This window comes from Flavobacterium luminosum (assembly GCF_023635005.1).
Classification (GTDB): domain Bacteria; phylum Bacteroidota; class Bacteroidia; order Flavobacteriales; family Flavobacteriaceae; genus Flavobacterium; species Flavobacterium luminosum.
This window is the reverse complement of record NZ_JAMLJM010000003.1, coordinates 230687-313103: the sequence shown is the minus strand read 5'-3', so window position 1 is coordinate 313103 and position 82417 is coordinate 230687. Positions and strand designations below refer to the sequence as shown.

General features: G+C 35.2%; 74 protein-coding genes, 1 tRNA gene and 1 pseudogene. 39 read left to right on the top strand and 37 right to left on the bottom strand.

Translation table 11 applies throughout. The annotated features are described in order from the left end of the window. The 7 genes and pseudogenes from NAT50_RS06445 to NAT50_RS06415 all read right to left on the bottom strand — a co-directional run. A pseudogene (locus NAT50_RS06445) lies at positions 1-189 on the bottom strand (IS110-like element ISCaa14 family transposase); the annotation flags it as partial. Positions 190-439: 250 nt separating this feature from the next. Continuing rightward, entirely contained in the window at positions 440-2674 is a 2235-nt protein-coding gene (scpA, locus tag NAT50_RS06440; protein ID WP_250592398.1) for a methylmalonyl-CoA mutase, read from the bottom strand. A gap of 2 nt (positions 2675-2676) precedes the next feature. Then, a complete protein-coding gene (locus NAT50_RS06435) occupies positions 2677-3129 on the bottom strand; it encodes a hypothetical protein (RefSeq protein WP_250592397.1) in 453 nt (150 codons plus the stop codon). A 9-nt stretch (positions 3130-3138) separates the two neighbouring features. Further along, complete coding sequence (locus NAT50_RS06430) at positions 3139-4509, bottom strand: methylmalonyl-CoA mutase subunit beta (protein WP_250592395.1); 1371 nt, start codon at positions 4507-4509, stop codon at positions 3139-3141. Positions 4510-4585: 76 nt separating this feature from the next. Beyond that, positions 4586-4924 (bottom strand): FtsB family cell division protein, encoded by a 339-nt coding sequence (locus NAT50_RS06425; protein ID WP_250592393.1) that lies wholly within the window; start codon positions 4922-4924, stop codon positions 4586-4588. Between the two features lie 5 nt (positions 4925-4929). Further along, positions 4930-5538 carry a uridine kinase gene (udk, locus tag NAT50_RS06420; protein WP_250592392.1) on the bottom strand — a complete coding sequence of 203 codons (609 nt, stop codon included), beginning with the start codon at positions 5536-5538 and terminating at the stop codon, positions 4930-4932. Positions 5539-5669: 131 nt separating this feature from the next. Continuing rightward, a tRNA-Pro gene (locus tag NAT50_RS06415) sits at positions 5670-5744 on the bottom strand. Between the two features lie 163 nt (positions 5745-5907). Between NAT50_RS06415 and trxB the strand changes: the two genes are divergently transcribed. Beyond that, positions 5908-6855, top strand: coding sequence for a thioredoxin-disulfide reductase (gene trxB / locus NAT50_RS06410; RefSeq protein ID WP_250592391.1), 948 nt, complete (start codon positions 5908-5910; stop codon positions 6853-6855). A 316-nt stretch (positions 6856-7171) separates the two neighbouring features. Here the strand turns inward: trxB and NAT50_RS06405 are convergent, their stop codons facing one another. The 5 genes from NAT50_RS06405 to NAT50_RS06385 form a co-directional block, all read right to left on the bottom strand. After that, the gene (locus NAT50_RS06405) at positions 7172-8005 is read right to left on the bottom strand and encodes a GIN domain-containing protein (RefSeq protein WP_250592390.1); all 834 of its coding nucleotides are present in this window, start codon (positions 8003-8005) and stop codon (positions 7172-7174) included. 100 nt (positions 8006-8105) lie between these two features. Then, positions 8106-8837 (bottom strand): head GIN domain-containing protein, encoded by a 732-nt coding sequence (locus NAT50_RS06400; protein WP_250592389.1) that lies wholly within the window; start codon positions 8835-8837, stop codon positions 8106-8108. Between the two features lie 107 nt (positions 8838-8944). Further along, entirely contained in the window at positions 8945-10648 is a 1704-nt protein-coding gene (locus NAT50_RS06395; protein ID WP_250592388.1) for a PspC domain-containing protein, read from the bottom strand. 7 nt (positions 10649-10655) lie between these two features. Next, positions 10656-10985 carry a PadR family transcriptional regulator gene (locus NAT50_RS06390; RefSeq protein ID WP_250592387.1) on the bottom strand — a complete coding sequence of 110 codons (330 nt, stop codon included), beginning with the start codon at positions 10983-10985 and terminating at the stop codon, positions 10656-10658. A 63-nt stretch (positions 10986-11048) separates the two neighbouring features. Next, on the bottom strand, positions 11049-11513 hold the full coding sequence (locus NAT50_RS06385; RefSeq protein ID WP_250592386.1) for a DUF4870 domain-containing protein: 465 nt from the start codon (positions 11511-11513) through the stop codon (positions 11049-11051). Positions 11514-11700: 187 nt separating this feature from the next. Between NAT50_RS06385 and NAT50_RS06380 the strand changes: the two genes are divergently transcribed. Next, positions 11701-12156, top strand: coding sequence for a DUF4442 domain-containing protein (locus NAT50_RS06380; RefSeq protein ID WP_250592385.1), 456 nt, complete (start codon positions 11701-11703; stop codon positions 12154-12156). 80 nt (positions 12157-12236) lie between these two features. Next, positions 12237-13145, top strand: coding sequence for a TIGR01777 family oxidoreductase (locus tag NAT50_RS06375; RefSeq protein ID WP_250592384.1), 909 nt, complete (start codon positions 12237-12239; stop codon positions 13143-13145). Between the two features lie 61 nt (positions 13146-13206). On the opposite strand, the gene NAT50_RS06370 is transcribed toward NAT50_RS06375, so the two are convergent. Beyond that, complete coding sequence (locus NAT50_RS06370) at positions 13207-13866, bottom strand: YceI family protein (RefSeq protein WP_250592382.1); 660 nt, start codon at positions 13864-13866, stop codon at positions 13207-13209. A 180-nt stretch (positions 13867-14046) separates the two neighbouring features. Between NAT50_RS06370 and NAT50_RS06365 the strand changes: the two genes are divergently transcribed. Together NAT50_RS06365 and dnaJ are read left to right on the top strand one after the other, a co-directional pair. Further along, positions 14047-14583, top strand: coding sequence for a nucleotide exchange factor GrpE (locus NAT50_RS06365; protein WP_250592381.1), 537 nt, complete (start codon positions 14047-14049; stop codon positions 14581-14583). A 79-nt stretch (positions 14584-14662) separates the two neighbouring features. Continuing rightward, positions 14663-15778, top strand: coding sequence for a molecular chaperone DnaJ (gene dnaJ / locus NAT50_RS06360; protein ID WP_250592380.1), 1116 nt, complete (start codon positions 14663-14665; stop codon positions 15776-15778). Positions 15779-15880: 102 nt separating this feature from the next. Here the strand turns inward: dnaJ and NAT50_RS06355 are convergent, their stop codons facing one another. After that, entirely contained in the window at positions 15881-16585 is a 705-nt protein-coding gene (locus NAT50_RS06355) for a hypothetical protein (protein ID WP_250592379.1), read from the bottom strand. A 116-nt stretch (positions 16586-16701) separates the two neighbouring features. Here NAT50_RS06355 and NAT50_RS06350 point away from each other — a divergent pair, with 116 nt between their 5' ends. From NAT50_RS06350 to NAT50_RS06330, 5 genes are all read left to right on the top strand, one after another. Beyond that, positions 16702-17628, top strand: a complete 927-nt coding sequence (locus tag NAT50_RS06350; protein ID WP_250592378.1) for an ABC transporter ATP-binding protein — start codon at positions 16702-16704, stop codon at positions 17626-17628. After that, positions 17628-18929, top strand: a complete 1302-nt coding sequence (locus NAT50_RS06345; protein WP_250592377.1) for an ABC transporter permease — start codon at positions 17628-17630, stop codon at positions 18927-18929. Before NAT50_RS06350 ends, NAT50_RS06345 begins: the two co-directional genes overlap by 1 nt. A gap of 70 nt (positions 18930-18999) precedes the next feature. Continuing rightward, positions 19000-20163, top strand: a complete 1164-nt coding sequence (locus NAT50_RS06340; RefSeq protein ID WP_250592376.1) for a sigma-54-dependent transcriptional regulator — start codon at positions 19000-19002, stop codon at positions 20161-20163. A gap of 59 nt (positions 20164-20222) precedes the next feature. Beyond that, positions 20223-20867 (top strand): DEAD/DEAH box helicase, encoded by a 645-nt coding sequence (locus NAT50_RS06335; RefSeq protein WP_250592375.1) that lies wholly within the window; start codon positions 20223-20225, stop codon positions 20865-20867. 20 nt (positions 20868-20887) lie between these two features. Further along, the gene (locus tag NAT50_RS06330; RefSeq protein WP_250592374.1) at positions 20888-21097 is read left to right on the top strand and encodes a putative signal transducing protein; all 210 of its coding nucleotides are present in this window, start codon (positions 20888-20890) and stop codon (positions 21095-21097) included. Between the two features lie 72 nt (positions 21098-21169). Here the strand turns inward: NAT50_RS06330 and NAT50_RS06325 are convergent, their stop codons facing one another. Further along, entirely contained in the window at positions 21170-23329 is a 2160-nt protein-coding gene (locus NAT50_RS06325) for a M3 family metallopeptidase (RefSeq protein ID WP_250592373.1), read from the bottom strand. Between the two features lie 177 nt (positions 23330-23506). Between NAT50_RS06325 and NAT50_RS06320 the strand changes: the two genes are divergently transcribed. The 4 genes from NAT50_RS06320 to ygiD all read left to right on the top strand — a co-directional run bounded on the left by NAT50_RS06320 (position 23507) and on the right by ygiD (position 28944). Beyond that, positions 23507-25141 (top strand): ABC-F family ATP-binding cassette domain-containing protein, encoded by a 1635-nt coding sequence (locus NAT50_RS06320; RefSeq protein ID WP_250592372.1) that lies wholly within the window; start codon positions 23507-23509, stop codon positions 25139-25141. Positions 25142-25232: 91 nt separating this feature from the next. Continuing rightward, positions 25233-26873, top strand: coding sequence for an amidase family protein (locus tag NAT50_RS06315; RefSeq protein WP_250592371.1), 1641 nt, complete (start codon positions 25233-25235; stop codon positions 26871-26873). Between the two features lie 118 nt (positions 26874-26991). After that, positions 26992-27960 carry a hypothetical protein gene (locus NAT50_RS06310; RefSeq protein WP_250592370.1) on the top strand — a complete coding sequence of 323 codons (969 nt, stop codon included), beginning with the start codon at positions 26992-26994 and terminating at the stop codon, positions 27958-27960. A gap of 144 nt (positions 27961-28104) precedes the next feature. After that, positions 28105-28944, top strand: a complete 840-nt coding sequence (gene ygiD / locus NAT50_RS06305) for a 4,5-DOPA-extradiol-dioxygenase (protein WP_250592369.1) — start codon at positions 28105-28107, stop codon at positions 28942-28944. Between the two features lie 75 nt (positions 28945-29019). On the opposite strand, the gene NAT50_RS06300 is transcribed toward ygiD, so the two are convergent. Further along, on the bottom strand, positions 29020-29856 hold the full coding sequence (locus NAT50_RS06300; RefSeq protein WP_250592368.1) for a DUF6929 family protein: 837 nt from the start codon (positions 29854-29856) through the stop codon (positions 29020-29022). A gap of 34 nt (positions 29857-29890) precedes the next feature. On the opposite strand from NAT50_RS06300, the gene NAT50_RS06295 reads away from it, so the two are divergent. The 3 genes from NAT50_RS06295 (at position 29891) to NAT50_RS06285 (ending at position 32564) form a co-directional block, all read left to right on the top strand. Further along, positions 29891-30766 (top strand): PPK2 family polyphosphate kinase, encoded by an 876-nt coding sequence (locus NAT50_RS06295; RefSeq protein WP_250592367.1) that lies wholly within the window; start codon positions 29891-29893, stop codon positions 30764-30766. Positions 30767-30949: 183 nt separating this feature from the next. Then, on the top strand, positions 30950-32314 hold the full coding sequence (locus NAT50_RS06290) for an MATE family efflux transporter (protein WP_250592366.1): 1365 nt from the start codon (positions 30950-30952) through the stop codon (positions 32312-32314). Positions 32315-32333: 19 nt separating this feature from the next. Then, a complete protein-coding gene (locus tag NAT50_RS06285; RefSeq protein ID WP_250592365.1) occupies positions 32334-32564 on the top strand; it encodes a hypothetical protein in 231 nt (76 codons plus the stop codon). A gap of 20 nt (positions 32565-32584) precedes the next feature. On the opposite strand, the gene meaB is transcribed toward NAT50_RS06285, so the two are convergent. Then, a complete protein-coding gene (meaB, locus tag NAT50_RS06280; protein WP_250592364.1) occupies positions 32585-33670 on the bottom strand; it encodes a methylmalonyl Co-A mutase-associated GTPase MeaB in 1086 nt (361 codons plus the stop codon). A 231-nt stretch (positions 33671-33901) separates the two neighbouring features. Here meaB and NAT50_RS06275 point away from each other — a divergent pair, with 231 nt between their 5' ends. The 3 genes from NAT50_RS06275 (at position 33902) to NAT50_RS06265 (ending at position 36732) form a co-directional block, all read left to right on the top strand. Then, entirely contained in the window at positions 33902-34816 is a 915-nt protein-coding gene (locus tag NAT50_RS06275) for an AEC family transporter (protein ID WP_250592363.1), read from the top strand. A gap of 62 nt (positions 34817-34878) precedes the next feature. After that, the gene (locus NAT50_RS06270) at positions 34879-36282 is read left to right on the top strand and encodes an FAD-binding oxidoreductase (protein WP_250592362.1); all 1404 of its coding nucleotides are present in this window, start codon (positions 34879-34881) and stop codon (positions 36280-36282) included. A gap of 9 nt (positions 36283-36291) precedes the next feature. Then, positions 36292-36732: a hypothetical protein gene (locus tag NAT50_RS06265; protein ID WP_250592361.1), complete on the top strand. Its 441-nt coding sequence runs from the start codon at positions 36292-36294 to the stop codon at positions 36730-36732. 47 nt (positions 36733-36779) lie between these two features. On the opposite strand, the gene NAT50_RS06260 is transcribed toward NAT50_RS06265, so the two are convergent. The 4 genes from NAT50_RS06260 to NAT50_RS06245 are packed head-to-tail and all read right to left on the bottom strand — an operon-like array spanning position 36780 to position 40074. Further along, positions 36780-37880 carry a peptidylprolyl isomerase gene (locus NAT50_RS06260; RefSeq protein WP_250592360.1) on the bottom strand — a complete coding sequence of 367 codons (1101 nt, stop codon included), beginning with the start codon at positions 37878-37880 and terminating at the stop codon, positions 36780-36782. Between the two features lie 26 nt (positions 37881-37906). Then, on the bottom strand, positions 37907-38485 hold the full coding sequence (gene gldI / locus NAT50_RS06255; protein ID WP_250592359.1) for a gliding motility-associated peptidyl-prolyl isomerase GldI: 579 nt from the start codon (positions 38483-38485) through the stop codon (positions 37907-37909). Between the two features lie 4 nt (positions 38486-38489). Then, positions 38490-39503 carry a DHH family phosphoesterase gene (locus tag NAT50_RS06250; RefSeq protein ID WP_250592358.1) on the bottom strand — a complete coding sequence of 338 codons (1014 nt, stop codon included), beginning with the start codon at positions 39501-39503 and terminating at the stop codon, positions 38490-38492. Between the two features lie 43 nt (positions 39504-39546). Continuing rightward, a complete protein-coding gene (locus tag NAT50_RS06245) occupies positions 39547-40074 on the bottom strand; it encodes a hypothetical protein (protein ID WP_250592357.1) in 528 nt (175 codons plus the stop codon). A gap of 221 nt (positions 40075-40295) precedes the next feature. On the opposite strand from NAT50_RS06245, the gene NAT50_RS06240 reads away from it, so the two are divergent. After that, positions 40296-41159 carry an NHL repeat-containing protein gene (locus NAT50_RS06240; protein ID WP_250592356.1) on the top strand — a complete coding sequence of 288 codons (864 nt, stop codon included), beginning with the start codon at positions 40296-40298 and terminating at the stop codon, positions 41157-41159. Between the two features lie 9 nt (positions 41160-41168). Here the strand turns inward: NAT50_RS06240 and NAT50_RS06235 are convergent, their stop codons facing one another. Both NAT50_RS06235 and NAT50_RS06230 read right to left on the bottom strand, forming a co-directional pair. Continuing rightward, the gene (locus NAT50_RS06235) at positions 41169-41360 is read right to left on the bottom strand and encodes a hypothetical protein (RefSeq protein ID WP_250592355.1); all 192 of its coding nucleotides are present in this window, start codon (positions 41358-41360) and stop codon (positions 41169-41171) included. A 5-nt stretch (positions 41361-41365) separates the two neighbouring features. Then, positions 41366-44896, bottom strand: coding sequence for a metallophosphoesterase (locus tag NAT50_RS06230; RefSeq protein WP_250592354.1), 3531 nt, complete (start codon positions 44894-44896; stop codon positions 41366-41368). 27 nt (positions 44897-44923) lie between these two features. Between NAT50_RS06230 and NAT50_RS06225 the strand changes: the two genes are divergently transcribed. Then, on the top strand, positions 44924-46114 hold the full coding sequence (locus NAT50_RS06225; protein ID WP_250592353.1) for a Pycsar system effector family protein: 1191 nt from the start codon (positions 44924-44926) through the stop codon (positions 46112-46114). Here the strand turns inward: NAT50_RS06225 and NAT50_RS06220 are convergent. The 4 genes from NAT50_RS06220 to NAT50_RS06205 all read right to left on the bottom strand — a co-directional run bounded on the left by NAT50_RS06220 (position 46111) and on the right by NAT50_RS06205 (position 51657). Then, the gene (locus NAT50_RS06220; protein WP_250592352.1) at positions 46111-48420 is read right to left on the bottom strand and encodes a GAF domain-containing protein; all 2310 of its coding nucleotides are present in this window, start codon (positions 48418-48420) and stop codon (positions 46111-46113) included. The genes NAT50_RS06225 and NAT50_RS06220 overlap by 4 nt on opposite strands. A 258-nt stretch (positions 48421-48678) precedes the next feature. Then, on the bottom strand, positions 48679-49314 hold the full coding sequence (locus tag NAT50_RS06215; protein ID WP_250592351.1) for a lipid-A-disaccharide synthase N-terminal domain-containing protein: 636 nt from the start codon (positions 49312-49314) through the stop codon (positions 48679-48681). Beyond that, on the bottom strand, positions 49307-50026 hold the full coding sequence (locus tag NAT50_RS06210) for a glycosyltransferase family 2 protein (protein ID WP_250592350.1): 720 nt from the start codon (positions 50024-50026) through the stop codon (positions 49307-49309). The genes NAT50_RS06215 and NAT50_RS06210 overlap by 8 nt, the downstream gene beginning before the upstream one ends. 131 nt (positions 50027-50157) lie before the next feature. Next, entirely contained in the window at positions 50158-51657 is a 1500-nt protein-coding gene (locus NAT50_RS06205) for an ArnT family glycosyltransferase (protein WP_250592349.1), read from the bottom strand. Between the two features lie 473 nt (positions 51658-52130). On the opposite strand from NAT50_RS06205, the gene guaA reads away from it, so the two are divergent. From guaA to pafA, 13 genes are all read left to right on the top strand, one after another. Then, complete coding sequence (gene guaA / locus NAT50_RS06200) at positions 52131-53660, top strand: glutamine-hydrolyzing GMP synthase (protein WP_250592348.1); 1530 nt, start codon at positions 52131-52133, stop codon at positions 53658-53660. Positions 53661-54070: 410 nt separating this feature from the next. Continuing rightward, on the top strand, positions 54071-56014 hold the full coding sequence (locus NAT50_RS06195; protein WP_250592347.1) for a PBP1 and LysM peptidoglycan-binding domain-containing protein: 1944 nt from the start codon (positions 54071-54073) through the stop codon (positions 56012-56014). Continuing rightward, positions 56014-56418 (top strand): OsmC family protein, encoded by a 405-nt coding sequence (locus NAT50_RS06190; protein ID WP_250592346.1) that lies wholly within the window; start codon positions 56014-56016, stop codon positions 56416-56418. The genes NAT50_RS06195 and NAT50_RS06190 overlap by 1 nt, the downstream gene beginning before the upstream one ends. A gap of 86 nt (positions 56419-56504) precedes the next feature. After that, positions 56505-56735, top strand: a complete 231-nt coding sequence (locus NAT50_RS06185; protein WP_250592345.1) for a DUF3820 family protein — start codon at positions 56505-56507, stop codon at positions 56733-56735. Between the two features lie 101 nt (positions 56736-56836). Then, on the top strand, positions 56837-58450 hold the full coding sequence (locus NAT50_RS06180; protein ID WP_250592344.1) for a CTP synthase: 1614 nt from the start codon (positions 56837-56839) through the stop codon (positions 58448-58450). Between the two features lie 181 nt (positions 58451-58631). Further along, on the top strand, positions 58632-60503 hold the full coding sequence (yidC, locus tag NAT50_RS06175) for a membrane protein insertase YidC (protein ID WP_250592343.1): 1872 nt from the start codon (positions 58632-58634) through the stop codon (positions 60501-60503). Between the two features lie 106 nt (positions 60504-60609). Then, a complete protein-coding gene (gene proC / locus NAT50_RS06170) occupies positions 60610-61410 on the top strand; it encodes a pyrroline-5-carboxylate reductase (RefSeq protein WP_250592342.1) in 801 nt (266 codons plus the stop codon). Positions 61411-61643: 233 nt separating this feature from the next. Then, complete coding sequence (locus NAT50_RS06165) at positions 61644-62354, top strand: toxin-antitoxin system YwqK family antitoxin (RefSeq protein ID WP_250592341.1); 711 nt, start codon at positions 61644-61646, stop codon at positions 62352-62354. 37 nt (positions 62355-62391) lie between these two features. Continuing rightward, positions 62392-63579, top strand: coding sequence for a tRNA 2-thiouridine(34) synthase MnmA (gene mnmA / locus NAT50_RS06160; protein WP_250592340.1), 1188 nt, complete (start codon positions 62392-62394; stop codon positions 63577-63579). A gap of 57 nt (positions 63580-63636) precedes the next feature. After that, complete coding sequence (locus tag NAT50_RS06155) at positions 63637-65253, top strand: S8 family serine peptidase (RefSeq protein WP_250592339.1); 1617 nt, start codon at positions 63637-63639, stop codon at positions 65251-65253. Between the two features lie 2 nt (positions 65254-65255). Further along, positions 65256-66194 (top strand): NAD(P)H-dependent flavin oxidoreductase, encoded by a 939-nt coding sequence (locus tag NAT50_RS06150; protein ID WP_250592338.1) that lies wholly within the window; start codon positions 65256-65258, stop codon positions 66192-66194. A 9-nt stretch (positions 66195-66203) separates the two neighbouring features. Next, the gene (locus tag NAT50_RS06145; RefSeq protein WP_250592337.1) at positions 66204-66608 is read left to right on the top strand and encodes a hypothetical protein; all 405 of its coding nucleotides are present in this window, start codon (positions 66204-66206) and stop codon (positions 66606-66608) included. Next, positions 66608-68248 carry an alkaline phosphatase PafA gene (pafA, locus tag NAT50_RS06140; RefSeq protein WP_250592336.1) on the top strand — a complete coding sequence of 547 codons (1641 nt, stop codon included), beginning with the start codon at positions 66608-66610 and terminating at the stop codon, positions 68246-68248. Before NAT50_RS06145 ends, pafA begins: the two co-directional genes overlap by 1 nt. Before the next feature lie 449 nt (positions 68249-68697). On the opposite strand, the gene NAT50_RS06135 is transcribed toward pafA, so the two are convergent. Continuing rightward, positions 68698-69882 (bottom strand): MFS transporter, encoded by a 1185-nt coding sequence (locus NAT50_RS06135; RefSeq protein WP_262918610.1) that lies wholly within the window; start codon positions 69880-69882, stop codon positions 68698-68700. Positions 69883-70464: 582 nt separating this feature from the next. Here NAT50_RS06135 and NAT50_RS06130 point away from each other — a divergent pair. Beyond that, on the top strand, positions 70465-70791 hold the full coding sequence (locus NAT50_RS06130; protein WP_250592334.1) for a hypothetical protein: 327 nt from the start codon (positions 70465-70467) through the stop codon (positions 70789-70791). Between the two features lie 672 nt (positions 70792-71463). Here NAT50_RS06130 and NAT50_RS06125 read toward each other — a convergent pair. The 8 genes from NAT50_RS06125 to NAT50_RS06090 all read right to left on the bottom strand — a co-directional run bounded on the left by NAT50_RS06125 (position 71464) and on the right by NAT50_RS06090 (position 78055). Then, the gene (locus tag NAT50_RS06125; protein ID WP_250592333.1) at positions 71464-72099 is read right to left on the bottom strand and encodes a hypothetical protein; all 636 of its coding nucleotides are present in this window, start codon (positions 72097-72099) and stop codon (positions 71464-71466) included. Then, complete coding sequence (locus NAT50_RS06120) at positions 72090-73577, bottom strand: transglycosylase domain-containing protein (protein WP_250592332.1); 1488 nt, start codon at positions 73575-73577, stop codon at positions 72090-72092. The genes NAT50_RS06125 and NAT50_RS06120 overlap by 10 nt, the downstream gene beginning before the upstream one ends. 72 nt (positions 73578-73649) lie before the next feature. Further along, positions 73650-74795 (bottom strand): hypothetical protein, encoded by a 1146-nt coding sequence (locus tag NAT50_RS06115; RefSeq protein WP_250592331.1) that lies wholly within the window; start codon positions 74793-74795, stop codon positions 73650-73652. Between the two features lie 9 nt (positions 74796-74804). Next, positions 74805-75017 carry a hypothetical protein gene (locus NAT50_RS06110; RefSeq protein WP_250592330.1) on the bottom strand — a complete coding sequence of 71 codons (213 nt, stop codon included), beginning with the start codon at positions 75015-75017 and terminating at the stop codon, positions 74805-74807. A gap of 465 nt (positions 75018-75482) precedes the next feature. Further along, complete coding sequence (locus NAT50_RS06105; protein WP_250592329.1) at positions 75483-76031, bottom strand: GNAT family N-acetyltransferase; 549 nt, start codon at positions 76029-76031, stop codon at positions 75483-75485. A gap of 349 nt (positions 76032-76380) precedes the next feature. Then, positions 76381-77130 carry a zeta toxin family protein gene (locus NAT50_RS06100; protein WP_250592328.1) on the bottom strand — a complete coding sequence of 250 codons (750 nt, stop codon included), beginning with the start codon at positions 77128-77130 and terminating at the stop codon, positions 76381-76383. After that, positions 77120-77362, bottom strand: coding sequence for a hypothetical protein (locus NAT50_RS06095; protein ID WP_250592327.1), 243 nt, complete (start codon positions 77360-77362; stop codon positions 77120-77122). The genes NAT50_RS06100 and NAT50_RS06095 overlap by 11 nt, the downstream gene beginning before the upstream one ends. A gap of 483 nt (positions 77363-77845) precedes the next feature. Then, entirely contained in the window at positions 77846-78055 is a 210-nt protein-coding gene (locus tag NAT50_RS06090; protein ID WP_250592326.1) for a hypothetical protein, read from the bottom strand. A gap of 364 nt (positions 78056-78419) precedes the next feature. Here NAT50_RS06090 and istA point away from each other — a divergent pair, with 364 nt between their 5' ends. The 3 genes from istA (at position 78420) to NAT50_RS06075 (ending at position 81201) form a co-directional block, all read left to right on the top strand. After that, positions 78420-79967 carry an IS21 family transposase gene (gene istA / locus NAT50_RS06085; protein ID WP_250592325.1) on the top strand — a complete coding sequence of 516 codons (1548 nt, stop codon included), beginning with the start codon at positions 78420-78422 and terminating at the stop codon, positions 79965-79967. A gap of 17 nt (positions 79968-79984) precedes the next feature. Beyond that, positions 79985-80722, top strand: a complete 738-nt coding sequence (istB, locus tag NAT50_RS06080; RefSeq protein WP_250592324.1) for an IS21-like element helper ATPase IstB — start codon at positions 79985-79987, stop codon at positions 80720-80722. A 95-nt stretch (positions 80723-80817) separates the two neighbouring features. Further along, entirely contained in the window at positions 80818-81201 is a 384-nt protein-coding gene (locus NAT50_RS06075; protein ID WP_250592323.1) for a T9SS type A sorting domain-containing protein, read from the top strand. Positions 81202-81317: 116 nt separating this feature from the next. On the opposite strand, the gene NAT50_RS06070 is transcribed toward NAT50_RS06075, so the two are convergent. Beyond that, on the bottom strand, positions 81318-82412 hold the full coding sequence (locus NAT50_RS06070; RefSeq protein ID WP_250592322.1) for an FUSC family protein: 1095 nt from the start codon (positions 82410-82412) through the stop codon (positions 81318-81320). Positions 82413-82417: the final 5 nt, after the last annotated feature.

Genomic DNA, 82417 nt, shown 5'->3' with positions numbered 1-82417 from the left:
ATAATATGGACCACTAGCTTCCATTATACAAATTGATTCAGAGGCGTTTAAATGTTCTAAAAACATCATAAAACCTTCATGATTGTTAGCAAATTTTAAATGCTTATACTTGTCTTCAGGACTAGAAATAGCTACATCAAAAGTTAATTTTGAAATGTCAATTCCAACATAATTGTTACTTTTTTTCATACATTTGTTTTTAAGGAAATTAAAGTAAACGGAAGAAATCTGCTTGAGACTTATCAATCCTAAATGCGGTCTTTGTGACCAATGGACTGTCCAAGTTCAAAAGCAGAGAGAGAAAGGAACTAGCATGCTGAACAGTCTTAATTGACCAATGACAAAATTTAGCTTTTATCTTTCTCTTTCTTCTGTTGAAATAAATTTATAAAATTTTCAAAGAACTTCCTTTTACAAACATAGGATGACAAGTATTCTTTTATTCTTCCAATAAAACTTCTAAAATTGTAATGGCTGCATCGCTAATTTTAGTTCCAGGACCAAAAACAGCAACGGCTCCGGCATCGAATAAGAATTGGTAGTCTTGTGCTGGAATTACACCGCCAACAATGACCATAATATCTTCTCTTCCGTATTTTTTTAGTTCCTCAATCACTTGTGGAACCAGCGTTTTATGTCCCGCTGCCAAAGAAGAAACCCCTAAAATGTGAACGTCGTTTTCCACTGCTTGTTTGGCCGCTTCTTGTGGTGTTTGGAATAAAGGCCCAATGTCTACGTCAAAACCCACGTCGGCATAACCGGTAGCGACTACTTTGGCACCACGATCATGACCGTCTTGTCCCATTTTCGCAATCATAATACGAGGACGACGGCCTTCTTTCTTCGCGAAAGCATCGGCTAGTTGTTTTGCCTTTTCAAAACTTTCATCGTTTTTAATTTCTTTACTATACACGCCACTAAAACTTCTAATTTGTGCTTTATATCTTCCGAAAACCGTTTCCAATGCATCGCTGATTTCCCCTAAGGTGGCTCTGTTTCTTGCGGCATCTACGGCTAAATCTAATAAATTACCTTTGCTTGTTTTCGCACATTCGGTTAGTTTGGCTAAACATTCGGCAACTTTAGCGTTGTCACGAGTCGCTTTGATTTGTTCTAAGCGCTCAATTTGTTGTTTACGAACGGTTTGGTTGTCTACTTCTAAAATATGAAGCGGATCTTCTTTTTCCAAACGGTATTTGTTTACCCCCACAATGATGTCTTGACCGCTGTCGATACGGGCTTGTTTACGTGCGGCTGCTTCTTCAATACGTAATTTTGGAATACCCGCTTCAATCGCTTTGGTCATACCGCCTAATTCTTCCACTTCTTGAATTAAAGCCCAAGCTTTTTCAGCAATTTCAGCGGTTAAACTTTCTACGTAATAACTTCCTGCCCAAGGATCTACTGTTTTGCAGATTTTGGTTTCTTCTTGTAAAAAGATTTGGGTATTACGAGCAATTCGTGCCGAGAAATCGGTTGGTAAAGCAATGGCTTCGTCCAAAGCATTGGTGTGTAACGATTGAGTTCCTCCAAAGGCCGCAGCCGCGGCTTCAATCGCCGTTCGAGCCACGTTATTGAAAGGATCTTGCTCGGTTAAACTCCAACCCGAAGTTTGGCAATGCGTTCTTAAGGCTAATGATTTTTCGTCTTTTGGGTTGAATTGTTTCAACAGTTTTGCCCAAAGCATACGACCGGCACGCATTTTAGCAATTTCCATGAAATGATTCATTCCAATCGCCCAGAAAAACGAAAGGCGAGGAGCAAAGGTGTCAATATCCATTCCTGCTGCTAAACCGGTGCGAATGTATTCTAAACCATCTGCTAAAGTATAGGCTAATTCAATATCGGCAGTAGCTCCAGCTTCTTGCATATGGTAACCCGAAATCGAAATCGAGTTGAATTTCGGCATATTTTTACTCGTATATTCGAAAATATCCGCAATAATTTTCATCGAAGGCGTTGGTGGATAAATGTAGGTATTTCGCACCATGAATTCCTTCAAAATATCGTTTTGAATCGTTCCCGACAATAGGTTAGGAGCAACGCCTTGTTCTTCTGCTGCTACGATATAGAATGCCATAATTGGTAAAACCGCACCATTCATCGTCATTGAAACTGACATTTCACCTAGTGGAATTTGGTCGAAAAGTACTTTCATGTCTTCCACGGAGTCAATTGCTACACCGGCTTTTCCTACGTCACCCACCACGCGCTCGTGATCCGAATCGTAACCACGGTGTGTCGCTAAATCGAAGGCTACGGATAAACCTTTTTGTCCAGCCGCTAAGTTTCTTCGGTAAAAAGCATTACTTTCTTCTGCCGTTGAAAATCCCGCATACTGACGGATTGTCCATGGTCGGCGAACGTACATAGTGGCGTAAGGTCCGCGTAAGTTGGGCGCAAATCCGGCTCCAAAGTCCAAATGTTCTAGTCCTTCAACATCAGCTTTCGAGTAGGTGTTTTTTACATCGATACCTTCTGCTGTGGTGAAAGTATTGGTTTGGTCTCTCGACTCCGCTCGAGATGACAAGTACGACTCTGATCGATTTGACAATTCGGACGCTGCTATAGATGACTGGTTTGAAAAATTTCCTTCCGATGATGTGTTCGGTTTGGCTTCTGCAGCTTTTATAGTTCTGCTGTCCAATGTTATATGTTGTATATTTTTTCTCATTATTATTCTACAATTTTATATAGATAATGACGGTGAATCAGGGTTTTATGTTTGTTGTTGACCAATGCTCCTGTGATGATGGTAGCCGTTCCTCCTGCAAAAAATGAAAAGGCAGCACCATTGCTGTCGGCCGCCAATACTCCTGAAGTTGCAATCATAGCGGCTCCCGTACCCAATAGAATATTTTTTACAGTTCGTCCTCTTTTAGGATAATATTTAATGCTGCTTAGGTTGTCTATTTTTATTTCGGTTTCATTGACCATTAGGGTTTGCAAATCTTTTATCACCAATAAACCTACCACTTTTTTTCGATCGTTAGTGGTTATTTTTACTCTTTGGCCTTCCTCAAAATACGTTGCTTTTCCAGTTTCTTTGTGAGTTGCTTCCATTTTTTTGATTTGACCCAAAAAAGTAGTCGAAATTAATAATAGTGCTAGGGATAATAATTTCTTCATGATGTTGATTTATTGGTTTTCTGAAGCAAGTCTTTCTTGTTCTGTTTTTTCAGCCAATCGTTTTTCTATAATTGGGGTAATAAGAGTTTTTCTTGGGTTGATTTTAACAAAAGGATACAACTCTAAGTCGTCTTTCATACGATCTTTCGGATTTGGATATTTGTTGGTTCCTAGTAAGATTTCTTTTCCAGAATCAAACAAATCTTGTTCTTTTTGTGCGCTTTCCTGAATTTTATGTTGAATAGTGCCCTCTTTTAATTGTTTTAGCAATCCGCCATTGTTTTCAATGTCTTTGAACAAAGTCAAGGCTTTTTCAGCTAATTGAGCGGTTACATTCTCGATATAATAAGCGCCATCTGCCGCATTATCTACTTTGTCGAAATAACTTTCGTGTTTTAACACCAATAATTGATTTCTAGAAATTCTATCACCAAATTCGTTGTCTTTGTGGTATATAGCATCATACGCTAAATTGGCAACGGCATCAGCTCCTCCTAGTATGGCACTCATACATTCAGTAGTCGTTCTTAGCATGTTGACATTGTAATCGTATAAGGTTTTGTTGCGACGTGTTGGTGTGGTAAGGATATGCAAATTACCGGTAAACTGGTATTCAGAGGCCAATGCTTTGAAAAGTATACGAAGGGTTCTAATTTTGGCTATTTCGAAAAAATAATTGGTTCCTACGGCAATTTCAATGCAAATCGGTTGTGAGTAATTTTCAATTTTGTTGAAATATTCGTTAACCTGCGCTAAGCTGTAGGCCAATTGTTGTACCATGTTGGCTCCAGCATTTTGGTAAAGCGAAGCATTGACATGAATAAAACTACTATTTTTACATTCCGATACTAAGGATTGTAGGATCTCAAAATTATCTTTTCCTTCGGCATTGAACCAATTTCCATCCGACGCCAATTGATGAATCGGATCAACAAGACAATAGATTAAGGTATTTTTGGCTGAGGCAATCTGATTGACTTTTTTTATAAAATCAGCCGAAAGAAATTTAAGGTTTAGATAAATGGTATTTTTTTCGATGTCCAAGTCCGATAGGAGTTGATGAATATCAGTCGATTCGTTTTCTATGGTAAATCGAATACTTTCTGCTCCTCGAAGTAAAGCATCTTTGGCTTTTTTTATCGATTTTTCAACATCAAAAACAAAGATATTTTGTACGATTTGAAACGTTTTCTCTTTTTGGGTTTGTGGAGTAGCTATTGCATCTTCGTCATTATGGTAAAAAGGTCTGACTTTAATGCCTTCAGGGCTTTCCCATACTAAGGTTTCGTTATAATCGGCTCCTTTTAATTCGTATTGAATTTGTTGTTTCCATTGTTTAGAAGAAACGGTATCGAATTCGTTGAATAGTTTATTTTTCATAATTAGAAATTCCAAATTGCAACATCAAAAAACACAAAGTGCTTCGTAATTTTTCGATATTAAGTGTTTTTATTTTCTATTGAATTTTATCAAGAGTATCTCCTTCGAATTCAATAATATAAATATCTTCATTTTCGCGTTTCATGAAATATTTTTCACGTGCGTATTTTTCAATTTCAATCGGATTTTTAAGCTTTTTAATTTGTTCCTTGTCTTTTTTAATTTCCTCTTGATAATACGCTTTATTATCTTCTAGTTCTTCAATATCCTGATTTAGGATTCGATGGTCTAGATAGGAATAGTTATCTAAAAACAACATCCAAATTATAAAAAATAAAGTCACAAGGAAATATTTGTTTCCTATAAATTTAATCCAAGTACTATTGGAGAAAAATGCGGTGACTTTTTCTTTCATTAAAGTTACGAAATTCTTTGGTTAATTACTGCGCGAACTACATCGATCGCTACAGTATTGTATTTATCGTTCGGTATAATAATATCAGCGAAGGCTTTGGTAGGTTCTATGAACTGTTCGTGCATCGGTTTTAAAGTGGTTTGATAGCGGTTTAAAACCTCTTCCATGTCGCGACCTCGTTCTGCAATATCACGTTTTAAACGACGAATTAATCGTTCGTCTGAATCGGCATGCACAAAAATTTTGATGTCAAACATTTCCCGAAGCTCAGGATTGGTTAAAATTAGAATCCCTTCAACAATCATTACCTTTCTCGGTAAAGTATGAATCGTGTCGCCGGTACGGTTGTGTTTTACAAAAGAATATACAGGCTGATCGATTGCCTTTCCTTCTTTTAAATCTTTTAAATGTTGTACTAAAAGTTCGAAGTCGATAGCACGAGGATGATCGAAATTGATTTTTGAACGTTCTTCCAAACTCAAATCGTGGGTTTCTTTGTAATAAGAATCTTGGGAAAGAATTCCTACTTCCGTTTCGGGTAATTCGTTCATGATTTGATGAACAACGGTTGTTTTTCCTGAGCCTGTGCCTCCTGCAATGCCTATAATTAACATATTAATTGTGTTGATTCTAAAGTGGCAAAAATAGGAAATTATTTTAGAGTGTTTTTGTTTGAGTTAATGTTTTTTATGAAGTGTGCAAAAACAAAAAATCCTTCCTGTTTCACAAGAAGGACTAACTTTCGTCGGGGTGGCAGGATTCGAACCTGCGACCTCCTGGTCCCAAACCAGGCGCGATGACCGGGCTACGCTACACCCCGAAAGCGGGTGCAAATATAAGAATTTATTTTAGTAAAAAAATATTTTTTCGATTTTTTTATCGTTCCCATTTGAAATGTTTATAAAACTATTGAAAACTGTGATTTTAAATTGATGATTTTACTCAATAAATTTGGTATTTTTGGTTCATTAAAAAATAATATTATGTCAGATTCGATAGAAAGAGTAAAATGTTTGATTATAGGTTCCGGTCCTGCGGGATATACTGCTGCTATTTACGCTGCTAGAGCTAATATGAATCCGGTGTTGTATCAAGGAATTCAGCCAGGCGGGCAGTTGACCACCACCAATGAAGTAGAAAATTTTCCGGGTTATCCAGAAGGTATTACTGGGCCTGAAATGATGTTGCAATTAGAAGCTCAAGCTAAACGTTTTGGTACTGATATTAGAACAGGCTGGGTGACTAAAGTCGATTTTTCAGGAGAAATTCACAAAGTTTGGGTGAATGATGAAAAAGAATTGCATTGTGATACCGTTATTATTTCTACGGGTGCTTCGGCCAAATATTTAGGATTGCCTTCAGAGCAACATTACTTGAATATGGGTGGAGGCGTATCGGCTTGTGCTGTATGTGATGGTTTCTTTTACCGTAATCAAGAAGTGGTTATCGTAGGCGCAGGAGATAGCGCGTGTGAGGAAGCACATTATTTATCTAAATTATGTAAAAAAGTGACCATGTTGGTTCGTAGCGAACAATTTAGAGCTTCTAAAATCATGGAAGAACGCGTGCGCAAAACCGAGAATATCGAAATTTTGATGAACACAGAAACGGATGAAGTTTTAGGTGATGGTCAGGTGGTTTCAGCGGTACGTGTTAAAAATAGAGTAACCGGTGAGACACATGAGATTCCAGCTACTGGTTTCTTTGTGGCAATAGGTCACAAACCTAATACGGATATTTTTAAAGACTACATCACTTTAGATGAGACAGGTTATATTGTTAATACCCCGGGTACTTCTAAAACGAATGTTGCTGGTGTGTTTGTAGCGGGTGACGCTGCGGATCATGTATACCGTCAGGCGATTACTGCTGCGGGTACCGGTTGTATGGCGGCGTTAGATGCTGAACGATATTTAGCAGCTAAAGGATAATGTAATCCTTTGGAGTAAGATTTATAAAAGAGAGTTTTTCTTGTTCTCGATATAATTTTCTACCGAAAGTTACTCGAACTGACGAAAAACTCTTTTTTTGTTCTCGATACAATATTCTACGGATCATTAATCGAACTGGAGGAAGAATTCTATATTAATTGTTCTCGATATATTCCACTGAAATCGTTCTAGAATTGTAGTGACCTTTAAAATGATTTTGTTTCTTACATTTTGAAAATATTCGAAGTTACTTTGTTGATAATTTTTAAATAATCACAAATAAAAAAACCAGCCTATTAGGCTGGTTTTTTATGATTTATTTTGACTTTTTATACAGAGTGGCGTCATCTGCAAATTTTTTGATTTCTATTTTAGGATCTCCCAAAATGGTTACTTCCGCCTTACCGGTAGCGGTAATGATTAAGTTGTCTTTGGCTCTTACGGAGCAGTTCACATAATTTTCTGCGGTAACGTCAAGAGATTTAATAGATAGGTTTTTTCCAATAAATTTAGTGTTGTTATCCAGACGCAGTCTCATGTCGTTGGTGTCCCCTTCGATATCGGCTTCTGCTTTTTGGTACATGTCGAATTTCAGCTTGTTAGTAGCAATCAACGCTTTCATTTCGGCATTTTTATTCATTTCAATCGTTGTTTCACTTCCTTTCAAGTTCATCTCGATTTTTGATTTATCTGTAGCAATAATCGAAAAATTAGGGCAGTTGACATTGATGAACGATTTAGAATAGTCGAAGGTTTTAAGCGTGATTGATGCTAAGTTTAGTTCTTGAATAGCATTCAGTTTCGCTTCATGTTTTACAGTGATTAGTTTTAAACTATCGGTATAAAACACGCGCACTTCAAATTTTTTGAAAGAGGTTACTTCCTTGTTCGTATTTACTCGCAAGGTTGTACCGTATACTTGTTTGTTGATGGTTGCATGTAAGTTGTCATCGGCTTCCACTTCAATAGCATTTTTGTCACTTTTTATGAGATAAAGGTCGATGTTGTCTTCTACCTCGATTTGGTCAAAAGATGGAATAGCACTTTTTTCTAGAGTTACTATTTTAGTCCCTTTTACTTTTTCTTTCTTTTGTGCCAAAACTATTGTAGTACAAAGTAGGAGTACTACCAAAAGTGTGATTTTTTTCATAAACATAGCCGTTTTTTAATTTTTGAAAACTATAATGATTGCAAATATAAAAAAATCATCCGCTTGGGGCGAATGATTTCAAGAAATGATCGGTGATGTTTTAGTTGAAAGACACGTCTCCTCCAGAACTCTCTTGGATATTTATTTTTTTAGGTGTCTTAACATATTCAATGGTAGAACCGCTTGAAGCTTGAGCATTTAGCGCCAAAATAGGATGAACACTGATATCGCTTCCGCTGGAACTGTCGGCATTAATATCGTTGGCTAAAAGGCCTTTCGCATTGATACTACTTCCGCTAGAAGAAGAGATGTCGACCATCATGGCTTTTCCTTTGATTTTTATATCGCTTCCACTCGAGGCATCCAATGTGATTTTTTCGGATTCTACATTGGCTATAATATTGGCAGCACTACTCGATTTCAGGGAGATATTGTTGCTTCTGATGTCTCCTTTGGTTCTTAAGGTTGCGCCACTATTGGCTTCAAGACCCGTTACCATGGGTAGCATTACTTGAATGGTCTTCGATTTTACGTTGGAATAATTGTTGTATTTTGAAGAAATCACTAAAGTGCCGTTTTCTACTTGAGTGGTTATGCCTTCTTGCAGATTGTCATCGGCGATTACAACCACTTTGAACTCGTCGGTTTGTATTACTTCACAATCTAATCCTTTTTTTACTTCAATTTTGGTAAAATCGCCTACTTTTCTTTCTTCAGAAACTACATGGCCGCTTCCTTTGATATTTTTTTGAGAACCTGAAACCTCAAAGTTACAAGCTCCGAATAGCAAGGCAACGATGGTTGCCATGACTATTTTTACAATGTGAATCATTAGCTTTATCATAGTTTGTTTATTTGATGGAAGTCTTATCCGTTGATTTTTAGTTTTTTACTTTAAAAATAAGTAATAATTGTTTATGTCAGTCGGATTCGTCTTGTTTATTTTGTTTTGATGATGATACCGTCTTCGCTGATTTTTAATTCTTTAATTTCTTTAGTATCAGAAATTATCGTATCGTTTTTAATTTGTACTCCATTTTCATTGATGATTACTTTCGATGATTCATCATAATCCTCTTCGTCAGGAGGGCAGTTCAGACATTTTACTCGGTTGTCTACTACTTGGTATACATAGTCTTCTGTACTGTAGTGCATGTCAAAGAAATCGTTATCCGACACATCATAATCTTCTACAGACTCATGTGGTTTGATGTAAGTTCCTTTTGGAAGATACAGGTAGATAGTGACATCTTGACCATGATATTTTCCTTTGGCATCGGTAAGGAAATAATTGTCTAAGATTAACTCATTCCCTTTGATGGTATAGTTGTATCTAATTTTTTCTGCACTTCTCTTGGCTTCATTAAAAGAACTTCCTTTGGCATTTTTTTCAATTTGCAGGTAAGGCATTTTTTCATCCGTTGGTAAAATTTCAAAATCAATATCATTAGAGTAAATGCAATCTACACCGCTAGAATCTTGAACCAATTTGAACTCGTCGTTGTTGTAAAAATCTTTAGCGAAATAATCGTTGTATCGGAACTTGATATTTAAGGTATCCGTGGAAGCAATATTTAAGATTTCTTTTTTTACGACTTTATTATCAAAAGCAACTTCACTGGCTGTTTTGGCAAACAAAGCAATAATGATTCCTACGGAAACAATCCACACAGCAAACAATGTATATTTTGCAATACTTCCGATGGATTTTAGGTTGTTCACTAAAATTTTTAACCCTAACAGAATTAAAAAGAAAAACGGAATTCCAATGGCTAAGAAGAACAATAGCGCTACTAACCAGATAGAAGTATTGGTGTAGTTGAACGATTCGAAATAGTTAATCCATGGCACGTCCAAATGTGCACTTGAACCTAAAGTGAACAAGCTCACCAGTAAACTAATGATAGTTATTGCTGAAATAAAGATAATGAAAGCTCCTACCACTTTCGCAAACACATTCATTAACGATACAATAATATCCCCTAAAGAACTTCCTACTCTTTGAGCGCCCGATTTTACTTGGTTCCCCATTTGCGCATAATTGGTGTTTTTTATTCTTTCGGATACATTTTCAAATTCTTCCTTTACCTTTTTTTCAATATTTGAAATGGTAATCGGTTCCCCAGTCATCTCTAATTTTTCAGAAGTTGTTACTGCCTCAGGAGTTACCGCCCATAAAACGATATAAGCCAAAATTCCTGTACCGAAACCGGCAAAAACTAGTAAAACTAATATTACTCGGATCCACACTTTGTCAATTCCAAAATAATGTCCTAATCCAGAACATACTCCCGCAACGATACCCGTATCTTTGTCACGGTACAATTTTTTAGTATAATTAGAGCTAGTGTAATTGTAGTTGGCCTGAGTAGCTTCTTCCCCTTCAATTTTGTAATCTTCAGGTTGTCCCATGATCGCAATAACATCGTCTACATCTTTAAGACTCAGTACTTGTTTGCTATGGTCTAATTTTTCAGAAAACAATTCAGAAATTCTACTTTCAATATCGCTCATGATCTCGTCACGTGCTTCAACCGATAAGGATTTTTTGATTGCTTCAAAGTAACGCCCTAGTTTTTGATAAGCATCTTCATCAATATGGAAGAAGAAGCCTCCTAAATTTATGTTTACTGTCTTGTTCATCGTTTTTTTAGTTTTGAGTAGTTATTGTGTTAACAGCACCTGCTAGTTCGTTCCAAGTGATGCTGAGTTCTTTTAAAAATTCCTTTCCTTCGTCGGTTAGACCATAATATTTTCGGGGAGGTCCAGAGGTGGATTCTTCCCAGCGATAGGTAAGTAGTCCATCGTTTTTAAGTCTTGTCAATAAAGGGTATACAGTGCCTTCTACCACTAATAATTTGGCATTTTTTAGCGTTTCAAGTATTTCAGAGGTATAAGCGTCCTTTTCTTTTAGCACTGATAAGATACAAAATTCTAAGACTCCTTTACGCATCTGAGCTTTTGTGTTCTCAATGTTCATGGGATTTCTTTTTTGTTGTTAAACTGTTCATTTTTGATTGATGATTGATGATGATGATTGATTTTATTTTAGATAGTTGATGGTAAACGGATATTCTACAGGTTCTCCGTTATTTGCTTTGATAGCTTCGTAAATGATAATGAAAAATTCAGCCAATTTCATGATAGCATAAAGACTTACACTGATAGCAGCAACAATGACCAAGTTTGGAATGTTACCTGCTGCAATCTCTTGAATGAGTATGTTTCCGTTTTCTATTTCTTTAAAACCTATACTGTTAAAGGCAAAATATACTATTAAGGGTACAGCAAAGATTAATAATAGTAAAGAATAGGTTAGGATGCTCAACTGAAAATTCAGTACTTGTTTGCCGTTATGGTCAATATAGTCTGAAGTTCCTTTTTTGGTACTCCACAAAATAATTGGCATAACAAAATTTCCAAATGGGATAAAGTATTTGGCGAAAACACTTAGATGAAGTAGCGTGGCATACTTTTTTTCGTTTCTTTTAATTGTTTGATTTTCCATGATTTTGATTTGATTGATGATTAAAACTCGATAATACTTTTTTTAGCTTATTAATTTCTTATACAAAGATAAATCTAAAAGAAGGTATTATGCAAAACAAAGTAGTGTAATTTAACTTTTTTTTAACAAATTTAATTATTAGGCAAGCATAGTATTTTTTTGTATCTTGGCAAAAAATCAACTATTTATGGAGTTTACCCCCTCAAAATTGAACACCTTTTTGTTTTTTAAATTACCCTCGGCTTTTTGGTGTGGCGTAAGAACAAAAACGATCAGCGAGACACAATGTGAAGTTTCGGTGAAGCATCGTTGGATTAATCAGAATCCATTTCAATCGATGTATTTTGCGGTACAAGCTATGGCTGCCGAATTATCTACCGGTGCTTTGGTGATGTTGCATATTAAAAAAAGTGGAAAAAATATTTCCATGTTGGTAGCGAATAATAAAGCGACTTTTACCAAGAAAGCTAAAGGTCGTATTACCTTTACCTGTAAAGATGGTCATTTAATTACTGATGCTATTGAAAAAACAATAGCGACAGGCGACGGACAAACATTCTGGATGCAATCGATAGGCATTGATGAAAAAGGAGATCAAGTGTCGGTATTTGATTTTGAATGGACTATCCGTGTTAAACGATAGGGTTTTACAACCGTTAAAATTGTTACAATTAATATTTACTTAGGTTTTTCCTGTCGTAAATTTGAAGTAAAATTCATTCGATGAAAGTACTAATTACAGGAGCCACGGGATTGGTAGGTGAAGAAATCACCAAATTGCTGTTGAAAAATGGCGTTAAAGTGAATTATTTGACTACTTCCAAAAGTAAAATTCAGCATCAGCCTAATTATCAAGGTTTTTATTGGAATCCTACAGAAGGCATAATTGATGAAAGCTGCCTTATCGGCGTTACGGCTATTATTAATTTAGCGGGTGCTTCTATTGCGGAGCGTTGGACATTATCCTACAAAGAAGAAATTGTAGAGAGTAGAACTAATGCTATTCATCTATTGTACAATGTTTTAAAAAATAATCCCAATCAAGTTGCATATTTCGTTTCGGCTTCGGCAATTGGGGTCTATCCGGATGATTTACACAAAGAGTATACAGAAGATTTTATACAGTTTAATGATAGTTTTTTAACCAATGTAGTGGTTAAGTGGGAAGAAGCAGCCAGTTCTATTGAACGATTGGGGATTCCAGTGGGTAAAATTCGCGTAGGCTTGGTCTTATCGGACAAAGGCGGTGCCTTGCCTAAAATGGTAAAACCTTTGAAAATGGGAGCAGGTGCGGCATTTGGTTCCGGTAAGCAATGGCAATCGTGGATACATGTCTCCGATTTGGCTTCCTTGTTTTTCTTTGCCGTTCAGCATCAGCTTTCGGGTGTTTTTAATGGTGTAGCGCCGAATCCTGTGACCAATGCGGAAATGATTAAACAAATTTCTCAAACTTTAGATATTCCTGTTTTCTTACCTAATATTCCGAAATTTGTTTTAAAACTCGTTTTAGGGGAAATGCATACCGTTCTCTTTGAAAGTCAGAAAGTCAGTTCCCAAAAAATTGAAGCAGCCGGTTTCGAATTTCAATTCAGAAAACTAGAATCAGCTTTGAAGAATTTATTACAAAAATGATAAAAAGCACTCGAAGAAGAGTGCTTTTTATCATTTTTAGTTTGGTTGTGTCATTCAGGATTTATCTTGTAGCTCTAATTTCAACCTCTATTTCTATTTCATCGTTAATGAATTTATCTTTCAAATCTGCAAATAACGATTTAGATGCAAAATTAACATTGAAATAGGTTCGGTTTAAGATCATTTTTTCAGTTTTTAGAATCACTTCTTTGTCGTTGATGGTCACATCTGCTGCAAAATTAATGGCTTTAGTAACTCCTTTAATAGAAAGATTACCAAATATTTGTACTTTACCTTCTCTAGGTTCTACTTTGGTAATTCTAAAATCGGAAGTAGGGTATTTAGTGACATTAAAGAAATCATCTTTGTTTTTATCTCCAGTTCCTTTCAGGTGATTTTCCAAATCGGCTTTACCTTCCTCAGGTTTTAGATCGGTTACGGTGATGGTATTCATGTCAATAAAAAAGCTTCCAGAAGTAATCATACTATCTTTTACCGTTACTTCTCCTTCCTTCAAATTAATGGTTCCCGTATGGGTTCGGGTAGGCTTAGAGCCTGACCATTTCACTAAAGACGTTTTGGTGTCTACCGTATATTTTAGACCGTCTTTGGTTACTGAACTTTCCATTGAAGTGCTTTCCTGAGTATCGGTCTTTTCTTTTTTGCAGGAAACGGTTAAAGACAGTACGCCAATCACGAGTATTGCGATACATTTTTTCATAGTAGTGTAGTTTAAAAGTTTGTAATTTATTTGTAATCACTAATTTAGGGAATATTGTCTGTTATACCAAATATCTATCAAAATTATTAGTGACAATTTGGCATTTTTGAGGCTTTGGCAGTACTTTTGCAATCGAAAGAGAAAAAAAGGAATATAAATTACACTATTTAATCTAGAGATATGAGCCAAGAAGGAACTGAAAACATCGAGAAAAAGGCATTGGAAAATGAAAATGTTTCAGAAAATCAGGAGATTACCAATCCTGAAATGTCAGTTGAAGAAAAGCTTCAGGAAGAATTAGCTGCTGAAAAAGACAAATTTTTACGTTTGTTTGCTGAATTCGAAAACTATAAAAAACGTACTTCTAAAGAGCGTATAGAGTTATTCAAAACTGCAGGGCAAGAAGTTTTACAAGCTATGTTGCCCGTTTTGGATGATTTTGACAGAGCTTGGGCACAAATTTCAAAATCAGAAGACGAAGCTCTAGTAAAAGGAGTGGAGTTGATTCACGAAAAACTTAAATCGACATTGACTTCTAAAGGTTTGGAGTTGGTTGAAATTAAACAGGGTGATGCCTTTGATGCGGATTTCGCCGAAGCAATCACTCAAATCCCAGCCGGAGACGATCTTAAAGGAAAAGTAGTGGATGTGGTAGAAAAAGGATACAAATTGGGAGATAAAATTATTCGTTTCCCTAAAGTGGTTATTGGAAACTAAATGTGAATTACGGTCTTAAAAAGTTGTTTAATCATACAAACAATGAAGTTTTAAGATTGGAATTGGGAATTTTTGGACTATGAAAAAAGATTATTACGAAATATTAGGCGTTAGCAAAGGCGCTACAGAAGCGGAAATTAAAAAGGCGTATCGAAAAAAAGCGATCGAATTTCACCCTGACAAAAATCCAGGTGATAAAGAAGCGGAAGAAAAATTCAAAGAAGCAGCTGAAGCCTACGAAATATTAAGTGATGCTGACAAGCGCGCTCGTTACGATCAGTACGGACATGCAGCGTTTGATGGTGCTGGAGGATTTGGTGGAGGTGGTCATATGAACATGGACGATATTTTCAGTCAGTTTGGTGATATTTTCGGAAGTGCTTTTGGTGGAGGCTTTAGTGGTTTTGGCGGAGGCGGAGGCCAACGTCGTGCCAAAGGAAGCAATCTACGTATCAAGGTCAAATTGACTTTGGAAGAAATTGCCAATGGTGTAGAAAAGAAAGTCAAAGTAAAACGCAAAGTACAAGCTCCCGGTGTAACCTACAAAACTTGTGGTACGTGTAATGGTACGGGACAGGTAGTTCGCGTTACCAATACGATTTTGGGTAGAATGCAAACCGCTTCGCCTTGTCCAACTTGTGGCGGTATGGGACAATCTATCGATTCAAAACCTAACAATGCCGATGCGCAAGGAATGATTCTAGAAGACGAAACGGTATCTATCAAAATTCCAGCAGGTGTGGTAGACGGGATGCAATTGAAAGTATCCGGAAAAGGTAACGATGCGCCAGGTAACGGAATTTCAGGAGACTTGATCGTAGCTATAGAAGAAATAGAACATGAGTTTTTGAAACGCGAAGGCGAAAATCTGCATTACGATTTATATATCAGTTATCCAGAAGCTGTTTTAGGCGTTTCTAAAGACATTGAAGCCGTAAATGGAAAAGTGAGAATTAAATTGGAAGAAGGCATTCAATCGGGTAAAATTTTACGTTTGAAAGGAAAAGGAATACCTAGTTTAAACAGTTACGGAAACGGCGATTTGTTGGTACATGTAAATGTGTGGACACCTAAAAACCTTTCGAAAGAACAAAAGAAATTCTTCGAAGAGAATTTAGACCATCCAAATTTTGCTCCTAAACCTGAAAAATCAGACAAATCTTTCTTTGAAAAAGTCAAAGACATGTTTTCATAGGTCACATAGTTCGGTCTGAGATTTTAATTTCTAGGTCGTTCAAGGTACTCAACATAATATCCCAATTTTTCACTGTAATAGAGAGTGAAAAGTTGGGATTTTTTAATTAATTTCATCAATTTTATAATTGATGTCGCCTATTATCTTTTCAGGTACAGTATAAGGAAACCCTTTTAAGAAAAAGGCTTGTCCAAGATGACAATTTTTACCCTCAGTATAAAATACTTCAAAATTGGAGAGTTCTATTGATTCAATGGAATAGGGTAAAAATTTTGAATTTTTAAATCGATCTCTAATTGTGTTTTCTACTGTTAAAAAAATATCCTTGTAATATCCTTCAACCGGTGAAACAATGAGTTCTTTTATTTTTGGTCCTTGTATACTTCCAGTTTCATAATTAATTTCAATAGAATTGTCTAAAGAAACAATTTGAATTGTGAAAATGTTTTCAATAAAACTTACGTAAAAATGCAATTCTACGGTGAGATTCGTTTTGTTGGATTGTTCGAGTTGAATAATACCACCATAATTTGGGACAAAACCATAAGTAGCACCTGTTACAGTATAGTTTTTAAATGAATTCTTTATATCCAAGAGCACACTTTCCTCCCAGTTTTCGTTAAAATTATCTTTATTTTCTATTTTGTTTATGATTTCATTTTTTAAAAAAATTATACCAATGTGATTTTGATAAGCTTTAGAATTCTTCTTTATTCCTAGCGGATAATATTTAGAAACTATATTATAAATAGTAGGTTGGTAGAATTTTAATTCTTCAAGTGAAAATATTTGAAGGCTTTTTTTCATAAAGTTTTTTGAGTTTACATATCAAATATAGTAAAAAACTTACATTTGTAACAAAATGATATACTTTGTATCTAACAAGATAAATTAATTACTTTTACATCACTGAAACAAACATAATGGACAACATTCTTGAAGTAAAAAATGTAGTGAAACAATACGGTACTTACACCGCTTTAAATTCGGTTTCATTACAGGTTCCCAAAGGTAGTATTTATGGGTTGTTGGGGCCAAACGGAGCCGGAAAAACCTCACTGATACGCATCATTAATCAAATTACAATGCCGGACGCTGGAGAAATCTTACTAGATGGTGAGCCATTGTCGCCGCATCATATTTCCTATATTGGTTATATGCCTGAGGAACGAGGACTTTATAAAACCATGAAAGTGGGTGAACAAGCTTTGTATTTGGCTCAACTTAAAGGGATGTCCCACGAAGAAGCCAAAAAACAATTGAAATATTGGTTTGAAAAGTTCGGAATTGAAGGATGGTGGAACAAAAAAATCCAAGAACTGTCTAAAGGGATGGCTCAAAAAATTCAATTTATAGTGACCGTTTTACACCAACCCAAATTGTTGATTTTAGATGAACCTTTTTCTGGTTTCGATCCGGTGAATGCCAATTTAATCAAGGACGAAATTGTTGAATTGAATAAAAAAGGGACTTCCATTATTTTTTCGACACACCGTATGGAAAGTGTGGAAGAAATGTGTGATTATATTGCTTTGATTCATCAATCGAATAAATTGATTGAAGGTAAGCTAAGCGATGTGAAAAAAGAGTACAGAACCAATAAATTTCAGGTAGGAATTTTAACCAATAATGTAGAGGGATTACTTTATGATCTTACGCAGAAGTTTAAGATTGGTGAGGCGAACTTTAAATCGTTGAACGATGAGTTAAAACTAGAAGTCGATCTAGGGAATTATTCACAGAATGAATTGTTACAGCTTCTGCTTCAAAACGGTCAAGTGACTCATTTTACCGAAAATATTCCAAGTGTTAATGATATTTTTATTCAAACTGTAACCAATCGAAACTAATGGGGGTATTAAAGTTAATTATAAAGAGAGAATTTATAGCCAAAGTACGCAATAAATCGTTTATCGTCATGACATTTTTAAGTCCATTATTAATGGTGGCGTTGTCGTTATTTATAGCATACTTAGCCAATATGAATAAGGGGGAAATCAGTCAAATTGCCATTCATGACACCTCAGGAATACTGAGAAAAGAATTTAAAGATGATGAAGAAACCCATTATATAGATCTTACCGGAATGCCTCTGAAATTGGCCAAAGAAACGGCTTTTAAGAGTTATGAAGGCTTAATTTATGTTCCTACTGTTTCGAATATAAACGAATTGACTAAAAAGGTAGAATATATTTCGGAGGATAGTCCAAGCATGGAATCGATTATGAAAATGGAAAAAGTAATCGATAATACTTTAACTCATTTCAACTTAAAACAATTAGGTTTTGATGCAACTAAAATCGATGCAGCCAAGGTTGATTCCGATATTCATCTCATTAAATTTTCGGGAGAAGATACGGTGAAAGGGCTTAATGAAATTAAAGTAGGAATTGGTAGTGCTTTTGGTTACCTGATTATGATGTTTATTATCATTTACGGAAATATGGTGATGCGAAGCGTGATTGAAGAAAAAACCAACCGTATTATTGAAATTATAGTTTCTTCTGTGAAACCGTTTCAATTAATGTTGGGAAAAATCATCGGAACGTCTCTTGCTGGAATTTTACAATTTGCCATTTGGGCTATCGTTGGTGGCGTTATTCTTTTTGGAGTTACCACAATGTTTGGAGTTCAAACGGGACCTACCGCTACCGTTTCTCCGGAAATGATGGATATGGCTCAAAAAGAAATGGGAACATTACCAGCCTACATCCGTGAACTTTGGAATTTGCCCATAGCGACTTTAATTATCTCTTTTGTGGTGTATTTCATAGGAGGATACTTTTTATACAGTTCACTTTATGCTGCTATTGGTGCTGCAGTAGATTCTGAAACAGATTCTCAACAGTTTTTATTGCCTATTATTATGCCTTTAATGCTTGGGGTCTATGTCGGTTTTTTTACTGTGATGAACGATCCTCACGGAACTGTAGCTACAGTATTTTCGATGATTCCACTTACGTCTCCTATAGTAATGCTTATGCGTATTCCTTTTGGAGTGCCACTTTGGCAATTAATTCTTTCGGTAGTATTGCTTTTTGGTACATTCCTTGCAGTGGTTTGGTTCGCCTCTAAGATTTACCGCGTAGGAATCCTGATGTATGGAAAAAAACCTACTTGGAAAGAGTTGTATAAGTGGTTAAAATATTAAGGAAAAAGTAGCAACAAACGATAAAAGGACCGAATTTTGTTTTTTTATTGTTGCTGTAAAAAATAAGAAGATGTCAAAAATATTAATTATTGAAGATGAAGCGGCAATCCGCAGGGTTTTAGTCAAAATTCTTTCGGAAGAAAACGATTCGTATATTGTTGATGATGCCGAAGATGGTTTACAGGGACTAGAGAAGGTGAAAAATGAGGATTATGACCTGATTCTGTGTGACATTAAAATGCCGAAGATGGATGGTGTTGAGGTTTTGGAAGCTATTAAGAAGATAAAACCAGAGATTCCTATGGTCATGATTTCCGGTCATGGGGATTTAGAAACGGCGGTTCAAACCATGCGTTTGGGAGCTTTCGATTATATTTCTAAACCACCTGATTTGAATCGTTTGCTAAATACGGTTCGTAATGCTTTAGATAAGAAAAAACTCGTAGTAGAGAATAAAATCTTGAAGAAGAAAGTCTCTAAAAATTACGAGATGATAGGAGAAAGTAGCGCTATCAGTCATATTAAAGAAATGATCGGAAAAGTGGCTCCTACCGAAGCTCGCGTATTAATTACGGGACCCAACGGAACCGGTAAGGAGTTGGTTGCTCATCAAATTCACGAGAAAAGTGAGCGCTCTTCCGGACCAATGATTGAGGTGAATTGTGCTGCTATTCCTTCCGAATTAATTGAAAGCGAATTGTTTGGTCATATGAAAGGCGCTTTTACTTCGGCGGTTAAAGATCGCGCGGGTAAATTTGAAGCGGCCGATGGCGGAACTATTTTCCTTGATGAGATTGGCGATATGAGTTTACCGGCACAAGCCAAAGTGTTACGCGCGCTACAAGAAAATCTAATACAACGCGTGGGGGCGGATAAGGATATTAAAGTCAATGTTCGTGTATTGGCAGCGACCAACAAGGATTTGAAAAAAGAAATTGAAGAAGGTCGTTTTCGTGAAGATTTGTACCATCGTTTAGCGGTAATTTTAATCAAAGTGCCTTCTTTAAATGATCGCAGAGAAGATATCCCAGCGCTTATTGAGCATTTTGCAGCCAAAATTGCCGATGAGCAAGGGAGCGCCAAAAAAGTTTTTTCTAAAGCCGCTGTTAAACTATTACAAGAATACGATTGGACAGGAAATATCCGTGAATTAAGAAATGTGGTGGAACGCTTGATTATATTGGGCGGAAATGAAATTTCAGAAAACGACGTTAAGTTGTTTGCTAGCAAATAATAAATATTAGGAAGTGTTTGGGATTAGCGCTGAAACACTCTTCAACAATAACAGAAAAAATGCAGTTAAAAAAAATTAATTCTAACTTACAAAAAGCCTTAATAGAAAACGGAATTACAGAGCCTAATGCCGTACAAGCAGAATGTTTTAGTACTCTGAAAAGTGGTGCGGATGCCGTGGTGGTAATGTCGGAAGGAGAAGGAAAATCGACAACCATTGTGTATACGGTGATCCAAAAGTTAGAAAAAGCTATAGGCGAATCGACAAGAGCGTTAATTATCGTGAAAGATAAAGAAGCGGTACTTGAAATGGTTGATTTGTTTGAAAAATTCGGAAAATATACTAATCTTAGAGTGATTGGAGTTACGGATAAAACGGATATCGATGATGAAAAAAATATCATTTCAGCAGGAATGGATGTGCTAATCGGGACTCCCATTAAAATTAATGCGATGTTTTCTTCGGCAGGGTTTAACATGACTACCATTAAGATTTTTGTGGTAGATGATGCCGATGCCATTTTCAAATTACGTCATGAGCCTATTGTCCAACGCTTGTCTTTGAGTGTTGAAAAAACACAAAGGATTTTCTTTACTGCCGACTTAACCGAAAGGGTAGAAATTTTAGCCGATAAAATCATGATCGAACCTTTTTTGTTTGGGGTAGACGATTATGATGAAGAGGAGGAAGTAGAAGAATTTTAAATCAATTAAACTATAAAAGTATGGCATTAGTAAAGGTTTTTTCCGGGAGTGAAATTTTAGCATTGGCATTACAAACCAAACTCAATGCTGTAGGAATCGAAACGATTACAAAAAACAATATCCAATCCGGAATATTGGCCGGTTTTGGTACCTTGGGTCTCGCTGTTGAAGTTTTTGTTGAAGAAGAACATCTTGCACAGGCTCAGGAAATAGTAGACGAAATGGATTAAAAACCATGACTTATAATCATAAAAAAACTCCGTTAAAATTTTAACGGAGTTTTTTATTTTGGTATCTAGAAATTACATTTTTTGTAATTTATTTTTATTCTCTATTTTCTTAGGTGTTACTAAACCTCTTTTTTTCAGTAGCGGTTCAATACTTGGTTCTGCACCACGAAAACGTTTGTAAAGCACCATTGGATCTTCGGTACCACCGCGTTCTAGGATATTTTTTCGGAACGATTGTGCTTTTTCAGGATTAAATAAATCGTTAGTCGCTTTAAAAGCTTCAAAAGCATCGGTATCTAAAACTCCAGACCAAATATAGCTGTAATAACCGGCTGAATATCCTCCCGCGAAAATATGATTAAAGTAAGTACTTCTGTATCTTGGAATAATAGCCTCTGTTAAGCCAGCTTTTTTCATCGCTGCTTTTTCAAAAGTATTAGAATCCGTAGTGATGTTTTTCTCTTGATTGTGGTAGTTTAAATCTAATAATGAAGCTGCCAAATATTCGGTAGTTGCAAATCCTTGTCCAAAAGTTCCTGCTTTTTGCATTTTTTGAATCAAAGCATCTGGAATTACTTCTCCGGTTTGGTAATGTTTAGCATACATTTTCAATACTTCAGGTTCAGAAGCCCAGTTTTCCATGATTTGTGAAGGTAATTCCACAAAGTCTCTCGGTACACTAGTTCCAGATAAGCTTTCGTAGGTTACATTAGATAATAATCCGTGTAACGCATGACCAAATTCATGGAAGAATGTTTCTACTTCATCAAAGGTTAATAAGGCAGGAGCATTATCGGTTGGTTTGGTGAAATTACATACAATAGAAATCACAGGTACAATTCTTTTGCCATCAGCGATTTCTTGTTTGCGGTAAGAAGTCATCCAAGCGCCACCACGTTTAGAGTTTCTTGGGTGAAAATCCATGTATAAAATTCCAACCAATGTGCCGTCAGCTTCCGTTACTTCCCAAGTACTTGCGTCTTCGTGATATTTAGGTAAATTATTCAATGGATTGAATTTTACCCCATATAATTTTTCAGTTACTGTAAAAATACCTTGACGAACGTTTTCGATACTGAAATACGGTTTCATTTCTTGCTCATCCAAATCGAATTTTTCTTTTCTGATTTTTTCAGCATAATATCTCCAGTCGTAAGGTTGTACTTTTCCTTTAACGCCTTCTTTTTGCATCATTTTTTGAATTTCGGCTTCTTCATTTTTTGCCATCGCAATCGAAGGTTTCCAAAGGTCGTTCAATAGTTTAAGAGCATTCTCTGGGTTTTTAGCCATAGTTTTCTCTAAAACAAAGTCGGCATGTGTTTTATACCCCATTAATTGCGCTTTTTCTCTTCTTAAATTAGCAATAGTTACCGCTAATTTTTTGTTGTCAAACTCATTATCGTTGTTGGCTCTTAGTTGGTATGCTTCCCAGATTTTTTTTCGTAAGTCACGATTAGAACTATATTGCAAGAATGGCATTACACTTGAATTCGCTAATGTAAATACCCATTTGCCTTCTTTTTTTCTAGCTTTCGCATCGGCTGCGGCAGCTTCAATTAAACTTTCTGGTAATCCAGCTAGATCATTTTTGTTATCAATCACCAATTCGTAAGCGTTGGTTTCAGCTAAAATATTTTGACCAAATTTTAGGGTAGAAACCGCTAAATCAGCATTGATCGCTCTTAATCGTTCTTTGTCTGTTTCCGATAAATTGGCACCACTTCGAACAAAGTTTTTGTAGGTGTTTTCTAAAATTTTACTTTGCTCTTGGTTTAAAGACAAGTTGTTTTGGTTGTTCCAAATGGTTTTAACGCGTTCAAACAGTTTACCGTTCAAGTTAATGTTATCGCTATGCGCCGATAAAGCGGGCGCTAATTCTTTGGCAATTTTTTGTAATTCAGGGTTGGTATTGGCACCATTCAAATTAGAAAAAACCGTACTTACTTTACTTAACAATTTACCTGAATTTTCTAAAGCCAAGATGGTATTGTTAAAAGTAGGTGCTTCAGGATTGTTCGCGATAGCGTTAATTTCGGCTTCTTGTTGTTTGATTCCTTCTAGAATAGCCGGTTTGAAATGTTCGTTCTTTATCTGATCGAAAGGTGGAACCTCATACGGAGTGGTATACGCCGAGAAAAATGGATTCATAGTGTTAGGTGACTGCTGTTCTTGCGCTTGCAGGGTTAAGGCTGAAAAGCTTAACGAAAGCAATAAAGTAGATTTTAAATTCATGTTCACTGGGTAATTAATACAGATGTAAAATTAAAAGATTTTTGTGCTATTTCCGCATCTTCTTAACCTTATTTTAAGATTATCGTCTTTACATCCAGACAATTTCCGCTATCTTTGCACCTTCAAAAAAATAATTAGGAAGTGCTGATTTCTAATCTTTAAATTCTAAATCCAGAAATGATTACAGTTAACGATATCGCCGTAGAATTTGGCGGAACGACTCTTTTTAGCGATGTGACTTTTGCTATTAACGAAAACGATAAAATTGCCCTTATGGGTAAAAACGGTGCAGGAAAATCGACCTTGTTAAAAATCGTTGCCGGAGAAAATAAACCGACACGAGGAGGTATTTCTGCTCCAAGTGATGCTGTTGTAGCTTATTTACCGCAACATTTGTTGACTTCCGATAATTGTACTGTTTTAGAAGAAACATCGAAAGCGTTTGCTGATGTATTGAATATGAAGAAAGAAATCGACGATATTAATGAGCAGTTAACGATTCGTACCGATTATGAAAGTGACGATTACATGAAGTTGATTGAAAGAGTTTCGGAGCTTTCTGAAAAATATTATTCGATTGAAGAGGTAAATTACGAGGCCGAAGTTGAAAAAGTACTAAAAGGTCTTGGTTTTGAAAGAGAAGATTTTAACCGATTGACTTCTGAATTTTCAGGAGGTTGGAGAATGCGTATTGAGTTAGCTAAAATCCTTTTGAAAAAACCGGATTTAATTTTGCTGGATGAGCCTACCAATCACTTGGATATGGAAAGTATTCAATGGTTGGAAGATTTTTTAATCAATCAGGCAAAAGTGGTCATGGTGATTTCGCACGATAGGGCTTTTGTAGATAATATTACCAATCGTACCATTGAAGTAACTATGGGACGAATTTACGATTACAAAGCGAAATATTCAGATTATTTGGTATTGCGTCAGGATAGAAGAATTCACCAGCAAAAAGCATACGACGAGCAACAGAAGTTTATAGCCGAAAATCAAGCTTTTATTGAGCGTTTTAGAGGGACGTTTTCAAAAACAGAACAGGTACAATCGCGTGTGCGTATGTTAGAAAAATTAGTTCTGGTGGAAGTCGATGAAGTAGATACTTCGGCATTGAAGTTGAAATTCCCGCCTTCGCCTCGTTCCGGACAATATCCTGTGGTGGTGACGGAGTTGACCAAAAAATATGGTGATCACGAAGTGTTCAATAATGCCAATTTGGTGATTGAAAGAGGTGAGAAAGTAGCTTTTGTGGGGAAAAATGGAGAAGGAAAATCGACCATGATTAAGGCGATTATGGGAGAAATCGATTATGATGGTGGAAAAGTAGAAATTGGACACAATGCCCAAATCGGTTATTTTGCTCAAAATCAAGCGGCTTTATTGGATGGAGAATTAACCGTTTTTGATACGATTGATCGAATTGCCGTGGGTGATATTCGTACCAAGATTAAAGATATGTTGGGAGCTTTCATGTTTAAAGGAGACGATATTCAAAAGAAAGTAAAAGTACTTTCGGGAGGAGAAAAAACACGTTTGGCGATGATTAAATTGTTATTAGAACCCGTAAATGTTTTGATTCTGGATGAGCCAACGAACCATTTGGATATGAAAACCAAAGACATTATTAAAGATGCCTTACGAGATTTCGATGGAACTTTAATCTTAGTTTCTCACGACCGTGACTTCTTAGATGGCTTGGCTGAAAAGGTATTTGAATTCGGTCAAAAAAGAGTCAAAGAACACTTCGAGGATATCAAAGGATTCTTAGCACACAAGAAAATGGAATCTTTAAAAGAGATTGAAAAATAAATAGACAATAGTTAAAAGCTCCGATAGGAGCTTTTTTGTTTTTTATTACACTCTTTAAAAGAGTATATTTGTTTTAATAAAGGTTATAGAAATGAAATATAGTTACTTACTTGTAGTTTTTGCTTTTTTATCTTGTTCTAAAAATATCACATCCAATAAAACTTGGACCCCATACGACGAGACTTCTCAAATTGAAAGTTCAGCCAATAATAAAAATGAGAGAATGCGATTTAAACTCATTCAGTCTAAAAATTTAGACAAGAATGAAATGTTTAAATCTATTGCTAGTCAAATTGGTAATTTTAATGAAGCGGATTATATCCAATTGCTTCCTTATATTTTAGATAAAGATATTTTAAGCATTCAGAAAAGTATCGATGAGAAAAAGCTGAATTATGAAAAATTAACAAAATGGTATTTGTATAGAATTTTAAAATTTGAAAGTAATCAAGAAACTTTTTTAAATGCTATTCTTTCCATTAATAATAATGCGGTACAAGAGGCTAAATTATGTGATAAAAGAAGAGCCCAAAGTAAATTACATCCCATTTATGGTATGCCTATTTTGTTAAAAGATAATATCAATACAAACGGAATGCCTACCACAGCAGGTGCCGTTGCACTTAAGGATAATAATACCAACGATGCCTTTATTGTCGACCAATTGAAAGCAAAAGGTGCTATTATTTTGGGTAAAGCCAATTTGAGTGAATGGGCTTACTTCCTTTGTACTAATTGTCCAAGTGGTTACAGTGCTTTGGGTGGTCAAACGTTAAACCCTTATGGTAGAACTATTTTTGATACAGGTGGTTCAAGTTCAGGTAGTGGTGTTTCGGTAGCAGCCAATTATGCGGTAGCCGCAGTAGGTTCTGAAACCTCGGGTTCGATTATATCTCCATCCAGTCAAAATTCTATAGTAGGACTCAAACCAACTATAGGAAAAGTGAGTAGAACAGGAATTATTCCTATTTCATCTACCTTGGATACTGCTGGTCCAATGGCCAAAAATGTAACCGATACTGCCATTTTACTATCAGCAATTATGGGATATGATAAAGATGATGCGACTACAATTCATTCAGAAGGAAATACGGTTTGGACTAATTTTTCTGAAAACGAATTAAAAGGAAAGAGGTTGGGTGTTTTTAAAGCATATTTGAGTAATCCGATTTACCAAAAAACAATAGATAAATTAAAGTTACAAGGAGCTGAAATTATTGAAATTGAACCACAAAATGTGAATTTTAATGGTTTTGTCACTTTTTTAAATGCGGATATGAAAGTAGATTTACCCCAATACTTGAAATCCTATTCTTCGGTTTATGATGCATTTAAAACAGTGGACGATATTGTTGCGTTTAACAAACAAGAGGCTGCTCTAAGAATTCCTTATGGTCAGGCTTTGTTTGAAGGAATTGTAGCAGAGACGATTTCAGCCGATGATTTTGAAAAATTAAAAATGAGATTTCTTGATGAGGCCATTTCCTTTTTTGAAATTCCAATGAAAACTCATCAATTAGATGCTATTGTATCCATCAATAATTACAATTCGGGTCATGCTGCTATGGCGAAATATCCTTGCTTAGGTATTCCTATGGGTTACAGTGAAGCTGGAGAACCAATTGGAATTACGTTTATTGCCAGGCCTTTTGAAGAGGAGAAATTATTGCAAATTGGGTATGCTTTCGAGAAGAGTAATCCGGTTAGAATATCGCCCAAAAAATACAATTAATTTAAATCTTATTTTGTTTAGACAGCAAACTTATGTGTTTTTAATTGTTTCATAATCAGTTTTTTGTATTGTTTTTTTGTACCTTGTATAAGGTTTAGCGCAATTAAAAAATTGAATTATGAAAACAACGACTCTTTTTCAGTTTCTAGTTTTAGTATTTTTAGGCACTCCAGTTTTTTCTCAAAATACTGAGTCACCTGTGGCTTTGGGGTTGCCTGGCGACAATTTTAATTTGTATGCTGTTTTGGATGTTTTTCAAAAGTCTCAAACCTTAGAAGAGTTTGAACGGAGGATTAACGATAAGCAAGAAAAGATAAACAATCTGGATCTGAATAACGACAAGTTGGTCGATTTTGTCGAAGTTGTTAGTCATAAGGAAGGTGATTTTTACTCTATTGTACTCAGAACCGCAATTAACGAAAAGGAGTACCAAGACATCGCTGTGATCGAAGTGGTGAAAAGCCAGAATAATAAAACCACCATTCAGATTATTGGAGACAAAGCCTTATATGGAAAAAATTATGTGGTAGAACCTTCGGGAAAAACGATTCAGGAAACGCCTAATCCCGGGTATATGGGTAATGATGAAATTATAGTTCATCATTACGATGAGGTATATTATGTGGATAGTTGGCCTATTGTAATTCATATATTCTCTCCGTCTTTTGTGATTTATGTTTCCCCATGGCATTGGGCTTATTATCCTTCTTATTGGTCTCCGTGGCCACCGGTTTACTATTATACTTATTGGGGATATCACCAACATTATCATAACAATCGATTTTATAGAAGAGTGAATTTTGTCCGAAATCCGGTCTATCATTCTACTTACACTAACAGAAGAAATAGTTCCCCTACAGTAAATAGAAGCAGACGTAATGGAGTATACCAAATGACTTATGAAGGTAAAGTATACCAACGACCAGAACGACCTGTAAGAGTAATTGGAGTGCCTAGAGCTTCAGAAAGAAGAACCAATGCACCTTCCGTTAGAGAACAAAGAAATTACAACCCAAGAGCACCTAGAACACAAAATCGCAGTTCCAATACCAACCGATCTAAAACAGGGACAAGAGGAAACAGATAATAGATGAAGTCAGAAAATGTAAAATCAATTCCTGTTTTCTTAATCTAGGTTAAGTGCCCTTCTTTTGTCGTTGTATAATTTTATCGTTATTTTGTTTAAATGATGAATCGTTCGGATTTTATAAAACTTATAACGCTATCTACCATGGGCGCCTTTGCATACAATAATCTTTCCGATTTAAGAAAGATAACTGATAATTACAGTATTCAGAAACGATTTCCTGTTCTTTTTATAGGTCACGGAACTCCCATGAATGCATTGTTTGATAATCAATTTACTAGAGCTTTGGCACAATTGGGAAAACAACTGGAAAGACCCAAAGCGATTTTAGTTGTTTCTGCCCACTGGGAAACTCCCGGAACTTTTGTGAGTACGAATCCTTCTCCAAAAACAATTTATGATTTTGGAGGTTTCGATAGAGCGTTGTACGAGATGAAATATGAACCCCAGGGAGCTCCCGAATTGGCTCATGAAGTTGTCAATATGGTTAAGAGTACCAAGGTTCAAGAAGATGTTACTATGGGATTGGATCATGGGGCTTGGACAGTGTTGCATCATATTTTTCCACAAGCTGATATACCTGTCTTTCAACTGAGTTTGGATTATACTAAATCTCCAGAGCAACATTACCAAATTGCACAAGAAATAAAAGCCTTACGTAATAAAGGGGTTTTAATTGTTGGCAGTGGTAATGTAGTGCATAATTTACGATTGTTAGATTGGTCGAGTATCGATGCAAAACCTACCGATTGGACGCTCGAGTTTGACGAATTGGTCAAAAACAATATCAATAGCGGAAACTTTGAGAAGTTGGTAAAATATCAGGATTTAGGTACTATTGCAAAACTTTCTATTCCAACTAGCGATCACTATTTGCCAATGCTTTATACTTTGGGAGCAGCAGACAAAAACGAACCAGTAAAATACCTTTATGAGGGTTATCAATATGGAACCTTGAGTATGCGCTGTTTTCAAATAGGGTAATAAAAAATCAATCTCTTTATTACTCAGCCTATTTTTTGTATCGGATTTTATTCCTTTGGTTTCATCTGTCAAAAACTAGTTGTCTTCGTTTTCGATAGCTAAGGAAAGTTTATAAATGTTAGTGTTTAGTGCTTCGGTATCATTGTCCTCGCAAAGTAAAAACTCAATCTCTTTTTCGGAAGATTGATATAACGTCAATCCTTCAAATTTATGGTTTTTAGAGATCTGGATTGTTTTTTCTACTTGGAAGGTGCTACTGTTTATACTTCCAATTACGCTTCCTAAAACGTTACCGTCGGCATAGGTTGAAGTAGTGTCTTCTGCAGCGGCTAGAAAATAAATTTTATCTTTAACTAATATAGCATCAGTAAAGGAAGTCACTACATTTTCGATTTTTGGTAAATCAATCGGATGAAATGAAATTGAACCCTTGCCTTTGTTTTTAATGGTAATAATTCCGTTTTTCGCTTGAGCGCCATTACCTCTTTGAAATAAAAAAATCTCATTTTCTTTGAAAATCACTCCTTCAATATTTAATTCGTCATCACCAATCTTAAGTTGATTTTTAATGGATGCATATAAAGCAACAATACTTTTTTCCTGTACTTGTTTTTTGGCTAAATGGTAAGAAATGGTAGTATTTCTTTTCTCTGTAGAACCTGATCCGTACATCTGTAATCGATTTCCCTTTAAAGTAATCGATTCGAAGTCGGGTTTCTCTTTTTTTAGGATATTTTCTTTTGGATTTTCAACTAAGGCTATTTTGTTTAACTTTTGATCAACCATTTGGTATTCATATAAATAAGAGCTATTGTCAGAAATGATAAACAATGAAGTATCATGAAAAACGAGACCTGAGGCTGATCCGATGCCAATAATTTGGAAGAGTAGTGATAGTTGAAAATTTTCCATAAATTTACTTTAGTACAAATATAACTGAAAAACGATGGCATTATTTAACCCCGATGATTTTAAAGTGACCTCTCCTCTCAAGCTTATTGATTTTCCAACCGACCTGAATCTTCCTATAAGTGATAAAGAGAAGGAAACCAAACTAGATAAAGTACAGAAAGATTTAAGTCAATGGCAGGATGTCATGTATGCGCACAATCGATATGGCGTTTTGATTTGTCTTCAAGGAATGGATACGTCTGGAAAAGATAGTTTGATTCGAGAAGTGTTTAAAGAATTTAACCCTCGAGGGGTGGTGGTGCATAGTTTTAAAACGCCCAATAGCACAGAACTCGAGCATGATTATCTGTGGCGACACTATTTGGCTTTGCCTGAAAAAGGAAAGTTTGCCGTATTTAATAGAACGCATTATGAGAATGTATTAGTCACTCGAGTCCATCCAGAATATATTTTGAATGAAAACTTACCTGGTATTGAAAAAGTAGAAGATATTCCAGTTGATTTTTGGGAAAAACGTTTTGAGCAAATCAATCATTTCGAAAGACATATTACAGAAAATGGGATCATCGTTTTGAAATTTTACTTTCACATGAGTAAAGAAGAGCAGCGTAAGCGCTTGTTGCGACGTTTGGAAGAAGAAGAACACCATTGGAAATTTTCGCCGGGAGATTTAAAAGAACGCGAACGTTGGGACGATTACATGCGATACTACGAAGAAGCCATCAACACAACGTCTAAGCCACACGCGCCATGGTACGTAATTCCTTCGGACGATAAAGAATTAGCCAGATATATGGTAGGGAAAATTATTTGGGAAGAAATGCAAAAAATTACAGATGTAAAAGAACCGGCTTTGGATGAAAAAGTGAAAGCCAACTTTGCCGAATATAAACGTCAGTTAGAGCAATAATGATAAACGTTGCGTGATTAAAAGAAGAGTTTTCCGTTTCTTAATGCACAGCCTTACTTATGTATAGTTGTAAAGTGAAGAGAAGTTTGTTTGAATAAACAGTGTACGAGTAATTTTTTTATTTGAGGGCTACAATGACGCAATGTACATGTTAAAAATTGTATTTTTGCTAAAAATTTAGCCATGAAACTTTCTGTTTACACCAAAGAATTTCCGGAAAACATCAAATTAGCCTATCCTATTATTCTAGGAATGTTGGGACATACTTTGGTTGCCATTGTAGATAATATCATGGTGGGAAGATTAGGTCCAACAGAATTGGCTGCCGTTTCGCTGGCTAATAGTTTTGTATTTATCGGGATGTCTCTGGGAATTGGCTTTTCTACAGCGATTACGCCTTTAATTGCTGAGGCTGATGGAGAAAATAGTTTGGTCAAAGGGCGAAGTGTTTTTCATCACGGATTGGTTTTGTGCACCTTTTTAGGATTATTGTTATTTGGTATTATCTATGCTGCGAAACCTCTAATTGTACTGATGGGACAACCCAAAGAAGTAGTAGAAATGGCCAAACCGTTTTTAGATTTGGTAGCGTTTTCATTAATTCCACTCATCATATTTCAAGGATACAAGCAGTTTGCAGACGGAAAAAGTGAAACCAAATATGCTATGTGGGCTAATTTACTATGTAATGTGGTGCATTTATTCCTCAATATCGTATTAATTTACGGCGTATGGATTTTTCCAAAAATGGGTATGTTAGGAGCGGCTGTAGGAACGGTTATTTCCAGAGTAGTCATGGTAGTGTATATGCACTATGCTTTGAAATCGAAAGCCAAATTCCAGCCTTACTTCGAAGGTTTTAGTTTTAAAGCCATAGGTAAAAATATGACCAAGAAAATAGTCGATTTAGGCTTACCATCGGCTTTTCAGATGTTTTTTGAAGTTGCATTGTTTACTGGTGCTATTTGGTTGTGCGGAAAAATAGGAACCACCAGCCAAGCGGCCAATCAAATTGCATTGACTTTGGCTACATTTACTTTTATGTTTGTCTCTGGCTTAAGTGTGGCAGGTATGGTGAGAGTTGGTAATCAAAAAGGAATTGGTGATTTTAGAAAATTACAAATCGTGGCCCGTTCCATATTTTTATTGGCCATTATTATACAAGGCGCTTTTGCAGTATTGTTCGTATTGTTGCACAAAGTGTTGCCTGTTTTTTTCGTTAATGAACAAGTACAACAAACCGCCGAAGTATTATCGATAGCGTCGCAGTTGATTCTCATTGCTGCTGTTTTTCAGTTGTCAGACGGTATTCAGGTGGTGGTGTTAGGAGCTTTACGCGGTTTACAGGATGTGAAAATTCCAATGTATATTACCTTTGTAGCGTATTGGATTATAGGTTTCCCTATTTCAATTTATCTAGGTTTGTATACCGAATTAAAGGCCATTGGGGTTTGGATTGGTTTGTTATCCGGTCTAACTGCTGCGGCCATATTTCTATACTTGCGATTTAATAGACTATCGAATCAACATATAATACTTAATTCATAACTTATAACTCATATTTACTATGGAATTACCCAAATTTGTTTTAGCAGATAATTCTGATTTTCCAGATGATATATTCATTATTCATTTAGAATACCCTCGTTTTTTGATCAATTTAAAAGATGATTCGGTAGAATTTATTGAAGAATTAGACGAAGAAGACGAACACGAATTAGAAGCTGAAATGGAACATCTTATCACTCTAGCTGGTGAGTTTTATGACAGAGAAATGGAACGTTACGAAGAAAATTAAAACAAAATAGCTTTCAAAAATTATTTAAAATATTGTTTTAAGAGTAATTGAGCGGCGGCAAAAGGTGAAATTTCATTGTTTTGTACCGCTTTTTTGTTTTCTTCTAAAAGTTTTTCAATTTCTGGATGATGATAGAAATTAACTTTTAACGATTCGTTAATCGTTTCCAACATCCAATATTGATTTTGTTCTCTGCGTTTTTGTTCGAAATAACCATTCGATTGAACCAGTTGAAAATACCCAGAAATAATCTCCCAAATACTATCAATACCTTGTTTTTCGAAGGCACTACAAGTGGTTACTTTAGGAATCCAGCCGCTGGTTTTTGCCGGAAACAAATGTAAAGCCCGATTAAATTCGGTTTTAGCCAATTTGGCTTTAGCAATATTATCTCCGTCAGCTTTATTAATTACAATAGCATCCGCCATTTCCATGATGCCTCTTTTTATTCCTTGTAATTCATCTCCAGCTCCGGCTATTTTTAATAGTAAAAAGAAATCCACCATGCTGTGAACCGCCGTTTCGCTTTGGCCCACACCAACGGTTTCAATGATAATAGTGTCAAATCCACAAGCTTCACACAGTATAATACTTTCTCTTGTTTTTCGCGCCACACCGCCTAGACTGTCTCCCGAAGCACTCGGACGGATATAAGCGTTAGGATCTTTCACCAATTCTTCCATTCGGGTTTTGTCGCCAAGAATACTTCCGTGCGAAATAGAACTACTAGGATCTACTGCTAGTACGGCTACTTTTTTGCCTATGGAAGTCAAGTAGCTACCAAAAGCTTCGATAAAAGTACTTTTGCCAACTCCCGGAACACCCGTAATACCAATTCGAATCGATTTATTAGCGAAAGGTAAACAAGCATTAATGACTTCATTCGCCTTGTCGAGATGTTCTGGATTTGTACTTTCTATAAGCGTAATGCTTCTGCTTAACGCCGTTTTGTCTCCTTTTAAAATGCCATCAATGAGTTCTTGCGCTGTAGGCTGTTTTCTTCTGAATTGTTGAATCGTAGCCACAACTTGAGCACTAATGATTTCCGGTTGTTCGATACCGTCATTTTCTTTTAAAGCCGAAGGATGTATTTTTTTTTGAGACACAAGACTGAATTAATAGGGTAAAAATAAGCAAAAACTAAGGAATCTTCAAGTGTTCAGAAAAAACATGTTTCTGTATATCGAATCCAATGAATTGCATAGTCGATAATTTTTAGTCGATGATTTAAAATAGTGATGCAATCGTAGTTTTTGATTGTGATTTATTTTTTTCTCATGTGATAAGCGAAACAAAATTCCGGTGGATGTGCTAACTTTGTATCAGAATCATCTTCTATGGATAATATCTTACTTGTTTTTATATGCATGTTGTTGGGCTTTTTTATCAAAAGAAGCCGTCAATTTCCTGAATTAAGCCATAAAACCTTAAACCAATACGTAATCTATATTTCGCTTCCGGCTTTAGCGTTGTATTATATTCCGAAGTTGGTCATTAGTGAAAAACTATTGTTTCCTCTTGGAATTGCTTGGATTGGATTTGGACTTTCGTATGTTTTTTTCTCCGCTTTGGGTAAAATTTTTCATTGGTCTAAAAAATTGACAGGTTGTTTGATTATTACTGCCGGATTAGGAAATACTTCGTTTGTGGGTTTTCCTATTGTCGAAGCTTTATACGGAACAAAAGCCTTGGAAACGGCTGTTATTGTTGACCAACCAGGTTCGTTTATGGTGGTTTCTACAGTAGCCATTTTAGTAGCTACCATGTATTCACGGGGTAAAGCAGATGGTGTTACCATTGCTAACAAAATTTTGTTTTTTCCTCCGTTTATTGCGTTTTTGATCGCTATATTTTTGAATATATTTCAAATCAACCTGCCAGAGGTTTTGCAGTCCGTTTTTCAAAAACTAGGAAATACCATCACGCCTATAGCTTTAGTGGCTGTGGGAATGCAATTAGAGTTCGATAAAAGAAGTAAACATTGGAAGTTTTTAGCCTTGGGACTTCTTTTTAAATTGTTTCTGATGCCAGCTTTTTTCTACATTTTTTATATATCATTATTAGATGCTAAAGGTCTCGATATTCAGGTTTCCATATTAGAATCGGCTATGGCGCCTATGATTACCGGAACAATAGTAGCCTCAACTTATGGATTAAAACCAAAGTTAAGTTCGATGATGGTTGGTTTTGGTATTCCGCTATCGTTTATTACACTTATTTTTTGGTATTTTCTGCTACAACGGGTTCATTAATCATCGATTAGGAGAAGGAGGTAAATCTTTTCTTTAGTACATTTGCTTTAAAATAAAAGCGCATGTTAATTACCTCTAGTATAATTCAACAATTGCAACAAATTGTTGGAGAAAATTATGTGTTTACGGATGAAGCCACCCGAAGAGATTATGGTCATGACGAAACCGAAGATTATAATTTCCCACCGGGAGTGGTTGTAAAACCAGCTACAACCGAAGAAGTTTCTCAGATTATGTCTCTAGCCAATCAGAATTATATTGCTGTGGTACCTATTGGCGGTAGGACGGGACTCAGTGGGGGAGCACTTTCATTGTTGGAAGGAATTGGTTTGTCAATGGAACGAATGAATAAAATTCTAGAAATTGATGAACAAAATCTTCAAGTTAGAACTCAACCCGGAGTGATTACACAGGTCTTACGAGAAGCAGTAGCAGAAAAAGGACTGTTTTATCCCGTAGACCCTAGTAGTATGGGTAGTTGTTTTATTGGTGGGAATATTGCTGAGAATTCGGGTGGTGCTCGCGCTGTTAAATATGGGGTGACCAAAGATTATGTGTTAAATTTGGAAGTGGTATTACCTAATGGACAAATTATTTGGACGGGAGCCAATACATTAAAAAATTCAACCGGTTACAACCTAACGCAGTTAATGGTAGGTAGCGAAGGGACATTAGGAGTGGTTACGCAAGCCGTTTTAAAATTATTGCCTAAAAACGATCATAATTTGTTGCTTTTGGTTCCTTTTTATAAAGCAAGTCAAGCCTGTGAAGCTGTTTCGGCCATCTTTAGAGCCGGAATTGTTCCTAGTGCCTTAGAGTTTATGGAACGGGATGCTATCGATTGGACACTGCAATTTGTCAGTGGTATCAATGTAACAGTGAAACCGGAACATCAGGCTCATTTGCTTATTGAAGTGGATGGGAATTATCCTGAAATTCTAATGCTGGAAGCCGAAAAAATAATGGAGGTGGTAGAACAATTTGAAATCGATGAAGTTTTATTTGCCGATACCGAAGATCAGAAAAATGCTTTATGGAAACTTCGTCGCTCTGTAGCGGAAGCCGTTAAAGCCAATTCTGTTTACAAAGAAGAAGATACCGTGGTGCCTAGATATGAATTGCCGAAATTATTGGAAGGAATCAAAGCGATCGGGAAAAAATATGGTTTTCAATCGGTTTGTTATGGTCATGCAGGCGATGGAAATTTACATGTGAACATCATTAAAGGTACAATGAGTGATGCCAATTGGAAAAAGGAAGTTCCTAAAGGGATTCAAGAAATTTTTGAATTGACAGTGTCTTTGAAAGGAACGCTTTCGGGAGAACACGGTATTGGTTATGTTCAAAAGAATTTTATGGATATCGCTTTTTCCAAACCACATTTAGAATTGATGGAACAGATCAAATATATTTTTGATCCCAATAATATTATGAATCCGGGTAAAATTTTACCCGACAGAGATTAAAATAAAGTTATGAAGGTAAACCCTAAAATAGGAATAGACCAGTTGGTCTTCGGAATGAAACAAAAAGATGTAACGGCTTTGTATGGTAATCCCGATAAGCAATACGAAGACGAAGAAGGAAATGTGATTTACTTGTACAATGCTCAAAAAATGCGTTTGACGTTTTATGAAGACGAAGCATTTCGTTTGGGATATATTATTTGCTCTCATCCCGAATTAGAGTTGTTTTCAGAAAAAATAATCGGAAGACCATGGGAGGCTATAGCCACAATGTTGACGTCTAAAAATATTAAATCCCTCGAAAAAGAAAACTTTGATACCGTTGATAATTATTTTAACGAAAGTAATTGGATGATTTTTCAAGTAGAGTTCGACGAAATAATCCGTTTGGAATTAGGAGCTGTTTTTAACGAAAAAGCAGACGAGTTCGATTGGAAGTTCAAAGGTTAAATCCATAAAAAATCCCGATTATTTAAATCGGGATTTTTTATTTTGTTTTATTTGTTACTCGCTCCAGGTAACGATTCTAATAGTTCTAATTCGAAAATTAAATTTGAATTAGGAGGAATTACTCCGCCAGCGCCTTGAGGGCCATATCCTAAGTTTGAAGGGATAAACAATACCGCTTTATCGCCAAGATTCATTTTTTCTAAACCTTCTAAGAAACCAGGAATTAAACCGTCTTTCTTACCTGCTTGAAAAGGAAAAGGTTGGTAGCCATTTTGTGCCGCTCTGTTGGGATCTAATTTTCCAAACTCTGCAGCAACACTTTGGTAGCTAGTGTCAAATAAATTTCCATTTTCAAAATACCCAGCATAGTGTACATATACGGTAGAGCCTACTGCAGGTTTTTTACCAGAACCTTTTTGTGAAATATAATAAATTAGTCCAGATTCTGTTTTAGTACCAGAAGCTTTAGATTGTGCAAAAAAAGCTAATTTGTCTGCTTTAGATTTGGCTAATTGCGCTACCAAGGCTTTTTGTTCTGCAGCTTGTTTCGCTACACTTTCTTTGAAAATTTTAGCAGCATCAAATTTCTTTGCTTTTGCCCCTTTACGAATAATGGTTACTTTTTTGATAACATCATCTTGTGCAATAGCGTTTACAACATCTAGTCCAGAAAGAACACGTCCAAAAACAGTATGACGACCATCTAACCATGAGGTTTCTTTGTGCGTAATAAAAAACTGAGATCCGTTTGTATTTGGACCGGCATTGGCCATAGATAAAATACCAGGACCACTGTGTTTTAAATCGGGAACAATTTCGTCTTTGAATTTATAGCCTGGACCTCCGCTACCATTTCCATCAGGATCACCTCCTTGAATCATAAAATTAGGAATAACACGGTGAAATTTTAAGCCGTTATAAAATGGTTTTCCAGCAAATTTTTCATTTACCATAGGGTTTTTACCTTCTGCTAAAGCAACGAAGTTGGCAACAGTAATAGGAGTTTTCTCAAATTCTAACTGAAGCAGAATTTTTCCTTTATTCGTTTCGATTTCAGCATACATTCCATCGCCTAATTTGTCGTTGCCGGAATTGCACGAAAAAAATAGAGCGATAAAACTTAAAAAAAGACTTGTCATTCGATTCATTTTAGTTAATAATTACAGATTGTTTTTTATTCAATAGTAGTTTTTTCCTTAACAGAAGCATCTACTTTAATATCATTTAGGGTTACCGTACACATTAATGGTTCGTTGGAACCTACTTTATTCTCATCTCCGTGATAGCCATAGGCCATGTGAGAAGGAAATAAAAAGCGCACTGTTTCTCCTTTTTTCATCAATTTTATTCCGTGGCGTAATCCCATCAGGATGTCTTGTTTGTCTACCACGTATTTTTGAGGTTTTAATTCAGATTGACTGTAAATCAGATTTCCTTTAAGGTCCTTGATTTCATAATCGAAATAAGCAATTTCACCTTTGTCAGGAGTATCCGAAGAGGTCTCGTTTTTAGCAAGATAAGCATACCAATACCCTTTTGTAGAGGCAATATAATCAGCAGCCGTATCTTTTTTAATGATGGCTGCAATGATGCTTTCCTCGTTTTGATTCAATTTTTTATTTCTTTCAATCGATTGTTTCATAAATTCACCACCGGTATGAGAAATAGGTCTTCTAGCTTCCCGTTTATGACTACATGAAGTAACCAAAGTCGTGCCAAGGATTAAAACTCCAATAATTTTTATTAATTTCATTTTACTATCTTTTTGTTTCTTGTACAATTTTTACAAATCGGGTAACGGTTTCTTCTAAACTTTCTGTCGAGCGACCTCCAGCAGCATTAATGTGACCTCCACCATTGAAATAATTTCGGGCAAACTGATTCACGTCGAAAGATCCCTGCGAACGAAAAGAGATTTTTATAATTCCTTCCGATTTATTTTCGATAAAGATAGCAGTAAAATCGATACCATCGATAGATAATCCATAATTAACAAAACCTTCCGTATCTCCTTTTTTGTGGTGATGCTCGTCTAATTCGGTTTGATTTAGCGTGATGTACGAGGTTTTGTGCTCTCTCAACAGTTTCATGTTTTGTAACGCCCTTCCTAAAAGTTGAAGGCGATCGTAAGAACTAGTATCGAATAAATTATTGTGTATTTCAGCATTGTTGATGCCTTTTTCAATTAGATCGGCAGCAACTTTGTGCGTGGTACTCGAAGTCGATGAAAAACGGAACGAACCCGTGTCCGTCACTAAACCGGTATACAAACAAGTAGCGGTATTTTTATCGATTAAATGACCTTTTCCTAACTGATGAATGAAGTGATAGACCATTTCTGAGGTAGAACTCATGGTTGTATCCGAAAAAACATACTTGGCATAAGAATCGGGTGCCTGATGGTGGTCGATCATGATGAACGTTTTGTCTGATAACGACTCTAAAAATGGACTCATTATGTCTCCAGTGCGATGCAAAGCGTTAAAATCTAACGTGAAAATAATATCCGCTTCCTTCAGTTTGGGTTCACAATCTTCACGGTGTTCTTCAAAAAACATTATCTGGTCTGTATTAGGCATCCAAGCCAAATAACGAGCAAATTCGTTCGGAGAAATTATCGTAACCTCATGGTTTAATTGGATTAAAAAATGATACAAACCAAGGGTTGATCCCATAGAGTCTCCATCCTGATTGCGGTGAGGTAGAATTATAATTTTTTGGGGTGAAGCCAACAACTGTTTAATCGCTTCAATGTCATGTTCTTTCATCATGTCGCGAAAATACAATTTTTAGATTAAAAAAACAGTTTGATTCTTATAACGGATCGGCAGTAACTCTAAAAGTCATGTTTGATTTTATCTCGACATCTTGTGTTAATGTTTCTCGAGTAGTAACTTGAGTTCTTAACTTGTAACTGTTTGCTTTAATGTATTGATCTAACTTATTGGAAGTACAGATGAGATTGATCGTGTTGGTGGTGGCACTAATATTATCGAGATAAGCTAATTCGATTTCGTCACTGCTGTTTGTGGAAATGTAAATATGTACTGCTTTTAAAAAACTAAATGTTTTATCCGTAGGATTGATGATGCTCAGTTTCAATTCTTTTAGTTTAACATCCTTAACCAATTCGGCTTTGGTTTTGTTGTTTTCAAATTCTGAAGTAGAATTGGTAGTTACGTCCGGTGTAGGAACTTCAAAAGGAGAATTAAAGGGCAAACCGCTTTTCACAGTAAAAGTAGATTCGTCTCTCACCGTAAAAGTTAATAAGTTGTCGACAACTTCACAAGCGGTTAAGTTTATTGCGATTAATACACTAATTAGTAAAAAACGGTATTTCATTGTAAGGTATTTTAGGTTAGTCAAAAATAATTTATTTTCAATACTTTAGAAAATAAATAGTGTTTTTTTGTATTATGAAAAAGGAGAAATGGAGAGATGGACCAAAGTATATTATTCGGTTTTCTGAAGGAAGATTCATGGTTTTTCGTCAACTATTTTATGTCTTATCACTTAAAAGAAATGGGAAATTGTGTAATTTTAAATATTTAAACCTCATTATAATGAATAAAGCTGTTTTTGTTTTGTCGACTTGGTTTTTACTTTTTAGCTTCAGTAGTTGTTCGAGTCAGGATGAGATTCCCGTACTCTTTCATTTACCTAAATCGTTAAAAGAAGTTTCTGGAATTACTTCCGATAAGAACTCGCTTTGGGCTATAGCCGATAGTGGGAACAAAAATGTAATTTTCCAATTGAATTGGGATGGAAAATTGATTAAAGAAGTGACAATTTCCAACGCTGAAAATATCGATTGGGAAGATTTGAGTCGAGATGTTGAAGGAAATTTGTATGTGGGTGATTTTGGTAACAACGACAATACAAGAAAAGATTTATGCATCTATAAAATCAGTAAAGATTCACTCGATACCGATTTTTGTAAGGCTTCCGCAAAAATTAGCTTCAGTTATCCTGAGCAAAAAGAATTTCCACCTAAAAAAACAGAATTAATATACGATGCTGAGGCTTTTATTGTATTCCAAAATTATTTTTACATTTTTACCAAAAATAGAAGTAAAAATTCCGACGGTACCACTTTATTGTATCGCATTCCGATGATCGAAGGCCATCATCAAGCTATTTTGGTCGGTTCATTTGTAACGGACCAACGCTATTCTTATGGCGCTGTTACGAGTGCAGCAATTAGTCCCAATCAGCAAAAAGTAGTCCTTTTGAGCAATCAAAAAGTATGGCTTTTCGAGAATTTTGAATCGGATCATTTCTTTGAAGGTAAAAAAACAGAAATCGATTTAAACCATTATTCCCAAAAAGAAGCCATTACTTTCAAAGACAATCATATCCTTTGGATTGCCGACGAAAAGGTTAAAAAAAATGGCGGTAATGTATATCAGGTGCCATTAAAGCCCTAGTTTTTTTGATTAAAATCCGAAACCTAACCCAAAAGCAATTCTGTTTCCGTCTGAACCGTTAAAAAACGTGAGTCGGGCGGTTACACTATTTAATCCGTTAAGCCATAAACCACCACCAACTGATTGATGCCATCGCTTTGAATTTTCTCCATCGAGCCAAACACGTCCATAATCGTAACCCATTAAAATACCGTAACGCATCGGAATTAAACTCTGTTGAATTTTCCGAAAGTCCAGCGCAAATCAGAACTCTGATAAAAAGCTTGTTTCCCTAAATAACGTTGTGTGCGGTAGCCTCTTAAATCGTAATCGCCTCCCAGAGTGGCTCCCTGATAGAATTCGTAATTATTATTTAAAACGGCCTTGCCTTTTAGAAGCGTTCCAAAAACCAATCGCCCGTTAGGGATGATTTTGTGACTGATTCCATAAGCTCCTTCCAGATAGGGGAAGTTTTTTCTAGTATCGGAAAGATTGGTTTTCCAATGGGCTTGGATATAAAAAGTCATCCCCATAGTCGGAAGGGAAACGTTATCATAATTTTCGAAACCATATCGCATACCAATACCTGCAAATTGTTGGTAATTAAAGACTTTTGGAGAAACATTATTTGGAAGATCTACAAAACGGTTGGGCGTTTCTTCTACTTCAATACTTTCAAAACTAGCTTGGATTTGCAAATCGCTTCCATTTCTTCCTAGTTTTCTAAGCGACGGTGAAATCCTGAATTGCTGTATTTTTACTCGGTTATAATCCATTCCCATTTTACTATCATCGTTAATGGTTTCGTTTCCAAATCCAAAATAATTGATGCTGAAATTGGGAGTAGTGTATTGTGATTCTAATTCGAAATTCCAGTTTTTCAGCACTTTAGTCCAAATACCATGGTAGAACAATTCAAATCCTTGAGTAGCAAAATAATAATTGCCTTTGAAATTGTGTTTGCGAGCATAAGGAGCGTTGATGAAACCGTATTGAACATAATTTAATGCCATTCCCAATTTGATACCATCATCTGGGTTAGATCCTATAGAAGGCAATATCATTGTGGCGTTTAAAACGGGACGTTTGTAATAAAATTCATTGGTTTCATAATCTTCTGTTAGTGAAATTGAAGCAGTGCTCGTAACCTTGAATTCATTGGCTTTCGATTTAAAATCATAAATCTTTACTTTTTTTCCGTTGTGTATGGTGTAACTATCGTTGTTTTGCCCACCAATGAGACGGATTAAAATACTAGAATTCTCTCGGCCTTCTACTACAAAATCATCATTATTGTCTAATCCGTAGATCCAGATTTCTTTAGTTTTTTTGGGGTGATAAAGTTTGGTAAACTCTACTTCTTCAATCCCTTTTACTAATCGAATGATTTCAATTCGCGTTGCGCCTTCTGCTAGACGAGTCACAATAAATTTTTCTTTTTGATCCGTACCCAGAAGCAATATCTTTTTTTCTAGTAGGTTTTGATACTTTACAGCATAGTCTGCTAAATGTTTTTTTCGGTATTTTAGATTGGATTTTAGTTCAGCAGTAATGCTATCCCGATTAATCTCTGAAGGGAGTCCAGCAAAAGCAAGGTCAATACCTTCGTCTGTTAGCTGGTTAACGATAGCGTTTGCCTGTGCTTTCCACACATCGACATCGTTATTTCGAATTAAAGCTACATCTAGTGAACGAGCCGCTAAATTGAACCATTTTGCGTCAGGAAAATCTTTCTTGAAAGATTTCATGTGTCTGGTAGCAGGTATTCTTGTGATAAGTTGCAGTAGCGCCCCGTCTGCCTTTGAAAATGCCTGATCGCGGTCTCTAGGAATGGGTTGGTAAATGATTTTTCCTTCTCGATGGTATTCCGCCCAGCGCCACTGATCGGCATGTCTGTCCCAGTCGCCAATGAGCATATCAAAAAGACGGGCTTTAATATAAGAAGCTTCGTCTACTTCATATTTCGATTCTTTTCTCAGGTTGGCCAGTACCTCGTCACTGCCAACAATAGCGTCCGGTTTGCCAAAACTTGATAGGTCTTTATGCTCATCGGTAGGGCGTTCTTCAATCATATATAGTCCATCACCAAAAGTTTCATTGTATTGACCTAAGGCATTTTGTTTGGGGATGTAGTATAATTTAGGATTGGAGTGATAGATGCCTACTTGATCCGCTAAATTTGCAATGATAAACGGGGTGTAAGGATGAGACGTGGTGTAATAATCGTAAATGAATTTTTCGGCCGTGGTATTCTTAAATTCAGTTTCAATATTTTGATCTTTGAAAGCCACGGTTTGGAGAAAACGAGCAGCACTTTTTTTTAAGCCTCTCATCACAAATTCGCTTCCGTTTTTGTCTTTTAAACGTAACGATAAAGATTGGTGGCCTCCACCAGCAATGGTAGGTTGTACTCCTCCATAAAGAGTGTCTAAATAGACAACAGGAACTTCTATAGGTTTGCTGTAATAATCGCGATAATGTTTACCCCAAAGGAACTTATAGAATTTGTTTTTTTGAGTCATTTCGGGAGTATAGATAGAGGCGAAAACAGTTTTAGAAGTGGTTTTCGGATAAATACTATCCTGAATGATTTTTGGGATAAGTATTTTTCGGCGTAAGATTTCTTTTTCCATTCCTTTTTCTGTGGAGAAAAAATGAACATATACACTCTGATCTTTTTTAATATCGAGAACTGTATAACCATTTCCGCCAAAAGAAAAACTAACGGGTTGAAGAGCACGCGCAGCGTCTTTTTTGGAGGCTGAACCGCTAATAATTTGTTTTAATCCTTCTTGTTCGATATATTGTAGATTGTGTTCGTGTCCTGATAGAACGATGATATTGTCTCTGTTTTGAATGATAGGAAATAATCTCTTAATTAGAGAAGCATAGGTTTTGTTTTGCAAATCTTGTGGACTAATTCCTGAAGTTTTACGTAAAAGATTCACCAATGACCCTAAGATGGGCAAAGGAATTTTTGAAGAAGCAGGAAATAGTTGTTTGCGCCATGAAAATTGCCCTCCGTGGGAACCATTGCTCACCAGCGGATGGTGAATAGCGACAAGCGTTATCTTATTCTGGTTTTTATTAATGAGGCTTTCAAATTCTTCGAAAAACTTTTCTCGGGTTTTAATATCGCAATCATCGTTAAGGGTAGGATGCAAATTCCAATCTTCTAAAAACCATTGGCTGTTGATCACAATTAAACTCGTAAAATCATTTATTTTCACACTTTCTAGCGGACAATTATTCTTGGGTAAAAAGGCTTTTTTTGTTTTTAAATAATTGTTGATGAAAGTTTCTTGTTCTTTTAGCCCTTTTGTACCCTGATACCAATCGTGATTTCCAGATAGGAAGAAAATTTTTCCAGAGAAATTTTCGGTGATTTTTAATTGGTTTTTCAATTTGGTTTCTGCCGAAGTTCGTAAAGGATGATCTTTGTCGGAAGGCATTCCTGAAGGATAAATATTATCGCCTAAAAATAATAGGGTAGCATTTTTGTTAGACTTTTTAAGTTTTTCTTCAACTAACGATAAAGTATTTTGGGTGGTAGGATCATCGGCATTGCCTGCATCTCCAAGAAGATACAAAGTGTGGGCGGATGAAACGGTATCCTGATGGTTTTCTGTGAAAGTAGAAACCGTTTTCTTTCCGAATTGTGGACTTAAAGTAGCACAAGATTGCAAGAAAATAACCGTTATCACCCATAAGGCATGTATACTTTTGTGATATGATTTATTTACCCAAAACAATTTCATAAATTAGTGGTGTTAAAAAATACTTTTATGGACCTTATTCAAACAGCAGAAGATTTTGTTTTTACACTTTACAAAGATAATCTTCTGGACACTTATACCTATCATAATTTTAATCATACCCAAAAAGTTGTTTTAGCTGCCAAAAAGTTAGCAGAGAAAGAAGAAGTCGAGGCTGAAGAATTAGAAATATTGCTTCTTGCGGCATGGTTTCATGATACGGGTTACGTCAAAGGTTTTTCGGATCATGAACAACAAGGTATTTTGATTGCTCAGGATTTTCTTCAAAATTGGAATAAAGATAAAGAATTTATTGGTAAAGTGACCCAATTAATCAAAGCGACTGAAGTGGGTCACGAACCACAAAACCACTTGGAAAAAATCATTAAAGATGCTGATTATGCTCATTTTGCGAGTCAGGATTACATTTCAATTTGTCAACTGCTACGAGAAGAATGGAAGTTAACCCAAGGGAAAGTTTTTACCGATTTGGAATGGATGACAGAAAACAGAAGAATATTGGTCAACTGTCATCGCTATTTTACAGATTATGCCAAAGAAAATTGGCAGCCCATTAAGGATCAAAACATTTTTCTGCTTCACAAAGAAATACAGAAATTGAAAGGTGAAGGGGACGGTTTTTCCAAATCGAAGCTGAATAAGAAAAAAATGGAAAAATTAGAGCGTCCCGAACGTGGGATTGATACCATGTTTCGAACCACGCTTAATAACCACACACGCTTGAGTGAAATAGCCGATAGTAAGGCAAACATTCTACTTTCCGTAAACGCTATTATTATTTCCATTTCATTGTCTACTCTGATTCCGAAATTAGATAGTCCCGGTAATATGCACCTTATTATGCCTACTTTTACCCTTTTAATGTTCAGTGTGGTTTCTATAATTTTTGCCATCATGTCGACACGTCCTAAAGTGACTAGTGGGGTGTTTACGAGAAAGGATATTGAAGATAAGAAAGTGAATTTGCTCTTTTTTGGGAATTTTTACAAAATGCCACTTACCGAATACGAATGGGCAGTTAATGAATTGATGAAAGATCGCGAATATCTTTACAATTCAATGATTAAAGATTTATATTTTCTAGGGATAGTACTCAACAGAAAATACAAACTTTTACGCATTACCTATACCATTTTTATGTTGGGGATAATTTGCTCCGTTTTTGCTTTTGTATGGGCTTTTAAAAACTCAGGTTTTTAAGGCAGAGAAACACCCACACGTATCGCTTTTAAGCCCGAAATCCCTTGTAGGTCTTCTACTTCAAGAAATTCGATGGTAGGTTCCAATATTTTTTGAAATTGAAGGTATTCAATATATTTGATGTATTCTTTTTCTTCTTCGCGATGCGAATATACAATGGTGATTTTACCCTCTGCGGTGATCCTTTTTTGTGTTCCTTTTTCTAAAGCTTTATCAATTCGTTTTTTGATAACTTCATAACGGGCGTTGTAAGAGCCATCGATGTCAAATCTTTTTTCATCCATTCGGAAACGTATCGTGATAGGAGAACTAAAGACCAATATTAAGGAAGTGACTTCTAAAGGATAGGAAAGCGAACTGCGAATTGCGTAATGTTCTTTGTTCATTTCGGAAAGCACCTGAAGCTGCCATAAACGCATGTTGTATAAATAGGTTAAATTGAAGTTCCCTTGTGGACAAATGTCGCTTCCTATATACATGTTATGTTCAACACCATCCGTGTTAAATCGTTCAAAATAGTGCGGAAAAATGGCTTGCGCTTCTTTTTGTTGGTGATCCAAAATTGCACTTAATTTCTGATTGATAGTCGATAGAGAACTGTCGAATTTTTTTCTTTCCTTGTAAAAAGAACCGGTGATAGGATCAATCTCATTGAAATAATTAGTAATCAGTTTTTGGGTTTTTAGGGAAACAGACTGTTTTTTGAGCATCGGATGAATTTCATTCTCGATGTAGCGTTGTATTTGTTGCTCTGAATCGGCCTTCAACGTAACAGCGGTTTCATTAGAATAGGTTTTTAATTCGAAAATTCGCTGTTCTAGAATGTTGAGTTTCGTTTCTTGAAACAAAGCTTGTAAAACTGAAATCAAAAGATACAACTGATTCTGGATGTCTGTTTTAGTGGCGTGGTTGCGCGTATCAGAAGATTCTTTAATATCTATTTGACCGTACAAAGGATAAACGTCCTTGAACACAATTTCCCCAAAAACATAATCCGGATTTAGTGGTTCATTGAAAAGGTATTTTTTGACTTCGTTTTGGAATTTCCAGTAGACGCTAGGATGGATAGAGGTGTATTCTTTTTGAATAATAGCTTCAATTTTAGTATGAATATCCGAGTTATAGCGATCAATGGTGTCTACTATAAACGGCATAACAATGTCCAGTTTCTGACTGTTAAGGCTATTGAGTTCTCCTACTCGGGACGAAACCAATTCTACAATGCCTAACAATTGACCATCTTTGACTACGGGTGCTAAAATACAGCTGTGGATGTCCTGAGAAAGTAACAGATTTCCAAAGTAAGCGTTTTCAGGTTCTTTACTGAATTGAGTAACGTTGGATATTGCCAAGGCTTTTTTTTGCTCAACTAATGTTTGGTACACCTTGGTATTCAATAGTTCATTACATTTCATCTCTTTATTTTGACAAAGCAGGAAACTGTGTAATTTTTTGTCAAATGAAATCGTATTGAATTTAATTTCCTCGAGTACAAAAGAGGTGAAACCAATTTTTAAATCGGAAATTTTAAAAATAGAACGGAAGATTTTTTCAAAGGAATTTTTGATGTCTTTTTCATCACTATTCAAACGCAATAAATTACTTTTTAAATTAGACACTGCATTTTCTGTAGTGGCATCATATAAAATGATAATGCCAAATCCTTTTAAGAGCCAACTCTGATGCGGGAATTTTTCTTTCCATAAATCTAAATCGTCAAAATTATCCATGAGAAGAGCAATATCCTCAGGAGTCAACGCCACGGCTTTTTCTGTGGGAATGATTTCTAGGAAATCGGCATTGTATAAGATTCGGTAATGTTTTAGTATTCCATTGGCATCCGGAATATCATAAAAAAGAGGAGGATTAAAATCGAGATGTTGCTTGTAATAGGCATTCAGAATTAAACAACAGCTCATGACATAGAACTGATGTTGGTTGAGATTTCGAATGGTGAAATCAAAATTGTTTCCGGCTTCTTTTAGTATTTTTTTGAATCGTTCGGTGTAATTGAAAGTGATATTTAAAAAAGGAATGGTGACCGCTTTAATTTCATTTTTAGTGAGTGCTGTAGGAAATAAATCGGCCATTAAATGTTTGATAAGCTGCGAATTTTCATCAATCTGACGCATGTTCGTAATGCCATTGCGAAGTTCAGGTACTTTTGAAGTTCTCTCTAACAGTGCTTTGGCATAATTAGAGCGATAATCCACATCAGAAGCCGCAATGTGTTCCAAGGTTTCTAAGACTTTGTGAAAAGAGATCTTGATCTGGAAAGGATTTTCCGGAAATTCGTTAAAATTCATTTTGTATAGGCTTATCGACTGTAAAGTTATTGAATAGACAGTACAAAAGGTTTAGTTTTAAGAATACTTTATAATTATTAAGTTACTAAGAAGTCGACATTATTTTAGAGGAAATGACTTTGCTAAAAAACAGAAGTTGGTATCAAGTAGTATTTTAAATTTTAATGTTTGTTAACGATGGAAGGTGTTTTTTGTTTTCTTCATGGTTTTTGTGAAGTTTTTGCGTTTTTCTAAACAAAATAACTAGACTAATTATTGCTATTGCTCAGAATGGGGATTGTTTTTTTTAATAATAATTATATTTCGCGCATAGGCTGTAAAACCGATCAGGTGCCCAATAAAAAGTATAGGATCCAGACGAAACACCGCATAGATGAGTATTAGCCCCGAACCCAATAAACTTATTACCCAAAAACCCAAAGGTAAAGAGGATTCTTTTTTTCTTTCGGAGTATAACCACTGATAGATAAATCGAAACGTAAAAAGAAGTTGCGAGATGATACCTAAAAAGAGTAGAGGGGTTGAAATGGTATCGTCATTAAATAGGTTGTTTATATCGTATCGCTCATTATTATAGCCATAGATTATAATGATTACAGGAAAAATATAAATGAAGAGACGTAAAAACGGGTGTATTTTTTTCCATTGCTTTTGTAACTGAATGTTTCTTATATAAATATAATAGGTAAGCGATTGACCTAGCATTATGGCAAAATCGTTACGTAGGTAACCATAAATAAATAAAAGAAAAGAAGCTACTAGACTTAGCTCCCAAAACAACAAAGGGGTGAGAACTCTTCTACTTTTTTCAGATAGTATCCATTGTAAAATAATCCTGCTAGAGAATAAGATTTGAGCCAAAGCCCCAATCGCTATAGTTATAGCGTTACTCATTTTTAGATTCCTTTATTGTATAATTGATGTATTTTTTTTTCATCCAGACATAAGCAAAACAATCGCACAATGGACCTATAAGCCGATTCCAAACGTTAAATTTTGATTTTCCTGCCAATCTTGGAAAATGACTAACAGGAACTTGAATGATTTTTCCATTTTGTAAAAGAATCATAGCGGGCAAAAAACGATGGAGGCCATTAAACATGGGTATTTTTTTAGCATATTTTGTTTTGATGATTTTAAGAGGACAGCCGGTATCGTTCATGCAGTCATTGGTAAAACTTCTTCTTATACCATTTGCTATTTTCGATGACATATTTTTTATGAAGGAGTCTTTTCTATCCACCCTTACCCCAGTCACAAGATCATAATTTTCGGCATAATCTAGCAGGATATTGAAATCGCTGGGTTGGGTCTGAAGATCAGCATCAATGTATCCAACCCATGGAGTTGAAACCTGATCAAAACCAGCTTTAATGGCCGCGCTAAGGCCATAATTTTTGTCAAAAGAAATGTAGTTAAACGAAGGATTTTCATCGCATATTCTTCTAATGTGTTCTAGACTTTTGTCTTTCGACCCATCATCAATGAAAAGTATTTTTGTCTTTTTTTTAGCTACTGGTAAAAAAGCCGCCATTTCTTTATAAAGCCTATCCATGTTTTCCTCTTCATTATATATTGGAATTATAATTGTAAGTTGTGTGTCCATAAATTGATTAAATTAACAGTGATAGTTTATTTACCTTGTTTTCCTGCTTTAAATGGATTCTGTTTTTAATCTTTTTAGTCGCTTTTTTTAATACAAAATGCACGTCATCAGCGATGTAAAGAAATTAGCGTTTAGAGTTGGATTACTAAATTATTCCCTACAGCTTCCTGCTTTTTAGTTTTTAAGTAATCATATAAAATTTGATTGTTTTTAATCTTTTTTTCACTAGTGAATAAGATGGCACCTTTATACTTTGAGGAAACTATGTCTTCAAGAGAAATTTCTTTAACATCGGTATTCAGGTAGACATCTATGTTTTCTGCACGACGAAGTTTGAAGGTACAGTACAAAGGGTTATCTTTTCCTTCAGATAATTCTTTTCCTTTATTGCATAACTCCCCATAACCAATCCTATTATTTAGGAAAGGAGTTGCCAGCCCAATAATGAGAATAGTTACCAATAGTCCTCCTGCAAAAAAAATGCTGGCTTGAATTATATTCTTTTTATTGTAAATATGATATAATGTAGCCAGACCACTTACTATTAAAACTATTGCCGCTGTTATTGCATAAATCCATAAAACTTGGACTGAATTCAAATAATTTATTCCCAAAAATAGTGCTACCGGTACCGCTAGAAGAATTATGATTACGGGAGTAGCAATAGAAATAGCGATCCATTTCTTCCATTTTATTTTGCTCAAAATAAGCACAGCCAAATAAGCAATAAATGGATAGGCGGGTAACATATAGATCGGTATTTTCGAACTGATAATAGATAAAAAAATAAAGCTGACACTAATAACAGTAAGTAAGAACCGTTCAAGATCAGTGATGATGTATTTTTTTTGAATTCCCATAATAATGGTGGTGATAAATAGTAATGACCATGGACCAATTGAATACCAAATCGTGACGATATAGTAATAAAAAGGTTCTTTGTGTTTAAAAGAATCTACTGCACGATTAACGGTTTGGTTGAAAAGTAAGTTGTTGAGATAACCGTTGCCGCCTTCAATCCAAACCATTAAAAACCAAAAACTAAAACAGATAAGTAGGGTTGCTAAGACTCTCCATCCAAAATACTTACTGAAAGTCCGTATTTCTTTTTGTACCATCAAAAAAGCAACAATGGATAACAGTGGAATTATAATGCCTATCGGACCTTTGGTGAAAACCGACATGAATATATAAAATCCTAATAACCATTGATGATGCTTTCCTTCGGCACCTTCATACATCTTATAAAAGGTGAAAAGAGCCAGCGTGATAAACATGCACATTAGCATATCCATTCTCAAAACTATCATACCGCCTAAAAAGAAAACCGAAGTCATGAGCATTACTGCAGCGGCTATACGAGTTGTTTTGGACAAATGTTTTCCGATCCATTTGTCCATAATATAGATAATGATAAAAGCAGGAATTATTGAAAAAAATGATAAGAAAAATACATTGTGAGTTCCCAACATACTTTTGCCTAACATGACGATCCATAAATACAAAGGGGGTTTATCCGCATAAACTTGTCCATGGTTCGTAAATGCAAAAAGATGATTATTTTTCAAAGCCTCATCTGCGATGCTTAAGTAACGAAGCTCATTGTCAGGAGTAAAATCCCTCAGAATCATAATGGGCATTAAGATAATGAGAATAATTATATAGTATCTGAAACGCATAATAATTTTGAAGTCATTTTTAACTTATTATATATTCTTCAAGTTTCGTGCTCTATGTCTGGGGATACTCAAATTTAGTAAAAAAATGTATTTTTTAACTTGATTTTTCTTGTTTTTTTAATTTTAATTATTTGATTATGAAAATTTTATATTTTTTTAATCAAGTCTTTTATAGGAACTGGTTTAGGATACAATGAAATCTATTTCTGTTTAGAGGGGGAATTCATAGATATTACGTTATTTAATTGGTTCTTTACTGTGACTAGTTTTCTTTTAAAGCGAGATGATTTCTTATATATTTAAAATTATAATTACCTTTGCGCCAAATTGGCATCAGAGAAAAAATTAGATCAATAATTTTCACTCAGACGGCTGATTAAGGGTTCATACTAAACAACAACTTACAGAAAACCTGTTTTTTGCACATGCAACACAATGTACTTATTTTAGATTTCGGGTCTCAATACACACAATTGATTGCCCGCAGAGTTCGCGAATTAAATATTTTCTGCGAAATTTTTCCTTACAATCACATTCCAAGTGATTTATCCAGTTACAAAGCGGTAATTCTTTCCGGAAGTCCTTTTTCAGTAAGGGCTGAAGACGCTCCACATCCTGATTTATCACAAATTCGTGGAAAAATGCCATTGTTGGCCGTTTGTTACGGAGCACAGTATTTGGCGCATTTTTCTGGAGGTGAAGTAGCTCCTTCAAACATCAGAGAATATGGTAGAGCCAATTTATCCTATATAAAAGACGATGAATTGTTTTTTGATGATGTCAATCTGAATAGTCAGGTTTGGATGAGTCACAGTGATACAATTAAGAAATTACCAACTCATGGGGTGCGTTTGGCTTCGACAAAAGATGTAGAAAATGCCGCCTATCGTATCGAAGGGGAAACGACCTATGCCATTCAATTTCATCCAGAAGTATATCATTCGGAAGATGGAAAACAAATGTTGGAAAATTTCTTAGTGAAAATTGCCGAAGTACCTCAAAACTTTACTCCTAAAGCTTTTGTGGAGGATATAATAACAGAAATAAGAGAAAAAGTCAAAGACGAAAAAGTAGTCTTGGGACTTTCAGGAGGAGTAGATTCTACAGTAGCTGCCGTTTTGTTGAACAAAGCGATTGGTAAAAACCTTTATTGTGTTTTTGTAAATAACGGTTTACTTCGTAAAAATGAATTCCAGAGCGTGTTGGATCAGTACCAACACATGGGATTAAACGTGAAAGGAGTTGACGCTTCTGATCGCTTTTTATCAGAATTGGCTGGGGTAGAAGATCCCGAAACCAAAAGAAAGATTATCGGTCGTGTCTTTATCGAAGTTTTCGATGATGAAGCCCATCAAATCGAAGACGTGAAATTCTTAGCACAAGGAACCATTTATCCCGATGTGATTGAATCGGTTTCAGTAAAAGGACCTTCAGCAACCATCAAATCGCACCATAATGTAGGGGGATTACCCGATTTTATGAAATTACAAATCGTAGAGCCACTCAGAATGTTGTTTAAAGATGAGGTTCGAAGAGTTGGTAAATCTCTAGGGATTAATGATGAATTACTTGGCCGTCATCCTTTTCCAGGACCAGGGTTGTCTATCCGTATTTTAGGAGATATCACTCCAGAAAAAGTAAGAATTCTGCAAGAAGTAGATTCTATTTTTATTAATGGATTAAAAGAGCATGGTTTGTACGATAAGGTATGGCAAGCCGGAGCTATTTTACTGCCAGTGAATAGTGTAGGAGTAATGGGGGATGAGCGTACCTACGAAAAGGTTGTAGCGCTTCGTGCTGTAGAGTCAACAGATGGTATGACAGCCGATTGGGTACACCTGCCTTACGATTTCTTGATGAAAATTTCTAATGAGATTATCAATAAAGTAAAAGGAGTAAATAGAGTCGTATACGATATTAGTTCTAAGCCACCAGCAACTATCGAGTGGGAATAAAAAATAATAAAAGATCAAAAAAGTCGTTACAGTAAAAATTTCGTAACGACTTTTTTTATGTCTTTAGGAATGAAATCAACATCGTTCAAAATTGCCCAAAGCATTAGTGATTTAATAAATATCTCGGTAGCATGAATAGGATATTATCAACAGCAGTGAATGTTTTTAGATCACATTTGGCATAACTATTGCCTCATTCAAGCGATGAAGTATTGCACTATGTATTGGAATAGAATCAGAAACAAGATACTCTTTTCGGAAGGTCTGTAATTGCTTATGTTTCAAAATTAATTAAAAAAATATGGAATAGTTGTAAAATAAAAAACCGTTATTTGAATACTTATTTATTGTACAAATCGATAAGGAACAATAACTTTGTTCCAACTGAAAAATGCCCTAAAAGAAGAAAAATGAAGAAAATAGTATGGTTGATAGCCTTGGTAATACAGTTTTCTTTTGCCCAAAATGTGATCAAGCATAAAGTAGCAAAAGGAGAAACAATCACACAAATTGCTAACAAATACAACGTTAAACCTAACGAAATTTATAAACTGAATCCGGATGCTCAAAAAGGAATTGCAGAAAATACCGTTTTAGTGATTTCGTTGGCAACCAAAAATAATACTGAGACTAAAAAAAAGGAGGAAGCCACTAGTGTAATTTTAAAAAAACACGAAGTTCAACCTAAAGAAACGCTTTACAGTTTGTCTAAATTCTATGGTGTCAGCGTAGAAGAAATAGAAAAAGCCAATCCAGAAACTAAAAATGGTTTAAGTATAGGTCAGGAATTAACGATTCCTGTGAAAAAAGGATGGGCTAAGCCACAGGTGTCTAAAAAACAAGAACCGGTTTACCATATTGTACAAACCAAAGAAACCAAATACGGGATTGCAAAACAATACGGGATTACAGTTGAGGAATTAGAGAAAAAAAATCCTGAAATTGTTAACGGACTTCCTATAGGATATAAATTGCTCATCAAAGGGGAACGTCCAAAAGAAGTGGTAGCTTCAACAGATACCTCCAAGGCGGTTCAACCTAAAGCAGAAACACCGGTAGTTCCTCAGCAAGGAATTGTTGTTAAGGAACTATATAAAACGACAGAATATACCGTTAAACCTCAGGAGACCGTATATGGAATCTCAAGAGAATTAGGGATTTCGGTGGATGAGTTGTTGGCCCTAAATCCAGAGGCTAAAGAAGGATTACAAGAAGGAATGGTGCTTAAAATTCCGGTGAAGGCTAAATCTGCCGTAAAAAAAGAATGGGTGGATTTGACCAAAACCTTCAAGAATAACGGGAAGAAGAAAGTTGCGTTGTTGTTGCCTTTCAACATCACTAAATTAGATCAGGATACGGTAAATTCTACAAAATCACGTTTGCGAAAAGACAAATTCTTGAACATGACTTTGGATTTTTATGCTGGTGCTTTGGCAGCAATCGACTCCGCTAAGGTGCTAGGAATGAATCTAGAGGTGACTATTTTAGACTCTGATGAAACCAAATCGACTTCCAATGTGGCATCCCTAGTGTATCAAAACCGACTCAAAGAGATGGACGCGATTATTGGGCCATTCTATCAAAATAATGTCGAAAAATTGGCGCAATTGGTTGAAACAGTTCCTGTAATTTCTCCGCTTTCGAAAGATTACGATAAGAAGTTCCCTAATTTAATTCAGGCGACTACCATGCCGGACGATATTAAACAGGCCATGTTTGATTTCATGCGTCAAAAAGCAGGCAATGTGATAGCGGTTGTTGATCCTAAAAAAGCCTCTGTAAAACAATATATCGAGTCCAATCACAAAGAAGTGAAACTGGTTGGTTTTACTCCAAAAGGAACTTTAGATGTGGCACAAATGAAATCACTTTTGGTAAAAGATAAAATCAATTATGTGGTGATGGAAACAGAAAAAACCAATTTAATTTTGAGTACTACCGGTGCTTTGGTGAATTGGTTAAAAGAATTTCAGATCAATCTAGTAGTTTTGGGTGAAAACGAAGCTTTAGATTTCGAAGAAATTCCGATGAATCGTCTCACCAAATTGAAATTGCATTATCCTTCCGTTTCAAGACCTAACAGAACAACAGAAGGAGAGATTTTCGAATCCGATTTTAAAAAGAAAAATAGGGTGTTGCCTAATCCGTTTGCAACCCGCGGATTTGATGTGACTTTTGATGTCTTATTGCGTCTTAACCAAGAGCGTGCTATAATGGAAACATTTAGTGAAATGGCATCAGAACAAGTAGAAAGTGAATTTAATTATGTCGCCAACCCTGAAGGCGGCTTCCAGAATAAAGGGGTACATATTTTATATTATGATACCGATTTAACAATAAAACAAGCAGACTAATGGCAACATCAAAAGTGACTTATTTAGGTGATTTACGCACCTCTTCGATACATTTACAATCAGGTTCAGAAATAATTTCTGATGCACCACTGGATAACAACGGAAAAGGAGAAGCATTTTCTCCAACGGATACAGTAGCCAACGGATTAGCTTCTTGCATGTTTACTGTTATGGGAATCAAAGCCAGAGAAATGGAGGTCGATTTTTCAGGAGCTACAGCTGAAGTGACCAAGGTAATGGGAACAGATCCGAGAAGAATCACCGAAATTCATGTCACTTTTTCAATGGGAATAGCAGCAGATGAGAAAACCAGAACGATCTTGGAAAGAACCGCAATGACCTGTCCGGTATTTTTTAGCTTGCATCCCGATATTAAAAAAGTAATCGTTTTCAACTGGGATTAATTCTTAAGATAGACAATAATACATTGAAAAACAGAGGGTAGCTTTTTAAAAAGAGCGCGCTCTGTTTTTTTATTTTCCTTCAAAAAATGAACCAACAACAAGCAATTTTAATCAAACTCGCTCATACAAAAATGCCTTTCGGGAAATACGAAGGTCGTTATCTGATCGATTTACCCGAGTATTACGTAGTTTGGTACCACGGCAAAGGATTTCCCAAAGGCGTGTTGGGAGAACAATTGCAATTGGTCTACGAACTAAAATGTAATGGGCTAGAAGAGTTGGTTCATAACATCCGAAAAAACTTTCCAAAACCGTAAAGGGTTTAACGAATAATTGTTATTTCCCCATTGTAAATTATCAATTATTAATCGTATTTTTGCCCGGTTTTAATACACAACAACACAACAATAACAACAAAATGAATCAAACAAAGTATATTTTTGTTACCGGAGGTGTGACTTCTTCCTTGGGAAAAGGAATTATAGCGGCTTCGTTGGCAAAACTATTGCAGGCAAGGGGGTATCGAACTACCATTCAAAAATTTGACCCGTATATTAATGTAGACCCGGGAACATTAAATCCGTATGAACACGGGGAATGTTATGTGACCGATGACGGGGCAGAAACAGATTTGGATTTAGGACATTACGAAAGATTCCTAAATGTTCCTACTTCGCAAGCCAATAATGTGACCACTGGAAGGGTTTATCTTTCAGTGATAGAAAAAGAACGTCGAGGAGAATTTCTAGGAAAAACAGTTCAAGTCGTGCCTCATATCACGAATGAAATCAAGGAACGCATGCAGTTGCTTGGTCAAAGTGGAGAGTATGATATTGTAATTACTGAAATCGGTGGAACCGTAGGAGATATAGAATCTTTGCCATATATAGAGTCAGTTCGACAATTGTTATGGGAGTTAGGCGATAATAACGGAATTGTAATTCACTTAACATTAGTGCCTTATCTTGCAGCGGCAGGGGAGCTAAAAACCAAGCCAACGCAGCATTCGGTAAAAACGTTAATGGAAAGCGGAATCAAAGCAGATATTTTGGTGTGTCGCACAGAGCATGAACTCTCTCAAGAATTGCGTCAGAAATTAGCTTTGTTCTGCAATGTGAAAAAAGAAGCGGTGATACAGTCTATCGATGCTTCAACGATTTACGAAGTGCCTAATTTAATGTTAGAAGAAGGTCTAGATCGAGTGGCTTTGAAAAAATTAAATCTGCCTGAAAAAAACAGACCGGATTTAACCAACTGGAACGATTTCTTATTCCGATTGAAAAATCCGAAGCATGAAGTAAATATAGGTCTTATTGGAAAATATGTCGAGCTACAAGATTCATATAAATCTATTCTAGAAGCCTTTATTCATGCAGGAGCGGCCAACGAGACCAAAGTCAATGTAGTGAGTATTCATTCGGAATATTTAGACGAAAAAACGGTAGCCGAACAGCTAAAAGGACTCGATGGGATTCTGGTAGCACCGGGATTCGGAAACCGAGGAATCGAAGGAAAAATAGAAACGGTGCGTTATGCCCGTGAAAACAAAATTCCGTTTTTCGGAATTTGTTTGGGAATGCAAATGGCAGTTATCGAATATGCGCGTAATGTTTTAGGATATGCCGATGCCAATTCAACCGAAATGAATGAAAATACCTCGCATCCGGTGATAAACTTGATGGAGGAACAAAAAAATATTACCGACAAAGGTGGAACCATGCGCTTAGGGGCTTGGAAATGCCATTTAGAGGAAAATACGTTAGCCTATGCAATCTACGGAAAGTCAGACATCCTAGAGCGCCATCGTCATCGTTACGAATTCAACGGAGCGTACTTAGAGGCGCTTCAAAACGCAGGCTTAAAAGCTTCAGGGATTAATCCTGATACCGGTTTGGTCGAAGTGGTAGAAATCGAGAATCATCCGTTTTTTATAGGTGTTCAGTACCATCCGGAATATAAGAGTACAGTGGCCAATCCGCATCCTATTTTTGTGAAATTTGTGGAAGCGGTTGTCAAACATAAAAATAATTAAGAGCGAATGGCTGGGGCTTTTCAGTAATGGTCTTTCCTGCTGTTCGTTATAGCTAAGCTGCGCTTAGGCTGCCACTGCCATCAGGGCTAGGAGCAATCCTCTTGATTATTTGGGTAACAAAAAGTAAAAATAGTAGACTAACCAATGCTGAAAGCCTAACGCTGAAAGCTAAATTTTAACAATGGAACAAAAAAAATTTGATTTTAATTCAATTATTGGATTTACGTTAATTTTTGGGATTATGATGTACATCATGTACACCAATCAACCCTCTCAGGCTGAAATTGATGCCGAAAAAGCTAAAAAGGAACAAGAAATCAAAACCGTTACGGCTTCAGAAACGGAAAAAACGAAAGCAGTGGCTTCCGATTCTTCTCAGGTAAAAGCCATGCAAGCGAGTTTGGGAAGTTTCGCTTATTCAGCATCATTACCGTCTGCAAAAAACGAATTCACAACTTTAGAAAATGAGTTGGTAATTCTAAAAATTGCAAATAAAGGAGGGTATATAGCAGAGGCGACACTCAAAAATTTCAAATCCATCGATAAAAACGGCCCTTTGGTTCAGTTAATTAAAGAGAACAATGCCAATTTAAACATTGCATTACTGACCAAAGAAGGAAAAGTACTCAATACCAAAGAATTGTTTTTTGAGCCAACGCTTTCTAAAGCCGATGGGAATCAAATCCTTTCCATGAAACTTAAAGCGGGGCAAGATCAGTTCCTAGAATACAAATACGTATTAAAAGCTAACGATTATATGTTAGATTTTGATGTGCGTTCACAAGGATTGGCTTCGGTTTTAAATACTTCAAACCCGGCTAATTTAGAATGGAATTTAAAAGCGTACCGCAATGAAAAAAGTATTTCTTACGAGAATACTTTAACTGAAATGGTTTATGAATATGAAGACGGTAAAGACAACTATTTAGGACAATCAGACGAAGAGGAAGAAGTAAACGAAGTTTCTTATGTAGCCTTCAAGCAACATTTCTTCACGTCTATTTTATTGACAGAGAAACCTTTTAAAACAGCTAAACTAGCTTCTCAGAACTTAATCAAAGACGAAGAAGTAGACAGTGTATTTACTAAAAACTTCAAAGCTTCTTTGCCGTTGGCCTTCAACAATGGAGAGCTAGACTACAAAATGAACTGGTATTACGGTCCTGCCGATTATCAGATTTTAAATAATTACGACAAAAATTTAGATGAAATCGTTCCATTAGGTTGGGGTATCTTCGGATGGATTAACAAATTTATCTTCGTGCCGTTATTTGGTTTCATCGGTACATTCATGTCGTACGGAATAGCGATTATCGTATTCACGATTCTTATCAAAATGGCTATGTCGCCAATTACCTATAAATCATTCTTGTCTCAAGCAAAAATGAAGGTATTGCGTCCGGAATTGAATGAGATTAACGAGAAATTCAAAGATCCTGTAAAGCGTCAGCAAGAAACCATGAAGTTGTATAACAAAGCAGGCGTTAATCCAATGGCGGGTTGTATTCCAGCATTGATTCAAATGCCATTCATGTTTGCTTCCTTCAAGTATTTCCCGGCGGCTATAGAGTTAAGACAAAAAGGATTCCTTTGGGCTGAAGATTTATCTTCGTATGATGCGGTGTTACAATTACCGTTCAGAATCCCTCTTTATGGAAATCACGTAAGTTTATTGCCTATCTTGGCAGCGATCGCGATTTTCTTCTACATGAAGTATACTACTGGAGATCAACAAATGGCAGCACCACAACAAGAAGGAATGCCGGATATGGGTAAAATCATGAAAATGATGATTTACATCTCTCCTATAATGATGTTGATTTTCTTTAATAACTATGGTTCTGGTCTGAGTTTATATAACTTGTTCTCTAACTTAATGACTTTAGGAATTATGTTCTACATCAAGAATTATGTGGTAGATGAACAAAGAATTCATGCGCAAATTCAGGAGAATAAATTAAAAGAGCCTAAAAAGCCTAGCAAGTTCCAGCAAAAATTACAAGAAGCCATGGAACAAGCGGAAGCGCATAAAAAAGCAAAAGGAAATAAATAATACAAAAATTAGTACTCCTTAAAAATACAGTCCCTGTTTTGATTCTTGTAAAAGTTCAAAGCAGGGATTTTTCTATTCTACAGCAACAATATACAACTATTTTATTATGAAAATTTCAATTATTGGTTTTGGGAATTTAGGTAAAACATTTGCCAGTAGTTTTATCAAATCAAAATTTATTAAAAGTGAAGATATTTATGTAGTCACAAGAACATTACCCCAATCCGAAATGTCTCTAGGAATACCAATGGTTAATTTTCAAAAGCTACCGGACTTAAATATAACAGCATCTGATATTGTAATTCTGGCCACCAAACCGCAGGATTTCGAGGAAGTAGCAAAAACGCTAAAACAATTCATTACGGACGAACAAATTGTATTATCGGTAATGGCGGGAGTTTCTATTGAAAAGATTAAAGAAAAATTATCCGTTAAAAAAGTAATTCGTTCAATGCCTAATTTGGGAACCCAAATCGGATTAGGAATGACTGTTTTTTCGGCTTCTGCAGAAACCGATAGGAAAGATTTGTTTATTGTTCAAAATTTAATCAATACTACAGGAAAGTCAATTTATGTAGAAGATGAGTCTCTGATTAATCCGGCTACAGCGGTTTCAGGAAGCGGACCAGCTTATGTGTTTTATTTTATGAATGCTATGATTGAAGCGGCTGAAGATTTTGGGTTTTCCTCTTCCGAAGCCGAGGTTTTGGTGCATCAAACGTTTCTTGGAGCGATTAATTTACAAAGTACGAGCAATTTGTCCTACAATGAACTGATTACTAAGGTAGCTTCAAAAGGAGGGACTACTGAGAGTGCTCTCAAAGTTTTTGAAACCAATGCATTGGATAAAATAATTGCACATGCCATGCAAAGTGCCAACAATAGGGCAATCGAACTGGGAGCATAATAAATTATTAGTATGCTTGTCGTATAACCATTACTTCATGATGTTAGAATTTTATTTTTATTATGAGGTGTCGATAAAAATTATGATGTACTGGTCGAATGAGAACGAGTGATTCTCGATTTAGAATCGTACTATATTCGTATAAAACCGTAGATTTTAGAAGTAATTGGCTTAATTTTTGTTCTCAAAAAATAAATCCAATACTTTTGAGTTTATTTTGAAAAAAGAAAGAAATGAAAATAATTAAATTACTGGTAGTATTCCTATTTGTAAAAACTGCAGCGATTGCACAAGTCAAAGAAAATCAGACAAATGCTAAAGGAGAACGTCATGGTCTATGGAAAGGGTACTATGATGATTCTAAACTGCTTCGTTATGAAGGCAAGTTTATAGACGGAAAAGAACAAGGCCTTTTTACATATTATGCCAACAGTGATAAAAAAATCATTATGGCTACCCGTAATTTTGATGGTAAAGGAGGAGCATATACGATTTTCTATGATGAAAAAGGAAAAAAAGTAAGCGAAGGAAATATCATAAACAAAAAACGCCAAGGTGTTTGGAAGTATTATCACAAAGGATTGACTAGCGTGATGACTACGGAAAATTATATCGATGATAAACTAGAAGGATCCCGAAAAGTATATTATAGCAACGGTATTTTAGGAGAAGATGTTACCTACAAGAATGGAATGAAAAATGGAGTGGCAAAAAAATACAACAAAGAAGGGAAATTAGTCGAAGAATCTACTTTCTTAGACGGAAAAATGCACGGTCCTTATAAAGTATACGACGAATATGGAAAATTAGTAATTGTCGGAAATTTTAAAGATGATAAGAAAAAAGGAATTTGGGAGTATTTCGAAAACGGAAAATTAGTCCGTAAAATGAATGCCGATACAATCAACGGATATAAAAAACCAAGTTTACAAAAGAAACAGTAACTTTGCAGTCCCAAATTACATTTAAAAGCAAAACGAAATGAAACGAGTGGTTGTAGGCTTGTCAGGTGGTGTAGATTCCAGTGTGGCGGCTTATTTGTTAAAAGAGCAAGGTTATGAAGTCATTGGGCTTTTCATGAAGAATTGGCACGATGATTCGGTGACCATTTCTAACGAATGTCCTTGGCTAGAAGACAGTAATGATGCCTTATTGGTAGCCCAAAAACTTGGTATTCCGTTTCAAACCGTCGATTTGAGTGAACAATACAAAGAACGTATCGTTGATTATATGTTCAGTGAATACGAAAAAGGACGTACGCCCAACCCGGATGTTTTGTGTAATCGTGAAATCAAGTTTGATGTTTTCATGAAAATCGCCCTTTCTCTAGGTGCCGATTATGTGGCTACGGGACATTATTGCCGTAAAGGCGAAATAGAAGTCGATGGGAAACCGGTATATCAACTGTTGGCAGGAGTCGATGGTAACAAAGACCAATCGTATTTTTTATGTCAATTGTCTCAAGAGCAATTAGCCAAAGCCTTATTCCCGATTGGAGAATTGACCAAACCTCAAGTGAGGGAAATTGCGTCAAAAATGGAATTGGTAACGGCGGAGAAGAAAGATTCACAAGGACTTTGCTTTATTGGAAAGGTTCGTTTACCGGAATTTTTACAACAACAGTTACAGCCTAAAGAAGGTTTGATTTATGAAGTTTCTGCCGAAAATGAAATATTCAAGGCAGAATCGACTACTTTTCATTCGGAAGAAGATCGACTTAAATCAGAATCATCACCAATACACTATACTCCAGCAATGGCAAAAGTGGTGGGAAAACACCAAGGAGCTCATTATTATACCATCGGACAAAGAAAAGGATTGAATGTTGGTGGGACCAAAGAACCTTTGTTTATTATCGCTACCGATATTCCAACCAATGCTATCTATACCGGACAAGGACACAATCATCCCGGATTGTTCAGAAAAGCCTTGTTTGTAGCCAAGGAAGAAATACATTGGATTCGACCTGATTTGGCTTTAAAAGCAGGCCAAACAATGAAAGTAAAAGCGCGCATTCGTTACCGTCAAGAATTACAAGACGCTACCTTACTTATGTTTGATTCGGGAATGTATGTTGAGTTCGATCAACCACAATCGGCCATTACTCAAGGGCAATTTGTCTCATGGCATCTCGGCGAAGAATTAATTGGATCAGGGGTAATTTCTTAAAAACCTTGTGATTATACTGGAGCATTGTTTATATTTGAAGGATCAAAAGTGTGTATCATGAAAAACATATTCCTCAGTTTACTTCTAATTACCAGCACTGTTTTTGGTCAAAATGAAGAGGCTTGGGTCTATTTTTTGGATAAACCCAATGCGTCCCATTTTTTTAACAATCCATTGTCTGAATTAAGCCAACGTTCTCTCGATAGAAGAACAACTCAGGGAATAGCTCTCGATACCAAGGATGCGCCTCTAGAACAGACTTACCTAGATCAAATTGCAGCTTCCAATGGAATTACTGTATTGGCAAAATCAAAATGGCTTAACGGAGTGCACGTTCGGGGAACTCAAATAGCTATAGCAGCATTAAGTGCGCTCTCTTTTGTACATCGGATTCAATATGCCAATCACGCTTTAAATACGGGAGGAAGAGTAGCGTCAAAATCCGCACAACCTTATAACGTTATAAATAAAGGCTTCAATACGAAAACCGCATACAATTACGGAAGTTCGGCCACACAAATTCAAATGTTAAACGCGCAAGTATTGCACCAGCAAAATTTTACTGGAGCAGGAAAAATAGTTGCCATTATGGATGCAGGATTTCCTGGAGTGAACACGACAGAACCTTTTCAACATTTAAGAGATAACGGATTGATTTTAGGCGGTTACAATTATGTAAACCGTTCCTCCAATTTTTATATCGGACATCCTCACGGAACCATGGTGCTCTCAACGATGGGAGCCATCACGACCAATTTAGTAGGAACAGCTCCCGATGCCCATTATTATCTGTTTATTACAGAAGATGTGGCTAGCGAATCTCCGGTGGAAGAAAGTTATTGGGTGGAAGCCGCGGAACAAGCCGATAGGTTAGGAGTAGATGTTATTAATACGTCTTTAGGTTATTTTTCTTATGACAACCCTAACTATAGCTATTCCTATACACAAATGAACGGTCAGGTTTCAGTAATAGCTAGAGCTACGGATATAGCATTTTCCAGAGGAATGATTTGTGTTAGCTCTGCCGGAAATTCAGGAAGTACTACACAACCCAATATTTTGACTCCGGCAGATGCCGCAATGAATATAACAGTGGGTGCTGTAAACGCTACAGAAACTAGATCATCATTCAGTTCCATTGGACCTACGGCCGATAACCGTATCAAACCGGATGTTATGGCAATGGGTACCGCTTCGGTGGTAGCCAACGAAACAGGTACGGTACATACAGCCGATGGTACTTCCTTTGCTTCTCCAATTTTAGCAGGAGCCATCACCTCGTTTTGGTCGGCTTTTCCTTCCAAAACCAATACAGAGATCGTACAATTAATCAAAGCATCGGCAGATAGGTATTCGACTCCGGATATTTACTATGGTTACGGTATCCCGGATTTTCAAACGATGCTCAATAAAGTTTTGACAGTCAACGAAGTGGAGGATTCAAAAATGGAAATATATCCTAATCCTGTAAAAGACGTACTAACGATTGCTGTTTTAGAAGCGTCTTTGCCTGCCCAAATTGAAATTTATACTACTTTTGGACAAAAGATCATGTCACAAAGGGTAGACTACCCTAAACAAAATATTACGTTACCAACAGTACCTTCCGGAATCTATTTTTATAAGTTATCGAATGGAAAAGCTTCGGCTTCCGGAAAATTAATCAAACAATAATCATGAACAGAATAACGCAACTTTTTACTATTCAGTATCCTATTGTTCAAGGAGGAATGATTTGGAATAGTGGCTACAAACTAGCCAGCGCCGTAAGTAATGCTGGTGGTTTAGGATTGATCGGAGCAGGTTCCATGTATCCAGAAGTGCTGCGTGAGCACATTCAAAAATGCAAAAAAGCAACCGATAAACCTTTTGGGGTTAATGTCCCGATGCTTTATCCCAATATCGAAGAAATCATGCAGATTATAGTCGAAGAAGGCGTGAAAATTGTCTTTACTTCGGCAGGAAATCCTAAAACATGGACTCCTTTTTTAAAACAACACGGAATTACCGTGGTGCATGTGGTGAGTAGTTCTAAATTTGCTTTGAAGGCTCAGGAAGCTGGAGTAGATGCTATTGTAGCAGAAGGTTTTGAAGCGGGAGGACATAACGGAAGAGAAGAAACCACCACGCTGACATTAATTCCTATGGTGAAAGAGAAGATACATATTCCACTAATCGCTGCTGGAGGTATTGCCACAGGAAGAGGCATGTTGGCGGCTATGGTCTTAGGAGCAGACGGGGTGCAAATGGGAAGTCGTTTTGCAGCCTCTGAAGAAAGCTCTGCTCACGAAGCCTTCAAAAAAACTATTGTAGAGGTCGAAGAAGGAGGAACCCAGTTAACCCTAAAAGAATTGGCTCCAGTAAGACTGATTAAGAATAAATTTTATAACGATTTGCAGGAATTGTATGCCAAAGGTCCAACCAAAGAAGAATTAGAAAATCTTTTAGGGAAAAGAAGAGCAAAGCGAGGGATGTTTGAAGGAGATTTGATAGAAGGAGAATTAGAAATCGGTCAAATTGCTGGACTAATCCATGAAATTCAACCCGTGAGCCAAATTATTAAGGAAGTAGTAACCGAGTTTGAACAGGCTAAAAAAGAAGTGGCCACTTTTTAAAAATAAGAAATGAAAAAACAACTTACAATATTATTATGGGTTCTATTTTTTGGAGCAACACTGCAGGCACAAGTCTATCGATTTGAAGTGTCTGGCGTTAGTATGTCTGTAAAACAAAAAAGAACCTGGAGTGAATTTACGCCTTTTAAGCCGGCAAGATTTGTAGCAAGTTTAAACACACCGAAAAATTATATCGCCATATATTCGGAAATTGAACAATACTTTAAAATACAAAAGTATTACGACGAAAAGCAAGAAAACGGGAAACAAATTCTAGGTTTCGATTGTGTAGATTTAAACGGAGAAACCTGTTATATTGAAATTCAAACTCGAAAAAAAGAAAATATGAGTCAGTTGTATATCAATTACAACGATCGCGTATTAGTGTATAATATGAAATACCTGAAAAAATAATGAAAAAGATTGTACTTACTTTAGCCTTATTGACAATAAGTTTGGCCAATGCACAAAAGGCAGAGAAAAATAAAACTCAGGAACTGAAAAGACCGAAGTTGGTCGTAGGAATCGTAATCGATCAAATGAAAACAGAGTATCTGTATCGTTTTGCCGATGATTTTACAGAGCATGGTTTCAAACGCTTGCTACGTGAAGGATTTATGTTCCACAACATGCATTACAACTACATGCCTACGTTTACCGGACCAGGTCATGCTTCGGTTTATACGGGGACTACTCCGGCAGTTCACGGTATTGTGGGTAACGAATGGTTTAACAAAGCCATTGGAAAAGAAGTGTATTGTACGGATGATGCTTCAGTAACAATGGTAGGTGATGGTGTTGGGAACGAAGGATTAATGTCTCCTAAATTATTACAAGCAACTACGATTACAGATGAACTTCGTTTGGCAACAAATTTCAAGGGCAAAGTGATTGGAATGAGTATCAAGGATCGAGGAGCTATCTTACCAGCAGGCCATTTTGCTAACGGTGCATTTTGGTACAGCAAAACCGGTTCTTTTATTTCCAGTACTTTTTACGGTGAAAACTTACCGGCTTGGGTAGTAAAGTTCAATAATGAAAAGAACTATGAAAAATATGCCAATAAAGGTTGGGATTTGTTGCGTTCGAAAGACGTTTACAATGAAAGTTTACCGGATGACAACCCTTATGAAGGGAAATTAAACAAGAAACAAGCTTTTTTTCCGTATAACTTAGCGGAAATGACTAAACCGGGAGATGCTGGAATTTTACGCAACAGCCCTCATGGAAATACGTTGTTGGCAGATTTTGCCATGAGAGCGATTGAAGCTGAACAATTGGGGAAAGATAATGAAACCGATTTCTTAACGGTGAGTTTTTCTTCGACAGATTATATTGGACACACCTTCGGATCGCGTTCAATCGAATTACAAGATACTTATTTGCGTTTGGATGAAACCATGGGGAATTTCCTGAATTATTTAGATGCAACGGTTGGAAAAGACAATTATTTGCTGTTCATCACTGCTGACCATGCAGGAGCAGAAAATGTCAACCACTTGAAAGACAATAAATATGATGTGGAAAACAATAGCGAGAAAAACATAGAACAATCGATTGCAGAATTTCTAAAAACAACATTTGGAGATGACCTATTGCTTAATTATTCTAATTACAATGTTTTTTTAGACAAAGTGAAAATTAAAGCAAAAGGATTGGAGCTGGCAAAAGTAAAAGAAGCACTAAAAGAATTTTTGTATACTCAGAAACAAGTGAAAAGAGTATATGATGAGAGTGAAATTATAGCAGGTTCTACATCGGATATATACCTTAATTTTGTATCAAAAGGATATGACCCATCACAAAACGGAGAGTTAATTGTTATTGATAAACCGGCTTACATGCAATACATAGGCACAGGAACTTCTCACGGTTCACCGTATACCTATGACACCCATGTTCCTTGTTTATTCTACGGATGGAACATTAAAAAAGGAGAGAGTTACGATAAGAAAGAAATCACACAAATTGCTCCGACTTTGGCATTTAAATTAAAAATCTCGTTACCCAATGGTACAGAGGCCAAGGTTATGCCTGAAGTACTTACTAAATAAGAAATACGCCGTAAGGCGTATTTTTTTTGTATTGTGATATTTTGTGAGAAAAGAAAAATAGTAGTTTGCTGATAAGTTATAATATCTCATTTTCCAAATCTGCATAGTTTCTTGCTAAGATAAAATAATATTCTTTGAGAGCATACAATCAAAATCATGTTTTTTTACGCTCTTTGTAGGTACGGGAAATATTTCCGAGCTAAAGATAATGCTCTGGTTTTGTTTGCGTATATCCGAGCGATCGGGTATTTTTTTTGCATAGTTTTTCTGTGTAAACTATTCTAATTAATTTAAAAAAAATCTAACGTTTTTGGGCTTTGCTTTGGTACGTGTTTCGAAGTGCAAAACTATCAACCAGTACCGAGGTAGATAAGAAGCACAGAGCCTCAAGTTTACACGTTACACCGCTTTACACAAAACCTGTTTTATCGGCAGCTTTTCTTTTGTCGTTATGTTTCTGTTGTTCCATTTATTGGTTTTGGAATAGTTAAGAAGTAAGCAAAAACAATTAGTGTTATCGTTGCAGTCAAGGTAAATGCAATTGTTGCTCCAAATTGAAACCAAATAAGTCCTGTCAATGAACTGGCTAACATTGTGCAAATGCTTTGTAAACCAGAGAATGTACCGATTGCGGTTGCGGTATCTTTTTTGTCTGTAATGTTTGAAATCCAAGCTTTGGAAATTCCTTCTGTTGCAGCTGCATAAATGCCGTACAGAAAAAATAGACCGAAGAAGAAATAAATATTAGTGTTGATAGCCATTCCGAAGTAAACAGTTGCAAATAAAACAAGTCCAGACACGAAAATAGTTTTAAGACCAATGTTGTCAGCCATAATGCCAATTGGAAATGCAAACAAAGCGTAAATGAGATTATAAAAAATATAAACACCAATAACTGCTGTGTCGTCAAGTCCTGCTTCTTTAACTTTAAGCAACAAGAATACATCGGAACTGTTGAACAATGTAAAGATTAAAAGTCCTACTACTAATTTTTTGTATGTTGTTGGACTTTCTTTCCAATACTGTAGAAATGAAAAAAATGAAACAGTTGTTTTTGGTCTATCTGTCGTATGGTTTTTTTCTTTAAGAAAAAAGGAAGCCAAAACAGCAAAAAGACCAGGAATAAAAGCAATGTAGAAAAGTGTTTTGTAATCGTTTGGGTTGTAATATAGGTAAATCAAAGCTAATAAAGGTCCAATTGCGGCACCCAAAGTGTCCATTGAACGGTGAAAACCAAAAATTTTTCCTTTAGTTTGTGGTGTTGCTTCGTCTGACAGAATAGCGTCTCTTGCACCAGTTCGTATGCCTTTACCAAAACGGTCAATGGTTCGGGCAAAAAATACCCAAAGCGGATAAATGAAAATGGCCATCATTGGTTTTGAAATGGTACTAAAAGCATAACCGATTTGCACAAACGGAACTCGTCTACCCGAAGTGTCGGAAAGTTTGCCAAAATAACCTTTGCTAAGTCCGGCTGTTGCTTCGGCAACACCTTCAAGTATTCCAATTAGAACCACTGAAAATCCAATTGTCTTTAAATAAATTGGCATAATTGGATACAGCATTTCGCTTGCTGTGTCAGTAAGTAAACTAACTATTGATAAAATCCAAACTGTCCGTGTAATATATTTCAATTTTCTGTCTTATTATTTTGTTGTCTGTTACAGTTGCCTATAACTATTAAATACCATTGAAAATATACAACTTTTTTAAATCTTAATGGTAATTATTTCGTCTATTCTTGTAGTGTAGGATTTAGATAAATTTTCCACCTGATGGTGCGAGCGTTTTGCTCGTGCCCGTAACTAATTTAAATCAATTTCTAAAACAGTCTAGTTATCATTTCCATACTTTTTTATGGTAGTAGTCTAAAGATTCTATCATGACATCAAAATAATCTACATTAGTAAAAATAGCAATTCAATAAACTGTTGCAAAGGAGATATAATAAGCCCTTCTTTTTCTTCAAAGATATACTTTCACTCATTTTTATAAAAGTATAAAATGAAATAGTAATTTTTTAATTTCATTGTTTTATGTCGTACGAGCTAGAAGCTTCCGCTAGCATGGGTTCTGGAGAAAAAAAATCACCATTGTTCCAATAAAGACTTTAAAGTTGAACTTGTAATTTTCCACATTAAAGTTTCCTATTTCTGTATTCTTTGGGAGAAATACCGTTTCATCATTTTTTTCAATCGATATCCATTCAAGCCTTTATGAGCGTTGCTTTGGGAAGTGCCTTAGGAGCAGCAGTTTTACATCATTGGTTTATTCATATAGCCAATAAAAATTTTCAACTGATCTCATCTTCTTTTGATGGTATTAATCGTCAATTTTTGTTAACGCCTCAAGCTCAATTGGCTGAAATTTTAAACAAACAAGTGCTTATGGTATCCTTTAAAGAAACTTATGGTTTACTTGTATTGTTAAGTTTGGTTTGTATGGCGTTTTTTGTTTCTTATCGCTTTACACTATCCCCAATACAAGTGAAATATCCAAAAATACGAACCATTAAAAAGATGTTGCGCAAGGAAATAGCTTAGTAAAAATTGAGAGAAGCTGAATTAAAGAATAAAGCCTAGTGGTAAGACTAGGCTTTCTTTTACTCAGTAAAGGTGACCAATCAAAACTAATTCCTCTGCATTGCAATAACCAGTTCACTTTTTAGTCTTGATTTTTATTGTTTAAATGAAGCGATGTTATTTTCCTAAGTATCAAAGACTATTATACAATTTATAAACGATACATGTAATAAGACTTATAGATTTATGTAAGAGAGAATCAAAATTTGGTATGAAGGAACTAGACAATAATTCTCAAATTGGAAATAAATTATAATTTATTTAATAAACAAAATTAAAGAGACTATAAATAGAAATTACACCTGTACTAGTTTAATGTTTTTCACAGAAAATGTCTCGTAGCGTTTTCTTGATAAAAACGAGACCTCAATAGTGCAGATTTATAATCCGTGCTGTAAAAAAATAAAAAACAATTGGCTATTCCTGTTAGGTTGTACATTCGCAACCCAGAGTCAAGAAACCTAAAAATACAATAAGTAGGGTAGTGATTGTTATGGTAAAAGTAAATGCTCCGTTTAGGATAACTGTTTATCCCGAATCAACAACTACATCATAACTATTAAAAAAATATAATTTTATATGAGCAAAATAAATAAGTTCTATTGTTTGTGTTGAAAATGTTCTAATTCGGAATTAGTATTTTTTCAGCCACTTATCTAATAAATAAATGCTTATTAATGAAGAGATAATTATAACTATTTTAAAGAATAGATTAACTTCTGTAAAAAGATATACCAAAAGAAAAAGAATTGAAATTACAACTGAAAGAGAAATGATATATTGTAAAGAGAGTAATGTAAGGCCAATAAAACGTTTCAGTGGATTGTAGTTAGAAAATCTTCTGTAAAAACTAATTTCGTCTTGAATCTTAGAGATTTGTAAATACAAATCTTCGTCTATTTTTTTTATCGTATCTAGTAATAATTTTTCGTCGGTATTCGGATCTATTGCAATTTTAAAAGCAGAATCAAAAGTATCTTTATTTAAGTAACCGGTTTTGCCGTCTTTTAGGATTATTTCTTGAAGCTGATTTTTATAATTTAAGTTATCTTCTCCCTCGGGGAAATAAGCTATAAAGTTTAGTCTACTTTTTACTTCGGTCAAAATCTCAATCCTCTTTTCAAGAAATTTATTAAAAGTGTTTTTTGACTCTGTTATAGGGTTTTCTACTAATCCTTTTACAAGCCATGATATAAAAGCAATCAATGTAGTCAAAAGAAAAATGACTAAGTCAGGATTTGCATCTTTTAATATTGTTTCTAAATCCATTTGTAATTCTTATCGGTGTTAAAAAATGAAGAAAAGCTTCTTCTGATTTGGAATATAAACCCTCCTTCTTTAGATTCGTCATTTAACTCATTTTCGTTTCTAAGAACAGCAAATGTTAACTCAGCTTCACCTAAAATTGCGAATCGGTCTTTATTATCATTGGTTGTGCCGGTTTTTAAAAATGCATTTTCAATTGTAAAACCTAATTTGTCAGCAAAAATCCTATTAAGAATAGACAAACATTCTATTTTACTGTCAGATAAGTTTTTAGGTGAGAAAAAAGTTGAATATGCTGAAGCTAATTCAAAAAGGGATATCCCGTTTTTTGTTGCACCTAAAATACTTGAAGGGTAAAATTCTTTTTTGTCATGATTAAATATATTCGCTAAGTAACTAAGAGATTCTTCAATATTGGTATTATTAGCAGCATTTAAAAAAGTGTTGTTGTTAGAGTAGAATAACGCTTCACTTAAATTTAATTGCGACTTATAAGAGCCGACTTCTCTCACTTCCCAATTAAAATTATTTTTATAAGCATTGAATTTTTCAAATTTTGTAACACCATTATCACGTAAATAACAATATAGAAATGGTTTTAATGTTGAACCAACGTTGGATTTATAAATAAAGGGGTAGTCAGTTCCATAACTACTTGCAAAAGCAACTACCTTATTATTCTTAATAGCTATTATTGAAACAGGGTATTTAGAGTCAGAAACAAATTGTTTTGCAAAGTTTTGAATCTTTAGATCAATAGTTGATACAATTTTCTTTTTGTTTGAATCAGTATTCTCAGTTATAAAGGGAACAGAAACACTCTTAATGTTTAATAGTTGATTATTACTAATATTAAATTTAGCTTTTAAGTTTTTCTGATTTCTGTTTCTTGAAATTAGCTTTTTGTCATGTAATGAGTTACTGATGAAATGTAATCTTTTTGCAGCAATTTCGGGTTTCTGTGTGTAAAAATTAGGACCTCTAATAATGGTTAACAAATACAGAAGTTCAGATTGATTTAACTTTTCTACTTCCTTGCCAAAATAATATAATCCAGCCGCCCTAATTCCTCTCAAGTTTTTACCGAAGTATACATTATTAAAATATAGATTTAATATTTCTTCTTTTGAGTATCTTTTTTCTAGTTGGATAGCTTTTATTGTTTCTCGTACTTTTCTTAAAAGAGATTTTCGATTGTCTTTTAAAATGTTTCTTGCTAATTGTTGTGTAATGGTGCTTCCACCTTGAACAATTTTTCCGGCTTTTACATTTTCAACTAAAGCACGTGAAATGCCTTTCAAGTCAATACCATTATGCTCAAAGAAACGCTTATCTTCAATTTCAACTAAATATTCTTTGAGTCTAGAGGGAATATAATTTGTGATTGCATTGCATTCATAATCATTAGATACAACTCCAAATGGAATTTCATTATTATATTCCTTGCTGTATATTACGTATCCTTCTAGTTGTTCAGACATTAAAAAAAATCTATTTGGTAATGATTACCAAATGTAGTAAAATTCTTTTTATTGAGTCTTTTGAAATACAGTTTAAAAGTATCTATTTGAAATATATATCAAACAAAGTGAAATTATTATAAGAATGATTTTTAATGAATAAGCTTTCATTCCAATGAATTTTACTTTCTTCTCTTTTTTGAATATTTCAAAAGGAGTTATTAGCCCAATGCCAAAATTCAATGTGAAAATAATTAATACTTTGTAGAAAAATGATTTTGATAATAATTCTTGATTATACCAGCTGCTATTGAATATATTTAATGAGAATGTAAATGAAATTAAAATTGTAAGGAAAAACAAGGTTGATGCAATTTGAACCGGTATTAATAAATTCTTTTGATTGCTAAACTTCTTATTATTACTTTCCTCTTCGTCAAAACAAATATATGTACAATTTATGTTTAATATTCTGTCACCCACTATAGTAAACAGATTTCCCGGAATGTTCTTGGAAACAGTTGTCCCATCATCGTTTTTTTTATAGCGTATTGCTTTGTAAAGATGTATTTTTTCTAATTTACAGGTGTCTTGGGGGTTTAAGTCATAATCTGCAAAAAGTCCAGAATATAAAGTGGTTTCCTCACCTTTTTCACTAACTAAAATGTCTAAGTAAGTATATTTAACTTTTAGTCTATGATCTATTTCTGATGAGATATATTTTTTAAATTTTAATATTTTGCCAGAAAAAAGGTAATGCCAGTTGTTCGAAAATCTTAAAAATTTCCATCTTGTATCCCAACTAAATAGAAGAACAATTTTACTAAGGAAAAAACCAATAATTGCTGAAAAAAAATAAATTCCACCCAGAAAAGGAAGATAATCACTGTAGATGTTTTCGCTTAAACCGTCGAATTTTCCTTTTTTAGCTAGACTTATACTTTTGGTTTTATCTGTACTTTCATCACCTAATGAAGTAACAAAGTTAGTATCAAAATCGTTTAGAATATTGTCAATATTGATTCCTTGTTTGCTGAAACAGTTAAATATTGAAATAAAAAGGAGAGATAAAAGTATTCCAACAAACAAAGAATAAATGAAATTCATTACTGAATTAGTATTTATATTAATTTGTTTGGAAAATTCACCGTGGTAATAGAATCTTCTAGCTAAAAACCCTGGGATAACTAAAAAGAAAAAAATATAGATAAGCGCATAAATACCTATAGTAATTTCCATAGATATCTATTATAGAACTATTATATTATGCTTAGTGTCTTCGGAAGATCTATTCTCGTTGATTTTTTCAATGATTTCTTTAAAATCTTCATTATCATTGGCTAAGTCCCAATTATTGGAGGATACACGGGTAGTATCTGTTTCCTCGTTAATGTTTTTAAGGTCAGCAAGAACAGGGAAGAACAATTCTCCCCAATTTGTGTTTTTCAACCAATCCTTCATCTCTATAAAAAACTTTTTTGTGCCCATATCATTATAATTAACGTATAGACTTATTATTTAGTATTACAAATATAGATAAATAAAGCTACAATATATGTATTTTAACAAATATTTCTTTAGTGCTTTTTTTCATTATTTGTACTTGTGGCATTATTTCCTATTCCTCGAACTATCATTATACCCACGATACTTCCGCCAATCATAAACCTTCCCCCGCAACCAATCTCCGGCAAGTACAAAAACAATTAATCCTAAAATTTCATACAATTCCATACCCAAAAATACAATAAGTGGGGTAGTAGTGGCTATACTAAAAGTAAATGATCTGTTTTAGACAACTATTTATATTTAATGGATAATCACATCATGTTGCTATAAAAGCAAAAAGATGCTTTAAAGCATCTTTTGTATAAACGGTAAATAAGTTTCAGTTTTTCCTAAAAGCCCACTTGCTCAAAATCGTTGTTAAGAGTTTTGCTTTTTATCCTCCCAAGTTACTTTTTTCAATTCAAACCAATCTGTTGGATCGCCTTCATAATCAAAAGTTTCTTTAAAGTCAAATCCTAATTTAGTCAATACTTTTTTTGAATTCTCGTTTTTAGGGTCAGTTATTGCATAAATAGTGTCAATATTCAAATTTTTAAATCCATAATCTAAGATTGCAGTTGAAGATTCAGTTGCAAAACCTTTTCCCCAATGTTTTTTCTTAAATCGATAACCAAGCTCATAAAAATTATTATGATTGTTTAAAGACTGATTAAAATATTTTAATCCAGACCAACCAACGCACTCGTTTGTTGATTTGTCAACCACAGCCCAACGAGCTATACCGTTTTCTTGGTATTGCTTTTTTAGCATTTCAATCACTTTAGTTATTTCGTCAATTGATTGAACAGGATTATTTTCGATATACAAATGAACTTCTGGGTCGGAGTCCATTTCAAATAAATCACTCTCATCCATGTATTCTAATTCTCTTAAAATTAGCCGTTCTGTTTCTGCAAAAATTTTCATCTGTAGTTTTGTATAAAATCCTGAAAATGTAATAATTAATTTTGTAATCTGGTTAAATACGAATATAACTCTTTAAACTTTTACCTACAAAAAAAGACACCATAAAGCATCTTTCATTCCCTTTCTCTACTCAACCAGCTATCATTATAACCGGAAAAAAATCTCCTCCCGTATTCTTTTGAGTTTCCATCTTAGTATTGCTCCGCAACAGCCAATAATAATATTCTAGCTATTGTTTCATATCGTTCCATAACTCAAAAATATAGTAAGAGAGTAGTGGTGGTTATAGTAAAAGTAAAAACTAGGTTTTGGTTAACGTGAAGATTATGTTACACAAATTAGCTCTTTATTATGAAGTATAATAAGGTAGTACATAGTCTAAAAACCATTGAGGGAATTTGTCAGATTGAAGTTCCATATCATTTTTATAGAGTTCAGCTATTAATTCATTTTTCTTTCCGGAATTATCAAATAAATAAGCTCTATAACATAAAGGTAGCACTTGGTGTAGTAAATTAAGCGTTTTTGGATAACGCTCTGTTACTTTTTCTGGTGATACATCATGACCACCAAGACTTTTACGGTTTTGAACACGCGTTACATTAACATCAGGGTCATCAATACAAACAAAATATAAATAAACCTGATAGCCAGATTCAATTAAGTCTTTTATTTCCTCAACTTTTGAAGAATGGCTCATCACGGTTTCAAAACTAAAAGATTTGTTTTGTTCTAGTAGTAAATGTCTTATGAAAGCAGCAATAAAAGAGCCTTCATAGCTGTGAGTATCACTAGAATTGTCAACAATACAATTTTCTTTTATGTGAACATCAATAATATGACCTTCTTTTTCAGCTTTGGAAAAAAGAGATTCTGAAGCAGGTAATAATTTAAAAGCCTCTAAATCTTCCTGAGTTGCAGATAAACCTATAGATTCTAAATCAATTAAAGAGGTGTCTGAAAGTTTTTTTTCAAGTAAATCGGCATTAACAAAATAGCCTGTTTTTTCTTTGTATTCGTTTTGAAATTCTTCAAACAGAGTGCTTTTTCCAGAGCCGTTAGGGCCGGCAAATATGCGCACTCTTTTATTACTTGCCATGTAATACCATTCCTTTTGTTAGAACAATAGCAGGCTCTTTTCTTTCTACAATACGAACCTGTTTTTTTGTTCCATCAGGTAATTCCTCATATACAATACCATCTTCTATGTAAGTAATGGTTAAGTCTAATGCTTTTGAACGACGTACCGCATTATGACCACTAACAGTTCCTGCTTTTACAAGCAATTTTGTTTGACCATAATCTTGTCTGAAAATTTTCTTTACGCTCATAATGTATTTAGATTCTGTTTTTTTGTACTACTACAAAGATAATGAAAATCTGGTATAAGTTTAGTATAAGTACTTACTGAGATTTCGTAATCAGTTTCACCTCTAAAGGTAGTATAATTTGCATCGTTATTATCGTAGTAAAAAGTTAAGATAATCAATTTTTTTAATTTTTTAAGAGTAATATTCTTAGTCTTATCCCTAAAATTTCATGTCATTCAATAAACCAAAAATACAATAAGTAGAGTAGTGGAGTTTATGGTAAAAGTAAATGCTCCGTTTTGGATAACTGATTATTCTACATCAATAAGAATATGTAATTTGCAAAAAAAGTCAGCAAATATTGCTGACTCATATAAAGTTTTTTTTAAATCTTAGCCTAAAATTACATCTCTTTTCATAGCGTTACTTTTTTTAGTTTCTACTTTTAAGTACATCCAAATATAATACCAAAAAGTTAATTAAACAAATTATTTAATAATACTTTCAATTTACATCTAAGTTATTTCCCGATTGAAATTTCTTTGTTGTTATACAATCTTTCGATAAATAATCTTTATGAAAAACGTTATTAAAACCAGATAACGAATGTTTGGCAATGATTGTTAAACGAATAAATGACGATTCATCAGTCCAGTCTTTTTCAATATCATCTGTAGTTCTAATTCTCATTGCATGTAAATTGTGAGTGTCCATTTTGTTTTCACAGGGGATATACGCAGCAAAATTATCTTTTAGATTAATATCTGTTCCAACCAAATTTGTTCCGTTAAAATCTCCAACGGGCTTGTAGAATGTGGTTTCAATATGAATATCAAATATTTCAGATTTGGTTTGGTTTACGAATTTAAAGAAATAATTTGTTTCTCCTTTGTATTCTGGAAAAAACGGTCAAATTGACCACCACTTTCCAGTCTAAATTGACCACCGATTTCGGTGCAAACTGACCACCCAATTCCAGTCCAAATTGACCACCTAAATTTTAGGGTAAATTAGCCATTAAAAACAGTTACTTTTTTTCATGTTGTTAGCCCATACATTCGTATAAAAAATACGGATTATGGCAAACAAAGTAACAGACATGAGTAAGATTAGAAAAGTAATTAAATTTCACTGTAGTGGTAAGAGTAAGTTATTTATTAGCAATTACTTATCGCTTTCAAGAAATACGGTAAAGAAATATATTTCTTTATTTGAACTTCTAGGCTTAAGTTTTGAAGCTATTGATGCCAAAACAGATGCTGAACTTGAAGTTTTATTTTCACAGAATACTATTGAAACCATAGATCCTAGACTACAAAAGCTTTATGAATTTTTTCCACAAATGGAACGCGAACTTAAGAAAGTTGGTGTTACTGTCCAGCATATGTGGGAACGATATATTGCTATACATCCTGATGGTTTTAAGAGTTCTCAATTTAGACATCACTTTAAAATATGGAGTAAACGCGTTAATCCAGTAACGCACATGAATCACAAAGCAGGTGATAAAATGTATGTGGATTATGCTGGAAAAACACTTTCTATAGTTGATAAAGATACGGGAGAGATTAAAGAAGTACAGTTTTTTGTTGCCATATTAGGCGCAAGTCAACACACGTATGCAGAAGCTTCTATGAGCCAACAAAAAAAAGATTTTGTAGCTTCAGTAGAGAATGCTATGCGTTTTTTTGAAGGTGTTCCAGCGGCAATTGTTCCAGATAATCTAAAATCAGCCGTAATTAAGAGTAGTCGTTTTGAACCAACAATTAATGAAACCTTAGCTGATTTAGCCGAACATTACGAAACCACCATATTACCTGCAAGAGCTTACAAACCAAGAGATAAATCATTAGCAGAAGGAGCTGTAAAAATCTTATACCGAAGAATTTATGTCCATCTAAAACAAAAACAGTTTTATAGCTTAGAGGAATTAAACCAACAAATATGGGATTTATTAGATGCTCATAATCACAAAAAACTCACAGGAAGACCCTATTCTCGTTATGAATTATTTATAGAAGATGAGAAACATAAACTACGCCCATTACCTCAAGAACGCTTTGAAATCAAATACCAATCCTTTGCAACAGTAATGCAAAATGGTCATGCATTACTGAGTCAAGACAAGAGTTATTACAGTGTTCCGTACCAATACGTGAGAAAAAAAGTAAAACTTTTGTATACCAAAACTTCGGTTGAAATCTTCTACAAATACAACCGAATCGCCATTCATCCAAGAAATTACAAACCGTATGATTATACGACTATTGCGGAACATTTAGCCAGCACGCATCAGTTTGTGGCTGATTGGAGTGCTAGTCGGTTTATTGATTGGGCAAACAGTATTGACCAAGCTGTAGCGGATTATATTATCCAAATTATCGAAAGTAGAAATCATCCCGAACAAGCTTATAAAAGTTGTTTAGGGATATTGAATTTTGAAAAGAAAGTCGGAAAACAACGATTAATCAACGCTTGTAAACGTGCACTCGATTTTAGGATTTACAGTTTTAAAGCCATCCAAAACAATTTAGAAAACAATTTAGATAACGCTGAGAATGAGCAAGAAGAAGATTTTGAGTTACCCAATCACAACAACATTAGAGGGAAAAACTATTACAAATAAATTAAAACCAAATACTTATGAATGAAATCACCACAACCAAAATGAAACAAATGAAGCTTTATGGAATGCATAACGCTTTTAAAACTGCTATCGAAAGTGGAAAAACAGACCATTACACGCTAGATCAGTTTATCGCCATGCTCATTGATGCCGAATGGGATGAGCGCCACAATCGTCGTATTGAACGAAGTATTAAAAACGCTCGATTCCATTACAAATCCAATATTGAAAACATTAATTTTGATGCTTCACGAAATCTGGATAGAAACCAAGTATTACGATTAGCAGCATGCGATTTTGTTGAGAAAAATCAGAATGTATTAATCACAGGAAGTACAGGTGTAGGTAAAAGTTTTTTAGGAACAGCTTTAGGTTATCAAGCTTGTATCCAAGGATATAAAGTCAGTTATTATAATACATCTAAGTTGTTCGCTAAGTTAAAAATGGCAAAAGCAGATGGTTCTTATCTAAGAGAATTAGCCAAAATAGAAAGACAAGATGTAATTATATTAGATGATTTTGGACTTCAAGCATTAGATAGTCAAAACCGAATTACGCTTTTAGAAATCATCGAAGACAGACACAATAACGGTTCTATAATCGTAACTTCTCAAATACCAGTGCAAGGTTGGTACGATATAATTGGAGAAAAAACCATAGCTGATGCTATTTTAGACCGACTCATACACCAATCCCACCGCATTGAATTACAAGGCGAATCCATGAGAAAGAAAAGAGGAATCAACAAAGAGTAATTTTAGTATATTTGAATCACAAATTAACACAAGAAAAAAGTAGTTTTTAATGAAAAATGAAGGTGGTCAATTTGCTCCGAAATTAGGTGGTCAATTTGAATTGGAATTGGGTGGTCAATATCACTGGAATTTGCAATAGTGGAGCCAATACCGGTTTTGAAGGTTTAATTGATGAACTAATTTTTGACAAACAAGTTTATACTCCTGCACAAATAGCACAATCTTATCAGGAGTATTTAAACACTTTATCTAATGAGAAATTCCAAGATAAAACATTTAACTTCTATCCCAATCCGGTTCAAAACATTCTGAATCTTGAAATAGAAGCAAACATCAGGGTTTTTGATCTTTCAGGAAGACAGATTATGAAGGTCGATAATGCGAATCAAATAGATGTTTCTTCTTTAGCTAAAGGTACTTATTTACTTCAATTGGAAATTGATGGAAAAGTAAATAATGAAAAATTCATTAAAATGTAAGTTTTTTTTAGTTTTTTTAGTAAAACCTCTGTTCAGATCTTCTGAATGGAGGTTTAATTTTTAAATCTATCCAGCTAATTTAGATTCTATACTTTTTTCTGAACAAAAAACAAAGTTTAATTTTTTCGCTTAAGTGTCAATTGCGTCATTCGAATGCTTTTGACAGCCTGATAACGAAGCTTCTCATTGTGTACAAACCAACCTCCAATGGCTCCAATCAAACTTCCAATAAGAATATCCCAAAATCGAGTAACGATTAAAGTATTGGCATCGAGGTTCGCAGCACTAGTTTCGGCTAACAATATGGTCATGGGCGTAATGAAGATAACCGCCAAGCCATAGTGTCGAGTAATCAGTGATTCTACGATAAATTGAAGCAAGACAATGGCCACACAAATGCCTACTGGATCTTGTATCTGTGAAAGGATCAACCAACATAATCCTAGGCCTACAATGGTTCCAGCAATCCTCTGAAGGCCTCTTTCCCAAATTCGATAGGTGGTAGCGCCTTGCATTACAGCCAAACAGGAAATCGGTATCCAATAGGGTTTTTCCAATGCAAAAAGAGACCCAACAAGCATGGCGGCAAACATAAAAAAACCAATGATAAACGCTTCGACGTAATCGGTATAAGTGGGCATAGGAAGCAAAGGTGTACTCGTTTGAAGTTCCTGAGTAAGAATCGATTTTTTCTTCATCAAACTGAACACCAAGGCCAAAAAGCAAGCCAATATGGTTCCCATCGCGACTAGTCCAATTTTTTCAGGGATTTGTTCCAAATTAAAAGGCATGCTGCTTGCTAAAGAAGCCAACATAAGAAAGAAAAAATTTCCGGGCGGTTTCAAACGAAATAGCAAAGAAATCCAATGAACAACAGCACTCAGTAATCCGAAAGCAATACAGGAAACGATAGGATTAAAGCTAAACGTAAGACCAATACCAAAACAAACGATGAAACCAAAAGAACAAATCAACAGGGTAGCCATGCGATTTACAAAATTGGAAGCTACAGGCATGTACAAGATGACCAATCCCGCAAAACTAACGGTGAGCGCCGAAGATAATGTATCTGTGGCCAAGCCAACAAATAAAGGAACTCCAGTACAAGCCGCAGCCAGAAAAGGAATGGTCCAATGACGATGGTTGGGTTTCAACGTAAAAAAATCTTTCCAGAGCGATTGCAACGATGTCTTTTGAGCAGAGGAATCCATGAAGA

Excerpts from the sequence above, each read along its gene's own strand:
- scpA (WP_250592398.1), bottom strand. The coding sequence starts at position 2,674 with ATGAGAAAAAATATACAACATATAACATTGGACAGCAGAACTATAAAA.
- NAT50_RS06435 (WP_250592397.1), bottom strand. The coding sequence starts at position 3,129 with ATGAAGAAATTATTATCCCTAGCACTATTATTAATTTCGACTACTTTT.
- NAT50_RS06430 (WP_250592395.1), bottom strand. The coding sequence starts at position 4,509 with ATGAAAAATAAACTATTCAACGAATTCGATACCGTTTCTTCTAAACAA.
- NAT50_RS06425 (WP_250592393.1), bottom strand. The coding sequence starts at position 4,924 with ATGAAAGAAAAAGTCACCGCATTTTTCTCCAATAGTACTTGGATTAAA.
- udk (WP_250592392.1), bottom strand. The coding sequence starts at position 5,538 with ATGTTAATTATAGGCATTGCAGGAGGCACAGGCTCAGGAAAAACAACC.
- trxB (WP_250592391.1), top strand. The coding sequence starts at position 5,908 with ATGTCAGATTCGATAGAAAGAGTAAAATGTTTGATTATAGGTTCCGGT.
- NAT50_RS06405 (WP_250592390.1), bottom strand. The coding sequence starts at position 8,005 with ATGAAAAAAATCACACTTTTGGTAGTACTCCTACTTTGTACTACAATA.
- NAT50_RS06400 (WP_250592389.1), bottom strand. The coding sequence starts at position 8,837 with ATGATTCACATTGTAAAAATAGTCATGGCAACCATCGTTGCCTTGCTA.
- NAT50_RS06395 (WP_250592388.1), bottom strand. The coding sequence starts at position 10,648 with ATGAACAAGACAGTAAACATAAATTTAGGAGGCTTCTTCTTCCATATT.
- NAT50_RS06390 (WP_250592387.1), bottom strand. The coding sequence starts at position 10,985 with ATGAACATTGAGAACACAAAAGCTCAGATGCGTAAAGGAGTCTTAGAA.
- NAT50_RS06385 (WP_250592386.1), bottom strand. The coding sequence starts at position 11,513 with ATGGAAAATCAAACAATTAAAAGAAACGAAAAAAAGTATGCCACGCTA.
- NAT50_RS06380 (WP_250592385.1), top strand. The coding sequence starts at position 11,701 with ATGGAGTTTACCCCCTCAAAATTGAACACCTTTTTGTTTTTTAAATTA.
- NAT50_RS06375 (WP_250592384.1), top strand. The coding sequence starts at position 12,237 with ATGAAAGTACTAATTACAGGAGCCACGGGATTGGTAGGTGAAGAAATC.
- NAT50_RS06370 (WP_250592382.1), bottom strand. The coding sequence starts at position 13,866 with ATGAAAAAATGTATCGCAATACTCGTGATTGGCGTACTGTCTTTAACC.
- NAT50_RS06365 (WP_250592381.1), top strand. The coding sequence starts at position 14,047 with ATGAGCCAAGAAGGAACTGAAAACATCGAGAAAAAGGCATTGGAAAAT.
- dnaJ (WP_250592380.1), top strand. The coding sequence starts at position 14,663 with ATGAAAAAAGATTATTACGAAATATTAGGCGTTAGCAAAGGCGCTACA.
- NAT50_RS06355 (WP_250592379.1), bottom strand. The coding sequence starts at position 16,585 with ATGAAAAAAAGCCTTCAAATATTTTCACTTGAAGAATTAAAATTCTAC.
- NAT50_RS06350 (WP_250592378.1), top strand. The coding sequence starts at position 16,702 with ATGGACAACATTCTTGAAGTAAAAAATGTAGTGAAACAATACGGTACT.
- NAT50_RS06345 (WP_250592377.1), top strand. The coding sequence starts at position 17,628 with ATGGGGGTATTAAAGTTAATTATAAAGAGAGAATTTATAGCCAAAGTA.
- NAT50_RS06340 (WP_250592376.1), top strand. The coding sequence starts at position 19,000 with ATGTCAAAAATATTAATTATTGAAGATGAAGCGGCAATCCGCAGGGTT.
- NAT50_RS06335 (WP_250592375.1), top strand. The coding sequence starts at position 20,223 with ATGCAGTTAAAAAAAATTAATTCTAACTTACAAAAAGCCTTAATAGAA.
- NAT50_RS06330 (WP_250592374.1), top strand. The coding sequence starts at position 20,888 with ATGGCATTAGTAAAGGTTTTTTCCGGGAGTGAAATTTTAGCATTGGCA.
- NAT50_RS06325 (WP_250592373.1), bottom strand. The coding sequence starts at position 23,329 with ATGAATTTAAAATCTACTTTATTGCTTTCGTTAAGCTTTTCAGCCTTA.
- NAT50_RS06320 (WP_250592372.1), top strand. The coding sequence starts at position 23,507 with ATGATTACAGTTAACGATATCGCCGTAGAATTTGGCGGAACGACTCTT.
- NAT50_RS06315 (WP_250592371.1), top strand. The coding sequence starts at position 25,233 with ATGAAATATAGTTACTTACTTGTAGTTTTTGCTTTTTTATCTTGTTCT.
- NAT50_RS06310 (WP_250592370.1), top strand. The coding sequence starts at position 26,992 with ATGAAAACAACGACTCTTTTTCAGTTTCTAGTTTTAGTATTTTTAGGC.
- ygiD (WP_250592369.1), top strand. The coding sequence starts at position 28,105 with ATGGGCGCCTTTGCATACAATAATCTTTCCGATTTAAGAAAGATAACT.
- NAT50_RS06300 (WP_250592368.1), bottom strand. The coding sequence starts at position 29,856 with ATGGAAAATTTTCAACTATCACTACTCTTCCAAATTATTGGCATCGGA.
- NAT50_RS06295 (WP_250592367.1), top strand. The coding sequence starts at position 29,891 with ATGGCATTATTTAACCCCGATGATTTTAAAGTGACCTCTCCTCTCAAG.
- NAT50_RS06290 (WP_250592366.1), top strand. The coding sequence starts at position 30,950 with ATGAAACTTTCTGTTTACACCAAAGAATTTCCGGAAAACATCAAATTA.
- NAT50_RS06285 (WP_250592365.1), top strand. The coding sequence starts at position 32,334 with ATGGAATTACCCAAATTTGTTTTAGCAGATAATTCTGATTTTCCAGAT.
- NAT50_RS06275 (WP_250592363.1), top strand. The coding sequence starts at position 33,902 with ATGGATAATATCTTACTTGTTTTTATATGCATGTTGTTGGGCTTTTTT.
- NAT50_RS06270 (WP_250592362.1), top strand. The coding sequence starts at position 34,879 with ATGTTAATTACCTCTAGTATAATTCAACAATTGCAACAAATTGTTGGA.
- NAT50_RS06265 (WP_250592361.1), top strand. The coding sequence starts at position 36,292 with ATGAAGGTAAACCCTAAAATAGGAATAGACCAGTTGGTCTTCGGAATG.
- NAT50_RS06260 (WP_250592360.1), bottom strand. The coding sequence starts at position 37,880 with ATGAATCGAATGACAAGTCTTTTTTTAAGTTTTATCGCTCTATTTTTT.
- gldI (WP_250592359.1), bottom strand. The coding sequence starts at position 38,485 with ATGAAATTAATAAAAATTATTGGAGTTTTAATCCTTGGCACGACTTTG.
- NAT50_RS06250 (WP_250592358.1), bottom strand. The coding sequence starts at position 39,503 with ATGATGAAAGAACATGACATTGAAGCGATTAAACAGTTGTTGGCTTCA.
- NAT50_RS06245 (WP_250592357.1), bottom strand. The coding sequence starts at position 40,074 with ATGAAATACCGTTTTTTACTAATTAGTGTATTAATCGCAATAAACTTA.
- NAT50_RS06240 (WP_250592356.1), top strand. The coding sequence starts at position 40,296 with ATGAATAAAGCTGTTTTTGTTTTGTCGACTTGGTTTTTACTTTTTAGC.
- NAT50_RS06235 (WP_250592355.1), bottom strand. The coding sequence starts at position 41,360 with ATGCGTTACGGTATTTTAATGGGTTACGATTATGGACGTGTTTGGCTC.
- NAT50_RS06230 (WP_250592354.1), bottom strand. The coding sequence starts at position 44,896 with ATGAAATTGTTTTGGGTAAATAAATCATATCACAAAAGTATACATGCC.
- NAT50_RS06225 (WP_250592353.1), top strand. The coding sequence starts at position 44,924 with ATGGACCTTATTCAAACAGCAGAAGATTTTGTTTTTACACTTTACAAA.
- NAT50_RS06220 (WP_250592352.1), bottom strand. The coding sequence starts at position 48,420 with ATGAATTTTAACGAATTTCCGGAAAATCCTTTCCAGATCAAGATCTCT.
- NAT50_RS06215 (WP_250592351.1), bottom strand. The coding sequence starts at position 49,314 with ATGAGTAACGCTATAACTATAGCGATTGGGGCTTTGGCTCAAATCTTA.
- NAT50_RS06210 (WP_250592350.1), bottom strand. The coding sequence starts at position 50,026 with ATGGACACACAACTTACAATTATAATTCCAATATATAATGAAGAGGAA.
- NAT50_RS06205 (WP_250592349.1), bottom strand. The coding sequence starts at position 51,657 with ATGATTCTGAGGGATTTTACTCCTGACAATGAGCTTCGTTACTTAAGC.
- guaA (WP_250592348.1), top strand. The coding sequence starts at position 52,131 with ATGCAACACAATGTACTTATTTTAGATTTCGGGTCTCAATACACACAA.
- NAT50_RS06195 (WP_250592347.1), top strand. The coding sequence starts at position 54,071 with ATGAAGAAAATAGTATGGTTGATAGCCTTGGTAATACAGTTTTCTTTT.
- NAT50_RS06190 (WP_250592346.1), top strand. The coding sequence starts at position 56,014 with ATGGCAACATCAAAAGTGACTTATTTAGGTGATTTACGCACCTCTTCG.
- NAT50_RS06185 (WP_250592345.1), top strand. The coding sequence starts at position 56,505 with ATGAACCAACAACAAGCAATTTTAATCAAACTCGCTCATACAAAAATG.
- NAT50_RS06180 (WP_250592344.1), top strand. The coding sequence starts at position 56,837 with ATGAATCAAACAAAGTATATTTTTGTTACCGGAGGTGTGACTTCTTCC.
- yidC (WP_250592343.1), top strand. The coding sequence starts at position 58,632 with ATGGAACAAAAAAAATTTGATTTTAATTCAATTATTGGATTTACGTTA.
- proC (WP_250592342.1), top strand. The coding sequence starts at position 60,610 with ATGAAAATTTCAATTATTGGTTTTGGGAATTTAGGTAAAACATTTGCC.
- NAT50_RS06165 (WP_250592341.1), top strand. The coding sequence starts at position 61,644 with ATGAAAATAATTAAATTACTGGTAGTATTCCTATTTGTAAAAACTGCA.
- mnmA (WP_250592340.1), top strand. The coding sequence starts at position 62,392 with ATGAAACGAGTGGTTGTAGGCTTGTCAGGTGGTGTAGATTCCAGTGTG.
- NAT50_RS06155 (WP_250592339.1), top strand. The coding sequence starts at position 63,637 with ATGAAAAACATATTCCTCAGTTTACTTCTAATTACCAGCACTGTTTTT.
- NAT50_RS06150 (WP_250592338.1), top strand. The coding sequence starts at position 65,256 with ATGAACAGAATAACGCAACTTTTTACTATTCAGTATCCTATTGTTCAA.
- NAT50_RS06145 (WP_250592337.1), top strand. The coding sequence starts at position 66,204 with ATGAAAAAACAACTTACAATATTATTATGGGTTCTATTTTTTGGAGCA.
- pafA (WP_250592336.1), top strand. The coding sequence starts at position 66,608 with ATGAAAAAGATTGTACTTACTTTAGCCTTATTGACAATAAGTTTGGCC.
- NAT50_RS06130 (WP_250592334.1), top strand. The coding sequence starts at position 70,465 with ATGAGCGTTGCTTTGGGAAGTGCCTTAGGAGCAGCAGTTTTACATCAT.
- NAT50_RS06125 (WP_250592333.1), bottom strand. The coding sequence starts at position 72,099 with ATGGATTTAGAAACAATATTAAAAGATGCAAATCCTGACTTAGTCATT.
- NAT50_RS06120 (WP_250592332.1), bottom strand. The coding sequence starts at position 73,577 with ATGTCTGAACAACTAGAAGGATACGTAATATACAGCAAGGAATATAAT.
- NAT50_RS06115 (WP_250592331.1), bottom strand. The coding sequence starts at position 74,795 with ATGGAAATTACTATAGGTATTTATGCGCTTATCTATATTTTTTTCTTT.
- NAT50_RS06110 (WP_250592330.1), bottom strand. The coding sequence starts at position 75,017 with ATGAAGGATTGGTTGAAAAACACAAATTGGGGAGAATTGTTCTTCCCT.
- NAT50_RS06105 (WP_250592329.1), bottom strand. The coding sequence starts at position 76,031 with ATGAAAATTTTTGCAGAAACAGAACGGCTAATTTTAAGAGAATTAGAA.
- NAT50_RS06100 (WP_250592328.1), bottom strand. The coding sequence starts at position 77,130 with ATGGCAAGTAATAAAAGAGTGCGCATATTTGCCGGCCCTAACGGCTCT.
- NAT50_RS06095 (WP_250592327.1), bottom strand. The coding sequence starts at position 77,362 with ATGAGCGTAAAGAAAATTTTCAGACAAGATTATGGTCAAACAAAATTG.
- NAT50_RS06090 (WP_250592326.1), bottom strand. The coding sequence starts at position 78,055 with ATGGACACTCACAATTTACATGCAATGAGAATTAGAACTACAGATGAT.
- istA (WP_250592325.1), top strand. The coding sequence starts at position 78,420 with ATGGCAAACAAAGTAACAGACATGAGTAAGATTAGAAAAGTAATTAAA.
- istB (WP_250592324.1), top strand. The coding sequence starts at position 79,985 with ATGAATGAAATCACCACAACCAAAATGAAACAAATGAAGCTTTATGGA.
- NAT50_RS06070 (WP_250592322.1), bottom strand. The coding sequence starts at position 82,412 with ATGGATTCCTCTGCTCAAAAGACATCGTTGCAATCGCTCTGGAAAGAT.